Origin of the sequence: Pseudomonas sp. TNT3, assembly GCF_010095445.2 — a bacterium.
Taxonomy (GTDB): Bacteria; Pseudomonadota; Gammaproteobacteria; order Pseudomonadales; family Pseudomonadaceae; genus Aquipseudomonas.
In genome coordinates, this window is sequence record NZ_WFGV02000019.1 from 1 (window position 1) to 101,116 (window position 101,116).

The 101,116-nt window shown below is 58.2% G+C and carries 91 protein-coding genes, 1 tRNA gene and 1 pseudogene; 59 read left to right on the top strand and 34 right to left on the bottom strand.

Annotated features, from left to right (window positions below; all coding sequences use genetic code 11):
* Positions 1–121: 121 nt before the first annotated feature.
* The 5 genes from GBC55_RS13425 to GBC55_RS13445 all read left to right on the top strand — a co-directional run bounded on the left by GBC55_RS13425 (position 122) and on the right by GBC55_RS13445 (position 6,958).
* A complete protein-coding gene (locus tag GBC55_RS13425) occupies positions 122–2,641 on the top strand; it encodes an MMPL family transporter (RefSeq protein WP_162438221.1) in 2,520 nt (839 codons plus the stop codon).
* Between the two features lie 7 nt (positions 2,642–2,648).
* Positions 2,649–4,427, top strand: coding sequence for an acyl-CoA dehydrogenase C-terminal domain-containing protein (locus GBC55_RS13430; RefSeq protein ID WP_162438222.1), 1,779 nt, complete (start codon positions 2,649–2,651; stop codon positions 4,425–4,427).
* Positions 4,428–4,447: 20 nt separating this feature from the next.
* Complete coding sequence (locus GBC55_RS13435) at positions 4,448–6,091, top strand: fatty acid--CoA ligase (RefSeq protein ID WP_162438223.1); 1,644 nt, start codon at positions 4,448–4,450, stop codon at positions 6,089–6,091.
* Positions 6,092–6,187: 96 nt separating this feature from the next.
* On the top strand, positions 6,188–6,547 hold the full coding sequence (locus GBC55_RS13440; RefSeq protein ID WP_162438224.1) for a potassium channel family protein: 360 nt from the start codon (positions 6,188–6,190) through the stop codon (positions 6,545–6,547).
* Positions 6,548–6,589: 42 nt separating this feature from the next.
* Positions 6,590–6,958 (top strand): PH domain-containing protein, encoded by a 369-nt coding sequence (locus GBC55_RS13445; protein WP_162438225.1) that lies wholly within the window; start codon positions 6,590–6,592, stop codon positions 6,956–6,958.
* A gap of 1,545 nt (positions 6,959–8,503) precedes the next feature.
* Here the strand turns inward: GBC55_RS13445 and GBC55_RS13450 are convergent.
* The 11 genes from GBC55_RS13450 to GBC55_RS13500 form a co-directional block, all read right to left on the bottom strand.
* Positions 8,504–8,725 carry a formate dehydrogenase subunit delta gene (locus GBC55_RS13450; RefSeq protein ID WP_162438226.1) on the bottom strand — a complete coding sequence of 74 codons (222 nt, stop codon included), beginning with the start codon at positions 8,723–8,725 and terminating at the stop codon, positions 8,504–8,506.
* Positions 8,722–11,604 (bottom strand): formate dehydrogenase subunit alpha, encoded by a 2,883-nt coding sequence (fdhF, locus tag GBC55_RS13455; protein ID WP_162438227.1) that lies wholly within the window; start codon positions 11,602–11,604, stop codon positions 8,722–8,724. Before fdhF ends, GBC55_RS13450 begins: the two co-directional genes overlap by 4 nt.
* Positions 11,601–13,157, bottom strand: coding sequence for a formate dehydrogenase beta subunit (locus GBC55_RS13460; RefSeq protein WP_162438228.1), 1,557 nt, complete (start codon positions 13,155–13,157; stop codon positions 11,601–11,603). The genes fdhF and GBC55_RS13460 overlap by 4 nt, the downstream gene beginning before the upstream one ends.
* Complete coding sequence (locus GBC55_RS13465; RefSeq protein ID WP_162438229.1) at positions 13,157–13,633, bottom strand: formate dehydrogenase subunit gamma; 477 nt, start codon at positions 13,631–13,633, stop codon at positions 13,157–13,159. The genes GBC55_RS13460 and GBC55_RS13465 overlap by 1 nt, the downstream gene beginning before the upstream one ends.
* A 537-nt stretch (positions 13,634–14,170) precedes the next feature.
* Positions 14,171–14,506: a hypothetical protein gene (locus tag GBC55_RS13470; RefSeq protein WP_162438230.1), complete on the bottom strand. Its 336-nt coding sequence runs from the start codon at positions 14,504–14,506 to the stop codon at positions 14,171–14,173.
* A 145-nt stretch (positions 14,507–14,651) separates the two neighbouring features.
* Positions 14,652–15,587: a LysR substrate-binding domain-containing protein gene (locus GBC55_RS13475; protein ID WP_162438231.1), complete on the bottom strand. Its 936-nt coding sequence runs from the start codon at positions 15,585–15,587 to the stop codon at positions 14,652–14,654.
* Between the two features lie 83 nt (positions 15,588–15,670).
* Positions 15,671–17,680 (bottom strand): CocE/NonD family hydrolase, encoded by a 2,010-nt coding sequence (locus GBC55_RS13480; protein WP_162438232.1) that lies wholly within the window; start codon positions 17,678–17,680, stop codon positions 15,671–15,673.
* A gap of 110 nt (positions 17,681–17,790) precedes the next feature.
* Positions 17,791–19,386, bottom strand: a complete 1,596-nt coding sequence (locus GBC55_RS13485) for a BCCT family transporter (protein ID WP_247266906.1) — start codon at positions 19,384–19,386, stop codon at positions 17,791–17,793.
* A 956-nt stretch (positions 19,387–20,342) separates the two neighbouring features.
* On the bottom strand, positions 20,343–20,648 hold the full coding sequence (locus tag GBC55_RS13490; protein WP_162438233.1) for a DUF3077 domain-containing protein: 306 nt from the start codon (positions 20,646–20,648) through the stop codon (positions 20,343–20,345).
* Positions 20,649–21,199: 551 nt separating this feature from the next.
* A complete protein-coding gene (locus GBC55_RS13495; RefSeq protein WP_162438234.1) occupies positions 21,200–21,817 on the bottom strand; it encodes a DUF5677 domain-containing protein in 618 nt (205 codons plus the stop codon).
* Between the two features lie 80 nt (positions 21,818–21,897).
* A complete protein-coding gene (locus GBC55_RS13500; RefSeq protein ID WP_162438235.1) occupies positions 21,898–23,004 on the bottom strand; it encodes a hypothetical protein in 1,107 nt (368 codons plus the stop codon).
* 401 nt (positions 23,005–23,405) lie between these two features.
* Here GBC55_RS13500 and GBC55_RS13505 point away from each other — a divergent pair.
* From GBC55_RS13505 to GBC55_RS13520, 4 genes and pseudogenes are all read left to right on the top strand, one after another.
* Positions 23,406–24,574: pseudogene (locus GBC55_RS13505) on the top strand (IS30 family transposase).
* A gap of 537 nt (positions 24,575–25,111) precedes the next feature.
* Positions 25,112–26,332: an SIR2 family protein gene (locus GBC55_RS13510; protein ID WP_162438236.1), complete on the top strand. Its 1,221-nt coding sequence runs from the start codon at positions 25,112–25,114 to the stop codon at positions 26,330–26,332.
* The gene (locus GBC55_RS13515; RefSeq protein ID WP_162438237.1) at positions 26,332–28,203 is read left to right on the top strand and encodes an ATP-binding protein; all 1,872 of its coding nucleotides are present in this window, start codon (positions 26,332–26,334) and stop codon (positions 28,201–28,203) included. Before GBC55_RS13510 ends, GBC55_RS13515 begins: the two co-directional genes overlap by 1 nt.
* Positions 28,204–28,211: 8 nt before the next feature.
* Complete coding sequence (locus GBC55_RS13520; RefSeq protein ID WP_162438238.1) at positions 28,212–28,421, top strand: KTSC domain-containing protein; 210 nt, start codon at positions 28,212–28,214, stop codon at positions 28,419–28,421.
* A gap of 375 nt (positions 28,422–28,796) precedes the next feature.
* Here the strand turns inward: GBC55_RS13520 and GBC55_RS13525 are convergent, their stop codons facing one another.
* Positions 28,797–29,126 (bottom strand): hypothetical protein, encoded by a 330-nt coding sequence (locus tag GBC55_RS13525; RefSeq protein ID WP_162438239.1) that lies wholly within the window; start codon positions 29,124–29,126, stop codon positions 28,797–28,799.
* Between the two features lie 161 nt (positions 29,127–29,287).
* A tRNA-Leu gene (locus GBC55_RS13530) sits at positions 29,288–29,372 on the bottom strand.
* Positions 29,373–29,479: 107 nt separating this feature from the next.
* On the opposite strand from GBC55_RS13530, the gene queA reads away from it, so the two are divergent.
* The 6 genes from queA (at position 29,480) to GBC55_RS13560 (ending at position 35,571) form a co-directional block, all read left to right on the top strand.
* Positions 29,480–30,544, top strand: a complete 1,065-nt coding sequence (queA, locus tag GBC55_RS13535; RefSeq protein WP_162438240.1) for a tRNA preQ1(34) S-adenosylmethionine ribosyltransferase-isomerase QueA — start codon at positions 29,480–29,482, stop codon at positions 30,542–30,544.
* A 5-nt stretch (positions 30,545–30,549) separates the two neighbouring features.
* Positions 30,550–31,665 carry a tRNA guanosine(34) transglycosylase Tgt gene (tgt, locus tag GBC55_RS13540; RefSeq protein ID WP_162438289.1) on the top strand — a complete coding sequence of 372 codons (1,116 nt, stop codon included), beginning with the start codon at positions 30,550–30,552 and terminating at the stop codon, positions 31,663–31,665.
* 43 nt (positions 31,666–31,708) lie between these two features.
* Complete coding sequence (gene yajC, locus GBC55_RS13545; RefSeq protein ID WP_007916913.1) at positions 31,709–32,047, top strand: preprotein translocase subunit YajC; 339 nt, start codon at positions 31,709–31,711, stop codon at positions 32,045–32,047.
* Positions 32,048–32,110: 63 nt separating this feature from the next.
* The gene (gene secD / locus GBC55_RS13550; protein ID WP_162438241.1) at positions 32,111–33,979 is read left to right on the top strand and encodes a protein translocase subunit SecD; all 1,869 of its coding nucleotides are present in this window, start codon (positions 32,111–32,113) and stop codon (positions 33,977–33,979) included.
* Positions 33,980–33,988: 9 nt separating this feature from the next.
* Complete coding sequence (secF, locus tag GBC55_RS13555) at positions 33,989–34,903, top strand: protein translocase subunit SecF (RefSeq protein ID WP_162438242.1); 915 nt, start codon at positions 33,989–33,991, stop codon at positions 34,901–34,903.
* Between the two features lie 119 nt (positions 34,904–35,022).
* Entirely contained in the window at positions 35,023–35,571 is a 549-nt protein-coding gene (locus GBC55_RS13560) for a glycine zipper 2TM domain-containing protein (protein WP_162438243.1), read from the top strand.
* Positions 35,572–35,825: 254 nt separating this feature from the next.
* On the opposite strand, the gene suhB is transcribed toward GBC55_RS13560, so the two are convergent.
* Entirely contained in the window at positions 35,826–36,644 is an 819-nt protein-coding gene (gene suhB / locus GBC55_RS13565) for an inositol-phosphate phosphatase (RefSeq protein ID WP_162438244.1), read from the bottom strand.
* Positions 36,645–36,790: 146 nt separating this feature from the next.
* On the opposite strand from suhB, the gene trmJ reads away from it, so the two are divergent.
* From trmJ to GBC55_RS13670, 21 genes are all read left to right on the top strand, one after another.
* The gene (gene trmJ / locus GBC55_RS13570) at positions 36,791–37,561 is read left to right on the top strand and encodes a tRNA (cytosine(32)/uridine(32)-2'-O)-methyltransferase TrmJ (protein WP_162438245.1); all 771 of its coding nucleotides are present in this window, start codon (positions 36,791–36,793) and stop codon (positions 37,559–37,561) included.
* A 2-nt stretch (positions 37,562–37,563) separates the two neighbouring features.
* Positions 37,564–38,340 carry a serine O-acetyltransferase gene (gene cysE, locus GBC55_RS13575; RefSeq protein ID WP_162438246.1) on the top strand — a complete coding sequence of 259 codons (777 nt, stop codon included), beginning with the start codon at positions 37,564–37,566 and terminating at the stop codon, positions 38,338–38,340.
* 237 nt (positions 38,341–38,577) lie between these two features.
* Complete coding sequence (iscR, locus tag GBC55_RS13580) at positions 38,578–39,069, top strand: Fe-S cluster assembly transcriptional regulator IscR (protein ID WP_007903581.1); 492 nt, start codon at positions 38,578–38,580, stop codon at positions 39,067–39,069.
* Positions 39,070–39,119: 50 nt separating this feature from the next.
* Entirely contained in the window at positions 39,120–40,334 is a 1,215-nt protein-coding gene (locus tag GBC55_RS13585) for an IscS subfamily cysteine desulfurase (RefSeq protein WP_162438247.1), read from the top strand.
* Positions 40,335–40,418: 84 nt separating this feature from the next.
* Positions 40,419–40,805, top strand: coding sequence for a Fe-S cluster assembly scaffold IscU (iscU, locus tag GBC55_RS13590; protein ID WP_003443374.1), 387 nt, complete (start codon positions 40,419–40,421; stop codon positions 40,803–40,805).
* A 28-nt stretch (positions 40,806–40,833) separates the two neighbouring features.
* Positions 40,834–41,157 (top strand): iron-sulfur cluster assembly protein IscA, encoded by a 324-nt coding sequence (gene iscA, locus GBC55_RS13595; RefSeq protein WP_028620147.1) that lies wholly within the window; start codon positions 40,834–40,836, stop codon positions 41,155–41,157.
* A gap of 8 nt (positions 41,158–41,165) precedes the next feature.
* Complete coding sequence (gene hscB / locus GBC55_RS13600; RefSeq protein ID WP_162438290.1) at positions 41,166–41,687, top strand: co-chaperone HscB; 522 nt, start codon at positions 41,166–41,168, stop codon at positions 41,685–41,687.
* Between the two features lie 51 nt (positions 41,688–41,738).
* Positions 41,739–43,604, top strand: a complete 1,866-nt coding sequence (gene hscA, locus GBC55_RS13605; RefSeq protein ID WP_162438248.1) for a Fe-S protein assembly chaperone HscA — start codon at positions 41,739–41,741, stop codon at positions 43,602–43,604.
* A complete protein-coding gene (gene fdx / locus GBC55_RS13610) occupies positions 43,604–43,945 on the top strand; it encodes an ISC system 2Fe-2S type ferredoxin (RefSeq protein WP_010452763.1) in 342 nt (113 codons plus the stop codon). The genes hscA and fdx overlap by 1 nt, the downstream gene beginning before the upstream one ends.
* Before the next feature lie 14 nt (positions 43,946–43,959).
* Entirely contained in the window at positions 43,960–44,160 is a 201-nt protein-coding gene (iscX, locus tag GBC55_RS13615; protein ID WP_162438249.1) for a Fe-S cluster assembly protein IscX, read from the top strand.
* 88 nt (positions 44,161–44,248) lie between these two features.
* Positions 44,249–44,674 carry a nucleoside-diphosphate kinase gene (ndk, locus tag GBC55_RS13620; protein WP_007916882.1) on the top strand — a complete coding sequence of 142 codons (426 nt, stop codon included), beginning with the start codon at positions 44,249–44,251 and terminating at the stop codon, positions 44,672–44,674.
* 28 nt (positions 44,675–44,702) lie between these two features.
* Positions 44,703–45,845 carry a 23S rRNA (adenine(2503)-C(2))-methyltransferase RlmN gene (gene rlmN, locus GBC55_RS13625; RefSeq protein ID WP_162438250.1) on the top strand — a complete coding sequence of 381 codons (1,143 nt, stop codon included), beginning with the start codon at positions 44,703–44,705 and terminating at the stop codon, positions 45,843–45,845.
* A 16-nt stretch (positions 45,846–45,861) separates the two neighbouring features.
* Positions 45,862–46,620, top strand: a complete 759-nt coding sequence (pilW, locus tag GBC55_RS13630) for a type IV pilus biogenesis/stability protein PilW (protein ID WP_162438251.1) — start codon at positions 45,862–45,864, stop codon at positions 46,618–46,620.
* Positions 46,620–47,627, top strand: a complete 1,008-nt coding sequence (locus GBC55_RS13635) for a RodZ family helix-turn-helix domain-containing protein (RefSeq protein WP_162438252.1) — start codon at positions 46,620–46,622, stop codon at positions 47,625–47,627. The genes pilW and GBC55_RS13635 overlap by 1 nt, the downstream gene beginning before the upstream one ends.
* Before the next feature lie 3 nt (positions 47,628–47,630).
* On the top strand, positions 47,631–48,740 hold the full coding sequence (gene ispG, locus GBC55_RS13640) for a flavodoxin-dependent (E)-4-hydroxy-3-methylbut-2-enyl-diphosphate synthase (protein WP_162438253.1): 1,110 nt from the start codon (positions 47,631–47,633) through the stop codon (positions 48,738–48,740).
* A gap of 51 nt (positions 48,741–48,791) precedes the next feature.
* Positions 48,792–50,081: a histidine--tRNA ligase gene (gene hisS / locus GBC55_RS13645; protein ID WP_162438254.1), complete on the top strand. Its 1,290-nt coding sequence runs from the start codon at positions 48,792–48,794 to the stop codon at positions 50,079–50,081.
* A gap of 40 nt (positions 50,082–50,121) precedes the next feature.
* A complete protein-coding gene (locus GBC55_RS13650; protein WP_162438255.1) occupies positions 50,122–50,763 on the top strand; it encodes a tetratricopeptide repeat protein in 642 nt (213 codons plus the stop codon).
* Positions 50,756–51,907 (top strand): outer membrane protein assembly factor BamB, encoded by a 1,152-nt coding sequence (bamB, locus tag GBC55_RS13655; protein ID WP_162438256.1) that lies wholly within the window; start codon positions 50,756–50,758, stop codon positions 51,905–51,907. Before GBC55_RS13650 ends, bamB begins: the two co-directional genes overlap by 8 nt.
* Before the next feature lie 215 nt (positions 51,908–52,122).
* A complete protein-coding gene (gene der / locus GBC55_RS13660; protein ID WP_162438257.1) occupies positions 52,123–53,592 on the top strand; it encodes a ribosome biogenesis GTPase Der in 1,470 nt (489 codons plus the stop codon).
* A 146-nt stretch (positions 53,593–53,738) separates the two neighbouring features.
* Positions 53,739–54,887, top strand: coding sequence for a pyridoxal phosphate-dependent aminotransferase (locus GBC55_RS13665; RefSeq protein ID WP_162438258.1), 1,149 nt, complete (start codon positions 53,739–53,741; stop codon positions 54,885–54,887).
* Positions 54,875–55,666 carry an amidohydrolase gene (locus tag GBC55_RS13670; protein ID WP_162438259.1) on the top strand — a complete coding sequence of 264 codons (792 nt, stop codon included), beginning with the start codon at positions 54,875–54,877 and terminating at the stop codon, positions 55,664–55,666. The genes GBC55_RS13665 and GBC55_RS13670 overlap by 13 nt, the downstream gene beginning before the upstream one ends.
* A 180-nt stretch (positions 55,667–55,846) precedes the next feature.
* Here GBC55_RS13670 and leuA read toward each other — a convergent pair whose 3' ends face one another.
* From leuA to GBC55_RS13685, 3 genes are all read right to left on the bottom strand, one after another.
* On the bottom strand, positions 55,847–57,526 hold the full coding sequence (gene leuA / locus GBC55_RS13675) for a 2-isopropylmalate synthase (RefSeq protein WP_162438260.1): 1,680 nt from the start codon (positions 57,524–57,526) through the stop codon (positions 55,847–55,849).
* Positions 57,527–57,889: 363 nt separating this feature from the next.
* Positions 57,890–58,393: a L,D-transpeptidase family protein gene (locus tag GBC55_RS13680; protein ID WP_162438261.1), complete on the bottom strand. Its 504-nt coding sequence runs from the start codon at positions 58,391–58,393 to the stop codon at positions 57,890–57,892.
* A gap of 107 nt (positions 58,394–58,500) precedes the next feature.
* The gene (locus GBC55_RS13685) at positions 58,501–59,052 is read right to left on the bottom strand and encodes an NUDIX hydrolase (protein ID WP_162438262.1); all 552 of its coding nucleotides are present in this window, start codon (positions 59,050–59,052) and stop codon (positions 58,501–58,503) included.
* 216 nt (positions 59,053–59,268) lie between these two features.
* Between GBC55_RS13685 and GBC55_RS13690 the strand changes: the two genes are divergently transcribed.
* The 5 genes from GBC55_RS13690 (at position 59,269) to purT (ending at position 62,638) form a co-directional block, all read left to right on the top strand.
* Positions 59,269–59,868: a CoA pyrophosphatase gene (locus GBC55_RS13690; RefSeq protein WP_162438263.1), complete on the top strand. Its 600-nt coding sequence runs from the start codon at positions 59,269–59,271 to the stop codon at positions 59,866–59,868.
* Positions 59,869–59,933: 65 nt separating this feature from the next.
* On the top strand, positions 59,934–60,458 hold the full coding sequence (locus GBC55_RS13695) for a gamma carbonic anhydrase family protein (RefSeq protein ID WP_162438264.1): 525 nt from the start codon (positions 59,934–59,936) through the stop codon (positions 60,456–60,458).
* Complete coding sequence (locus tag GBC55_RS13700; RefSeq protein ID WP_162438265.1) at positions 60,455–60,670, top strand: DUF1289 domain-containing protein; 216 nt, start codon at positions 60,455–60,457, stop codon at positions 60,668–60,670. Before GBC55_RS13695 ends, GBC55_RS13700 begins: the two co-directional genes overlap by 4 nt.
* Positions 60,671–60,887: 217 nt before the next feature.
* A complete protein-coding gene (locus tag GBC55_RS13705) occupies positions 60,888–61,355 on the top strand; it encodes a preQ0 transporter (protein ID WP_162438266.1) in 468 nt (155 codons plus the stop codon).
* A gap of 101 nt (positions 61,356–61,456) precedes the next feature.
* On the top strand, positions 61,457–62,638 hold the full coding sequence (gene purT / locus GBC55_RS13710) for a formate-dependent phosphoribosylglycinamide formyltransferase (protein WP_162438267.1): 1,182 nt from the start codon (positions 61,457–61,459) through the stop codon (positions 62,636–62,638).
* 101 nt (positions 62,639–62,739) lie between these two features.
* On the opposite strand, the gene GBC55_RS13715 is transcribed toward purT, so the two are convergent.
* From GBC55_RS13715 to ccsA, 3 genes are all read right to left on the bottom strand, one after another.
* Positions 62,740–64,056, bottom strand: coding sequence for an MFS transporter (locus GBC55_RS13715; protein WP_162438268.1), 1,317 nt, complete (start codon positions 64,054–64,056; stop codon positions 62,740–62,742).
* Between the two features lie 333 nt (positions 64,057–64,389).
* A complete protein-coding gene (locus GBC55_RS13720) occupies positions 64,390–65,625 on the bottom strand; it encodes a transporter associated domain-containing protein (protein WP_162438269.1) in 1,236 nt (411 codons plus the stop codon).
* Between the two features lie 12 nt (positions 65,626–65,637).
* Positions 65,638–66,450 (bottom strand): cytochrome c biogenesis protein CcsA, encoded by an 813-nt coding sequence (ccsA, locus tag GBC55_RS13725; RefSeq protein WP_162438270.1) that lies wholly within the window; start codon positions 66,448–66,450, stop codon positions 65,638–65,640.
* A gap of 210 nt (positions 66,451–66,660) precedes the next feature.
* Between ccsA and ffh the strand changes: the two genes are divergently transcribed.
* From ffh to GBC55_RS13775, 10 genes are all read left to right on the top strand, one after another.
* On the top strand, positions 66,661–68,037 hold the full coding sequence (gene ffh / locus GBC55_RS13730; RefSeq protein ID WP_162438271.1) for a signal recognition particle protein: 1,377 nt from the start codon (positions 66,661–66,663) through the stop codon (positions 68,035–68,037).
* A 249-nt stretch (positions 68,038–68,286) separates the two neighbouring features.
* Positions 68,287–68,538, top strand: a complete 252-nt coding sequence (gene rpsP / locus GBC55_RS13735; protein ID WP_007944872.1) for a 30S ribosomal protein S16 — start codon at positions 68,287–68,289, stop codon at positions 68,536–68,538.
* A 5-nt stretch (positions 68,539–68,543) separates the two neighbouring features.
* Positions 68,544–69,080 carry a ribosome maturation factor RimM gene (gene rimM / locus GBC55_RS13740; protein ID WP_162438272.1) on the top strand — a complete coding sequence of 179 codons (537 nt, stop codon included), beginning with the start codon at positions 68,544–68,546 and terminating at the stop codon, positions 69,078–69,080.
* Between the two features lie 2 nt (positions 69,081–69,082).
* On the top strand, positions 69,083–69,835 hold the full coding sequence (gene trmD / locus GBC55_RS13745) for a tRNA (guanosine(37)-N1)-methyltransferase TrmD (RefSeq protein ID WP_090188015.1): 753 nt from the start codon (positions 69,083–69,085) through the stop codon (positions 69,833–69,835).
* Between the two features lie 45 nt (positions 69,836–69,880).
* Positions 69,881–70,231, top strand: a complete 351-nt coding sequence (gene rplS / locus GBC55_RS13750; protein WP_063322826.1) for a 50S ribosomal protein L19 — start codon at positions 69,881–69,883, stop codon at positions 70,229–70,231.
* Between the two features lie 99 nt (positions 70,232–70,330).
* Positions 70,331–71,227 (top strand): site-specific tyrosine recombinase XerD, encoded by an 897-nt coding sequence (xerD, locus tag GBC55_RS13755; RefSeq protein WP_162438273.1) that lies wholly within the window; start codon positions 70,331–70,333, stop codon positions 71,225–71,227.
* A gap of 304 nt (positions 71,228–71,531) precedes the next feature.
* Positions 71,532–72,263 (top strand): bifunctional protein-disulfide isomerase/oxidoreductase DsbC, encoded by a 732-nt coding sequence (gene dsbC, locus GBC55_RS13760; RefSeq protein ID WP_162438274.1) that lies wholly within the window; start codon positions 71,532–71,534, stop codon positions 72,261–72,263.
* A gap of 134 nt (positions 72,264–72,397) precedes the next feature.
* Positions 72,398–73,702 carry a homoserine dehydrogenase gene (locus tag GBC55_RS13765; protein ID WP_162438275.1) on the top strand — a complete coding sequence of 435 codons (1,305 nt, stop codon included), beginning with the start codon at positions 72,398–72,400 and terminating at the stop codon, positions 73,700–73,702.
* Positions 73,703–73,768: 66 nt separating this feature from the next.
* Complete coding sequence (gene thrC / locus GBC55_RS13770; protein ID WP_162438276.1) at positions 73,769–75,178, top strand: threonine synthase; 1,410 nt, start codon at positions 73,769–73,771, stop codon at positions 75,176–75,178.
* Positions 75,179–75,399: 221 nt separating this feature from the next.
* Entirely contained in the window at positions 75,400–75,687 is a 288-nt protein-coding gene (locus GBC55_RS13775; protein ID WP_162438277.1) for a DUF3509 domain-containing protein, read from the top strand.
* Between the two features lie 170 nt (positions 75,688–75,857).
* Here the strand turns inward: GBC55_RS13775 and GBC55_RS13780 are convergent, their stop codons facing one another.
* Both GBC55_RS13780 and GBC55_RS13785 read right to left on the bottom strand, forming a co-directional pair.
* Complete coding sequence (locus GBC55_RS13780) at positions 75,858–76,721, bottom strand: TIGR02285 family protein (RefSeq protein ID WP_247266907.1); 864 nt, start codon at positions 76,719–76,721, stop codon at positions 75,858–75,860.
* A 58-nt stretch (positions 76,722–76,779) separates the two neighbouring features.
* Positions 76,780–77,979, bottom strand: coding sequence for a CaiB/BaiF CoA-transferase family protein (locus tag GBC55_RS13785; RefSeq protein ID WP_162438279.1), 1,200 nt, complete (start codon positions 77,977–77,979; stop codon positions 76,780–76,782).
* A 145-nt stretch (positions 77,980–78,124) separates the two neighbouring features.
* Between GBC55_RS13785 and GBC55_RS13790 the strand changes: the two genes are divergently transcribed.
* From GBC55_RS13790 to GBC55_RS13800, 3 genes are all read left to right on the top strand, one after another.
* Entirely contained in the window at positions 78,125–78,667 is a 543-nt protein-coding gene (locus GBC55_RS13790) for a YaeQ family protein (protein ID WP_008151638.1), read from the top strand.
* A gap of 66 nt (positions 78,668–78,733) precedes the next feature.
* Positions 78,734–80,443, top strand: coding sequence for a single-stranded-DNA-specific exonuclease RecJ (gene recJ, locus GBC55_RS13795; RefSeq protein ID WP_162438280.1), 1,710 nt, complete (start codon positions 78,734–78,736; stop codon positions 80,441–80,443).
* A gap of 219 nt (positions 80,444–80,662) precedes the next feature.
* Positions 80,663–81,769: an NADH:flavin oxidoreductase/NADH oxidase gene (locus GBC55_RS13800; RefSeq protein ID WP_162438281.1), complete on the top strand. Its 1,107-nt coding sequence runs from the start codon at positions 80,663–80,665 to the stop codon at positions 81,767–81,769.
* 102 nt (positions 81,770–81,871) lie between these two features.
* Here the strand turns inward: GBC55_RS13800 and GBC55_RS13805 are convergent, their stop codons facing one another.
* Positions 81,872–83,497, bottom strand: coding sequence for a glucan biosynthesis protein D (locus GBC55_RS13805; protein WP_162438282.1), 1,626 nt, complete (start codon positions 83,495–83,497; stop codon positions 81,872–81,874).
* Positions 83,498–83,886: 389 nt separating this feature from the next.
* On the opposite strand from GBC55_RS13805, the gene GBC55_RS13810 reads away from it, so the two are divergent.
* Positions 83,887–84,072: a hypothetical protein gene (locus tag GBC55_RS13810; RefSeq protein ID WP_162438283.1), complete on the top strand. Its 186-nt coding sequence runs from the start codon at positions 83,887–83,889 to the stop codon at positions 84,070–84,072.
* A gap of 50 nt (positions 84,073–84,122) precedes the next feature.
* On the opposite strand, the gene GBC55_RS13815 is transcribed toward GBC55_RS13810, so the two are convergent.
* The 11 genes from GBC55_RS13815 to GBC55_RS13865 form a co-directional block, all read right to left on the bottom strand.
* Positions 84,123–84,413, bottom strand: coding sequence for a type II toxin-antitoxin system RelE/ParE family toxin (locus GBC55_RS13815; RefSeq protein ID WP_162438284.1), 291 nt, complete (start codon positions 84,411–84,413; stop codon positions 84,123–84,125).
* The gene (locus GBC55_RS13820; protein ID WP_162438285.1) at positions 84,382–84,639 is read right to left on the bottom strand and encodes a ribbon-helix-helix protein, CopG family; all 258 of its coding nucleotides are present in this window, start codon (positions 84,637–84,639) and stop codon (positions 84,382–84,384) included. The genes GBC55_RS13815 and GBC55_RS13820 overlap by 32 nt, the downstream gene beginning before the upstream one ends.
* 168 nt (positions 84,640–84,807) lie before the next feature.
* The gene (locus GBC55_RS13825; protein WP_162438286.1) at positions 84,808–86,670 is read right to left on the bottom strand and encodes an NAD(P)/FAD-dependent oxidoreductase; all 1,863 of its coding nucleotides are present in this window, start codon (positions 86,668–86,670) and stop codon (positions 84,808–84,810) included.
* Between the two features lie 63 nt (positions 86,671–86,733).
* Positions 86,734–88,218 (bottom strand): amino acid permease, encoded by a 1,485-nt coding sequence (locus GBC55_RS13830; protein ID WP_162438287.1) that lies wholly within the window; start codon positions 88,216–88,218, stop codon positions 86,734–86,736.
* 251 nt (positions 88,219–88,469) lie between these two features.
* On the bottom strand, positions 88,470–89,894 hold the full coding sequence (locus GBC55_RS13835) for a gamma-aminobutyraldehyde dehydrogenase (RefSeq protein ID WP_162439223.1): 1,425 nt from the start codon (positions 89,892–89,894) through the stop codon (positions 88,470–88,472).
* Positions 89,895–90,070: 176 nt separating this feature from the next.
* A complete protein-coding gene (locus tag GBC55_RS13840; protein WP_162439224.1) occupies positions 90,071–90,880 on the bottom strand; it encodes an ABC transporter permease in 810 nt (269 codons plus the stop codon).
* Entirely contained in the window at positions 90,870–91,817 is a 948-nt protein-coding gene (locus GBC55_RS13845) for an ABC transporter permease (protein WP_162439225.1), read from the bottom strand. Before GBC55_RS13845 ends, GBC55_RS13840 begins: the two co-directional genes overlap by 11 nt.
* A gap of 1 nt (position 91,818) precedes the next feature.
* Entirely contained in the window at positions 91,819–92,856 is a 1,038-nt protein-coding gene (locus GBC55_RS13850) for an ABC transporter ATP-binding protein (protein WP_162439226.1), read from the bottom strand.
* A 266-nt stretch (positions 92,857–93,122) separates the two neighbouring features.
* On the bottom strand, positions 93,123–94,274 hold the full coding sequence (gene ydcS / locus GBC55_RS13855; RefSeq protein ID WP_162439227.1) for a putative ABC transporter substrate-binding protein YdcS: 1,152 nt from the start codon (positions 94,272–94,274) through the stop codon (positions 93,123–93,125).
* 91 nt (positions 94,275–94,365) lie between these two features.
* A complete protein-coding gene (locus GBC55_RS13860; RefSeq protein ID WP_162439228.1) occupies positions 94,366–95,823 on the bottom strand; it encodes a gamma-aminobutyraldehyde dehydrogenase in 1,458 nt (485 codons plus the stop codon).
* A 132-nt stretch (positions 95,824–95,955) separates the two neighbouring features.
* On the bottom strand, positions 95,956–96,870 hold the full coding sequence (locus tag GBC55_RS13865) for a LysR family transcriptional regulator (RefSeq protein ID WP_162439229.1): 915 nt from the start codon (positions 96,868–96,870) through the stop codon (positions 95,956–95,958).
* Between the two features lie 185 nt (positions 96,871–97,055).
* Between GBC55_RS13865 and GBC55_RS13870 the strand changes: the two genes are divergently transcribed.
* The 4 genes from GBC55_RS13870 to GBC55_RS13885 form a co-directional block, all read left to right on the top strand.
* The gene (locus GBC55_RS13870; RefSeq protein ID WP_162439230.1) at positions 97,056–97,778 is read left to right on the top strand and encodes a tellurite resistance TerB family protein; all 723 of its coding nucleotides are present in this window, start codon (positions 97,056–97,058) and stop codon (positions 97,776–97,778) included.
* 285 nt (positions 97,779–98,063) lie between these two features.
* On the top strand, positions 98,064–99,686 hold the full coding sequence (locus tag GBC55_RS13875) for a methyl-accepting chemotaxis protein (protein WP_162439237.1): 1,623 nt from the start codon (positions 98,064–98,066) through the stop codon (positions 99,684–99,686).
* Positions 99,686–100,222: a chemotaxis protein CheW gene (locus tag GBC55_RS13880; protein WP_162439231.1), complete on the top strand. Its 537-nt coding sequence runs from the start codon at positions 99,686–99,688 to the stop codon at positions 100,220–100,222. The genes GBC55_RS13875 and GBC55_RS13880 overlap by 1 nt, the downstream gene beginning before the upstream one ends.
* On the top strand, positions 100,219–101,116 hold an 898-nt coding region (locus GBC55_RS13885), incomplete at its 3' end, for a protein-glutamate O-methyltransferase CheR (protein ID WP_247266908.1). The genes GBC55_RS13880 and GBC55_RS13885, both read left to right, overlap by 4 nt.

Here is a 101,116-nt window from a genome sequence, read left to right on the forward strand (position 1 = left end):
CGCACGCCAGTTTCCGGTGCCGCTCAGTCCGCCGATGGCGCACTGGTACTCGCCGGTAGCCGTGGCGCCCTGACGCTGGCCGCCGACCCAGCCCTCGAACCCTAAGAGCGAGAACCCAGACATGGGCACTATCAAACAAGACGCCATGCCGGTGATCCGCGACCTGCGCGATTTCGACCAGCACTCTGGCAACCTCCTCGAACGGCTGGTGTTCAACTTCCGGCCGCTGTTCATGCTGCTGATGGCGATCGCCACCGTGGTGTTCGGCTTCATGGCGGTGACGCGCCTGGAGCTGCGGCCCAGCTTCGAAAAAATGATCCCGCAGAGCCAGCCGTACATCCAGAATTTCCTCGAAAACCGTGCCTCGTTGCGCGGCTTGGGCAACTCGGTGCGCGTGGTGGTGGAGAACACCCAGGGCGATATTTTCGACCCGGCGTATCTCGACGTGCTCAAGCAGGTCAACGACCAGTTGTTCCTCACCGAAGGCGTCGACCGCGCCTGGATGAAATCGCTGTGGAGTCCGGCAGTGCGCTGGACCGAAGTCACCGAAGAGGGGTTTCAGGGTGGCCCGGTGATGCCCGACACCTATTCCGGTCAGCCTGAACAGATCGAACAACTGCGCCAGAACATCTCCCGCGCTGGCCTCGTCGGCAGCCTGGTGGCCAGTGATTTCAAATCCACCATGTTGATCGTGCCGTTGCTGGACAAGGCCGCGGCCGGTGGCCAGCCCATCAACTACCACGCGTTTTCGCAGATGCTCGAAGAGCAATTGCGCGACAAGATCGAATTCGCCGGCGACAGCGCCGCGCGCAAATCCGGCGTCGAGGGCAAGGGTCAGTACAAGGTGCGGGTGATCGGTTTCGCCAAATTGATGGGCGACCTGATCGACGGCCTGATCCAGGTAATGATGTTTTTCGGCCTGGCGGTCGTCACCTCGCTGGCGATCATCTACGCCTACACCCGCTGCGTGCGCAGCACCTTGCTGGTGGTCGGCTGCTCGCTGATCGCGGTGGTGTGGCAGCTGGGCATTGTCGCCTGGCTCGGTTACGCCATCGATCCGTACTCGGTGCTGGTGCCGTTTTTGATCTTCGCCATCGGCGTGTCCCACGCCGCGCAAAAGATGAACGGGATCATGCAGGACATCGCTCGCGGCACGCACAAGCTGATCGCGGCCCGCTACACCTTTCGCCGTTTGTTCATCGCCGGGGTGACGGCGTTGCTGGCGGATGCGGTGGGTTTTGCGGTGTTGATGCTGATCGACATCCCCGTGATCCAGGACCTGGCGATCACCGCCAGCATCGGCGTTGCGGTGCTGATTTTTACCTCGTTGTTGCTGATGCCGGTGGCGCTGTCCTATGTCGGCGTTGGCGCCAAGGCCGCCGAGCGCGCGCTGAAAATCGACACCCGCGCCGAACACCACAAAGGCTTCGGCAAACTCTGGGATGCGCTCGACCGCTTCACCACGCGAAAGTGGGCCACGGGCGCGGTGCTGGTCGCGGTGCTGATGGGCATCGGCGGTTTCATGGTCAGCCTGAACCTGAAGATCGGCGACCTCGAAAGTGGCGCACCGGAGCTACGTGCCGACTCGCGCTACAACCGCGACAACGCCTACATCACCCAGCATTACGCGCTCTCGAGCGACATGTTCGCGGTGATGATCAAGACCGCACCGGAAGGCTGCCTGAACTACAAAACCCTGGTGCTCGCCGATCGTCTGGCCTGGGAGCTGCAGCAATACCCTGGCGTGCAGGCCACGGTTTCGCTGGTCAACGCGGTACGGCAGATCACCGCCGGCACCTATGAAGGCAACCCCAAACTCAACAGCATCCAGCGCAACCAGGACGTACTGAATTACGCCGCGCAACAAGCTTCGGTGAACTCGCCGGAGCTGTTCAACAGCAACTGCTCGCTGATGCCGGTGATCACCTTCCTCAAGGATCACAAGGCCGAAACCCTGGACGCCGTGGTAGCGATTGCCGACAAGTTCGCCAAGGAAAACAGCACCGACGATCGTCAGTTCCTGCTGGCCGCAGGTACGGCGGGCATCGAAGCAGCGACCAACATTGTCGTGCGCGAAGCCAATCGCACCATGCTGCTGTACGTCTACGCGGCGGTGACGCTGTTCTGCCTGATCACCTTCCGCAGCTGGCGCGCCACGCTGGTGGCGTTGTTGCCGCTGGTGCTGACGTCGATCCTCTGCGAAGCGCTGATGGTCGCCATGGGCATCGGCGTGAAAGTTGCGACCTTGCCGGTGATCGCCCTCGGGGTGGGCATCGGCGTGGACTACGCGCTGTACCTGCTCAGCGTGCAATTGCACTTCCAGCGCCAGGGTTTGCCGTTGTCCCAGGCGTACCGCAATGCCGTGTCCTTCACCGGTCGGGTCGTCGGTCTGGTGGGCATCACCCTGGCGGCGGGCGTGGTGTGCTGGGTCTGGTCGCCGATCAAGTTCCAGGCCGACATGGGCATCCTGCTGACCTTCATGTTCCTGTGGAACATGCTCGGCGCGCTGATCCTGATTCCGGCTTTGTCGTACTTCCTGCTGCGTGAACGGGTGCCGCACACCGCGCCTGTCGTGCCAGCCGAAACCACTGAATCCACTGAACGTCCGGGCACGCCACATGCCCTGACCACGTCCGAGTAAGCCAACAATGTCTGACTACAAAGCTCCCCTGCGCGACATGCGCTTCGTCCTGAACGAGGTTTTCCAGGTGTCCCGGCTGTGGGCCAAACTGCCTGGCCTGGCCGACGTGATCGACGAAGAAACCGCCGCCGCGATTCTTGAAGAGGCCGGCAAGATCAGCGGCGAAGTGATCGCGCCATTGAACCGTGCCAGCGACGAACAGGGCTGCACCTGGAACAACGGCGCGGTCAGCGCACCGGACGGTTTCGCCGAGGCCTATCAGGCTTTCGCCGAGGGTGGCTGGGTCGGTGTTGGCGGTGATCCGCAGTTCGGTGGCATGGGCATGCCCAAGGCGATTTCGGCGCAGGTCGAAGAGATGGTCAACTCGGCCAGCCTGTCGTTCGGCCTGTACCCGATGCTGACGGCCGGCGCCTGCCTGTCGCTGAATGCCCACGCCAGTGAAACGCTGAAAACCAAGTACCTGCCGAACATGTACGCCGGTATCTGGACCGGTTCGATGTGCCTGACCGAGGCCCATGCGGGCACCGATCTGGGCTTGATTCGCACCAAGGCTGAACCTCAGGCCGATGGCAGCTACAAGGTCAGCGGCAGCAAGATTTTCATCACCGGCGGCGAGCATGACCTGACGGAAAACATCATCCATCTGGTGCTCGCGCGTCTTCCCGATGCGCCAGCAGGACCCAAGGGCATCTCGCTGTTTCTGGTGCCCAAGGTGCTGGTCAACGACGACGGCTCGCTGGGTGAACGCAACACACTGTCGTGTGGCTCCATCGAACACAAGATGGGCATCAAGGCTTCTGCCACCTGCGTGATGAACTTCGACGAGGCCACCGGCTGGATCGTCGACGCGCCGAACAAAGGTTTGGCGGCAATGTTCACCATGATGAATTACGAGCGTCTGGGCGTCGGCATTCAGGGCCTGGCCCAAGGCGAGCGTTCGTACCAGAACGCCGTCGAATATGCGCGTGATCGTCTGCAAAGCCGAGCACCCACCGGCGCGCAAAACAAGGACAAGCCCGCCGATCCGATCATCGTGCACCCCGATGTGCGCCGCATGTTGCTGACCATGAAAGCCCTGAACGAAGGCGGTCGCGCGTTCTCCAGCTACGTGGCGCTGCAACTGGACATTGCCAAGTTCAGCGACGACGCGACGGCCCGTCACCGCGCACAGGAACTGGTCTCGCTGCTGACGCCGGTGGCTAAGGCGTTCCTGACCGACATGGGCCTGGAAACCACGGTGCTCGGCCAGCAGGTGTTCGGCGGCCACGGTTACATCCGCGAGTGGGGCCAGGAGCAACTGGTGCGCGACGTGCGCATCACGCAGATTTACGAAGGTACCAACGGCATTCAGTCCCTTGATCTGGCCGGGCGCAAAATCGTCGGCAGCGGCGGGGCGCTTTACCGTTTGTTCGCTTCGGAAATCCGCAACTTTACCGCCACTGCCTGCGCCGATCTCGGCGAGTTCACCCAGCCGCTGAACGCCGCTGTGGACACCCTCGATGAACTGACCGCGTGGCTGCTGGATCGCGCGCAGAACAACCCGAATGAAATCGGCGCGGCCTCCGTCGAGTACCTGCACGTGTTCGGCTATACCGCCTACGCCTACCTGTGGGCGCGGATGGCCAAGGCGGCCATGAGCACTCATTCCAAGGATGATTTCTACGCCAGCAAACTGGCCACTGCGCGCTTCTACTTCGCTCGCTTGCTGCCGCGCATTCATTCGTTAAGTGCCTCGGCCAAGGCCGGCAGCGAATGCCTGTATGCCTTGCAAGCCGAGCAATTCTGAAAGGACAAGGAACCCTGTTCATGATGGCGACAAAAATAATTCCGCCCGCCGAAGGCGCCTATGCCTATCCGTTGCTGATCAAGCAATTGCTGTTGTCCGGCGTGCGCTACGAGCCGGGTCGGGAAATCGTCTACGCCGACAAACTGCGCTACAGCTACCAGACCCTCAATCAGCGTATTCGGCGTTTGGCCAATGCGCTGACCGCTGCCGGGGTCAAGGCCGGGGACACCGTGGCCCTGCTCGACTGGGACAGTCATCGCTACCTGGAATGTTTTTTCGCCGTGCCAATGATTGGCGCGGTACTGCACACGGTGAACATTCGTCTGTCGCCGGAGCAGGTGCTCTACACCATGAACCACGCCGAGGATGACCTGGTGCTGGTGCATGATGATTTCCTGCCGCTGGTGGAGCAGATTCAGGGGCGGCTGACGACGGTTAAGGGCTTCATGCGGCTGACTGACGATGCGCCCGTGGATACCTGTCTGCCGATGGTGGGCGAGTACGAAAGCGCGCTGGAGGAAGCGTCCGACCAGTACGCGTTTCCTGACTTCGATGAGAACTCGGTGGCGACGCTGTTCTACACCACCGGCACCACGGGCGACCCGAAAGGCGTGTATTTCACCCACCGCCAACTGGTGCTGCATACCCTGAATGCCGTCGGCACCCTGGGCGTCTATCAAGGCCAGCCGTTGCTGCGCTCCGACGATGTGTACATGCCCATCACGCCGATGTTTCACGTGCATGCCTGGGGCGTGCCGTATGTCGCGACACTCATGGGGATCAAGCAGGTGTATCCCGGCCGTTATGAGCCCAACAGCCTGGTCCGGCTTTATCGCGAAGAGAAGGTCACCTTTTCTCACTGCGTGCCGACCATTTTGCAGATGATCCTTAATTGTGAAGAAGGCAAGGCGACTCGTTTCGACGGCTGGAAAATGCTCCTGGGCGGCAGCGCGCTGACCCTCGGTATCGCCAGCGAAGCCAGCGCCAAAGGCATGGTGGTGCATGCCGGCTATGGCATGTCGGAAACCTGCCCGCTGTTGTGCCTGACCTATTTGCGCGATGAAGACCTGGCGCTCCCCGGCGAAGCTCAGCTGCCCATCCGCATCAAGACCGGCACGCCGGTGCCGATGGTTGACCTGAAAATCATCGACGCCAACGGTGACGACGTCGCCCATGACGGTGAGTCCCTCGGGGAAATCGTGGTGCGCGCACCGTGGCTGACCCAGGGCTATTTGAAGGATAAAGAGAAGGGTGCCGAACTCTGGCACAACGGCTGGCTGCACACCGGTGACATGGCGTCCATTGACGCGTTGGGTTGCGTGGAAATCAAAGACAGGATCAAAGACGTGATCAAGACCGGCGGCGAGTGGATCAGCTCTCTGGAGCTGGAAAGCCTGATCAGCGAGCATCCGGCCGTGATGTCGGTCGCGGTGGTGGGCATCGTCGATGAACAATGGGGCGAACGGCCCATGGCGATGGTGGTGTGCGAACCGGGGCAATACCTTGATCGCAAGCTGCTGGAAGTCCACCTGCAAGCCTTTGTCGACGGCGGGCGCATCAACAAATGGGCCATCCCCAAGCAGTTCAAGTTCGTGGCGGAAATTCCCAAGACCAGCGTCGGCAAGATCAACAAGAAGCTGATTCGCGAGAGCGAGGCGGGCTGACGGGAACAGCTGCCGGGCCAATTAATGGGCCCGGCCGTCAATTTTCCAAACTTGTGCCAAGCTGATGGAGTACTGAAAACCCGGGACGACCTGCCAATGAAACGCACCCAAGCATCGCAAATGCGTCGAGAGTTCTATAAAGCCATATGGCTCTACTTTCATGTGGTCTGGCCGATTATTTCCATGCTTCTTGTGATGATCGTGCTGTTCGGCTTGATCATCAGCTACCTGGAAGGATGGGGCCCGTTCGATGGCATTTACTTTGGTTTCGTCACGGGCTTGACCATCGGGTATGGGGAGCTGGTGCCGAAACTGGCCATCTCGCGGGTGCTGGCGATTTTGCTGGGGTTTAACGGCATCCTGATGACGGCGATTTTTGCAGCACTGTGCATTCGGGGGATTGAAATTGCGGTGCGCGTGACGGGGGCGGATCGACAGGAGGAGCCCAAAGGTTAAGTGGCATGGTTAGATACCTGTTTTGAACAACAGGGAATGGCCATGATCGACTTCAACAACAAGGGTTTCTTCAAGCTCAAGCAGAACGACGAATACGCCGAACGCGTCACGGCCTTGCTGCTGGACGGGGAGACGGTTATCGACTCCTACAAATCCATGCGCGATGGCGTGGTGTTTACCAACAAACGGATCATCGCGGTCAACGTCCAGGGTTTGACCGGCAGCAAAAAAGACTTCACCTCGTTGCCGTACAAAAACATCGTGGCGTATTCGGTGGAAACGTCGGGCACCTTCGACCTGGACTCCGAGCTGGAAATCTATTTCTCGTCGTTGGGCAAAGTGAAGTTTGAATTCACCGGCAGGACGTCGATGGTTGAAGTGTCGAAACTGATTTCCCAGCATTTGTTGTGAATTGATTGCCTTTGTGAGCGCCACGGCCCCCTGTAGGAGTGAGCCTGCTCGCGATGGCGGTGGGTCAGGTGATGATGTTGACTGAATGGACGCCATCGCCAGCAGGCTAGCTCCTACAGTTGATTTGGGTTGGCTGTGATAGTTGGGAGCGCCACAAACCCTGTGGGAGCTGGCTTGCCAGCGATGGCGGTGGGTCAGGCGATGATGATGTTGGCTGAACGGACGCCATCGCCAGCAGGCTAGCTCCTACAGTTGATTTGTGTTGGCTGTGATAGTTGAGAACACCATGGACCCTGTAGGAGTGAGCCTGCTCGCGATGGCGGTGGGTCAGGCGATGATGATGTTGACTGAACGGACGCCATCGCTAGCAGGCTAGCTCCTACAGTTGATTTGTGTTGGCTGTGATAGTTGGGAGCGCCACAAACCCTGTAGGAGTGAGCCTGCTCGCGATGGCGGTGGGTCAGGCGATGATGATGTTGGCTGAACGGACGCCATCGCTAGCAGGCTAGCTCCTACAGTTGATTTGTGTTGGCTGTGATAGTTGAGAACACCATGGACCCTGTAGGAGTGAGCCTGCTCGCGATGGCGGTGGATCAGGCGATGATGATGTTGGTTGAACGGACGCCATCGCCAGCAGGCTAGCTCCTACAGTTGATTTGGGTTGGCTGTGATAGTTGAGAACACCATGGACCCTGTAGGAGTGAGCCTGCTCGCGATGGCGGTGGATCGGGCGATGATGTTGTTGGCTGAACGGACGCCATCGCTAGCAGGCTAGCTCCTACAGTTGATTTGGGTTGGCTGTGATAGTTGGGAGCGCCACAAACCCTGTGGGAGCTGGCTTGCCAGCGATGGCGGTGGGTCAGGCGATGATGATGTTGACTGACTGGACGCCATCGCCAGCAGGCTAGCTCCTACAGTTGATTTGTGTTGGCTGTGATAGTTGGGAGCGCCACAAACCCTGTAGGAGTGAGCCTGCTCGCGATGACGGTGGGTCAGGCGATGATGATGTTGGCTGAACGGACGCCATCGCTAGCAGGCTAGCTCCTACAGTTGATTTGTGTTGGCTGAGATAGTTGGGAGCGCCACAAACCCTGTGGGAGCTGGCTTGCCAGCGATGGCGGTGGATCGGGCGATGATGATGTTGGCTGAACGGACGCCATCGCTGGCAAGCCAGCTCCTACAGTTGATTTGGGTTGGCTGTGATAGTTGAGAACACCATGGACCCTGTAGGAGTGAGCCTGCTCGCGATGGCGGTGGGTCAGGCGATGATGATGTTGGCTGAACGGACGCTATCGCTAGCAGGCTAGCTCCCACAGTTGTTTTGTGTTGGCTGTGATAGTTGAGAACACCATGGACCCTGTAGGAGTGAGCCTGCTCGCGATGGCGGTGGGTCAGGCGATGATGATGTTGGCTGAACGGACGCTATCGCTAGCAGGCTAGCTCCTACAGTTGATTTGTGTTGGCTGTGATAGTTGGGAGCGCCACAAACCCTGTGGGAGCTGGCTTGCCAGCTCCCACAGGGTTTCACTGTTTTTTGGACGGTGTTTATGTCCCCCAACCTGCGCCACTGACCGCTTCTTGCGCCAGTGGGTGCATGTCTGCCCCGTGGTGCTCTGTTTGCCAGGCCAGCAATTCCTTGCGCATGCCGGGTGTCCAGAACATTTGCAGATGATTGCGCACGCCGAGTACGGCCGCGTGCTGGTCCGGTTCGCTGGAGAAGTACTGGGCGATCTGGTTGACCATCTTGATCAGGTTGTCCGTGCTCATCGGCGGACCTCCGCTTTTGCGCCCCGAGCCTGACGGCGATCCTTGAGCAGGCGGGCCTGTTCTTCGCTGAAGGCTTGAAAGCGTTTTTGCCACTCGGAAGGGTGGTACACGCGGCTGACTTCCACGGCGGTGACCTTGTATTCCGGGCAGTTGGTCGCCCAGTCGGAGTTGTCGGTGGTGATGACGTTGGCCCCCGATTCCGGGAAGTGGAAGGTGGTGTACACCACACCCGGCGCGACCCGTTCAGTGACCCGCGCCCGCAACACGGTCTGCCCGGCGCGGCTGCCGATACCGACCCAGTCACCTTCATTGATGCCACGGCTCTCGGCATCGGTCGGGTGGATTTCCAGACGGTCTTCGTCATGCCAGGCGACGTTGTCGGTGCGCCGTGTCTGGGCGCCGACGTTGTACTGGCTGAGGATGCGCCCGGTGGTCAGCAGCAACGGATAACGGCCGTTGACCTTCTCCTCGGTGGGCACATACCCGGTGAGCATGAAGCGCCCCTTGCCGCGCACGAACTGCTCGATGTGCATGGTCGGCGTGCCGTCCGGTGCCGCGGCGTTGCACGGCCATTGCAAGCTGCCGTGACGATCCAGTTCGACGTAGCTGACGTTGGTGAAGGTCGGCGTCAGGCTGGCGATTTCATCCATGATGTCCGACGGATGCGAGTAGTTCATCGGATAGCCCAAGGCGTTGGCCAACGCCACGGTGCCTTCCCAGTCGGCCTTGCCGCCCAGCGGTTCCATGACCTTGCGCACTCGCGAGATGCGTCGCTCGGCGTTGGTGAAGGTGCCGTCCTTTTCCAGGAACGAACAGCCCGGCAGGAACACGTGGGCGAACTTGGCGGTTTCGTTGAGGAAGATGTCCTGCACCACGATGCATTCCATCGCCGACAGCGCTGCTGTCACGTGCTGTGTATTGGGATCACTCTGGGCGATGTCTTCACCCTGGCAATACAAGCCCTTGAACGTGCCGCCCAGCGCAGCCTCAAACATGTTGGGAATGCGCAGGCCCGGATCAGGTTGCAGGGTGACGTTCCACGCCTGTTCAAACTCCGCGCGTACCACCTCGTTGGAGATGTGCCGGTAACCGGGCAACTCGTGGGGGAACGAGCCCATGTCGCAGGAGCCCTGAACGTTGTTCTGCCCCCGCAGCGGGTTCACGCCCACGCCTTCACGACCGATGTTGCCGGTGGCCATCGCCAGGTTGGCAATGCCCATGACCGCAGTGCTGCCCTGGCTGTGTTCGGTGACGCCGAGGCCGTAGTAGATCGCCGCGTTGCCGGCGCTGGCAAACAGGCGGGCGGCGGCGCGGATGTCGGCAGGCGCCACGCCGCAAATCTCGCCAAGGACTTCAGGCGAGTTTTCAGCGCGGCTGACGAACTCGCTCCAGCGAGCAAAATCGCTACCCTCGCAACGGGCGTCGATAAAGGCCTGGTCGAGCAAACCTTCGGTGACGATCACATGGGCCAGGGCGTTGAGCATGGCCACGTTTGTGCCCGGACGCAGGGCCAGGTGCAGCTCGGCGCGGGCGTGCACCGAGTCCACCAGATCGATACGCCGCGGGTCGATGACGATCAGCCGTGCGCCTTCACGCAAACGGCGTTTGAGTTGCGATGCGAACACCGGGTGGGCATCGCTGGGGTTGGCGCCCATCACCAGGATCACGTCGGCTTTCATCACCGAGTCGAAACTCTGAGTACCGGCGGACTCGCCCAGGGTTTGCTTCAGGCCGTAGCCGGTCGGCGAGTGGCAGACCCTCGCACAGGTGTCGACGTTGTTATTGCCGAACGCCGCGCGAACCAGTTTCTGCACCAGGTAGGTTTCTTCGTTGGTGCAGCGACTTGAGGTGATACCACCAATGGAATCGCGGCCGTATTTCTGCTGCAAACGACGGAATTCGCTGGCGGCATAGGTCACCGCTTCCTCCCAGCTGACTTCCTGCCACGGGTCGTTGATGTGCTGGCGGATCATCGGTTTGGTGATGCGATCCGGGTGCGTCGCGTAACCCCAGGCGAAGCGCCCTTTGACGCAAGAGTGGCCGTGGTTGGCCTGGCCGTTTTTATCCGGAACCATACGCACCAGTTTGTCGCCTTTCATCTCGGCGCGGAACGAGCAGCCCACGCCGCAATAGGCACAGGTGGTGATCACGCTGCGTTCGGGTTGACCCAGTTCGACCACGCTTTTTTCCATCAGGGTCGCGGTCGGGCAGGCTTGCACACAGGCGCCGCAGGACACGCATTCGGAGTCGAGGAAGTTGTCACCCCCAGCGGCGGCCACCCGGGATTCAAAACCGCGCCCGGTGATGGTCAGGGCAAAGGTGCCCTGGGTTTCTTCGCACGCGCGCACGCAGCGGTTGCAGACGATGCACTTGCTCGGGTCGAAATCGAAATAGGGGTTGGAGGTGTCCTTGACGTCGGCGAGATGGTTGTCGCCTTCGTAGCCGTAACGAACTTCCCGCAGACCGACCTGGCCGGCCACGGTTTGCAATTCGCAGTTGCCGTTGGCCGAGCAGGTCAGGCAGTCCAGCGGGTGATCGGAGATGTACAACTCCATGACGTTGCGCCGCAGGGTTGCGAGCTTCGGCGTCTGGGTGTGCACGCTCATGCCTTCGGTGACCGGCGTGGTGCAGGAGGCCGGATAGCCGCGCATGCCGTCGATTTCCACCAGGCACATGCGGCAGGAACCGAAGGCTTCCAGGCTGTCGGTGGCACAGAGTTTCGGAATGGTGGTGCCCAGCAGTGCAGCGGCGCGCATTACCGAGGTGCCTTCGGGCACGCTGATGCTGCGACCGTCGATGTTCAGGGTGATTTGCACCTGGCTGTCGCGGGCAGGCGTGCCCAGATCGATGTCGGTTTTCGGGTCGAAGAGAGTGATCATTGCTCGGCCTCCGAAGGCTGCAGACCGAAGTCGGCGGGGAAGTACTTGAGGGCGCTGGCCACCGGAAACGGGGCCATGCCGCCCAACGCACAGAGCGAACCGTATTGCATCGTGTCGCACAGGTCCTTGAGGATGATGGCTTGCGCATCACGACCGTTCTGGTCGGGCGCGGCCAGCAGGCGGTCGATCACCTCCACGCCACGGGTCGACCCAATGCGGCACGGCGTGCATTTGCCGCAGGATTCCTCGGCGCAGAACTGCATCGCAAAACGCGCCATTTGGGACATGTCCAGCGTGTCATCCGCCACCACCACACCACCGTGGCCGAGCATCGCGCCCATGGCTGCGAAGGCTTCGTAATCCAGCGGCGTATCGAACTGCGACGGCGGCACCCACGTGCCAAGCGGACCGCCCACTTGCACAGCCTTCAATGGCCGGCCACTGGCGGTACCCCCGCCGTAGCCTTCCACCAGTTCGCGCAAGGTCAGGCCAAACGCCCGTTCCACCAGACCGCCGTGACGAACATTGCCCGCCAATTGGAAAGGCATGGTGCCCAGGGAACGGCCCATGCCGTAATCACGATAAAACTGCGCGCCCTTGGCCAGAATCAGCGGTACCGAGGCCAGGGTCAGCACGTTGTGCACCAGGGTCGGCAGGCCGAACAAACCTTTCAGCGCGGGGATGGGCGGCTTGGCGCGAACGATCCCGCGCTTGCCTTCAAGGGAGTCCAGCAGCGCGGTTTCCTCACCGCAGATGTAGGCACCGGCACCGACGCGCACTTCCATGTCGAAGGCCTGACCGCTGCCGCCGACATTCGCGCCCAGGTAGCCGGCGGAACGGGCGATGTTCAGCGCTACACGTAACGTGGCCACGGCGTCGGGGTATTCCGAGCGCACATAGATGTAGCCATAAGTGGCGCCGACGCAAAGACCGGCAATGGCCATGCCTTCGATCAGCAGGAAAGGGTCGCCTTCCATTAGCATACGGTCGGCAAAGGTGCCGGAGTCGCCTTCGTCGGCGTTGCACACGATGTACTTTTGCACAGCCTCGTTAGCGCGCACCGTGCGCCATTTGATCCCGGCTGGAAACGCTGCGCCGCCACGGCCACGCAGGCCTGAATCGAACACTTCAGTCGCAGTGTGCTCGCCGCCTATTTTGACGGCCCTTTGCAAACCCTCGAACCCACCGTGGGCCCGGTAATTGTCCAGGGACAGCGGCCGAGTGATGCCGGCGCGGGCGAACAACAGGCGTTGTTGCGTCTTCAGATACGGTAATTCTTCCACCAGACCCAAAGCCAGTGGATGCGCGGATGGCTCGCCTTGCAGCGCGTCGAGCACGGACGGCACATCGGCAGCGGTCAGTGGGCCGAAACCGATCCGGCCTTGCGGGCTGTCCACTTCCAGCAGCGGTTCCAGCCAGTACAAGCCGCGCGAACTGGTGCGCTGCAACTCCAGCGGCAGATTGCGTTCCCGGGCCTGGGTAATCAGAGCGACGGACACCTCATCAGCGCCCACGGCACGGGCCAGCGAATCAGCAGGCAAATAAAGAGGCATCACGCGTCCTCCCGGCAAGCGTCGAGCAAGGCATCCAGACGCTCGGCACTGAGTCGCGCATGCACCCGGCCATCCAGCTCCAGAGCAGGCGAACAAGCGCAGGCGCCGAGGCAATACACCGGACGCAAACTGATGCTGCCGTCGGCGCTGCTGCCGTGGTCATCGAGCTGCAGACGATCGCGCAACTGCGCCGCCAACTGCTCGGCGCCGCGACTCTTGCAGGACTCGGCGCGGCACAGACGCAAGATATGCCGCGCTGGCGGCGCAGTACGGAAGTCATGGTAGAAGCTGATCACGCCACGAATCTCGGCCTGACTCTGGTTCAGGGCGTGGGCAATCTCGGGGACGGCGGCGTCGGGGATGTAGCCGATGCGTTCCTGAATATCATGAAGAATGGGCAACAGCGCACCCGGGGAGCCCTTATGGCGCTCCAGCAGACTGTTGACCACTGGCAGGTGCAACATCTCATCAGGCATTCAGCAATCCTCACGGTCACGGACGAACCAGAAGGTCGTCGGTCGTCCGAAAGTGTCGGCTGCGGCATTCACACCACGTCACGGTATCGTGGATTTTCAGGCCGTTGGCCAGGGCACCCTGAACGGGCATCTTGTTGTGCCCGGTGCGGTCTTTGCCGAACCTCTACTGGGCATAAAGAGCAGCTTGCCACGCGGCTATTGATCGAACGGCACCAAAGCGACGTGTTCGGTTCTGCCTACGACTCTCCATTGAGTCTAGATGACTGCCGCAACAGGCGTTCACTCACCGGCCTGATTCCCTCAGGGCCGGTCGATGGCTCATGTATAGCAAGCATTGTGGGTAGGAAACAGCGTCAGATCCGTGGGTATTTCGAGGAGCAGATGCATTGAGCCACGCCACAAAACCCCTGTGGGAGCCAGCCTGCTGGCGATAGCGCCAGCCCAGCCCTGCTGCAAGCTTATCCAGATGAGTCCACCTTCCCAAACGCCAGAAACACAAAAGCCCGGCGAACCGGGCTTTCTCGAGCCGAGCGCTGCTTAGTTGGCAGTTTTCAGCTTGATTACATCGCCGGAGACGGTGGTGGTGTAGCCGTTCAGGACCCAGGCCCAGAACCACTTTTCCTGCACTTGAGTATTGATCAGTGCGTCGCCACCCTTGGCCTGGATTGCAGCGTCCTGCGCGCGAACAAAACGGGAGTTCTGACGAATCGGGATCAGACCGAACAGCATCAGGCCTGTAGCGCTGGCCTCACTGTGGCCAACGACGGTGTACTGATTGCTTTCGTAATGCGGGGACTTCATAGCGGTGCCGGTGCAGCCCGCAAGAACCAAACCACATACTGCAGAAGCGATGATTTTACCGAAGGACTTCAAGGTGTTACTCCATGGAAAAGCGCCCGGATCCAATTACCGGGGAGCGGCACTGTACCGGAAGTGGCTCGCGCTTTTGGCATTTTTGACACCTATGCCCTCTTGTTATCGCTGACGTCTATTGATCGTGATGACCCAAGGCGAAACATCAGGAGTTTGTTTTCAAAACATCGGCATGCGTCAGTAACCACTGCTGGAAACTGCGAACGGCAGGCAGCGGGTTGCGGTGGTGCGGTTGCATCAGGTACAGGCGGCCACGGCTGCGCATGCTGTGGGGTAATGCCATCTGCAGGCGGCCCGACGCCAGTTCGCCTTCAAGCAGGCTTTTCCAGCCCAGGGAAACCCCTTGGCCCATGACCGCCGACTGCATCAGCAATTGGTAGCTGTTGGTGCGCAAGGCGTGCCTCGGGCTGTGGTAGCTGGCGCCAGCATCGGAGAACCAGTCGGCCCAGGTCAGCCAGTCGTGGTAATGGTCTTCCACGATCAGCAGGGTGTGGTCTTCGAGCAGATGCGCCGCGTCCCGAATCTCGCCGCGGCGCTGCAGATAACCGGGGCTGCAGACGGCGATTACCTCCTCGGTTTCAAACACCGGTGACAGCTCCAGACCATGGGGCGCGGGTAATTCGTCGAGGTGATAGAACAAGCCCAGGTCGTATTCGCTGACGTCCAGGTGGCTCGGGCTTTCGCTGCACAGAATGCGGATGTCCAGGTCCGGGTGCTGGCTCTGGAAGTGTGGCAACAGCGCTGCCAGCCAGATCGAACTGATGGTCGGTGTGCTCGCCAGGGTGAGTTGCCGATCCGCACCACGGCGGCGCAGTTCGGCGGATTCGCGATCCAGCTCGCGCAGCAGTCGCTGGATGGTGCGGAAGTAACGCTCACCGGCCGGCGTCAGGCTGATGCCCAGCGCCAGACGGTGGAACAGCGGGCGCGCCAGGTCTTCTTCCAGACGCTTGATCTGTCGGCTGACCGCGCTTTGAGTCAGGTTCAGCTCGTGGGCCGCCTGGGTAAAACTCAAATGACGGGCGGCGGCCTCAAAGGTCTGCAGACAGTTGAGCGGTGGGAGATCGACGTTTCGGCGCGACATGAGGTATCCACTGGCAAGAGGTAACCCCAGCAAACTGGGGTCGACCGGTAATCAGATTCCGGAGCATCCTGCCATTCCCGGCCTCACAGTGCGACCCGGGCGACGCGTTTGCTCCACTGGCGGTGATGCACCTGCTCGCCGTTCTCCCGTGCCACCTGCTCGGCCTCCACGTAGAACCATTGATCATCCGCGCGCAGGTGCAGGCTGCTGTCGACTTCGACCGACCATTGCTCGCGCCCGACGCGGTACTGCCATTGAATATCGGCACGGGTCGACAGCGGGTCCCACGGCAAGGTGCGGTACTCCTCGGTGCAACGCTGATCGACCCACAAGCCATGGTCGAGAAAGCGCACCGCCCCCAGGTCGTCTTCGATGCGCACGCACACTTCACCGCTGCTGACGTCTTCGATCAAGGTGCGCTTGGGCGCGGCTGCGCGCAGGACTTCCAGGGCTGCCGGTGTCGCACTTTGCGGCGCTTCGAACGGGCATTCCACCGCGTCGCCGGTGAACACCGGCAGTTGCACGCTTTGCAGCCCGGGCAACAAGGTCAGGGTCGTCAGTTCGCGGCTCGGCCACAGCAGCGGAAAGCTGGCGGTACTGAGTGCGAGGCGCAGTCGGTAACCGGTCGGCAGTCGGACACCCACCTGATCCAGGCTCAACGTGACGTCCATTGGCTCGCCCGGCACAGGCGGCGTCAGCTGGGCGAAGTCGTCGCGCAGGTTGAGGTTCAGCACGCCATAGGTGAGCTGGCTGACCTGACCATCCGGCGCGACGGCGTTGAGTCGGGCGACCAGTTGTCCACAGGCGGTGTCGCTGCTCAGGCGCAACTTCAGGCGCACATCCCCCAGCAACGCCAGCGGCTCGGTCAGCGGTTGGGAGTCGAAGCACAGGGACTGGGCATCGTCGCGGCGCTGATCGGTCGGACCATCGGGACCGAACCAGATCGCGCAGTATTCGCCCTGATGCAGCCCGGTGGTCAGCGGTGAACAGATGCTGCGTGAAGCGCTCAACGACTGTTGGCCCTGGCCCAAACCTTGATCGTCGAGGCTGAAGTCCGTCCATTGAATCTGCGGATCAGGCCAGCCGGTGGTCTGCACCCAGATGCCCGGACGCTCGGCGTAGCTGCCCTTGGGAGGCAGTACGTCTTGCAGATAGAACGTGCACGCGGCCTCGTCCATCACGCCATTGTCGATACCCTTGAGCCAGTGATCCCACCAGCGCTTGGCTTCCTGCAGGAAACCGATGGCCGGGTTGGGCACGGCAAAGTGCGGGTACTTGTGAATCCACGGCCCGATCATGGCTTTTTTCGGGCACTGGAGATTTTCCATCAGGCGCGGGACGGCATTCTTGTACGCATCGCCCCAACCGCCCACGGCGTAGACCGCTGCCTTGATCGCCGAATAGTCCTCACACACCGAACCGTGACGCCAGTAGTCGTCGCGCGTCTGATGTTGCAGCCAGGTCTCGGCCAGCAACGGCATGGCGTCCAGACGCTCCTGCCACAGGCCTTTCCAGCTTTCGCCGACCAGCAATGGATCGGGCACCGCTGCGCTGAAGTTGAGCATGGTCGCCGCCCAGCCGAAGTTCTCCATCAGCAGGTTGCCGCCCTTGTAATGGATGTCATCGGCATAACGGTCATCGGTGGAGCACAGGGTGATGATCGCCTTCAAGGCTTCAGGCTGACGCGCCGCCACTTGCAAGCCGTTGAAGCCGCCCCACGAGATGCCCATCATGCCGACGTTGCCGTCGCACCAGGATTGCTGGCACAGCCACTCGATCACTTCCAGCGCGTCATTCTGTTCCTGGAGCAGGTACTCGTCCGCCATCAAACCTTGGGACTCACCGTTGCCGCGCATGTCCACACGAATACACACGTAACCCTGACCGGCCATCCACGGGTGGGTCAGCGCATCACGCACGGCCGTGCCGTCACGCTTGCGATAAGGCAGGTACTCGAGGATCGCCGGGAACGCCTGCTCACCCGCCGTATCGGGCAGCCAGATGCGCGCCGCCAGTTGAGTGCCATCGCGCAACGGGATCAGGCAATGCTCGATTTCACGAACCGTGTGGGCAAACTCGGTGATGATGTCCATCGGAGACTCCAAAGCAATATTCAAGATTTTGATCGCGAGCCAATGCCTCCCCCAAACATCGGGGAGGCAGGCGCTTGCTGAAACGGGAAGGGGTCAGGCCAGAGGCGGTTTTATCGCGAGAGCTCCGGCGTTGGGGTGGCGCCGACGGGTAGGTCCCGGGCTCGGGTAGCCTGGCTGACAGGGACGGTTTTCACGTCCAGCAGCGCCGGATTTCTCAGCCAGTAAATCAGCGAGGTACTGGCCAGCAGCACCAGAATCATCCCCGGCAACCCGCCCAGGTTGGACAGCATCTTCACCCCGTCGATGCCGACGAAGGCCACCATCACCCACGACACCGTCCCGATGATCACGCCCCACACCACTTTGAGCATCGGGTTACCGTCCAGATCCGAATCCGCCGTGACGCCCTTGCTGCACAGGTTGGAGATCACGTCGGTGCTGGAGTCCGCTGCCGTGACGAAAGAAATGAACGCGATGAACAACAGGAAGGCGACCATCAGGCCACTGGCCGGCAACTGCTGGAACATCTGGTACAGCACATGCTCGACGCCTTGCTCGTTAAGCACACGGTTCAAGCTGCCGTCGCCCAGCGCGTCGAAGTACAGGCTGCAACCGGAGAAAATGCAGATCCACAGCGCGGTGAACAGGGCCGGGTAAAGCATGTTGATATGGATGAACTCGCGGACGGTGTAGCCACGACCGATCTTGCCAAGAAACAAGGCACTGACCGGGGCCCAGGCGAACCAGACCGACCAGTAGAAAATCGTCCAGCTTTGCGGCCAGCTGTCACCACTAGCGGCGCCGGTGAAGAGGCTGCGGCTGAAGAACGTGTCCAGGTAAACGCCCAGGGACTCGACGCCCAGGCTGATCATGAACAGCGTCGGACCGCAGAGCAGCACGAACAACCCCAGCGCCAGCATGATCCAGGTATTGAATGACGACAGCATCACGATGCCGCGCTGCAAACCGCTGGCAGCCGAGGCGACGAAGGTGATGACGATCACGCCAATGATGATCGCCAAGCGCAGCGGCGTGGTGTCACCGCCGATGTACTGGCTCAGGCCACCGGCCAGGGTCAACGCACCGGTGCCCAGAGAGGACGCCATCCCCGCAACCAGTGCAAACATCGCCAGGGTGTCGATCAGCCCCGCATAGCGTTTGACCCGTGCGGCACCCAGCAACGGTTGCAGCATCGAGCCAATGGAGAAGTTGGCGCGCAGGTTGTAGAAGACCAGCGCGAACACCAGCGAAGGCACCAGATAAATCGCGTAAGGGGTGATGGTCCAGTGCAGGAACATCGTCGACATCGCAAAGGTCTTCGCCGCCGCCGAACCCGCCTCGATCGCCATGCTGGAAGGTGGGGAATACAGGTGATACAGCGGCTCGGCCGTGGTCCAGAACAGCACACCGACGGCAAGCGTGGTGCACAGCGCAACCATGAACCAGCGCCACTTGCTCAGCAACGGCTGGGCCTGTTCACCGCCGATGCGCACCTTGCCCAACGGCGAGAAGTACACAATCGCGGTCAGCACCACCATCGCGAAAGAGCCCGCGCTGAACAGCCAGGAGAAATTCCTGAGGATCATCGTATTGAGCTGTTTGCTCACCGCGAGGAACGCATTCAGGTCGACGTAACTGGCAATCACCGCTGCCAGCAAAATCAGAAACGTTGGCCAAAAAACCAACGGCCGCAATGGATACTTCATATCGTGCGATTCCCCAGACTGATTATTCTTATCGCCTTTAAAGGCATTTTTTAGGTGCGAACCGGGCAGGGTGTTGCTGCGGGTGGCTCGCTTTGCGTCTTCGCTGGGGCTTAGATAACCGTTTATTCGATAGCGGGTGCAATCGATGAATGGGTATGGGGGTATTCCCGGAAGTCATGGGGTAGCGGGGTTAGGTCATGGGGGATGGCGTGCGGTTCAAATGTCATATTGCTCGGACATGGAGATCAAGCGTTGCGAGTTTTGGATGCTGCTACATCCATGTTATCCACAGGCGAAAAAAAGGCCCTGCAATGCAAGGCCTTCTAAGTTTTGGCGGGCAACTCGAACCCCTACTACTTCAGAAAAACGGGATCAAGGTAAAGGGGCGTGAGTAGTTATCAGCTTCAAACCGAAAGCCAAATCACCCAAAGCCGAACAGTAAAAAATCCCCGAAAAATCGAGGCCGACCCCGAATGCCAGCCCCATAAACAACCCCTGTAGGAGCCAGCCTGCTGGCGATAGCGCCAGCCCAAACAACTAAAATCCCAAAGCTGCACCCAAAACCCACTCACATCAAACAGCCCAACAATGCCCGCCAACCCACCACAACCCCTGTGGGAGCCAGCCTGCTGGCGATAGCGCCAGCTCAAACAACAAAAATACCAAGCTGGACCTAAAACCCACTCACATCAAACAGCCAAACAATGCCCGCCAACCCACCACAACCCCTGTGGGAGCCAGCCTGCTGGCGATAGCGCCAACCCAAACAACAAAATCCCAAAGCTGAACCTAAAACCCACTCACATCAAACAGCCAAACAATGCCCGCCAACCCACCACAATCCCTGTGGGAGCCGGGCTTGCCCGCGATAGCGCCAGCTCAGCCAACATCAATGCTGAACCAGCTACCACCATCGCAAGCAGTCCACACCAAACAGGCCTCAGCGCAACTAAGTGTCAGCCGTCACCCTCTGTCCGCTTAGAGGCCGGCCCGCCAGCCTGATCCCGCTCCAGCACCTTCCGCACATCATCAACCACCGCCATTCCCATCGCCGTCAGGTAATGCGCAGCACTCGCGTGGTAGTTCGTGTCGCTTGGGTACGCCGCATCCTTGGTGAGTGCTTTCGCGAGAAAGAGGAAATCGGACGCCATGATTAATGCATCGCCGAGTGGGACGTTGCAGGTGACGTGGAAGAGGGCTTGATCACCGCAATAGATGGCGGGGGTCAGGCCGATGGTTGTTAGCTTTGGTTGGTCGGTCATTGGGCATCTCCGGGGATGGAGAGGCAATGGGGGAGGGCGTTACGCGATTGGGAACTGCGTAAAGGGGGAAGCCAAACTTCGTACGGTTTGATGCTGCGCATTATCCAACTCCTTGATTTGAGGAGCTGCCACGAGCCTTCTCACGGGCTTGGGTGACAGCCGTGCGCGGGGTGAGAAACCGGCAATCAAGGCAACCGGTAGACCCGAAGGTCTCCCACGCACAGCCGCCATAAAGCCAATCGCAGACGAAAAAAAACGCCGCGATAGGTTTTGGGGCGCTTTGCGCCTTGATTGTTGCGGGCTCTCACACCCGGTCGCTGAATTTGCAGCGACGGTGGGAGGGTATCGTCCTGATTCATTACATGCAACCTTCGAAGGCATCGATCCCAAGCGCCCCGAGCCCAGAGACGAGTAGATGTGCTGCACCCTTTTTTGGCATTGGAAGCTGCTACATTCAAAGGCCGTTATTGGCCAATAGCGGACGCTGAATCGTCCTATCGCCCCAAAATAGGATTAAGAGAGCATAAAGCGTCTCTATCCAATTTTTATCACTACTGCTTTATCTTGTTTTCATATTTATTTGCGAATGCATTGGTTAAATCCAAAAGACTTATTGCATCGGTTATCAGCTGGATTTTTTCGGAGATATCGCCCGAGCTGATACCAGATAATAGGGTCGCGTGTGCTGCCCGAATGGAATACAGACGATAGTTGACATACACGGAATCCAAACCGCAAGAGCCGAGCAGATTGTAAACACTGGTTCCAGATGCCTGTGCGGGTGTTGCATCCATATCGCTTAAGAAATCCTTCAGGATTTTACGATTTTCTGGAGTCAGGCTTAAATTTTTTTCGTCCCCTCGTTGTACTTCCAGGGCTTGTCTAGGTAAGTCTGTGAGGTCCTTGTTTTTTAAGTCTCCAAGGGAGGTTTTACCTTCTACCAAACCTACGATGACACTAAAGTGCTCAATGGATAAGCGGTGGATTACCATTGCCTCGTTTATAAAATCATTATCTAATAGCAAGCATATTGACTTGCTGTTCTCCAGCAGCCTATTCCAGTATGCCAAAGTAATTTCTAAGGAGGAATTCATGAAGACCGAGGTGACATGAGAGCGAGCATCTTCTGATCGCTTTACAGCGTGTAGCAGATCATCAGTGGTTAACATGTTTAGACTTCCTTAATGGCACGTAATGTTTATATGTCCAGAACGTTTCAGGCAGTTCTACGATTGATCTTACCGTTTCGTTACGACTCTGCCTCACTTCGAAAATATTCCGGAATGCCTCCCAGCCCATGATCTTTTGCGTTTCCGATCTCATCATCCAAGGAGAGGCCACAGTATTCGCACTTTGCGGCATGCGTGAATCTATACCATTTGATAGGCGAACCCTCATCGTCAAAGTCGGAATCAGTCTCTTCATGTATTATTAAGGAGTTTGCGCCACACGTAGGGCACAGACAAACTTCGTGAAAATCTCGCTTTGCTTCGCTCGCTGCAATTCGCTCAGCCCTCTTCCTTTCAGCGTCGTATAGAAGAAATGTAAATTTGAAAGGCTTTGAGCTCTTGGGGCCTTTGGGTAATTTGTCATCATATGCCGATCTACCGATTTCTTTAAGATAGGCGACTTTATCAAGGTTATAGGCCTCGGTAGAAAAATGCTTAATAATCTCATCGATTGGGTCTAGCCCACAGTGTGGCGACGCATACTTCCATATGATCTCCTTTCCAGCGAAAAACTGGTGCGATACCACGTCGCGTACAAAGGGTAGCACGTACTTCCCCACAAACTCATCAAGTGCCGAATACTCTAGAACGTACAGCCCGCGATGCCATACTCTGTTCCGCAGGGTGTTAAGTTCAGTAAGCGTATCGAAGTGAGTAATAATGAACTGGAGGTTGGTATGATCTTTAAGTTTGTTGGATTTTATCAACTCCTTGAGCCTTTTAAGCGCTTCAGAAAACTCGATGCTGCGAACTTGCTTTTCTTCTTCCGCAGTCAATTTTTTATTATGGAGAAGGCTGTGAAGCACGCCAGCCTTTCCAGACCCAACATCTGACAGCAGGGGGTGGTCATTACGTAGAAAGCTTTTGCATATTAGTTCGGCGAAGTGTTGAAAGTGCACTACGGTTTCTGCGTACGCTTCTGCATAATTTAGGGAATATGAGTCGATGACCTCCTGCGTGGTACCTGAGGAGTTTTTGATGTTTGAAATTCGACCACGCAATTTAGCGTAAGTTGAAAAAAAAGACTTCAACGCCACTCTCAGTGACACCAATGCGAGATCATCTTTTCGCATGCTGTGGTCGCTTAATTGAAATCCTTTTTTTAGCGTAGACTCTAACGCTGACATGTGGTTTATCCTTTATTTGACGGACGTCAATGATAGCTCCTTGCCACCAAAATCGGAAGCTGCATATGTGCGAGGGTATGAAGCATTTTTCTAGCTGCTCGGATAACGATCAGATGGGTGGTTCGTGAGTCCTTCGTTCAGGATATAGTTATCTACTGCAAGAAGTTTCAACGCTGCGTGGATTTGTTTTGTGGACGTCGCATCGAACTTCGCCATAGCTTTTAGTGACAGTGCGGAAACTGACCTCTGTTTCTATCTACTTATAAAACGACGGCTTTAAACGGGGATTGAGAGGTGGCAACGGGTAGAAATGTTACCTCGCGAACGACCGCTTATGGCTGCGGACTCAACCGGTCGACGCAACACAACTAAATTCTGTGTAAGCAGAAGGAGTGTTGCAGATGAAGCAGAGACCTCGGATCTATTACACTGAAAGCCAGAAAAAACTGATGTGGGATCACTGGCAAAAAGGCGACTCTCTCCAGCAGATCGCCCAGCTATTTGATCGAAACCATACATTGATACAGCGCATCTTGGCGGCAACAGGCGGTATCGGACCCGCTGTACGCCGCAGGTCCAGATTGGCGCTGACGTTGGCTGAGCGCGAAGAGTTTCGCGTGCAGTGTTGGCAGGTAACTCGATCCGTTCTATGGCCGCGCTGCTAGGTCGAGCAGCCTCTACGATCAGTCGTGAAATCAGACGGAACGGTGGCCAAGGATGCTACCGGGCTAATCGAGCTGATCAGGCTGCCTGGGATCGCGCACATCGAACTAAAGTCTGCAAACTTCTTGAGAACCGAACGGTGTCGAAAATTGTTGCAGACAAACTTCAATTGCAGTGGTCACCGGAACAAATTGCTGGTTGGTTGAAGCGTACCCACCCAGACGATACGAGCTATCAGATGTCACACGAGACGATCTATCGCACGCTCTTCATACAGGCTCGCGGGGCTCTGAAGAAGGAGTTGCTTGAGCATTTATGGCGCAAGCGGGCCATGCGTCGCTCGCGTCATCACACGTAGAAGAAAGAAAATCACGGTCGAATCACTGACGCGGTATCGATCCGCGAACGCCCGGCCACGGCTAAGGATCGGGCGGTGCGAGGTCACTGGGATGGCGGCCTGCTTTGCGGTAGCAGGAACAGGCAAATTGCCACTCTTGTTGAGCGTCATAATCGCTACGTAATGCTGGTGAAATTGGACGGTAAGGGTAGCGAGACGGTCATCAGCGCCCTGATCGAAAACGCTCGCAACTTACCCCAAGAACTCTACAAATCGCTTACGTGGGATCGCGGCAAAGTGATGGCTGACCATAAGCGCTTTAAGGTGGCTACCGACATAAAAGTCTGCTTCTGCGCTCCTCATCGTCCTCATCGTCCTTGGCAACGGGGATCTAATGAGAACACCATCGGGTTGTTAAGGCAGTGCTTCCCGAAAGGGACCGACCTTGCGGATCACCCGCAAGCCACGCTCAATGAAGTCGCAAGGGGGCTAAATAGCCGCCCTCGGAAAACACTAGACTACGAAACACCCGCAGAACGATTTAGCCAATCTGTTGCTTCGACCGGTTGAATCCACAGTCGATTGCTGTTGTTCGCGAGGGCGGCTTTCGGCCAGAAGCAGTCTGTGAACTTCGACTTGGCACCTGAACTAATAAAGAGTTTGAGGTTAGAGATTGGTGACAAACTGAGCATAAAGGTTATTGATGGCGCGATATTTTTGAGGCCTGCGTGCACTTCATTCCCGACACCGTGTACCTACGTTAAGCGCTTAACTCGCCTTTATGCAGGCTTTGGCGCGGCGGCACGTGGTCAGTCCAGACTATCGATGATAGCCGTGCCTTTGAAGGTAATTCTTCAATCTGCAGGGAGTGCAACCCTGTTTTAGACACCTCCTAAGTCGCCCAGGCGTTAATCAGTTCGCGCGTTCGCGCATTCATGACCTAGTTTATGGGGCGTCGTAGATGGCATTCAGCCATAAAAGCGCTTGTGTCAATTTTGGCTGGCTGCTAGGTTCAGCCTATGCAGGGAATCATCAGGCGGGAAGCCAATGTTACGCCCATCTGAAATGTGACCAGCCAAAACACCTATGTCAGAGGGGAACGGTTACATGGAAGGCTTTCATGATCCAATTAGGCATTTAAAATATCTTCGTCAATCGTTATCACAAGATAATGAGTCAATCGGCTTTTTTTTATCTGCGGGATGCCCTCTCTCAGTAAGTATGCCAAAAGAAGAATGGCCATTAATCCCTGATGTAGCAAACCTTACAAAATTCATTAACAGTCAGTTGATGGAGGACGCTGAATATAAAATTCTTCTGGCTGAGTTGGTTAAGGCAGAACGAAACTCTGAAAATATAGAAGACACACTAAGCTTCTTAAGAAGTCTCTTAACTGTATCCAAAGGCGGAGACGTTAGAGGATTAAGCGAGTCGAGTCTTTTGGATCTTGAGAAAAAAATCTGCAAGATTATTGTTAAAAAAATTGATGTATTACTTCCCAGCCAAGACACTCCTTATCACCAGCTGTGCAAATGGATACGCTCTATAGACAGAAAAACTCCTGTCGAAATATTTACCACTAATTACGACTTGCTTATGGAGCAATCACTTGAGGATCTTGAAGTCGAGTATTTCGATGGGTTCGTGGGCGCCCGCAGATCGTTTTTTGACTTGCGAGCTCTAGAAGACAATTTAATACCCGTTCACTGGACCAGGCTTTGGAAAATTCATGGATCAATTAACTGGTACAAAGAAGAAATATCTGGCCAGAAGAAAGTCTATCGATCTTCAGAAATAAAGGAGGATGCGTCCCACCTGATTTATCCTTCGCACTTAAAGTATGAAGAAAGCCGGAAGATGCCTTATCTTGCACTCATAGATCAACTAAATAGATTTATTCGAAAAAAATCGTCATTACTCATAATGTCAGGCTACTCATTTAATGATGGTCATTTAAATGACACCATAATAAACGCTCTAAAAGCAAACCCTACTGCGATGGTGCTAGCGCTGATGTATGGAAATTTCGAAGATCAGCTTCCTGACGGGGTTGCGAAAGAAAAGTACCCTGCGGCATATCGATTAGCAAAAAACCAGCACAACCTAAATATTTGGACATTCAACAAGGCCATCATTGGTACAAACCCAGGGCGGTGGTCTCTATTCCCTGAAAACGACGATGCTGACGTGGATATCAGAGCATTTATAACTTCTTCCAAGGTTGATGCCACATCAGACAAGACAGAGAACATTATCAAACTCGGTGACTTTGCTGTCTTTACGAGCTTTTTGAAAAGGATAATCGGCTCAACAGCAGGTGGAAATTAATGGCTAGCAAGGAAACGTACTTAGGCGATGTCCAAGATGTAAACGGTACGGCGGTTAGTATTTCATTGTCCAAGCAATCATTGACAGGCTTCATTTATATAGACGGCCAAGGATATAGGGTCGGACAGATCGGTAGCTTCGTGAGGATACCTATAGGCTTTTCTGATTTGTTTGGAATTGTCAGTCAAGTAGGCGCAAGCGCCGTGCCAGAAAATAAAACTAGCATCGACGATCAAAGTAATAGATGGATGAGAATCCAGCTTGTGGGTGAGGGTCAACGAAATGGTTCATTTCAAAGAGGCCTATCACAGTACCCCACCATTGGGGATGAGGTTCACTTAGTATCCGAAAAAGAGCTAAAGACAATTTATGGCCGTCCAGATCGACCCTACTTCGTAAAGTTAGGGCATATCTCAAACGCAGAATCTATACCGGCCCTGATTGACATTAATAAGCTTGTCACTCGTCATTCCGCTATCGTTGGTACGACAGGATCTGGTAAGTCCACAACGGTGGCAAGTATCATGAATGCACTATCCGACAATGAAAAATACCCTTCTTCGCGAATTATTATGCTCGACTTACATGGTGAATATGGTCCTGCCCTTAAAGACAAGGCTGACATCTTCAAAATCAACTCATTTAAGTCGTCTAAGCTCGCAGAAAGCGAGCTGCGGATTCCATTCTGGGCGTTAAATTTTGATGAGCTTTGCGAAGTGAGTTTTGGCGAGTTCAGCAATGAGAAAGAAAAAAATGTTGTTATGGAACGAGTCCATAAGCTAAAGGCTGAGTCAATCGCTAAATATCCAAGAACTGGCGCATCCCTTGATTCGGTTAGCGTTGACTCCCCGATTCCTTTTAGTATTCACCACCTGTGGTATGACCTTTTCGTCGAGACATTTGCAACTTACTACAAAGGCCGTTCAGGAAAGCCAATGGACAATCTGGCCTTTGAGCTTGATCCTGCCGGCAATGAACTAAGGGGAAATCCCGCTGCAGGGATACCTCCAATATTTAAGAACATCGTTACCGAAGCTAACGAGGAGAAGATCAACTATCTACCAGGTTCATTGAACATCGGGAAAAATGTTTTGCTGCTCGGCACAAAACTTCGAATACCTAGGTATGATTTTATATTTCGTCCAGGCGAATGGATGCCGGAAGCAGACGGTGCAGTAGTGACCGATCTAGATAAATTACTTGAGAGCTGGATTGGCGGAAAATCGATTTCTATCTTAGATTTATCTGGCGTGCCCCCAGATATATTGCAAACCACCATAGGGGCGGTACTAAGGATACTGTATGAAGCTCTTTTTTGGGCAAGAAACCTATCTCAAGGAGGCAGGCACCGTCCTTTATTAATTGTCATGGAGGAGGCGCATATATATCTAAATGATAGTTTCAAGGGTATGGCGTCTAAAATTGTACAGCGGATAGTAAAAGAGGGGCGGAAATACGGTATTGGCGCAATGATCGTCAGTCAACGTCCGTCTGAAATAGACCCTACAATTCTATCTCAGTGCGGGACTTTTTTTGCCCTTAGATTGACCAATTCGACAGATCGCGCGCACATTACCTCTGCACTCTCAGATAATCTGGACGGACTAACTAGTATGCTGCCCATCTTGAGGACCGGGGAGGCGATTATCTTAGGCGAGGCGGTAAAGCTTCCTATGAGAACTTCTATTTTAGCCCCGCCGAAAAATCGACGACCAGACAGCCAAGACCCTATTGTCTACGATGAGTTCCCTATGAATGAATCTCTTTCTCCCGGTGGATGGGGGATAAAAATGGAGGACAATCCCAACTATGAAGAACTAGTAGAAACGTGGCGAGCTCAGAACCCTCGAATTGATAAGATAAAACCTTAGGAGTGATTATGGAACGAAGCCCGGTGTCATCTTCAAACGTAGAGTCTGTAGGCTACGACGAAGACAGTGAAACTTTAGAGATAGAGTTTAAAAATGGTACGCTTTACCAATACTTCGACGTACCACAAAGCACCTTTAATGGGTTGGTAAACGCCGACTCGGTTGGAGGTTATCTCGCCGAGAATATTAAAGGCGTGTATAGATATTCTCGCGTTTAAACAAGCCTCACAAATGGAGAGAGTTTCTCGATCTGACTATGTGAATAAGCACGCGGACATCCACTCTAGCGGTGAGTTTCCCCCACGCCACAGCAGAGATATTCGTCCTTCATCCTTGGGCACTCTGCTCCTCCGCTTCACCGCGGGCATTGCGCGCGTACCGTAAGCAATATGCAGGCGCTGTGAATCGCCCTTAATTTTGTAGGCGGCGATTGCTGCCTATCACAAAGGATTGCAAACAGCCAAAAGCCGCCGATAAACCTTGCGTTCAAACGATCATTATTTTTTGTGCAATATCATGCCGGCTTGGACAGGCGTGGCGACCAAAGTGGTTTACCTTCGTGCGCATCCACTTGTTATGTCATCCGCTTCCATTCATTGAATGTCTTTCAGATAACCCTTAAGCGCGATAAGCGGCGCATCAAGCTGTTCGATCGTTCTCGCAGCACTGAAATCCTCCGCCAACCTATGCAGCTCACGCCCCAAGACCGAATCAATACCACCGACCGCATCCAGCGCTAGCGTCAGGCACTCATCCACCTTGATCTGAATCGCCTCCATATCCCCCCTCCGGACCAGCAACCCAAAAACCTCCCGCTCATAATCGCTCATCAGCAAATCATCCCGCAGAATCGGACTCGAATCCTCCGTCTCATACGCGAGCTTCAAACAGAACAAAGCAACAGTTTCCAGCAGCAGTTCCATGGGGGAATCCTTGTGAATGGGTTCATCACGGCGGGCGGCGGGGAAGAGCAGCAGATCAAAAGATCGCAGCCTTCGGCAGCTCCTACACGGGTCGGTGGGGTGTCAGCCACTTTATCGCAGGCGAAAAAAAAGGCCTTGCAAAGCAAGACCTTTCTTAATTTTGGTGCCCCGAGGGAGACTCGAACTCCCACTTCTTGCGAAAACGGATTTTGAATCCGCCGCGTCTACCAATTCCGCCATCAGGGCTCAATGGCGGCGAAGTATAGAGATGAGATTACCGTTGGTCAATCATGTACATAGAGAATTTTCACTATTTCGGCTAGACTTCCGGCCCCTGCTAGACGAACCCCATCATGCGCGTTGCTGACTTTACTTTCGAACTCCCTGATTCGCTGATTGCTCGCCACCCTTTGGCCGAGCGTCGCAACAGTCGCCTGTTGACCCTTGATGGGGTCAGCGGCGCCCTGGCACACCGTCAATTCACTGATTTGTTCGAGCATTTGCGCCCGGGCGATTTGATGGTGTTCAACAATACCCGGGTGATTCCGGCACGGCTGTTTGGCCAGAAAGCGTCCGGCGGCAAGCTGGAAATTCTGGTGGAGCGGGTGCTCGACAGTCATCGCGTGCTGGCCCATGTGCGCTCCAGCAAGTCGCCAAAGCCGGGGTCGAAGATCCTGATTGATGGCGGTGGCGAAGCCGAGATGCTGGCACGTCACGATGCGTTGTTCGAGCTGGGCTTCACTGAGGAGGTGTTGCCGCTGCTCGATCGCGTCGGGCACATGCCGCTGCCTCCTTATATAGACCGCCCGGATGAAGGCTCGGACCGCGAGCGTTATCAGACGGTGTACGCCGAGCGCCTGGGCGCGGTGGCGGCGCCGACGGCGGGGCTGCATTTCGATCAGCCGCTGTTGGAGGCGATTGCCGCCAAGGGCGTCGAGACGGCGTTCGTGACCTTGCACGTAGGTGCGGGTACGTTCCAGCCGGTGCGCGTCGAGAAGCTTGAAGATCACCACATGCACACTGAATGGCTGGAAGTCGGCCAGGATGTGGTGGATGCGGTGGCTGCGTGCCGTGCTCGCGGTGGTCGCGTGGTGGCGGTGGGGACCACCAGTGTGCGTTCCCTGGAGAGTGCCGCGCGCGATGGCGTGCTCAAGCCGTTCAGTGGCGACACCGATATTTTTATTTACCCTGGCCGACCGTTTCATGTGGTCGATGCCCTGGTCACCAACTTCCATTTGCCTGAATCCACGCTGTTGATGCTGGTTTCGGCCTTCGCCGGTTATCCCGAAGCCATGGCTGCCTATAAAGCAGCGGTGGAGCATGGTTACCGCTTTTTCAGCTACGGTGATGCGATGTTTATCACCCGTAATCCTGCGCCGACTGCCCCTAAAGAATCGGGCCCTGAGGAAACTGTATGAGTCGTATGTCGTTTGAATTGCTTGCCACCGACGGCAAGGCTCGTCGCGGTCGTTTGACCTTCCCGCGCGGTACCGTCGAGACCCCGGCATTCATGCCGGTGGGCACGTACGGCACCGTGAAGGGCATGCTGCCGCGGGATATCACCGCCACGGGCGCGGAAATCATTCTGGGCAACACGTTCCACCTGTGGCTGCGTCCTGGCACTGAAGTGATCAAGAAGCACGGCGACCTGCATGACTTCATGCAGTGGAAAGGCCCGATCCTGACCGACTCCGGTGGTTTCCAGGTGTTCAGCCTGGGCGCGATGCGCAAGATCAAGGAGGAGGGCGTGACCTTCGCCTCTCCGGTGGATGGCGCCAAGGTGTTCATGGGCCCGGAAGAGTCGATGCAGGTTCAGCGCGACCTGGGTTCGGACATCGTTATGATTTTCGACGAGTGCACGCCTTACCCGGCTGACGAAGACGTGGCGCGCATTTCCATGGAGCTGTCGTTGCGCTGGGCTCAGCGCTCGAAAAACGCGCACGGCGACAATACGGCGGCGCTGTTCGGTATCGTTCAGGGCGGCATGCACCAGGACCTGCGCATGCGTTCCCTGGAAGGCCTCGACAAGATCGGCTTCGACGGCCTGGCCATCGGCGGTCTGTCGGTGGGCGAGCCCAAGCATGAAATGATCAAGGTGCTGGATTACCTGCCAGGCCTGATGCCGGCTGACAAACCTCGTTACCTTATGGGCGTTGGCAAACCTGAAGATCTCGTGGAGGGTGTGCGCCGCGGTGTGGACATGTTCGATTGCGTGATGCCAACCCGTAATGCCCGCAATGGGCATCTGTTCATTGATACAGGCGTGCTGAAGATCCGGAATGCGTTCCATCGCCATGATGATTCGCCACTGGATCCGACCTGCGATTGCTATACCTGCCAGAACTTCTCCCGCGCTTATCTGCATCACCTGGACAAGTGCGGCGAAATGCTGGGGAGCATGCTCAATACCATCCATAACTTGCGTCATTATCAAGTGCTTATGGCTGGTTTGCGCGAGGCTATTCAACAGGGTACATTGGCCGCCTTTGTCGATGCCTTCTACGCCAAACGCGGGCTTCCTGTTCCGCCTTTGGACTGAGTTTTCTGACCCCAAGATTCAACATTTGCAACTGGAGTGCTAAATGAGCTTTTTTATCTCTAATGCCATGGCTGACGCTGCTGCACCGGCAGCTGCCGGCCCTATGGGCGGCGGCTTTGAGTGGATTTTCCTGGTCGGCTTCCTGGTCATCTTCTACCTGATGATCTGGCGTCCACAGGCCAAGCGCGCCAAAGAGCAGAAGAACCTGCTGAGCAGCCTGCAGAAAGGCGACGAAGTTGTGACCACCGGTGGTATCGCCGGCAAGATCACTAAAGTGGCTGACGATTTCGTGGTTCTGGAAGTTTCCGACACCGTCGAAATGAAGTTCCAGAAAGGCGCCATTGCCGCCACGCTGCCAAAAGGCACGCTGAAAGCGATCTAAGTTTCAACTTCTACTCAATCGACGGGGCGCGCAAGGCGCCCCGCGTCATAAGCGGGCGGCGTGATGCTGAACAAATACCCTCTGTGGAAATACATTCTGATCCTGGCGGTGCTGGCGGTCGGTCTGATTTATTCCGCTCCCAATCTATATCCTGATGACCCGGCCATTCAGGTCAGCGGTGCAAGCACTGCACTGCAGGTCAATCAGGCTGATCTGGACCGTGTGAGCGTTGCGCTCAAGGAATCCGGGATCAACGTCAAGGCTGCCACGCTGGCTGCCAATGGCAAGGGTGGTCTGATTCGTCTGACCAAGGCTGAAGACCAGCTGCCTGCCAAGGACGTCGTGCGCAAGGCGTTGGGTGATGACTATGTCGTTGCACTGAACCTGGCACAAACCACTCCACAATGGCTGCGCAGCCTGGGCGCGCACCCGATGAAGCTGGGTCTGGACTTGTCCGGTGGTGTGCACTTCCTGCTCGAAGTGGACATGGACAAAGCCCTCGATGCACGCCTGAAAGTCTACGAAGGCGACGTCAAGAGCCTCCTGCGTAAAGAGAAACTGCGTTATCGCAGCCTGCCGCAACTCAACGGCGCCATTCAGCTGGGTTTCAGTGATGAAGCTTCCCGCGAACAGGCCCGTGCGCTGATCCGCAAGAACTTCAACGATTTCGACATTGTTCCGGCCGACCTCAATGGTCAGGCGGTACTGCGTCTGGCGATGACCCCAGCCAAGCTGGCGGAAATCCGCGAATACTCCATCAAGCAGAACTTGACCACGGTACGTAACCGCGTCAACGAGCTGGGTGTTGCCGAACCGATCGTTCAGCGTCAGGGTGCCAACCGCATCGTGGTTGAGCTGCCAGGCGTGCAGGACACTGCAGAAGCCAAACGCATCCTCGGCAAGACGGCCAACCTTGAGTTCCGTCTGGCTGCAGAGCCGGGTGCTTCGAAAGCGACCTCCGAAAGCTTCGAGTTCCGTGAAGGCAATCGTCCGCCGGCACAGATCGAGCGTGGCCTGATCATTACCGGTGACCAGGTGACTGACGCCAAGGCTGGCTTCGGCGAGCAGGGCACACCAGAAGTGAACATCCGTCTGGATGGTCACGGTGGCGAACTGATGAGCCGCGCGACGCGCAGCAACGTCGGTCGCAGCATGGCGGTGATCTTCATCGAGCAGCGCCCAGTCACCACTTACGTCAAGCAAATGGTTAACGGCGTCGAGAAAGACGTACCGGTCCAGACGTTTAAAGAAGAGAAGAAGATCATCAGCCTGGCGACCATTCAGTCGCCACTGGGTGCTCAATTCCGCATCACTGGCCTGAACGGCCAGGGCGAATCGTCCGAACTGGCGCTGCTGTTGCGTGCCGGTGGTCTGGCGGCACCGATGTACTTCGCTGAAGAGCGCACCATTGGCCCGAGCCTGGGTGCCGACAACATCACCAAAGGTATCGATGCATCGCTGTGGGGCATGCTGTTTGTCTCGCTGTTCATCATCGCCATCTACCGCTTCTTCGGCATCATCGCCACCGTCGCACTGTCGGTGAACATGGTGCTGCTGCTGGCCTTGATGTCGCTGCTGGGTGCAACGCTGACCCTGCCGGGTATCGCCGGTATCGTGTTGACCATGGGTATGGCGGTCGACGCCAACGTACTGATCTTCTCGCGGATACGTGAAGAGATCGCGGCGGGCATGACGGTACAGCGGGCAATCAACGAAGGCTTCGGCCGGGCGTTTACTGCGATTCTCGACGCCAACCTGACCACGTTGCTGGTCGGCGGGATTCTCTTTGCAATGGGCACCGGCCCGGTCAAAGGTTTCGCAGTGACCATGTCCCTCGGGATCTTTACCTCGATGTTCACGGCCATCATGGTGACCCGCGCGATGGTCAACCTGATCTTCGGCGGTCGTGACTTCAAGAAGTTGTGGATTTAAGGGGCTGCCATGTTACGTACAATCAACTTCATGGGCGTTCGCAACTTCGCGTTCGGCGTCACATTGTTTCTTACCGTACTGGCGTTGTTCAGTGTTGCCACCAAGGGCATGAACTGGGGTCTGGACTTCACCGGCGGTACGCTCATCGAGCTGACCTACGAGCGTCCGGCCGATGTCACCAAGGTGCGTGAACAGCTGGTCACCTCGGGCTATCACGAGGCAATCGTGCAGAGCTTTGGTGCGACCACTGATCTGCTGGTGCGTATGCCAGGTGAGGACCCTCAACTGGGTCACCAGGTGGCAGAAGCGCTGCTGAAGGTCGGCGGTGACAACCCGGCGACGGTCAAGCGCGTTGAGTTCGTCGGCCCTCAGGTCGGTGAAGAGCTGCGCGACCAGGGCGGCCTCGGCATGCTGATGGCGCTGGGCGGCATCCTGATCTACCTGGCTTTCCGCTTTCAGTGGAAGTTCGCGGTCGGCGCCATCGTTTCGCTGATCCACGACGTGATCGTGACCATCGGTATCCTGTCGTTCTTCCAGATCACCTTCGACCTGACGGTGCTGGCGGCGGTACTGGCGATCATCGGTTACTCGCTCAACGACACCATTGTGGTATTCGACCGGGTTCGAGAGAACTTCCGTGTGCTGCGCAAGGCCAGCCTGATCGAGAACATCAACATCTCGACCACGCAAACCTTGCTGCGAACCATGGCGACGTCGATCTCCACCTTGCTGGCGATCGCTGCACTGCTGTTCTTCGGTGGTGACAACCTGTTCGGCTTCTCCATTGCCCTGTTTATCGGTGTACTGGCGGGTACCTACTCGTCGATCTACATCGCGAACGTGGTGCTGATCTGGCTGAACCTGAGCAGCGAGGATCTGATTCCTCCTGCGGCAACCGAGAAGGAAGTCGACGACCGTCCATAACGGTAATCGCTTCCAGTGGTCTGCCAAAAAAGGCGCGAGTTGAACTCGCGCCTTTTTTTATGCTCCAAGGCTGGGAGAAGCGCGGGCATTGTCCCGCATGTGATGGTCAGGAGGTTCATGTGAACAAGTCGTTGCTGGTTGGTGCGGTATTGGGTGCTGTCGGTGTAACTGCCGGGGGTGCTGTTGCCACCTACAGCCTGGTTAAAAGCGGCCCTGAGTATGCGCAAGTGCTAGCCGTTGAACCGGTCAAGACACAAATCAAGACGCCACGTGAAGTGTGCAAGGATGTCGCTGTAACCCGGCAAGCGCCGGTGAAAGATCAACATCAGATCGCCGGTACCGTGGTCGGTGCATTGGCTGGCGGTCTGCTAGGTAACCAGATCGGCGGCGGCACGGGCAAGAAGATTGCTACGGTTGCAGGCGCGGTCGGCGGTGGTTACGCCGGTAACAAGGTTCAGGAGGGTATGCAGAATCGCGATACCTACACCACGACCCAGACTCGCTGTAATACAGTGAATGACATCAGCGACAAAGTGGTCGGCTATGACGTTCGTTATTCGCTGGATGGCAAGGAAGGCAAAGTGCGGATGGACCGTGATCCGGGCAACCAGATTCCTGTCGATAAGGAAGGTAAGCTGGTTTTGTCGCAGAATGAGCCTGGTCAGTAAATAGCTGACGTTCAGATTCAAAAAGAAGCACCCTGCGGGGTGCTTTTTTTGTACCCGGAATGCAGCTTCGAAGTCGCTGTAAGACCCTGTGGGAGCGGGCTTGCCCGCGATGGCGTCATCACCTGCACCATTAATGGCGACTGACACTCCGCTATCGCGGGCAAGCCCGCTCCCACAGGGTTATGTAGTGACCGAGGGGGTGGATTCCAGGCATAAAAAAAGCACCCCGAAGGGTGCTTTTCTGTCGCTGGAACTTAGCGTTTCAGCGAGGCTGGCAGGTGCGGCTGGATCGCCGTCAGTACTGCCTTGAAGCATTTGGTGTTGCCGGCAACGATGTGGCCTTTTTCAAGGAAGTCGTGACCGCCGGTGAAGTCGCTCACCAAACCGCCGGCTTCCTGAATCAGCAGGGCGCCTGCAGCCATGTCCCACTCGGACAGGCCCGACTCCCAGAATGCGTCGAAACGACCGGCCGCTACGTAAGCCAGGTCCAGGCTCGCCGAGCCGGCGCGGCGGATGCCGGCGGTCTGGCCAACCAGGGCGCGGAACATGCCCAGGTAGTTGTCGAGGTTGTCCATCTGGTCGTCGCGGAACGGGAAGCCGGTACCCAGCAGGGCGCCGTCGAGGCTGGTGCGACCGCTGACGCGCAGACGACGACCGTTCAGCTGGGCGCCACGGCCACGGCTGGCAGTGAATTCTTCCTGGCGAACCGGGTCCAGAACAACGGCGTGTTCCAGGCGACCGCGATATTTGCAAGCGATGCTGACTGCAAAGTGAGGGATGCCGCGCAGGAAGTTGGTGGTGCCGTCCAGCGGATCGATGATCCACAGGTACTCTTCGCCTTCGATACCGCTACCGGCGTGCATGCCGGTTTCTTCACCCCTGATCGAGTGATTCGGGTAGGCCTTGCGCAGTGCGTCGATGATTTTCTGTTCGGCGGCGCGATCCACCTCGGATACGTAATCCTTGGCGTCTTTTTCGTCGACCTTGATGGTATCCAGGCGCTCGATGGAGCGGAAGATCAATTCACTGGCGCTGCGGGCGGCGCGCAGCGCGATATTCAGCATGGGCTGCATGGATGTGTCACCTAAGGTTGTTAAAGAAAGCCGGGCATTCTATCAGAAACTTTCTTCAGGTGAAGGACGACGTTCGCTTTCGTAGCTTAACGGTAGGTCTCGCTGTAAGATTCGGCTCCCCTTTATTGTGTTCGAGAGCGCCTCCCTTGCTGCAAAACATTCGTGTCGTCCTGGTCAATACCAGCCATCCCGGGAATATCGGCGGGGCTGCGCGTGCCATGAAGAACATGGGCCTGACGCGGCTGGTGCTGGTCGAACCGCGGTTATTCCCGCACCACGAGGCTGATGCCCGGGCCTCCGGCGCCGGTGACATCCTTGAAAACGCGCAAGTCGTCGCCACCCTGGAAGATGCCTTGGTCGGCTGCAATCTGGTGCTCGGTACCAGTGCGCGCGACCGGCGTATCCCCTGGCCGTTGCTCGATCCCCGTGAATGCGGTGTGAAAGTGGTCGAGGAAGCCGGGCAGGGCGCTGAAATTGCTTTGGTGTTCGGTCGTGAAGATTCCGGCCTGACCAATGAAGAGCTGCAGCGATGTCATTATCACGTGCACATCCCATCAGACCCTGAGTTCAGTTCGCTGAACCTCGGGGCAGCGGTGCAAGTGTTGAGCTATGAAGTGCGCATGTCCTGGCTCGCGGCCCAAGGCCAGCCGAGCAAGGTCGAGAAGGAAGAAGTGGCCTCCGTCAAAAGCGCTGAGCTGGCGACCATGGATGAGCTGGAGCGATTCTATGAGCACCTGGAGCAGACCCTGGTGGCCATCGAATTCCTCGATCCGGAAAAACCGCGGCACTTGATGGCGCGCCTGCGCCGGTTGTACGGACGAAGCTCGGTCAGCCGGGCGGAGATGAATATATTGCGTGGCATCCTCACGGAAACCCAGAAAGCGGCCCGTGGTGAGCTTCTAAAGCGGAAGGATTAATGATGTTCGAGCGTTTGCGTGAAGATATCCAGAGTGTTTTCCATCGTGATCCGGCGGCGCGTAACGCATTTGAAGTTCTGACCTGCTATCCCGGCATGCACGCCATCTGGATCCACCGCCTGTCATCGGCGCTGTGGGGGATGGGCTGGAAGTGGTTGGCGCGCCTGGTATCGAACTTCGGTCGCTGGTTGACCGGGATCGAGATCCATCCGGGGGCGAAGGTCGGGCGTCGTTTCTTTATTGACCATGGCATGGGCATTGTCATCGGTGAAACGGCCGAGATCGGCAACGATGTCACGCTTTATCAGGGCGTAACCCTGGGGGGCACCAGCTGGAACAAGGGCAAGCGTCACCCGACACTGGAAGATGGTGTGGTTGTCGGGGCAGGCGCCAAGGTCCTCGGGCCTTTCACTGTGGGTGCGGGTGCCAAGGTGGGCTCCAACGCGGTGGTGACCAAGGCTGTGCCGGCTGGAGCGACCGTTGTCGGTATTCCGGGGCGGATCATCGTCAAGTCCGATGAAGAGCAGGATGCCAAGCGCAAGGCCATGGCCGAGAAGATCGGTTTTGATGCCTATGGCGTTGGCGAAGACATGCCGGACCCGGTGGCGCGGGCCATCAATCAGCTGCTTGATCATCTGCAGGCAGTAGATGGGCGCCTGGAAGGGATGTGCGGGGCGTTGAAGGATCTGGGCAGTAATTACTGTGCCAAGGATCTGCCTGAGCTGCGTGAAGAAGACTTTGCGTGTGTGAAGGACAAGGATCAGAGTCAGGCCGGCTAGACCGAGTCGGCCGCATCGCGGGCAAGCCCGCTCCCACAGGATGCTCATCGTCCTTGTGGGAGCGGGCTTGCTCGCGATGAACGATCACTCGGTACTACTGGCTGTCAGAGGCCAGCCTTTGCTATGATGCGCGCGCTCTTTTGCGGGTAATCCTGACTAAAGTACTAGGTCTTATAGTTGACTTAAATACTCGGGAATTGCATACTCGCCCCATTCCGAACTCCGTGGTAATTGTCCATGAGACTGACTACAAAAGGCCGATACGCCGTGACCGCCATGCTCGATCTGGCGTTGCACGCGCAGCACGGGCCGGTGTCCCTGGCCGATATCTCCGAGCGCCAAGGCATCTCCCTGTCCTACCTTGAACAGCTTTTCGCCAAGTTGCGTCGCAGCAATCTGGTCTCCAGCGTTCGTGGTCCGGGCGGCGGCTACCAACTGTCCCGCGACATGCAGGGCATCCAGGTCGCCCAGGTGATCGATGCGGTAAACGAATCGGTCGATGCCACCAAATGCCAGGGCCAGGGTGATTGCCATCAAGGCGACACCTGTCTGACCCATCACTTGTGGTGCGATCTGAGCTTGCAGATTCACGAATTTCTGAGCGGTATCAGCTTGGCTGATCTTGTCACTCGCCGTGAGGTACAAGAAGTAGCCCAGCGTCAGGACCAGCGCCGTTGCAACAGCAAGGCGCCACGCCTGGACAAGATTGAAGCGTCCGCCGTCGAATGACAGCCAAAGAGCTAGCGGCACGCCAGCCAGCCTGATTTAGGAGATAGTCCATGAAATTGCCGATTTACCTTGATTACTCTGCAACTACCCCGGTTGATCCGCGTGTTGCGCAAAAAATGAGTGAATGCCTGCTGGTCGACGGAAACTTCGGTAACCCGGCGTCCCGTTCCCACGTGTTTGGCTGGAAAGCTGAAGAGTCCGTCGAAAACGCTCGTCGTCAGGTCGCTGACCTGGTCAACGCTGATCCGCGTGAAATCGTCTGGACCTCCGGTGCCACCGAATCCGACAACCTGGCAATCAAGGGTGCGGCGCATTTCTACGCCACCAAAGGCAAGCACCTGATCACCACCAAGATTGAGCACAAGGCTGTCCTCGACACCATGCGCCAACTGGAGCGTGAAGGTTTCGAAGTCACCTACATTGAGCCTCGCGATGATGGCCTGGTGACGCCTGAGATGGTTGAAGCGGCCCTGCGTGACGACACCATCCTGGTTTCGATCATGCACGTGAACAACGAAATCGGCACCGTCAACGACATCGCCGCTATCGGCGAGCTGACTCGCTCGAAAGGCATCCTGTTTCACGTCGACGCTGCTCAGTCCACCGGCAAGGTCGATATCGACCTGTCGAAGCTGAAAGTCGACATGATGTCGTTCTCTGCCCACAAGACCTACGGTCCTAAAGGTATCGGCGCGCTGTACGTGAGCCGCAAACCGCGTGTTCGCATCGAAGCGACCATGCACGGTGGCGGTCATGAGCGCGGCATGCGTTCCGGCACGCTGGCGACCCACCAGATCGTTGGCATGGGTGAAGCCTTCCGTGTAGCCAAAGAAGACATGGCTGCGGAAAACATTCGTATCAAGGCCCTGAGTGACCGCTTCTTCAAACAGGTCGAAGGCCTGGAAGAGCTGTACATCAACGGCAGCATGACCGCCCGCGTACCGCACAACCTGAACCTGAGCTTCAACTATGTTGAAGGCGAGTCGCTGATCATGGCGCTCAAGGATCTGGCGGTTTCGTCCGGTTCGGCCTGCACCTCGGCTTCCCTTGAGCCTTCGTACGTACTGCGCGCCCTGGGCCGCAACGACGAACTGGCGCACAGCTCGATTCGCTTCACCTTCGGCCGTTTCACCACCGAAGAAGAAATCGATTACGCCGCGCAGAAAGTCTGCGAGGCCGTCACCAAGCTGCGCACTTTGTCGCCGCTGTGGGACATGTACAAAGACGGTGTCGACATTTCGAAAATCGAGTGGGCGGCACACTGATTTCAAGTCGCCGCAAACCAGCCCTGCGCATCTTTGTATGGCAGGGTTCAAGAGCGACTCTCTGATGAGTGAGGATTAAGAATCATGGCTTACAGCGAAAAGGTCATCGACCACTACGAGAACCCGCGCAACGTCGGCAAGATGGACGCGGAAGACCCAGACGTCGGCACCGGCATGGTCGGCGCACCGGCATGCGGTGACGTGATGCGTCTGCAGATCAAGGTCAACGAGCAAGGCATCATCGAAGACGCCAAGTTCAAGACCTACGGCTGCGGTTCGGCAATCGCTTCCAGCTCCCTGGCGACCGAGTGGATGAAAGGCAAGACTCTGGATGAAGCAGAGACCATCAAGAACACTCAGCTGGCTGAAGAACTGGCCCTGCCGCCAGTAAAAATTCACTGCTCCGTACTCGCCGAAGACGCTATCAAAGCGGCTGTTCGCGACTACAAGCAGAAGAAAGGCTTGATCTAAGCATTGGGCGACGAGTAAGGAGTCAACGATGGCTATCAGCATGACAGAAGCGGCTGCTCGGCACGTGCGACGCTCCCTTGACGGGCGCGGCAAAGGTGAGGGGATTCGTCTGGGTGTTCGCACCACGGGCTGTTCCGGCCTTGCCTACGTGCTGGAGTTTGTCGACGAGGTGGTTGCAGAGGATCAGGTGTTCGAAAGTCACGGCGAGAAAGTGATCATCGACCCTAAGAGCCTGTCCTACCTGGACGGCACCGAACTCGATTTCGTCAAGGAAGGGTTGAACGAAGGCTTCAAGTTCAACAATCCCAACGTACGCGGTGAATGTGGCTGCGGCGAAAGCTTCAACATCTGAGGCTGCTCGTGGGTACTCCTTGTCATTTCGCTTTATTTGAACTGCAGCCGAGTTTCCGTCTGGATCTCGAGCAGTTGGCTACGCGCTACCGAGAGTTGGCGCGCGGCGTTCATCCGGACCGCTTCGCAGACGCTTCCGAGCGCGAGCAGCGGCTGGCGCTAGAGCAATCCGCGAGCCTCAACGAGGCCTACCAGACGCTCAAAAGTCCCCCAAAGCGCGCGCGATACCTGCTCGCCATGGGTGGTCGCGAGCTGCCGCTGGAGGTCACGGTGCATGATCCGGATTTTCTTCTGCAGCAAATGGAGCTGCGTGAAGAGCTCGAAGACCTGCAAGACAGTGCCGACGTGGCAGGTGTTGCAGTGTTCAAGCGTCGCCTGAAGTCCGCCCAGGATGAGCTGAACGACAGCTTCGCAGCCTGTTGGGATGATGCAGCGCAACGTGAGCAGGCCGAACGCCTGATGCGGCGCATGCAGTTCCTCGACAAGCTCACCTACGAAGTGCGCCAGTTAGAAGAGCGCCTCGACGATTAACCCAGTGCCGCTCCGGTCGCACGCCTGATATACAGATAAGTCCTGATAACGATGGCCCTACTGCAGATCGCCGAACCCGGCCAAAGTCCTCAACCGCACCAGCGTCGTCTGGCTGTGGGGATCGACTTGGGCACTACCAATTCGCTGGTCGCTGCGTTGCGCAGTGGTCTTTCCGAGCCTCTGGCTGACGCTGACGGGCAGGTCATTCTGCCGTCTGCCGTGCGCTACCACGCCGATCGCATCGAGGTCGGCGAGTCAGCCAAGCTGGCTGCCGCCTCTGATCCCCTGAATACTGTGCTGTCGGTCAAGCGCCTGATGGGGCGTGGTCTGTCCGACGTCAAGCAGCTGGGCGATCAACTGCCGTACCGCTTTGTCGGCGGCGAATCGCACATGCCGTTCATCGACACCATTCAGGGCCCGAAAAGCCCGGTCGAGGTCTCTGCCGACATTCTCAAGGTGCTGCGTCAGCGCGCTGAAGAGGCGTTGGGTGGGGAGCTGGTTGGCGCGGTGATCACTGTTCCGGCCTATTTCGATGATGCCCAGCGTCAAGCCACCAAGGATGCGGCCAAACTGGCCGGTCTGAACGTGCTGCGCTTGCTCAACGAGCCTACGGCGGCTGCGGTGGCTTACGGTCTGGATCAGCATGCTGAAGGCCTGGTCGCGATTTACGACCTGGGCGGCGGTACCTTCGATATTTCGATTTTGCGCCTGACAGGCGGCGTGTTTGAGGTTCTGGCCACGGGTGGCGACAGTGCTCTCGGTGGCGATGACTTCGATCACGCAATTGCTGGCTGGATCATCGAGAGTGCCGGTTTGTCGGCCGATCTGGATCCGGGCGCGCAACGCAACCTGCTGCAAACCGCCTGTGCGGCAAAAGAAGCGCTGACCAATGCGGCGTCTGTTGAAGTCGCTTACGGCGAGTGGAAAGCCGAGCTGACCCGTGAGGCGTTCAATGCGCTGATCGAGCCAATGGTTGCCCGCAGCCTGAAAGCCTGTCGTCGTGCGGTACGTGATTCGGGTGTCGAGCTCGAAGAAGTGCACGCCGTGGTCATGGTGGGTGGATCGACTCGCGTTCCTCGTGTTCGCGAAGCGGTGGCCGAAGCCTTTGGTCGCGAGCCGCTGACTGAAATCGATCCGGATCAAGTGGTGGCCATCGGTGCCGCGATCCAGGCCGATACGCTGGCGGGCAACAAGCGCGATGGCGGCGAACTGCTGTTGCTTGATGTGATTCCATTGTCCTTGGGGCTGGAAACCATGGGTGGCCTGATGGAGAAGGTGATTCCGCGGAACACCACCATCCCCGTCGCCCGCGCCCAGGACTTCACGACGTACAAAGATGGCCAGTCGGCCATGGCAATCCACGTATTGCAGGGCGAGCGCGAGCTGATCAGCGATTGCCGCTCCCTCGCACGCTTCGAATTGCGCGGTATTCCGGCGATGGTGGCCGGTGCGGCGAAGATTCGCGTGACCTTCCAGGTCGATGCCGACGGTCTGCTCAGCGTTTCCGCTCGTGAGCTGGGTTCGGGCGTAGAAGCCAGCATCCAAGTCAAGCCGTCCTATGGCCTGACTGATGGCGAAATCGCGAAGATGCTCAAGGATTCATTCCAGCACGCCAACGACGACAAGGTCGCCCGTGTCCTGCGTGAGCAGCAAGTCGATGCCCAGCGCCTGATTGAAGCGGTGCAGGCTGCGCTTGATGTCGATGGAGAGCGTCTGCTGGATGCCGAAGAGCGCATGGTCATCGAGTTGCAGATGCAGGAACTGACCGAATTGATGAAAGGGTCTGATGGTTATGCCATCGAGCAACAGACCAAGCGTCTGTCGCAAGTGACCGATGCTTTTGCTGCCCGCCGTATGGATTTGACGGTGAAAGCCGCTCTGTCGGGGCGCAACCTGAATGAAATCGAGGATATCTGATGCCGCAGGTCATTTTTCTGCCACACGAGAAGTTTTGCCCGGATGGCATGGTTGTGGAGGCTGAGCCGGGGACTTCCATTCTCGAGCTGGCCCACGAACACCATATCGAGATGGAAAGCGCCTGTGGCGGCGTCTGCGCTTGCACTACTTGTCACTGCATCATTCGTGAAGGCTTTGACTCGCTGGAAGAAGCGGACGAGCTGGAAGAAGATTTTCTTGATCGGGCCTGGGGTCTGGAAGCGCAATCGCGTCTAGGCTGTCAGGCGATCGTCGGGACTGAAGACCTGACCGTTGAAATTCCGAAATACTCGCTCAACCATGCTGCCGAAGCGCCGCACTGATTCAAGGAATTGTCATGAGTCTCAAGTGGACTGATGTGCTGGAAATCGCCATCCAGCTGGCTGAAAGCAAGCCTGATGTTGACCCAATGTCGGTCAACTTCGTCGATCTGCGGAAATGGGTAATGGAATTGCCCGAATTCGACGACAAGCCTGAGCATTGTGGCGAGAAGGTCCTGGAGGCCATTCAGGCCAACTGGATCGAAGAACGCGACTGAGCCACGCTGCAGGTTAGGCAATACCAAAGAACCCGCGTATAATTCGCGGGTTTAATTTTTCACAAATTACTGTTTCTGGAGTTACACCATGGCTGTTCAACGTACTTTCTCCATCATCAAGCCTGACGCTGTTGCAAAAAACGTTATCGGCGAGATCACCACTCGTTTTGAAAAAGCTGGCCTGCGCGTTGTAGCTTCGAAACTGAAGCAACTGTCCAAAGCAGAAGCTGAAGGCTTCTACGCTGAGCACAGCGCTCGTGGTTTCTTCGGCGACCTGGTTGCTTTCATGATCTCCGGTCCGGTTGTCGTTCAGGTTCTGGAAGGCGAAAACGCTATCGCTCTGAACCGTGAGCTGATGGGCGCTACCAACCCTAAAGAAGCTGCTGCCGGCACCATCCGCGCTGACTTCGCTGACTCCATCGATGCCAACGCTGTACACGGTTCGGACTCCGAAGCCGCTGCTGCTCGCGAAATCTCGTACTTCTTCGCAGCTACTGAAGTAACCACTCGCTAAGCATTGGCTTAAGAGTGAAGGTGAATCCATGACTACATCGACTGTTAAAACCAACCTGCTGGGTCTGACTCAGCTGGAAATGGAAAAATTCTTCGACTCAATCGGGGAGAAGCGTTTCCGTGCCGGTCAGGTAATGAAATGGATTCACCACCTTGGCGTCGATGATTTCGACGCCATGACGAACGTCAGCAAGGCCCTGCGCGACAAGCTCAAGGTCATTGCCGAAGTTCGTGGTCCCGAAGTCGTCAGCGAGGACATTTCCACCGACGGCACCCGTAAGTGGGTGGTGCGCGTGGCGTCCGGCAGCTGCGTCGAGACCGTCTACATTCCCCAGGGCAAACGCGGCACTCTGTGCGTTTCGTCCCAGGCAGGCTGTGCCCTGGATTGCAGTTTCTGCTCCACCGGCAAGCAAGGATTCAACAGCAACCTCACCGCCGCCGAAGTAATTGGGCAGGTGTGGATTGCCAATAAATCGTTTGGCAGCATCCCGGCGACCGCCGACCGTGCCATCACCAACGTGGTGATGATGGGCATGGGCGAGCCGCTGCTGAACTTCGACAACGTCGTGGCCGCCATGCATCTGATGATGGATGACCTTGGCTACGGGATTTCCAAGCGCCGCGTGACCCTGTCCACTTCGGGCGTGGTGCCGATGATCGATGAGCTGTCCAAGCACATCGACGTCTCCCTGGCGTTGTCCCTGCACGCACCCAATGACGCATTGCGTAATCAATTGGTGCCGATCAACAAGAAGTATCCGCTTAAGATGCTGCTCGAGTCGTGCCAGCGCTACATGTCGTCCCTGGGCGAAAAGCGCGTGCTGACCATCGAGTACACCTTGCTCAAGGACATCAATGACAAGGTCGAGCATGCGGTCGAGATGATCGAGTTGCTCAAGAACATCCCGTGCAAGATCAACCTGATTCCGTTTAACCCGTTCCCGCATTCCGGTTACGAGCGTCCGAGCAACAATGCGATTCGCCGTTTCCAGGATCAGCTTCATCATGCAGGCTTCAATGTCACTGTACGCACCACCCGTGGTGAAGACATCGACGCGGCCTGTGGACAATTGGTAGGGCAGGTGCTGGATCGCACCCGACGCAGCGAACGTTATATCGCCGTGCGCGAGTTGAGCGCCGAAAACGATATCGCAACAAACGCCGCGAAATAATTAAGAGAGGATCTCTATGTCCCTGCGCTTTGCGCTGCTTGTGCTGTTGGCCAGCCTGTGTGCTGGTTGTGTCCTGTCGGGTGATTTCAATCCGATGAAGACCAGCAAGGGCCGCGATGAAGCGCGTGCTGCTTACGTGCAGCTGGGTCTGGGGTACTTGCAGCAAGGTATGACCGAGCGTGCCAAGGTCCCGCTGAAGAAGGCGCTGGACCTGGACAGCTCGGACCCTGACGCCAACGCGGCGCTGGGGCTGGTGTTCCAGGCCGAGATGGAGCCGGAGTTGGCCGACGAGCACTTTCGCAAGGCGCTGTCTTCCCGCCCCAAGGATGCTCGAATCCTGAACAATTACGGCAGTTTTCTTTTCGAAGAGAAACGCTACAAAGAGGCTTACGAACGTTTCGAACAAGCCGCTGCCGACACCCTGTATCCCGAACGCTCACGGGTGTTTGAAAACCTGGGAATGACCGCTTCGAAGCTGGGTGAACGTGATCTGGCTCAGCAGCAACTGGAAAAAGCCCTGAGATTGAATCGTCAGCAGCCACGCGCATTGCTGGAAATGGCTGAGTTGTCGTTCGAAGACAGGCATTATGTGCCCTCGCGTGACTACTACGACCGTTTTAGCCTGCTCGCCGAACAAAATGCACGTAGTCTATTGCTCGGCGTTCGGCTGGCAAAAGTGTTTGAAGATCGCGACAAGGCTGCCAGTTATGGCCTGCAACTAAAACGACTCTATCCCGGTACGCCGGAATATCAGCAATACCTGTCGGAGCAATGATGAAAGCGGCGCATCCCGAAGTTGTAGCAGCGAATCGCGTTAATCCCGGTGAGACTTTGCGCCAGGCCCGCGAAAGCAGAGGCTGGTCGCTGGCCGAAGTGGCCCTCAAGCTCAACCTCACCGTCAGCTCCCTGAGCAATCTTGAAGCCGGTGCTTTCGATAAGCTGCCTGGGCATACGTTCGCTCGCGGCTACATCCGTGCATACGCCAAATTGCTGGGCATGGATCAAACCGTCCTCGTTCAGCAGTTCGACCAATCCACCGGTACCGACTCCCAGGGCAGTAATGTCCACAGCCTGGGACGCATCGAAGAGCCGGTTCGGGTTTCTCACACTATCTTGCGAATTGTCAGCCTGCTGTTGCTGGTTGCCGTAATCGGTGGTGGTTTTGTCTGGTGGCAGGATCAAACTTCACAGCGCGCCAAGGACCTCACCACGTTGAGCCCGGAGCACGTTGAAGTCGAAGGCGCCGACGGCACTACCCAGATTCATCCGCTGGATGAGCCTGAAGATCAGGCCATCGTGGAAAATCAGACCGAAGCCGGGGCCCCTTTGGCGTTGCCGCAGACCAGTACATCGGCTGAGCCTGAAGTGGCTGCGTCGGCGACAACACCGACGGCACCTGCTCAAAATTCCGCGCCTGTTCCTGCGACGCCTGCCACTCCAGCGACCCCGGCCCCGGCCGTTCCCGCTGTGCCTGCTCCAGTCGCGACTGCGCCCGTTGCGTCGACTGTTCCTGCCCCGGCAGCATCGGCTCCGACCGCCGGTCAAGGCCAGGTTTCGTTGCAGTTCACTGCAGACTGCTGGACACAAGTGACCGATGGCACCGGCAAGGTGCTGTTAAGCGGTCTCAAGCGTAAAGGCGAAAACGTTTCCGTTACCGGCAAACCACCCTTTGCCGTGCGTCTGGGCTTTGCCCGTGGCGCACAGGTCAGCTACAACGGGCAGGTGGTTGATGTCGCTCCGTTCACCAGTGGCGAGACTGCTCGCCTGAAGTTGGGTCAATAAGTCATGCACGGCGAATCTCCAATCAAACGTCGCGAATCTCGCAAGATCTGGGTCGGTAACGTGCCTGTTGGCGGCGATGCGCCTATCGCTGTGCAGAGCATGACCAACAGCGATACCAATGACGTGGCCGCCACCGTGGCCCAGATCAATCGCCTGGAAGCCGCTGGCGTCGATATCGTACGGATTTCCGTACCGGATATGGACGCTGCCGAAGCCTTCGGCAAGATCAAGAAACTGGTCAAGGTTCCGCTGGTTGCCGACATCCACTTCGACTACAAGATCGCATTGCGAGTGGCCGAGCTGGGCGTTGATTGTCTGCGGATCAACCCGGGTAATATCGGTCGCGAAGACCGCGTGCGCGCAGTCGTCGATGCCGCCCGTGATCGCGGGATTCCGATTCGAATCGGCGTGAACGCCGGCTCCCTGGAAAAAGACCTGCAAAAGAAATATGGCGAGCCGACACCCGCTGCACTCGTCGAATCCGCCTTGCGTCACGTTGAGCACCTTGAGCGCCTCAATTTCCAGGACTTCAAGGTCAGCGTGAAAGCCTCCGACGTGTTCATGGCCGTCGCGGCCTACCGTTTGCTGGCCAAGGAAATCGTCCAGCCACTGCACCTGGGCATCACCGAAGCCGGTGGTTTGCGTTCAGGCACGGTGAAATCCGCCGTGGGCCTCGGTATGCTGCTCGCCGAAGGGATTGGCGATACTATCCGCATCTCGCTGGCGGCCGACCCGGTCGAGGAAGTGAAGGTCGGCTACGACATTCTCAAGTCCTTGCACCTGCGTTCCCGTGGCATCAACTTCATCGCCTGCCCGAGTTGCTCGCGGCAGAACTTCGATGTGGTCAAAACCATGAACGAGCTGGAAGGGCGCCTCGAAGATCTGCTGGTGCCGCTGGATGTTGCAGTGATCGGTTGCGTGGTAAACGGACCGGGCGAAGCCAAGGAAGCCCATATCGGCTTGACCGGCGGCACGCCAAACCTGATCTACATCGACGGCAAGCCGGCGCAGAAACTGACGAATGACAATCTGGTGGATGAGCTTGAACGCTTGATCCGCCAGAAAGCGGCCGAGAAGGTCGAAGCTGACGCTGCTGTAATCGCTCGCGGCTAAGCCCTAATTAAGAGTCGAACGGCTGAAGAGCCGAACGAATAAGGATTTATAGTGAGCAAGTCTCTGCAAGCCATTCGTGGCATGAACGATATCCTGCCCGAGCAGACTCCCCTGTGGCGTCACTTCGAGGGCACCGTCTCGCGCCTGCTGGATAACTACGGTTACAAGCAGATCCGCATGCCGATCGTCGAGTTCACCGAGCTGTTCAAGCGCTCCATCGGTGAAGTGACCGACATCGTCGAAAAAGAGATGTACACCTTCGACGACCGCAATGGCGACTCCCTGACCCTGCGCCCTGAAGGCACAGCGGCTTGCGTGCGTGCGGTGCTCGAGCACGGCATCACCGGTGGTGGCCAGGTGCAGAAACTCTGGTACATCGGTCCGATGTTCCGCCACGAACGTCCACAGAAAGGCCGTTATCGTCAGTTCCACCAGATTGGTTGCGAAGTCTTCAACCTGGATGGTCCGGACATCGATGCCGAACTGATCGTGCTGACCTGGCGCCTGTGGGGCGAGCTGGGTATCCGTGATGCGGTCAAGCTTGAGCTCAACAGCCTGGGCACCGCCGAGTCTCGTGGTCGTTATCGCGAAGCCCTGGTCGAGTTCCTGTCGGCTCGTCTGGACAAGCTGGACGAAGACAGCCAGCGTCGCCTGAAAACCAACCCTCTGCGGGTTCTGGACACCAAAAACGCTGATACACAAGCGGTTCTGGTCGACGCGCCGAAAATGGCCGATTACCTGGACGAAGAGTCCCGCGTGCACTTCGAGGGCCTCAAGGCTCGCCTGGACACTGCCGGCATTCCTTATGTCATCAATCCGAAGCTGGTTCGCGGGCTGGATTACTACAGCAAGACCGTTTTCGAATGGGTCACCGACAAGTTGGGCGCTCAGGGCACCGTTTGTGCCGGTGGTCGCTACGACGGTCTGGTGGAACAGATGGGCGGCAAGCCAACGCCGGGTGTCGGTTTCGCCATGGGCATCGAGCGCCTGGTGTTGCTGCTGGAAACCCTGGAACAGATCCCGGAAGAGATCTCCCGCCAGGTTGACGTTTACCTCTGTGCCTTCGGGGAAGCCGCCGAGCTTGCCGGGTTGGCCTTGAGTGAACGTGTTCGTGATCAATTACCCAACCTGCGCTTGCAAGTAAATGCCGGCGCCGGCAGCTTCAAAAGCCAGTTCAAGAAGGCCGACAAGAGCGGTGCATTGTATGCGCTGATCCTCGGTGACGATGAAATGGCCCAGCAAGTGGTAGGTTTCAAACCCCTGCGTGGCCAGGGCGAACAACAAAGCATTGCCTGGGATGCGCTTGCTGCACACCTGGCCACCTGCATCGTGCAGGGTTGAAGCTGTCAAACAGCCGATTTAGCGATTAAGGAGTATTGGGGTGTCGAATAGCGAAGACGAACAGCTGGCGGATTTTAAGGACTGGTGGACACGCAACGGCAAGCCCCTGGTCACTGGCGGCCTGTTGGCGCTGGTCATCGTGTTCGGCTGGCAGGCCTTTCAAAAGTATCAGAGCAATCAGTCGCAAGGCGCCTCGATTCTCTATCAGCAATTGCTTGAAACCACGCTGACGCCTGATGGCAAGCCTGATGCGGCACGTGTTTCGGACCTGGCTGGCAAGCTCAACAGCGAGTACGGCGGCAGCGCCTATGCGCAGTACGGCAGTCTGTTTGTGGCGAAAGTAGCAGTCGACAGCGGCAAGCTGGATGACGCAGCCAGCGAGCTGAAAGCCATTGCCGACAAGCCGGCGAACCCGGCGTTGGGCGAAATTGCCCGTCAGCGCCTGGCTCAGGTACTGGCCGCGCAGAACAAGGCCGATGAAGCCCTGAAACTGCTCGAAGGCGATGCCGATACTGCATTCCTGGCCACTCGCGAAGAACTCAAGGGCGATCTGCTGGTGCAGCTGGGTCGTACCGACGAAGCAAACGCGGCGTATCAAAAAGCCAAGGCGGCACTGTCGGATGAAGCGGCGGTCGGTGGCTTACAAATCAAGCTGGACGACCTGGCCAAAGGGGATGCGTGACGTGATTCGTTGGAAACATGCAGCATTGCTGGCTCTGGCCATTTTGGCCGCGGGTTGCAGCAGCAACAGCAAAAAGGAATTGCCACCTGCCGAGTTGACTGACTTCAAAGAAGAAGTGGTTCTGCAAAAGCAGTGGAGTCGTTCGATCGGTGACGGTCAGGGCGAGACGTACAACATGCTGGTTCCGGCGATCGAAGGCGATACCATCTATGCCGCCGACGTCACCGGTGTGGTGATGTCGATGGATCGCAGCAACGGCGACGTCAAATGGGAGAAAGATCTCGACGTGCCTGTGTCCGGCGCCGTAGGCGTGGGTTACGGTCTGGTCATGATCGGTACGCTCAAGGGTGAAATCGTTGCCCTCGACGCCAGCAGCGGTGAAGAGAAATGGCGCGCTCGCGTGTCCAGTGAAGTCCTCGCTCCACCGGCCAACAACGGCGACGTGGTTGTGGTTCAAACCCAGGATGATCGTCTGATCGGTCTGGATGCCTCCACCGGCAACCAGCGCTGGTTGTATGACAGCACTCCGGCAGTCCTGACGCTGCGCGGCACCAGTGCTCCTATCGTCACCAACCGCTTTGCGGTGGCTGGCCTGTCGACCGGTAAAGTGGTTGCTCTCGATATTTCCAACGGCGTGCCGGTATGGGAACAACGGGTAGCGATTCCACAAGGTCGTTCGGAGTTGGAGCGTGTCGTCGATATCGACGGCGGCTTGCTGCTGTCCGGCGGTACGCTTTACGTCGCCAGCTACCAGGGTCGCGTCGCGGCACTGGACCTGGAAAGTGGTCGTCAGCTCTGGCAGCGTGATGCTTCCAGCTATGCCGGCGTCGCTCAGGGTTTCGGCAGCGTCTACGTGAGCCTGTCCTCGGGCACCGTTGAAGGCGTCGATGAGCGTTCCACCACCGCTTTGTGGAGCAACGATTCGCTGGCGCGCCGTCAGCTGTCGGCTCCTGAAGTGTTCTCCAGCTATGTTGCAGTCGGTGATATGGAAGGCTACCTGCACCTGCTGAGTCAGGTTGACGGTCGTTTCGTCGGCCGCGAGCGCATCGACAGCGACGGCCTGCGTGCCCGTCCGCTGGTGGTGGGTGACACGATTTATCTGTATGGCAACAGCGGCAAACTGGAAGCCCTGACCATCAAGTAATGTTTGACTATGCTTGGGGTTTAACCCCCAGGCTGCTTCACTTGTAGGAGCGAGCTTGCTCGCGATGGACGTCAACGATTCCGTTTGCTTTCTGAATAAACGCGGTGTTTTGCGTTTTTCGCGAGCAAGCTCGCTCCTACAGTGATTGCCCCGAGCACCAGCCGCTGCCTCGCAGCGGCTTTTGTATTTTCTGAAATAACGAAGTGGAGAGCCGCATGGTTCCCGTAATCGCCCTGGTGGGCCGACCGAACGTCGGCAAGTCCACCTTGTTCAACCGCCTGACCAGGACTCGTGACGCCATCGTTGGCGACTTGTCCGGTCTGACCCGTGATCGCCAATACGGTGAGGCCAAGTGGCAAGGGCGTTCCTACATTCTGGTCGACACCGGTGGTATCTCCGGTGACGAGCATGGTATGGACGAAAAAATGGCCGAGCAGTCCCTGCTGGCCATCGAAGAAGCCGATGTCGTGCTGTTCCTGGTAGATGCCAAGGCTGGTTTCACCGCCGCCGACCAGATGATCGCCGAGCATTTGCGCAAACGTAACAAGCGCTCTTATGTGGTTGCCAACAAAGTCGACAACATCGACCCGGAAATGGCCCGCGCTGAATTCGCCCCGTTGGGTATGGGCCACGCGATTCCGATCGCCGGTGCTCATGGCCGTGGCATCACCCAGATGCTGGAAATCGCACTGAGCGAATTCCCGAAAGACGATGAAGAGCCGGAAGACGGCGAAGAAGAGATCGTTGCCGAAGGTGAGGAAGCCAAGCGCATTCCTGGCCCAAGCGAAAAAGACGGTATCAAGATCGCGATCATCGGCCGCCCGAACGTAGGCAAGTCGACACTGGTCAACCGCATGCTGGGTGAAGACCGGGTAATCGTCTATGACGAACCCGGCACCACTCGCGACAGTATCTACATCCCGTTCGAGCGTAACGACGAGAAGTACACGCTGATCGACACCGCCGGTGTGCGCAAGCGCGGCAAGATCCACGAAGAAGTTGAAAAATTCTCCGTGGTCAAAACCTTGCAAGCGATCAAAGACGCCAACGTGGTGATCTTCGTGATGGACGCCCGCGAAGGTGTGGTCGATCACGATCTCAACCTGCTGGGCTTCGCCATCGAGGCGGGTCGTGCGCTGGTTATCGCGATCAACAAGTGGGACGGCATGACGCCGGGCGAGCGCGACTTCGTCAAGGTTGAGCTGCAACGTCGACTGTTCTTCGTTGATTACGCCGACATCCACTTCATCTCGGCCCTGCACGGCACGGGCGTGGGCAACCTCTACGCTTCCGTACAGAACTCGTTCAAGTCTGCGGTTACCCGCTGGCCAACCAACCGTCTGACCACGATTCTGGAAGATGCGGTTGGCGAACACGCGCCACCGATGGTCAACAATCGCCGGATCAAGCTGCGTTATGCCCACTTGGGTGGCGCGAACCCGCCGATCATCGTGATTCACGGTAACCAGATCGAGAAGGTGCCGAAGTCTTACGTTCGTTACCTGGAAAACACTTACCGTCGTGTTCTGAAGCTGGTCGGTACGCCGATTCGCATCGAATTCAAAGGCGGCGAGAACCCGTACGAAGGCAACAAGAATTCGCTCACCGACCGCCAGGTCAACAAGAAGCGTCGCATGATGTCGCACCACAAAAAGGCCGACAAAAAGCGCCGCGACAAGAAATAGAAGCAGCTTTAAGTTTCAAGCTGCAAGCTTCGAGTCAACGCAAGAAAGGGTCCTGTCAGGGGCCCTTTTTTGTGCCTGAAGGTTTGAGACTTGACCGCTTGCCGCTTACAGCTTGAAACTTGCAGCTCACCTGCAAGGGGCTACCGATGATCACCAGTAAGCTGCCGAATGTCGGCATCACTATCTTCACTCAGATGTCTCAGCTCGCGGCGCAAACCGGGGCGCTCAATCTGTCCCAGGGTTTTCCGGATTTCGATGCCCCGCAGGCCCTGTGTGATGCGGTCGGCCGGCATATTGCCCAAGGCCACAATCAGTATTCTCCAATGACCGGCCTGCCCGCATTGCGCGAGCAGATTGCGACGAAGATTACCCGCAGCTATGGCATCAATGTGGATGCCGATCACGAAGTGACCGTCACACCCGGCGCCACCCAGGCGATCTTCTGCGCGATCCAGGCGGTGATCAATCGTGGCGACGAAGTCATCGTGTTCGACCCGTGCTACGACGCCTACGAGCCCTCGGTGGAATTGGCTGGCGGCCGTTGCGTGCACGTCCAGTTGGGCCTGGATGACTTCGCCATCGATTTCGAAAAACTCGCCCAGGCGCTGAGCCCGCGCACGAAGATGATCGTCCTCAATGCCCCGCACAATCCCAGCGGCGCGCTGATCAGTCGTGCCGAACTGGATCAGTTGGCTGATCTGATTCGTGATCGCGACATCTACCTGATCAGCGATGAAGTCTACGAGCACCTAGTGTTCGACGGCCTACCTCACGTCAGCGTGCTTAACCATCCGGAGTTGTACGAGCGCGCTTTCGTCGTCAGTTCCTTCGGCAAGACCTATCACGTCACCGGCTGGAAAACCGGCTATGTGGTCGCACCACCGGCTCTGACGGCGGAGCTGCGCAAGGTTCACCAATATGTCAGTTTCTGCGGTGTGACGCCGCTGCAATACGCGCTGGCTGACTTCATGGCCGAGCACCCTGAACACGTCGAAGAATTACCGGCCTTTTATCAGGCCAAGCGCGACCTGTTTTGTGATTTGCTGGCACCGTCGCGTTTCACTTTCAATCGCGCAGCGGGCACGTATTTCCAGCTGGTCGATTACTCGCAGATCCGCCCGGACCTTACTGACGTTGAGATGGCACTGTGGATGACCCGCGAACATGGCGTGGCGAGCATCCCGATCTCGGTGTTCTACCAGACACCCCCCGAAGGCCAGCGCCTGGTGCGCCTGTGCTTCGCCAAACGCGAGGAGACCCTGCGTGAAGCAGCGGCAAAACTATGCGTGATCTGAGTGCTCTGCCGAATCTGAACATCGCGCTAATCCAGACCACGCTGGCCTGGCACGATCGCCAGGCCAACCTGGAGCATTTCGAGCAATTGCTGGAGCAGGCTCGCGGCGCTGACCTGATCATCCTGCCGGAGATGTTCACCACCGGTTTCTCCATGGAGTCCGAGACCCTGGCCGAAGCGGAGAATGGTCCCACCAGCAAATGGTTACGGCTTCAGGCAGCGAAGCTCGAGGCGGTGATCACCGGCAGTGTGATCGTCCAGGCGGCCGACGGCAGTCATCGTAATCGCCTGCTGTGGGCGCGACCGGACGGTGAGGTGCTGCATTACGACAAGCGCCACCTGTTCCGCATGGCCGGCGAGCACAATCACTACACGCCCGGCGAGCGCCAGGTGCAGTTCGAGCTCAAGGGCTGGCGTGTGCGTCCGCTTATTTGCTACGACCTGCGATTCCCTGTGTGGAGTCGCGATGCTCAGGACACCGATCTGCTGCTCTATACCGCCAACTGGCCAGGTGCACGGCGCCAGCACTGGAACCGTTTGCTGCCGGCTCGGGCCATTGAAAACCTGTGTTACGTGGCGGCTGTGAATCGCATCGGTACGGACGGCAAAGGCTTCGCCTATACCGGCGACAGTCAGGTCCTGGACTTCCAGGGTGAGACGTTGCTCAGTGCGGGGGAGGCGGATGGGGTGTTCACGGTAGTGTTGGATGCGGCGGAATTGGCGGCGTATCGCACCAGATTTCCGGCCAATCTGGATGCTGATACCTTCGAATTCACCTGATATTTGGTGGTCCGAAAAGATCGCAGTCTCCGGCAGCTCCGACACCGACCGAGTACGCCCCGCGACATTTTGGCTTACTCATAACCAGTAGGAGCTGCCGAAGGCTGCGATCTTTTGATCTTCCAATACAAAAAGGCCCCAAGGTTCTCACCAAGGGGCCTTTTGCATTGCGGCAGACGCTTACGCCGCTTTCGCTTCCGGCTGGCTCAACGAGCGATTCAGCGCACTGAACAGCGCCTTGAAGCTCGCCGTGGTGATGTTCTCGTCGATACCGACGCCGTGCACCGCACGCTCACCGTTAACACGCAGCTCGATGTAAGCCGCCGCTTTGGCATTGGTACCCGCGCCGATTGCATGTTCGTTGTAGTCCATGATTTCGACAGGGATCGGCAAACCCGCCACCAGCGCTTCCAGGGCGCCGTTGCCCTTGCCACGCCAGTTCAGGTTGGTTTCGCCCTGGCCCTTGCTGGACACTTCCACTTCAACAGCGCTGTGGCCGTTTTCTTCCTGCAGGCGATGGCTCACCAACGCATACGGAGTGTTGGCTTGCAGATACTCGCTGTGAAGCAACGCGTGGATCTGCTGTGCAGTCATCTCCAGGCCCAGGCGATCGGTTTCACGCTGCACGACCTGGCTGAACTCGATCTGCATGCGACGCGGCAAGTTGATGCCATATTCCTGTTCCAACAGGTAAGCGATACCGCCTTTGCCCGACTGGCTGTTGACGCGGATCACCGCCTCGTAGCTGCGACCGATGTCGGCCGGGTCGATCGGCAAGTACGGCACTTCCCAGAGGGCGTCCGGTTTCTGCTGGGCGAAGCCCTTGCGGATGGCATCCTGGTGGGAGCCGGAGAACGCGGTGTGAACCAGGTCGCCGACGTACGGATGACGAGGGTGCACCGGAAGCTGGTTGCATTCCTCAACGACTTTACGCACGCCGTCGATGTCGGAGAAGTCCAGCTCAGGGTTCACGCCCTGGGTGTAGAGGTTCAATGCCACGGTCACGAGGTCGACGTTACCGGTGCGTTCACCGTTACCGAACAGGCAGCCTTCGACGCGGTCAGCGCCGGCCATCAAGCCAAGTTCGGTAGCCGCAACGCCAGTACCACGGTCGTTGTGGGTGTGCAGGCTGATGATCACGCTGTCACGACGGTTGATGTTACGACCGAACCATTCGATCTGGTCGGCGTAGATGTTTGGTGTGGCGCATTCGACGGTGGCAGGCAAGTTGAGGATCATCTTGTGCTCAGGCGTCGGGTTCCAGACTTCAATCACCGCATCGCAGACTTCCTTGGCGAAATCCAGTTCGGTGGCGCTGAAGGTTTCCGGCGAGTACTCGAAAGTCCACTGGGTGTCCGGCTGTTGGGCAGCGTATTTGACGAACAACTTGGCCGCGCTCACGGCGATTTCCTTGATCCCGTCCTTGTCCTGGTTGAAGACAATGCGGCGGAACGAAGGGGAGGTCGCGTTGTAGAGGTGAACGATGGCTTTCTTCGCCCCACGCAGGGATTCGAAGGTGCGCTCAATGAGGTCTTCACGGCCCTGGGTCAGCACCTGAATGGTGGTGTCGTCCGGGATGTGGTTGCCTTCGATCAGGGTACGCACGAAGTCGAAGTCGGTTTGCGATGCGGCCGGGAACGACGCCTCGATTTCTTTCACGCCGACCGACACCAGGGTTTTCCAGAAGCGCAGTTTCTTCACCGCATCCATCGGCTCGATCAGCGACTGGTTACCGTCGCGAAGGTCCGAGCTGCACCAGATCGGCGCGGCAGTGATGGTCTTCGACGGCCAGGTACGATCCGGAATGTCGATAGTCGGGAACGCGCGGTATTTCGAAGACGGGTCTTTGAGCATGCTCATCGGGAAATCCTTATTGTGTCGGCCGAAAAAAGGCGGCCTGCCGGTGTATCAAAAGTTCTGGGGATAGAGCGTAGGGCGAGGCACCGCGATTCAGCCCGGCAGTCGTGCACTGACGAGGCACAGACTGCGGTGCTGGCGAAGCCGAATGAGGGTGTGAGATGTTTTCATGCCTTCAACCCTAACCGCGAGGATGAGGGTTGGCAAGCAGTCGAAAAAAATTGAGAGGAATACTCTTAAAGACGACTTTTCTGAGATTTTATTGCTCGAAAGTGCCTCGATAGTTTCAATGATTGCTGCGGGTCTCAGCGTTGCGCAATTGAAAGTGGTTTGCTCGAGTGTTTCAAGATCGACTGGCTCAAAGGGTTACGGACGTATCTCGATCATCGTGCCATCCGGCACCAGACCCCATACCTCTCGCATGTCCATGTTGCGCATGGCAATGCAGCCGTCGGTCCAGTCAAGCGTGTGGAACAGGTTTTCCGGGTAGTCGTAGGTGTCGGGTGTGCCGTGGATCATGATCATCCCGCCCGGATCGACCCCTTCGCGTCGGGAGCGGGCGGAGTCAGCAACGTTGGGATAGGAGATGTGCATCGCCAGATTGAAGCGGTCGCTGACCTTGCGCCAGTCGACCCAGTAAAAACCTTCAGGCGTGCGCTTGTCGCCCTCCATCAGCTTGGCGCCTTTGGGCTGCTTGCCCAGGGAAATACGGTAGGTCCGCAGAGGCTTGCCATCGGCGATCAATTGCAATTGATGAGCGGACTTGAGCACCAACACCTTTTCGATCGGTTTGCCATCCAGGGTCACCACGGTGGAAGCCTGGGACACAGCGATGAACGACATGCAAAGCAGGGCAAGCAACCAGCGCATTGAAACGATATCCCTAAAAGGTGTCGCGACTATGTATTTATAGGTGATTTTGCAGGAGCTGCCGCAGTCGACGATCTTTTAGCGTCGGCAGCATTCCAAAATTCAAATCAAGTAATGACCGGCTGAGCAAGCGGCGGGATCGATTCGGACCGTACGGGGTAGACCTCGGTCCGCCGGTCAGCGAAGAAGCATTCTAGAGTACGACCCACTGTGCGGAAAGCCAGGTCGGACCAAGGGATGTCGGCCTCTTCAAATAGTTGAACTTCGAGGCTTTCGATGCCTGCTGCAAAGTTCAGGTCAACCAGTTCCGCGCGAAAGAACACATGCACCTGGCTGATGTGCGGCACATCGATCAACGTATAGATGCTCAAGTCGCGGACCCGGGCGCAGGCTTCTTCGGCGGTCTCGCGAATGGCCGCTTGCTCGATGGTCTCACCGTTCTCCATGAAACCGGCGGGCAGGGTCCAATAGCCGAGCCGTGGCTCGATGGCGCGGCGGCACAACAGTACTTTGGAGCCCCAGGTGGCCACGCAACCGGCGACGATATTGGGGTTCTGATAATGAATCGTATGACAGCTGTCGCAGACAAACCGCAGGCGTGCATCGCCTTCGGGAATGCGTTGGGTCACTGGGTTACCGCACTGACTGCAAAATTTCATGCTTGGGTTCCTGAATGCTGCGCCTATCTTGGCGTGCGGCGGTGTCAGTCGGCAAGTTGTCGTTTAGCGACACACGGCTGTTCGGGGCTTGGGCGGTCGGTGTGATTGGTGCATGATGCATAGGGTCTGTTGACGTTTGCTCGCGAACTGCGGTGGCGCCCAACGCGGTCGTCAGCAAACGTCAACAGACCCTACAGGCACAGATCGAGATCACTCATGCTGGATGAGCTACTGCATCGGGTAAGCAACCACACGCCGCGAACCCTGGAAACCGACAAACGCTTTCCCGAGGCCGCCGTACTGGTGCCCATCACCCGCAGTGACGAACCGGAACTGGTTCTGACCCTGCGCGCCAGCGGGCTCTCGACCCATGGCGGTGAAGTGGCTTTCCCGGGTGGTCGTCGCGACCCTGAAGACCCTGACCTGATTTTTACCGCCCTGCGTGAGGCTGAAGAAGAAATCGGCCTGCCGCCAGGACTCGTCGAGGTGATCGGCCCACTCAGCCCGCTGATTTCTCTGCACGGCATCAAGGTCACCCCTTTTGTTGGCGTGATTCCGGATTTCGTCGAGTACCGCGCCAACGATGCCGAGATCGCTGCGGTCTTCAGCGTGCCGCTGGAATTTTTCCGCGAAGATCCCCGCGAACATACCCATCGCATCGACTATCAAGGTCGCAGTTGGTATGTGCCCAGTTATCGTTACGGCGAATATAAAATCTGGGGGCTGACGGCGATCATGATCGTCGAGTTGATCAACTTGCTGTATGACGCGAAAATCAGCCTGCATCAGCCGCCCAAGAGTTTTATCAATACCTGAGCCATCGTTCGTATGGCGAACACCCGGCTTTTTAAGTGCGCCTGCCTGGCCCTGAGGACAATAAGATGAAATACCGCCTGGGCGACGCCCGCGTCGAAACCCACCCACAAAGCTGGGTCGCTCCCAATGCCGTGCTGGTGGGCAAGGTCAAACTGGAAGAGGGCGCCAACGTCTGGTTCAACGCCGTGCTGCGCGGCGACAACGAGCTGATCCTGATCGGCAAGAACAGCAACGTTCAGGACGGTACCGTGATGCACACCGACATGGGCTATCCGCTGACCATCGGCACCGGTGTGACCATCGGCCACAACGCCATGCTGCACGGTTGCACGGTGGGCGATTACAGCCTGATCGGTATCAATGCGGTGATTCTCAATGGGGCCAGGATCGGCAAGAACTGCATCATTGGCGCTAATTCTTTAATCGGCGAGGGCAAGGAAATCCCTGATGGCTCGCTGGTCATGGGGTCGCCGGGCAAGGTCGTGCGCGAGTTGACCGAACCGCAGAAGAAGATGCTCGAAGCCAGCGCTGCCCACTACGTGCATAACTCCCAGCGTTACGCCCGGGATCTGGCCGAGCAGGAAGAATGAACACCCCTGAACGGCCGGTCCGATCGCCCTGCGTGAATGTATGTGCGCTGGACGATGATGATATTTGCACCGGGTGTCAGCGCACAGTGGATGAGATCACTCGCTGGAGCCGGATGGACAACGACGAACGACGCCAGGTCCTGGGGTTATGTCATGAGCGGGCCAAGTCCAGTGGTTTGCTCTGGATGATCGGCAAAACACCAAACCTGTAGCAGCTGGCGCAGCCTGCGTCCGGCTGCGCCAGCAGTCGTAAATCCTGATTTCACGATTAACCTATCAGACCGCAGTGTCTGTTTTTACGACTGCTGCGCAGCCGGACGCAGGCTGCGCCAGCTGCTACAGGTTCGTTGTCGTGTCCGTGCTCGGGTTTGGTGCTTGTGTGCGGGTGAAGTATTCTGCGCACCAAATTGACAGGTATCCCCCATCTCCATGCTTTTCCTGATCGCCTACATCAGCAGCGTCGTGCTGATCAACTACGCCTTTTCCACTGCCCCGCACCTGGACATCATCTGGTCTGCCTGGGGTGGGTTGGTGTTTGTCCTTCGGGACATGGTGCAAATCCGGTTCGGCCACGGCGCCATCGCCGCAATGCTGGCTGCGCTGGTGCTTTCCTACGTCACTTCCGACCCTTCCATCGCACTGGCCAGTGCCACGGCTTTCGCGGTGTCGGAATGCATCGACTGGCTGGTATTCACCATTACCCGACGCCCGTTGCATGACCGCCTGTGGATAAGTTCTGCGCTGAGCATCCCCCTCGATACTTTCATCTTTTTCGGCATGATCGACGCGTTCACACCGGGCGTGATCCTCACGGCGATGGGCTCAAAGTTCGCGGGCGTGACGGCGGTGTGGCTGATCATGGCGTGGCGTCTGCGCAAACAGGCCGTCGCCAGCTGAAGCCAAAGCCTCAGGTTCATGTAAAATGCCGCGCTTTCGCCCCATGGGAAGCGCGCCACGTGCTCGCGACCCTCGATGATCCGCTTCTTTGAGGACCTGAGATGACCCGTATCGGAACTCCATTGTCGCCAACCGCGACCCGCGTATTGCTGTGTGGCTGTGGCGAGTTGGGCAAGGAAGTGGTGATCGAGCTGCAGCGCCTGGGCGTTGAAGTGATTGCCGTGGATCGCTACGCCAATGCGCCGGCCATGCAAGTGGCGCATCGCAGCCACGTGATCAACATGCTCGACGGCGCCGCTTTGCGCGCGGTCATCGAAGCCGAGAAGCCGCACTTCATCGTGCCGGAAATCGAAGCAATCGCCACCGCCACCCTGGTTGAGCTGGAAGCTGAAGGCTTCACGGTGATCCCGACGGCGCGCGCAACGCAGCTGACCATGAACCGTGAAGGCATTCGTCGTCTGGCGGCTGAAGAGCTGGACCTGCCAACGTCGCCGTATCATTTTGCCGACACCTTCGAGGACTACAGCAAAGCCGTCGAAGACCTCGGTTTTCCGTGCGTAGTGAAACCGGTAATGAGCTCGTCGGGCAAAGGCCAGAGCCTGCTGCGCAGTGCAGATGATGTGAAAACCGCCTGGGATTACGCCCAGGAAGGCGGTCGTGCCGGTAAAGGCCGTGTAATTGTTGAAGGCTTCATCGACTTCGACTATGAAATCACCTTGCTGACCGTGCGCCACATTGGCGGCACCACGTTCTGTGCACCGGTGGGTCACCGTCAGGAGAAGGGCGATTACCAGGAATCCTGGCAGCCGCAAGCCATGAGCCCGATTGCCTTGGCTGAATCCGAGCGCGTGGCGAAAGCTGTCACCGAAGCCTTGGGTGGCCGCGGTCTGTTTGGTGTGGAGCTGTTCATTAAAGGTGATCAGGTGTGGTTCAGCGAAGTCTCACCACGTCCGCATGACACCGGTCTGGTGACCCTGATTTCCCAGGACCTGTCGCAGTTCGCACTGCATGCACGGGCGATTCTGGGCTTGCCGATTCCGCTGATTCGTCAGTTCGGCCCTTCGGCTTCCGCTGTGATACTGGTGGAAGGTCAATCGACCCAGACGGCGTTCGCCAACCTGGGCGCGGCGTTAAGCGAGCCGGACACGGCGCTGCGTTTGTTCGGTAAGCCTGAAGTGAATGGTCAGCGCCGGATGGGCGTGGCGTTGGCGCGGGATGAGTCGATTGAAGCAGCACGTGCCAAAGCGACCCGCGCTGCTCAGTCGGTTGTTGTAGAGCTGTAAAAACATCGCGAGCACGCTTTGCTCCACAGGTCAGTGCCTTTCACATAATTGTGCATGAACACTGACCTGTGGGAGCAAGGCTTGCCCGCGATGGCGTCTTGTCAGGCAACCCGATTCAAATCGTTGTGACGGGTTTCCTTCAAGCACAACACCGCAATCAGACTCAAAACCGCCGCCCCCGATACATACCCCCCGACATAACTCAAACCACCCATCGCCACCAGCTTCTGCGCGAAGAACGGTGCCGCGGAGGCGCCGACGATGCCCCCCAGGTTGTAAGCGGCCGACGCGCCGGTGTAGCGCACGTGCGTTGGAAACAATTCAGGCAGCAGCGCGCCCATTGGCGCAAACGTCACGCCCATCAGAAACAGCTCGATGCACAGAAACAGCGCCACGCCCCAGGTTGAGCCTTGAGTCAGCAACGGCTCCATCAGGAACCCCGACAGAATTGCCAGCACGCCACCGATGATCAGTACCGGTTTGCGCCCGTAGCGGTCGCTGGCCCAGGCCGATAATGGCGTCGCAGCGGCCATGAACAGAACCGCAAAGCACAGCAATGCAAGGAAGGTCTCGCGGGTGTAGCCCAGTGTCGAGACGCCATAGCTCAGCGAAAACACGGTCGAGATATAGAACAGGGCATAGCACACGACCATCGAACCGGCGCCCAGCAACATGGGCGCCCAGTACTGGCTGAACAGCTCGACCACAGGCATTTTTACCCGTTCCTGGCGGGCCATTGCGTTAGCGAACACTGGGGTTTCGTGGAGCTTGAGGCGGACATACAGGCCGACCATCACCAGTGCGGCACTCAGCAGAAACGGAATGCGCCAGCCCCACGAGCGGAACTGCTCATCGGTCAGCGTCATGGCCAGGGTCAGGAACAGACCATTGGCGGCGAGGAAGCCTATGGAGGGGCCAAGCTGCGGAAACATGCCAAACCAGGCGCGTTTTCCTTTGGGCGCATTTTCCGTAGCCAATAGTGCCGCACCGCCCCATTCACCTCCCAGTCCCAGGCCTTGGCCAAAGCGCAGCACGCACAGCAGGATCGGCGCCCAGGCCCCGATGCTGTCGTAGCCCGGCAGCACGCCGATCAGCGTGGTGCACACGCCCATTAGCAGCAGCGAGGCGACCAGTGTCGATTTGCGGCCAATGCGGTCCCCGAAGTGGCCAAACAGCGCCGAACCCAGCGGTCTGGCGATGAAAGCGATACCGAAAGTGAGAAACGCCGACAGCATCTGAGCCGTGCCGGAGGTTTGCGGAAAGAACACCGGACCGATCACCAGCGCGGCGGCCGTGGCGTAAACGTAGAAATCGTAGAATTCGATGGCGGTGCCGATGAAGCTCGCCGTGGCCACACGTGTGGCGGAATTCGTCGGCTGCGCAGGCGCGGTATCTGAGTAGGTCGTGCTGGTCGTCATGCGGTTATCCCTGACAGTCATGTGCCCCAGTGGAGCGAATTTTATTATGGTCGAACACCCAGGGATGTGGGTTTAACGCAGAGTGCGGGTAGCACAAGGGTGAGGCGAGGCTTGGGTAAGCGCCCCGATTATAGGAAGGAGCCTAACGATCAAACAAGTGCAAATCCTTGTAGCAGCTGGCGAAGCCTGCGTTCGGCTGCGCAGCAGTCGTAAACCCCGTAAACGCGGATTTCCTGAACCACCACATTGTCTGGTTTTACGACTGCTGCGGTCGAGCGCGACCCCGGAGCCAACGCAGGCTTCGCCAGCTGCTACAAGGGGCGATTGTGAGACTTAGAGAATGGCTGGCACTGAACTGGTATGCCAGATCAACACCCGAGTAACTCGATTGTCTTCCGTCTCCAGGATTTCCAGCCGATACCGTCCGATCTTCAGGCAGACCGCGCTTTCCGGAATCGTCTCCAGTGCCTCGGTGACCAGCCCGTTGAGGGTTTTCGGGCCATCGCTGGGCAGGTGCCATCCCAGGCTCTTGTTCAGCTCGCGAATTGACGCTGCGCCCTCGATCATCAGCCTGCCGTCGGCTTGAGGGTGAATATGAGGGTTGTCCAGGCTGTGCTGGCTTTCGAATTCACCAACGATTTCTTCAAGAATGTCTTCCAGCGTGACGATGCCGAGCACTTCGCCGTACTCGTCGACCACCATGCCCAGGCGCCGTTGTTGCTTGTGGAAATTCAATAGTTGCAGCTGCAGCGGCGTGCTTTCCGGAACGAAGTACGGTTCGTGGCTGGCCGCCAGTAACGCGTCGAGGGTCAACGTGCCGTCGGGCAGCAAATGGCGGATCTGCCGGGTATTAAGGACGGCTTCAACCTGATTGATGTCGCTGTGGAACACTGGCAATCGCGTGCGCTTGTTGTTGCGCAGCTGCTCGATAATCTCTTCGAGGGAGTCATCGAGGTTGATCCCGTCGACGTCACTGCGCGGTACCAGAATGTCGTTGACCGTGATGTTGTCCAGCGCATGGATACCCGACAGCGGATGCGGGCGGCAAACCGCCTGATCATGATCGTCATGCCGATCATTCGGTGTCTCGTCTTCACTCTGCTGAACCACTTTGGCTGTACGGGCAAACGGTCGCGTCAGTAATTGCGCGATGCCATTGAGCAGCCAGGCGGCGGGGTAGATGATTTTCAGGGGTGCGCGCAGCAAAGAGTTGCCGAGGGCCAGGATCGCATCCGGGTAGCGGATCGCCAGGGTTCGCGGCAGGTAATCGGCGAACACCAGCAGAACGGCGCCAGCCCCAAGGCAGGCAGCCCATGGACCGTTTTCGGCCCAGGTGAAAATCGCCAGCAAGGTGCTGATGACCACCACCAGCGCACGGCACAGGGTGTTGCAGAGGATCAGGCTGTTGAGGGGGAAACTCAGCTTCGCCACCGGTTTGTCGCTGGCACGCGAGGCGGTGCGCTGAGCCAGCAGATGCTGTTGCGCTACTTCGATGGCTGTAAACAGCCCCGACCATAAAATCAGCAGGGCCAAAACCGCGAGCATCGGCCCTATGGGCAAGTCGTCCATTAATGCCGCCCGTCAGATGTGCAGAATGTATTCACGAACCAGCTTGCTGCCAAAGTACGCCAGCATCAACAGGCAGAAACCGGCGAGGGTCCAGCGAATGGCCTTGTGTCCGCGCCATCCGAGACGATTACGGCCCCACAGCAGCACGCTGAACACTATCCAGGCCAGGCAGGCCAGCAAGGTCTTGTGCACCAGGTGTTGGGCGAACAGATTGTCGACAAACAGCCAACCAGAAATCAGCGACATCGACAGCAGGGTCCAGCCGGCCCAGAGGAAGCCGAACAACAGGCTTTCCATGGTTTGCAGCGGCGGGAAGTTCCTGATCAGGCCGGACGGGTGCTTGTGCTTGAGTTGATGGTCCTGGACCAGCAGCAGCAAGGCCTGGAACACGGCGATAGTGAACATGCCATAGGCAAGGATCGACAAGAGGATGTGGGCAAGAATGCCGGGCTCTTCGTCGATGATCTGTACGGTTCCCGCCGGGGCGAACTGGGCGAGCAGCACGGTAGCGGCGCCGAGCGGGAACAGCAACACAAGCAGGTTCTGCACTGGAATACGCGAGCAGGCCAGCAGGGTCAGGGCAATGACCGCCACCGCAATCAGGCTGGCGGCGTTGAAAAAATCCAGGCCCAGGCCGATCGGCGTCAACAGATGGGTTAAAAGGCTGGCGCTGTGGGCCAGCACGGCCAGCACGCCAAGCGTGACCAGCAGGCGTTTGTTCGCCTTGGCGCCGGAGGCCAGGCGAGTGCCTTGGTAGATGGTCGCAGCGGCGTATAAGCAGGCGGCGGCGAGGGTCGTTAGCAAGCTGGGTGACAAGGGGAGCATAAATCCTGTTAGGCAAGCCCGAAAGGCGCTGAGTTTGGCATAGAACCTTAGTTGCACGAAAGACCATGCAACCTGACAGCGAGGTGTCCGCCAGCCGCAGTCTTCGCTATAATCCGCGACCTGCCCACGCCGCAGGCTCGCCGAGCACATGTTTATTCCGGTCTGGGCCGCCATTATCCCGGTCTACACAGGGCCTGAAAGGATCGCGCAATGTTTGAAAACTTAACCGACCGTCTCTCGCAGACGCTGCGCCATGTCACCGGCAAAGCCAAGCTGACCGAGGACAACATCAAAGACACCCTGCGTGAAGTGCGCATGGCGTTGCTCGAAGCTGACGTCGCCTTGCCGGTGGTCAAAGACTTCGTCAATTCGGTCAAGGAGCGCGCCGTCGGCACCGAGGTGTCGCGCAGCCTGACGCCGGGCCAGGCCTTCGTGAAGATCGTTCAGGCAGAGCTCGAAAGCCTGATGGGCGCTGCCAACGAAGACCTGAACCTGAGTGCCGTGCCACCCGCCGTCGTGCTGATGGCCGGTTTGCAGGGCGCTGGTAAAACCACCACCGCCGGTAAACTTGCGCGCTTTCTTAAAGAGCGCAAAAAGAAATCCGTCATGGTCGTGTCTGCAGACGTTTACCGTCCTGCGGCGATCAAGCAGCTGGAAATGCTCGCGGGCGAAGTGGGCGTTACGTTCTTCCCGTCCGACCTGAGCCAGAAGCCGGTCGACATCGCGCAAGCGGCTATTAAAGAAGCCAAGCTCAAGTTTATCGATGTGGTCATCGTCGATACCGCCGGTCGCCTGCACATCGATGAAGAGATGATGGGCGAGATCAAGGCGTTGCACGCTGCGATCAACCCGGTCGAAACCCTGTTTGTGGTCGACGCCATGACTGGCCAGGATGCCGCCAACACGGCCAAGGCCTTCGGTGATGCACTGCCGCTGACCGGTGTGATCCTGACCAAGGTCGACGGCGACGCCCGTGGTGGTGCCGCGCTTTCGGTCCGCGCCATCACTGGCAAGCCGATCAAGTTCATCGGTATGGGCGAAAAGAGCGATGCGCTCGAACCGTTCCACCCTGAGCGTATTGCTTCGCGCATCCTCGGCATGGGTGACGTGCTCAGTCTGATCGAACAGGCGGAAGCGACGCTCGACAAGGATAAAGCCGACAAACTTGCCAAGAAACTGAAGAAGGGCAAGGGCTTCGACCTCGAAGACTTCCGCGATCAGCTGCAACAGATGAAGAACATGGGTGGCCTTGGTGGCCTCATGGACAAACTGCCGAACATCGGCGGTGTAAACCTGGCGCAAATGGGCAATGCCCAGGGTGCGGCAGAGAAGCAATTCAAGCAGATGGAAGCCATCATCAACTCCATGACCCCGGCCGAGCGCCGCGACCCTGAGCTGATCAGCGGTTCGCGCAAACGCCGAATTGCCATGGGTTCCGGCACTCAGGTGCAGGACATTGGTCGCTTGATCAAGCAGCACAAGCAAATGCAGAAGATGATGAAGAAATTCTCCGCGAAAGGCGGAATGGCCAAAATGATGCGCGGCATGGGCGGTATGTTGCCCGGCGGCGGCATGCCCAAAATGTAAAGTTTTCGCGTAAGGGCTTGCTCTTGCGCAGCTCACAGGGATGTGAGATCTCCAGCAAACCCGCACTTGGCGGGAGCTGACTGGCCGTTTTCAACGACGGCTCTATAGCAAATCTTGATGGCGGCCGATAGGCAGCCGGAAAAAGACATTTGCAAAAGTCCGGATATTCCTTAGAATATGCGGCCTTTCGGGCACCTATGCCCGCTGTGCCTTTAGATTTGCAGCACCGACTACAGGAACGATGTTCACATGCTAACAATCCGTCTTGCCCTTGGCGGCTCCAAAAAGCGCCCGTTTTACCACTTGACCGTAACCGACAGCCGCAACCCGCGCGACGGTTCGCACAAGGAACAGGTTGGTTTCTTCAACCCTGTTGCTCGTGGTCAAGAAGTTCGTCTGTCCGTGAACCAAGAGCGCGTAGCCTACTGGCTGAGCGTTGGTGCACAACCTTCTGAGCGTGTTGCTCAGTTGTTGAAGGACGCTGCTAAGGCTGCGGCCTGAGCAATATGAACGCGACGCCAGCTGATGCTGATGATTTGATCGTTATCGGCAAGATTTATTCTGTTCATGGCGTTCGCGGCGAAGTGAAGGTGTACTCCTTTACTGATCCTACTGAAAACCTGTTGCAATACAAAACCTGGACGCTCAAGCGCGAAGGCAATGTGAAGCAGGTTGAGCTGGTCAGCGGACGCGGGAACGACAAGTTCCTGGTCGCGAAGCTCAAGGGTCTCGATGATCGTGAAGAAGCTCGTCTTCTGGCCGGTTATGAGATCTGCGTGCCGCGCAACCTGTTCCCTGAATTGACCGACGGCGAGTACTACTGGTACCAGCTCGAAGGTCTGAAGGTCATTGACCATCTTGGGCAATTGCTCGGGAAGATCGATCATCTTCTGGAAACCGGCGCCAATGATGTAATGGTGGTCAAGCCTTGCGCTGGCAGCCTGGATGATCGCGAACGCCTGCTGCCCTATACGGAGCAATGCGTGTTGGCCGTCGACCTTGCCGCAGGCGAGATGAAGGTGGATTGGGATGCGGACTTCTAAGCGTGGCTAACTTGCGCGTAGAAGTGATCAGTTTGTTTCCCGAGATGTTCTCCGCCATCAGCGAGTACGGCATCACCAGTCGGGCGGTGAAACAGGGGCTGTTGCAGCTGACCTGTTGGAACCCGCGAGACTACACGACGGATCGACATCACACTGTGGATGATCGCCCATTTGGCGGTGGTCCGGGCATGGTGATGAAGATCAAGCCCCTGGAAGATGCTCTGGTTCAGGCCAAGGCAGCAGCCGGGGAGGCGGCGAAGGTGATTTACCTGTCCCCCCAAGGCCGTCAACTGAATCAGTCGGCGGTACGCGAGTTGGCGAATCTGGATGCATTGATCCTGATTGCCGGCCGTTATGAAGGCATTGACGAGCGTTTCATAGAAGCTCATGTCGATGAAGAGTGGTCGATTGGCGACTATGTACTGTCTGGCGGCGAGCTGCCGGCGATGGTCCTGATCGATGCGGTTACACGACTGCTGCCTGGAGCTTTAGGGCATGCGGACTCCGCAGAGGAAGATTCCTTTACGGATGGTTTGCTGGATTGCCCGCACTACACCCGACCGGAGGTGTATGCGGATCAGCGTGTTCCCGACGTATTGCTAAGTGGCAATCACGCGCATATCCGGCGTTGGCGTTTACAGCAGTCCCTTGGTAGGACCTTTGAACGACGCGCCGATCTTCTGGAAAGCCGCTCGCTTTCTGGAGAAGAGAAGAAGCTGCTCGAGGAATACATCCGCGAGCGGGACGATAGTTAACAACGTATCGATGGTAGATCCGACGATTTACCTTAGGAGCACAGCATGACTAACAAAATCATCCTTGCACTCGAAGCAGAGCAGATGACCAAAGAGATCCCTACCTTTGCCCCGGGCGACACTGTTGTCGTTCAGGTGAAAGTGAAGGAAGGCGACCGTTCGCGTCTGCAAGCGTTCGAAGGTGTTGTTATCGCCAAGCGTAACCGCGGCGTAAACAGTGCTTTCACCGTTCGTAAAATCTCCAACGGTGTTGGCGTAGAGCGTACTTTCCAGACCTACAGCCCGCAAATCGACAGCATGGCCGTTAAACGTCGCGGTGACGTACGTAAAGCCAAGCTGTACTACCTGCGTGACCTGTCCGGTAAAGCAGCTCGCATCAAGGAAAAACTGGCTTAAGTCCAGCTTCCGATGCAGAAAAAAGCAGCCTACGGGCTGCTTTTTTGTTGCCTGCGATTTATCTTCCCTAGCCGTACTGTCGGTCTTGCCTGAGCCTTTATGCCTGCCATCGATCATCCTCTGATAGACCAGTTTCTCGACGCGCTGTGGTTGGAGAAAGGCCTTTCCGATAACACCCGTGATGCCTATCGCAGTGACCTGGCCCTGTTCAACGGCTGGTTGCAGGAAAAAGGGCTGGAGCTGATCAACGCCGGACGCGAGTTGATTCTCGATCATCTGGCCTGGCGTCTGGAGCAAAACTACAAGCCTCGTTCCACTGCTCGATTCCTCTCGGGAGTGCGCGGGTTTTATCGCTACCTGCTGAGGGAAAAACTGATCGCCGTCGATCCGACCTTGCGCGTCGACATGCCGCAGCTGGGGCGGCCATTGCCTAAATCCTTGTCGGAAGCCGATGTGGAAGCCTTGCTGAAGGCGCCGGACTTGAGCGAGGCCATTGGTCAACGGGACCGCGCCATGCTTGAGGTGCTCTACGCCTGTGGTTTGCGGGTGACAGAGTTGATCAGCCTGACGCTGGAGCAAGTCAACTTGCGCCAGGGTGTGTTGCGAGTGATGGGCAAGGGCAGCAAGGAGCGGTTGGTGCCGATGGGAGAGGAGGCGATTGTCTGGGTAGAGCGCTACATGCGCGACGCACGCAGCGAGTTGCTCGGCGGACGTCCCAGCGATTGTCTGTTCCCGAGTCTGCGCGGCGAGCAGATGACGCGACAGACGTTCTGGCACCGCATCAAGCACCAGGCCAAGGTGGCCGGGATCGGCAAGTCGCTGTCACCCCACACCTTGCGCCACGCCTTCGCCACGCACCTGCTCAATCACGGCGCGGATCTGCGGGTGGTGCAAATGCTGCTTGGCCATAGTGACCTGTCCACGACCCAGATCTACACCCACGTCGCCCGCGCCCGCTTGCAAGACCTGCACGCCAAACACCACCCGCGTGGTTAACACTGGACTCTGTAGCAGCTGGCGAAGCCTGCGTCCGGCTGCGAAGCAGTCGTAAACCCTGACTGCTTGATTTGATCGAGACACCTCATTGCCTGATTTCACGTCTGCTGCGCAGCCGGACGCAGGCTTCGCCAGCTGCTACATAACGCGTCGTGCACCGTGGGCGATATGTCGTGCATCAGGCACATTCGGCCCCGCAAGCCTTATGTGGTAGGCTTTGCCGGTTTGCACGATGGGCGGTTATGACCCGGTGTTTCGGCACGGGCGTTCTGATCGTCCCATTTGTCCGCCTTCAGGAGTTCTCATGCGTCTGACCCATATTTTCGCCGCCGCAGCCATTGCGTTGGTCAGCACCTTTGCCGTCGCCGATGATGCGGCCGACAAAGCCATCCGTAAAAGTCTGGAAAACCTCGAGCTGGAAGTTCCGGTAGAAAGCATTTCCGCCAGCCCGCTGCCGGGCATGTATGAAGTCAAGCTCAAAGGCAGCCGCGTGCTCTACGCCAGCGCTGATGGCCAATACATCGTTCAGGGCTACCTGTTCCAGCTCAAGGATGGCAAGCCGGTCAACCTGACCGAGAAGACCGAACGACTGGGCGTTTCCAAACTGGTCAACGCGATTCCGGTAGCAGAAACTGTGGTCTATCCGGCCATCGGCGAAACCAAATCGCACATCACCGTCTTCACCGACACCACCTGCCCGTATTGCCACAAACTGCACGCCGAAGTGCCTGAGCTGAACAAGCGCGGCATCGAAGTGCGTTACGTTGCGTTCCCGCGCCAGGGCCTGGGTTCGCCGGGTGACGAGCAGCTGCAAGCGGTCTGGTGCTCCAAGGACAAGAAAGCGGCCATGGACAAAATGGTCGACGGCAAGGAAATCAAGGCCGCCAAATGCGATAACCCGGTTTCCAAGCAATTTGCTCTCGGTCAGTCGATTGGCGTGAACGGCACGCCGGCCATCGTTTTGGCTGACGGTCAGGTCATTCCGGGCTACCAGCCTGCGCCACAAGTCGCCAAACTGGCGCTGGGCGCGAAGTAAATTCGCATCGTCACGGTCAGCCTTTGACGATCATGGTTCGGCGGCGTTGTTCGCCGAGCCATTAATAGAGAACCGCGAGTATGCGGTTGTTTTCACGGCCGGCCTTGAGTCGGCCGTTTTATGGGGAGTTCACAGTGAAACCGGTCAAAGTAGGCATCTGTGGGTTAGGAACCGTCGGTGGCGGTACCTTCAACGTACTTCAGCGCAACGCCGAGGAAATTGCTCGTCGTGCCGGGCGTGGGATCGAAGTGGCACAAATTGCCACGCGCACGCCAAAGCCTCAGTTCCAAACGACCGGTATTGCGATTACCAACGATGTCTTCGAAGTGGCCACGAACCCTGAGATCGACATCGTTATAGAGCTGGTGGGCGGCTACACCGTTGCCCGTGAGCTGGTACTCAAGGCCATCGAGAATGGCAAGCATGTGGTCACCGCGAACAAGGCACTGATTGCCGTTCACGGTAACGAAATCTTCGCCAAGGCACGCGAGAAAGGCGTGATCGTGGCGTTCGAAGCAGCAGTGGCCGGTGGCATTCCGGTGATCAAGGCGATCCGTGAAGGCCTGTCCGCCAACCGTATCAACTGGGTCGCCGGCATCATCAACGGCACGGGCAACTTCATCCTGACTGAAATGCGTGAAAAAGGCCGGACCTTCGAAGATGTGCTCGCTGAAGCGCAGGCCTTGGGTTACGCGGAAGCCGATCCGACCTTTGACGTTGAAGGTATCGATGCAGCCCACAAGCTGACGATCCTGGCGTCGATTGCGTTCGGTATTCCGCTGCAGTTCGACAAGGCGTACACCGAAGGCATCACCAAGCTGACCACCGCTGACGTGAACTACGCCGAAGCGCTGGGCTACCGCATCAAGCACCTTGGTGTGGCTCGCAGCACGGCTGCCGGTATCGAGTTGCGGGTGCACCCGACACTGATCCCGTCCGATCGTCTGCTCGCCAACGTCAACGGCGTGATGAACGCGGTCATGGTCAACGGCGATGCTGCGGGTTCGACCCTGTTCTACGGTGCTGGCGCCGGCATGGAGCCGACCGCTTCGTCGGTCATCGCCGATCTGGTGGACGTGGTTCGCGCCATGACGTCCGACCCGGAAAACCGCGTACCGCACCTGGCCTTCCAGCCAGACTCGCTGTCGGCCCACCCGATCCTGCCGATCGAAGCCTGCGAAAGCGCCTACTACCTGCGCATTCAGGCCAAGGACCATCCTGGCGTGCTGGCTCAGGTCGCAAGCATCCTGTCGGAGCGCGGCATCAACATCGAATCGATCATGCAGAAAGAAGTCGAAGAACATGACGGTCTGGTGCCGATGATCCTGCTGACCCACCGTGTGCTGGAACAGCACATGAACGACGCGATTGCCGCGCTGGAAGCCCTGACAGGCGTCGTGGGGCCGGTCGTACGGATCCGCGTCGAGCACCTGAACTAAGCCGTTATCGTTCACCGGGCCCGCCTGTGGGCCCGGCTTTGCGAACACTGTCCATTGGAGTCAGTCATGCGTTATATCAGTACCCGCGGCCAGGCACCGGCCCTGAATTTCGAAGACGTCCTGCTGGCCGGTCTGGCCACGGACGGCGGCCTCTATGTGCCGGAAAACCTGCCACGTTTCACCCAGGAAGAAATCGCGTCCTGGGCCGGCCTGCCTTATCACGAGCTGGCCTTCCGGGTGATGCGCCCGTTCGTTACCGGCAGCATTCCGGATGCCGATTTCAAAAAGATTCTTGAAGAAACATACGGCGTGTTCTCGCACAGCGCCGTGGCGCCATTGCGTCAGCTGAACGGTAATGAATGGGTATTGGAGCTGTTCCACGGCCCGACCCTGGCGTTCAAGGATTTCGCCTTGCAGCTGCTCGGGCGCTTGCTCGACTACGTGCTGGAAAAACGTGGCGAGCGCGTGGTGATTGTCGGCGCTACGTCCGGCGACACCGGTTCGGCTGCCATCGAAGGCTGCAAGCACTGCGAAAACGTCGACATCTTCATCCTGCACCCGCACAACCGCGTGTCTGAAGTGCAGCGTCGCCAGATGACCACCATTTTCGGCGAGAACATCCACAACATCGCCATCGAAGGCAACTTCGATGACTGCCAGGAAATGGTCAAGGCCAGCTTCGCCGACCAGAGCTTCCTCAAAGGCACGCGTCTGGTGGCAGTGAACTCGATCAACTGGGCGCGGATCATGGCCCAGATTGTTTACTACTTCCACGCAGCCCTGCAGTTGGGCGGCCCGGCTCGTTCGGTATCGTTCTCGGTGCCTACCGGCAACTTCGGCGACATCTTCGCCGGCTACCTGGCACGCAACATGGGTCTGCCGATCAACCAGTTGATCGTCGCCACCAACCGCAACGACATCCTGCACCGCTTCATGAGCGGCAATCAGTACGTCAAGGAAACTCTTCACGCCACGCTGTCGCCGTCCATGGACATCATGGTGTCGTCGAACTTCGAGCGTCTGCTGTTTGACCTGCACGGTCGTAATGGCGCGGCGATCGCCGGTTTGATGGACAGCTTCAAGCAGGGTGGCGGTTTCAGCGTCGAACAAGAGCGCTGGACCGAGGCCCGCAAGTTGTTCGACTCCCTGGCCGTGGATGACGCACAGACCTGCGAGACCATTGCCGAGGTGTACGAGCAGACCGGCGAGTTGCTGGACCCGCACACCGCCATTGGCGTCAAGGCCGCGCGTGAATGCCGTCGCAGCCTGGACATTCCGATGGTCATCCTGGGGACGGCCCACCCGGTAAAATTCCCGGATGCCGTGGAAAAAGCCGGTGTGGGTAAAGCGCTGGAGCTGCCTGTGCACCTGACCGATCTGTTTGATCGGGATGAGCGCTGCACCGTGTTGCCGAATGATCTGAAAGCGGTACAGGCTTTCGTCAGTCAGCATGGCAATCGCGGCAAGCCGTTGTAATCGGGCCGCGTCAGTCACAACAAAAAACCCGTCTTTCGACGGGTTTTTTGATTTCGCGACCGCGTGTTTTTTCCCTGTCATCTTCCCCGTGCATGCTTCATCAACCCAAGGCGCCAAACCGCCTGCAATTGAAATCCAGAACTTTCTTCTCAGGCCAGCGGTCATTTAGAGTAGGCCTGCCCCAGGCACTTTTGTTTTCGGACTATTGAGTGGTGATCGAGATGGAAAGTATCAGTCTGTTGCTCGGTGAGGCTCTAAGCCCGTATCAAGTCACGCTGACCCCATCGGGCGCCCATGGCGAATGCCTGGTGACCCTGAAGAGTTCGACCGGCGCAATCGTGGTCGAGCGCGCCTTCAATCAGGCTCAATTGAGCGACAAGCGTTTGCTGACGGATGTCGTCGACGGTCTGCACCGTGACGTGATGATTGCCGAAGGTCGGCTGGAACCCTGCGTCATCGCGGCCTTGCGTAACGCCGCTCAGGACAAAATCCTGGCGAGCCGAAATTGAATTGGAGTGTGTGGGAACCATCCTGCACGAAAGCCTGTCAGAGCATGTAACAGCAGGATCAAGCATTGTGCTCCGGTGCTTGTAGCTTGCTGTTACTGGTCTTTATGTAGGCCACGTTTAACCCCGAGTCGTCTCCCCACTTCTCGGGGTTTCTTTTTGCCCGCGATTTGTCATGGCTGGGCTTGCTGCTCGAAATACACCCTGGATTCTTCCAGATAGGCACGCCGACTTTCCGGGTCGAGCCACGCAGCGTAGGCCTCGCTCAATCGATCGCGGGGCAGTTTGCGCAGCAGTTGGTTGATCTCGACAATTGCCTGACGACCCTGCGGCGTGTCGGTACAGCCGATGTAGCCGGACAGGAACTTCTCTGCCCCGCGAATCGGATAGAACTGCAACTCATCCACGGCAATGCCTTGCTGTTCCGCCTGGTAGCGTATTTCCGGGCGATACCCCAACACGACTCGCAAGCGCCCCAGACGTTGCATCTGCAGCAGGCTGCCCAGTGCATCGTTGCCATAGTGGGCGGTGAGGGCGTTGGGCGGTGCTTGTTTGAGCAGCCCGTCGAGGTAGTCGCCGTAGTTGCGCTCGGCAATGATGCCAAGCTTCTCGCTGTCGCTGGCCAGCAGCGCTGCGAGGTCCACTTCACCGTCCTGAACAAAAGGCGCGAGCGACTCGCGGTCGACACGCCGCACCGCCAGACCATTGCTCATGGCCCGAAACACTGGAATGGAAAAGGCGATCCAGCGCTCACGCTCCTTGCTCCGATTCAATGCGGCATCGCACGTCAGAGAAGGCTCGTGGAGCATTTGCAAACCGCGCGCACGATTGACCCGCATCAGGGTGTGCGTGTATTGCGGCATGCCGGCAATCAACAGGGGCAACAGCTGATCAATGACGCCCTGACCCTTTTTCGGGCCTTCGAAAATCATCAGTGGCGGCAGATCCCGCAATAGCCAGACCAGGGTTTCCTTGGGTTGCGCCATCGGTGACGACATCGAACCCATGAGCAAAACAAAGGCCACGTACGCGCACACGCCCCTGCCTCGTTGCGACAGGACGCGTGTGTGCAGCGGCGAAAACTGGCGTTTCAGCTTAGATAGCCCCGTCTTCACGCAGCTTTGCGATCTGCGCATCGTCGTAACCAAGATCGTTGAGTACCTGCACATTGTGTTCGCCCAACTTCGGCCCGACCCATTCCGACGTACCGGGTGTCTCTGAGAGTTTCGGCACGATCCCCGGCATCTTGAAATCCTTGCCGTCCGGCAGCTTGGCCTTCAGGAACATCTCTCGGGCCAGGTACTGCGGATCACTGAACATGTCTTCGGCGCTGAAGATCCGGCTGGCCGGTACCTCGGCCTGATTCAGCTGCTCGATGATGGTGTCCAGTGGCAGCGAGTTGACCCAGCGATCGATCACCCCATAGAGCTCGTCCCGGCGCGTGTCACGGCCATCGTTACTGGCCAGGACCGGGTCGTTGGCCAGGTCTTCCCGACCGATGATCAGCATGAAACGCTTGAAGATGGCATCGCCATTCGCGCCGATCTGCACGTGTTTGCCATCGGCGCTGGTGTGAATCGAGGAGGGCGTGATACCCGGCATGATGTTGCCGGTACGTTCGCGGATGAAGCCGAACACGTCGAACTCCGGCACCATGCTTTCCATCATGGCGAAGATCGCTTCATAGAGCGCCACATCCACCACTTGGCCCTGTCCGCCATTGACCTCGCGATGACGCAACGCCATCAGCGCACCAATCACGCCCCAGAGTGCGGCGATCGAGTCGCCAATCGAAATCCCGGTACGCACCGGAGGTCGGTCCTCAAAGCCCGTGATGTAGCGCAGGCCGCCCATGGACTCCCCAACAGCGCCAAACCCCGGTTGATCTTTCATCGGCCCGGTCTGGCCGAAGCCCGAAAGACGAACCATGACCAGTTTAGGATTCAGGGCATGTAAAACGTCCCACCCCAAGCCAAGCTTTTCCAACACGCCTGGACGAAAATTCTCGATCAATATGTCTGCTTCGCCGAGCAGCTTTTTCAGAATGGCCAGGCCTTCGGGGTGTTTCAGGTTCAGGGTCAGGGACTTTTTGTTGCGCGCCTGAACGAACCACCATAACGAGGTGCCTTCATACAGCTTGCGCCATTTGCGCAACGGATCGCCGCCGTTCGGGGATTCAATCTTGATCACGTCAGCACCGAACTCGCCGCAAATGCGCGAGGCAAAGGGCCCGGCGATCAACGTACCCAATTCAATGACTTTCAGACCTGAGAGCGGTTTGGCGGTGAACGGCATGCTGGATCCTGTAGGACAAAGGCTGGCTGGTAGAGCGTTTTAGCATAGCCCGGCGTCAGTCGCCCAAGGTTCATCGCTTGAATTCGTTGATTGCCTGCCGCATCGGTTAGACTTGCCGCCTTTCTCCGTATCAAGAAGCCCGTTCATGGCCCAGCCGTCCACGACCTACAAGTTTGAACTGAACCTCACCGACCTCGACCGCAGTGTTTACGAGAGCGTGAAGCAGACCATCGCCCGTCACCCTTCGGAAACCGAAGAACGCATGACCGTGCGCCTGCTTGCCTACGCCTTCTGGTACAACGAGCAACTGTCGTTTGGTCGCGGTCTGTCAGACGTGGATGAACCTGCCTTGTGGGAAAAAAGCCTGGATGACCGCGTTCTGCACTGGATCGAAGTCGGCCAGCCCGATGCGGACCGTCTGACCTGGTGCTCCCGTCGTACCGAACGCACCAGCCTGTTGGCCTACGGCAGCCTGCGCGTGTGGGAAACCAAGGTTATTCCGGCGATCAAGAACCTGAAGAACGTGCACATCGCAGCCGTGCCGCAGGATGTGTTGGAAACCCTGGCCAAGGACATGCCCCGCGTTATCAAGTGGGACGTGATGATCAGCGAAGGGACGATTTTCGTCACCGACGACCGTGGTCAACACGAAGTCCAGTTGCAATGGCTGAGCGGCGAACGGGGCTGATTCTTTTCACGTCAGTCCACAGCGCCCGATATTTCCTACCTATTCAAGAGAAGCACCTGTCACCCCATGCGTATCGAACCTCGCCTGCTGCCCGACATCCTGCCCTTCCTCGGTGATATTCCCCCACTGTTGACCCGCCTGTACGCAGCGCGTGGCGTGCAGTCCGAGGCTGAACTGGACAAGAGCCTGGCGCGGTTGATCCCGTTCCAACAGCTCAAGGGCATCGAGGCGGCGGTGGACCTGTTGGTGACGGCCCTGGAGCAGCGACAGCGGATTCTGATCGTCGGCGACTTCGATGCCGATGGCGCGACCGCCAGTACGGTAGGCGTGTTGGGCTTGCGTTTGCTGGGCGCGGCGCATGTCGACTATCTGGTGCCGAACCGTTTCGAGTACGGCTACGGCCTGACACCGGAAATCGTTGAAGTCGCCCTCACGCGTACACCGCAGTTGTTGATCACGGTGGACAACGGCATCTCCAGCGTTGAAGGCGTCGCGGCAGCGAAGAACGCCGGTCTTCAGGTGTTGGTGACCGACCACCACTTGCCAGGCGATGAACTGCCGTTGGCCGATGCCATCGTCAATCCGAATCAGCCAGGTTGCGAATTTCCTAGCAAGGCACTGGCCGGTGTCGGGGTGATTTTCTACGTGTTGATGGCCTTGCGTGCACGTTTGCGCAGTCTTGGTTGGTATGAGAGCAAACCGCAGCCGAACATTGGCGAGTTGCTGGATCTGGTGGCCCTGGGCAGCGTAGCCGACGTGGTCCCGCTGGATGCCAACAACCGGATTCTGGTGCATCAAGGTCTTGAGCGGATTCGCGCCGGACGTGCTCGACCCGGCGTCAAGGCGATCCTTGAAGTGGCCAAACGTGAGCCAGCGCGCATTACCTCCACCGATCTGGGCTTCATTGTCGGTCCACGCCTGAACGCGGCGGGGCGTCTGGATGACATGAGCCTGGGCATTGAATGCCTGCTCACGGAAGACGCGGGGCTTGCCCGGGAAATGGCAATCCAGCTCGACGGCATGAACCAGGACCGTAAATCCATCGAGCAAGGCATGCAGCGTGAGGCGCTGGCCCAGCTCAAGGATTTACCGGTCGAATCCATGCCGTTCGGCTTGTGCCTGTTCGATCCGGAATGGCACCAGGGCGTCATCGGTATCCTCGCGTCCCGTATGAAAGAGCGCTATTTCCGTCCGACCATCGCCTTTGCCGATGCGGGCGATGGCTTGCTCAAGGGCTCTGGGCGTTCGGTGCAGGGTTTTCATATTCGCGACGCCTTGAGCGTGGTGGCAGCGCAACACCCCACGTTGATCAGCAAGTACGGCGGCCACGCGATGGCGGCAGGCTTGACACTACCTGAAGCGAATTTTCCGCTGTTCGCCGAGGCATTCGACGCTGAAGTGCGCCGGCAATTGCGTGAAGAAGACCTGACCGGGCGCCTGCTGTCGGACGGCACGCTGGCGGTCGAGGAATTTCACCTGGAGCTGGCGCGCGCCTTGCGGCATGCCGGCCCCTGGGGGCAGCATTTTCCGGAGCCGTTGTTCCATGGCGTGTTTCAGCTGGTCGAGCAACGTGTGGTCGGTGAACGTCACCTCAAAGTCGTGCTGCGAAGCGAGTGCGGCTCGGTGAAGCTCGATGGCATTGCGTTCGGAATCGACCGCGACATCTGGCCAAATCCGACCATCAAGTGGGTGGAGCTGGCCTACAAACTCGACCTCAACGAGTTTCGTGGCAACGAGACCGTGCAGTTGATGATTGCCCATATCGAACCGCGCTGAGCCCATCGCGGGCTTGCGCGCGATAGCCCCTTTCACCGAATTCATCTGAACCCTCCCTCATCCCCCGATGTCGACTAGGCTCTAAGCACTGCTTGATAATCCTTGTGACGTCTTGTCGAATTTTTTGCCCGCGGGGGCGGGCGCTGTACCTCTTTCCTGTCACTCGTCGACTTTTCAAACAGAACCCTGGAGCCTGCCCACTGATTCGAGAGGTGCCCCATGAGTCTGCTGCTAGAACCCTATACCCTTCGCCAACTGACCCTGCTCAACCGCATTGCGGTATCGCCCATGTGCCAATACTCCAGCGTCGATGGCCTGGCCAATGACTGGCACCTGGTCCACCTCGGCAGCCGTGCAGTTGGCGGTGCGGGGCTGATTTTTACCGAAGCCACCGCCGTCACCGCCGATGGACGCATCACTGCCGAGGACCTCGGCTTATGGAATGATGAACAGATCGAACCATTGCAGCGCATCACGCGCTTTATCGCCGCGCAGGGGGCTGTTGCCGGCATCCAGTTGGCACACGCCGGGCGCAAGGCCAGCACTTATCGGCCATGGCTGGGCAAACACGGCAGCGTCAAACCCGAAGACGGTGGCTGGGTGCCGGTAGGGCCTTCGCCCATCGCATTCGACCCCCAGCACACGCCGCCTACACAGCTTGATGAAGGCGCAATCGCCGAGGTCATTCAAGCCTTTGTCGACTCGGCAAAGCGCGCCCTGACGGCGGGTTTCAAAGTGGTTGAAGTCCACGCCGCCCACGGTTACCTGTTGCACCAGTTTCTTTCGCCATTGAGTAATCAGCGTCGCGATCAATACGGCGGTTCTTTCGAAAACCGGATTCGTCTGGTGTTGCAAGTCACTGAAGCGGTACGGGCGACATGGCCTGAGGAATTACCCGTGTTTGTTCGCGTGTCGGCCACCGACTGGGTGGAAGACGGCTGGAACCCCGATGAGACTGTTGAACTGGCGCGCCGCCTCAAAGCCTTGGGTGTTGACCTGATCGACGTCTCGTCGGGCGGTACGGCGGTCAACGCCGAGATTCCAACTGGCCCGGGCTATCAGACGCGGTTCGCCGAACGTGTGCGCAAGGAGTCAGGTATTGCCACCGGCACTGTAGGAATGATTACCGAGCCAGCCCAGGCGGAGCATATCTTGCGCACGTGTCAGGCGGACATCATCTTCCTTGCCCGTGAACTGCTGCGCGATCCGTACTGGCCGCTGCACGCCGACGACGACCTGGGTGGACGCAAGGCCATCTGGCCGGCGCAGTACCAGCGGGCGACGCACCGCGACCAGCCGATTCATGAGTCGGATTTGCGTGAGTAGTTGAACGCAAAAGATCGCAGCCTGCGGCAGCTCCTACAGGGTGAATTCAATTCCCTGTAGGAGCTGCCGCAGGCTGCGATCTTTTGATTTTGCCGTTAGCGGTTAGACGTACTTACGCTTGTCCGGCGCCGGCGGGAAGTACTGATACAACCAGGTTTCACTCAGCGTCCTGTCCTGGGTACGGATGAACAACCGAAGCTCTACCGGCTCCACGCTGTCATTGGTCGGGAACCAGTCAAAGGTGATGCGATAGCCTTTGATGTCATCCAGCACCAGCACGTTGAAATCCTTCACCTCACCATTCGAGCACGTCACCACCGGCTCGATGCCGGCACCTTCCGGCAAGCGATCCAGGCCACCCCCGGTGAAGTCCACGGCAAAACGGCGCGCCCAGACTTCCGGGTAATGCTCACCCGGCGCCCAGCCCTCAACGAAACCACCCATACCCGAACGTGTCGCATTGACTCGCGCCAGCGGCGTGCTCACGGGAGGCAAAGCGCTCCAGAAGAGCTTGTAGCCGTAGTTCAAGGAATCCCCCGCGGCGACCGGTTTTTTCGGCGTCCAGAAGGCAACGATGTTATCCAGGGTTTCGCCGGTTGTAGGAATTTCCAGTAAATCGATAGAGCCTTCGCCCCACGCGGTCGTAGGTTCTACCCACAGGCTCGGGCGCTTGCTGTACCAGTCGACGGTGTCCTGATAGCTGGCGAATTCGTGATCGGTCTGCACCAGGCCAAAGCCCTTCGGATCGGTATCGGCAAAGGCGTTGAACTGCAAGGTGGCCGGATTGTTCAGCGGACGGCAGATCCATTCGCCGTTGCCGCGCCACATGGCCAGGCGATCAGAGTCATGGATTTGCGGGTGAATGGTGTCGCACATGCGCCGCTCATGGGTGCCGCAGCTGAACATGCTGGTCATGGGTGCGATGCCCAGTTGTTCGATCGCGGTACGGGCGTTGATGTGGGCATCGACCCCCATGACCACCTGGCTGGCCTGACAGTCGATGTCAAAACGATAGGCACCTGTGGCGCTTGGCGAATCCAGCAGGGCGTACACCACGAAGCGAGTGCTGTCCTTGGCTGGCGTCTCGAACCAGAACTTGGTGAAGTCCGGGAACTCCTCACGCTTTTTGGCGTAGGTATCGATCGCCAGGCCGCGTGCAGACAAGCCGTACTGGCCTGACGCATCGACCGCACGGAAATAGCTCGCGCCGAGGAAGGACAGCACATCATGGCGGTCCAGCTCGGGGGCTTTGAACAGCTTGAACCCGGAAAAACCCAGGTCGCCCTTCAGTTGCTGGGTATCGACCGTGGTTTTCTCGTAATTGAACAGGGAAGGGCGGAAATGCACCTCGCGCGCCTGACGCGTCTTGGGGTCGACGCTGTACATCCGCACCGGCTGCTTGAAGCCCATGCCCACGTGGAAGAACTGCACGTCCAGCTGACCGTTCAGGTCATTCCACAAGGAGTGATCGGCGTCGTAGCGAATCGCATTGAAATTCTGCGGCGTCATGGTCGCCAACGTCGGCGGTAGCACCTGTTTGGTGTCCTGGTAACGCTGGCCGGCGAGTTGCTTGGCCTGAATCTTCAGGGCCTCGAAATCGAACGCCTGCGCGTCGCCATCGGCGGCGCCATTACCCGCCCAGGCCCGAGCGGCCAGCAGGCCAGTCGCTGACAATCCCGTGTAGGCCGCAATGGCCATGGACGCTTTGAGTAAATTCCTGCGGTGCATAAGTAAACCTGTCGTGAACAATCCCGCGCCGTTCCTGGCACGTGCTGGATCAAAAATGGGGTTCGGACATGCCTTCGGCCAAACGCAACGGACGTTAAACAGATACCAAATAGCTTAAACCGTTCGGTTGCAGACACAAATTGATTGATGGCATAGCGACAGCTTGGCAATGAAACAAGAAATGTCGGTTCATTTTTCTGACAGGGCATTCTGAATTTAAGGGCATTTCTGCTTTTTTCGACTAATTACTCTAAAAACTGCTTTCCAGTGCCGATTATCTTTCTATTCTAAGGGCATGACCGATTTCTGCCCTTCAGATCGGTGAGTCAAAAAGTGAAAGGGCGATGGGTTTTTTTGCAGTTTTCTTTTATAGGGAAAGGACCTCGTCCATGGCAAAAGTACAGAGCATCACCGAAATACTGGGAATATTTCCTTGCCTCAGTGTTGGCCGTCGCAGACGTCGCCTGAGTTCAGAAGAAATAAAGTTGGTCGAGCAGTATCGCGACTTGTCGGAGAGCGACCGGATTGCGATGCGTTATCTGGTGGATGCGATGAGGAGTGTTTCGCGGTTTTGATGAGTACAGCATCCGGCAGCGGCATTTTTGCTTCTGCCGGATGTTGTCGGCTACCCATCCTGAGCGCGTTCTGCACGCTGATGTAAAAGTCGCAATATCTGTATCTGGCCATTCATCAATCGATAGGGCGCGATGAATGGATAACTGTTTATCACCAGCTCTCTCACGTCTGGCATCACAGAGGGGCGACCTGATCCTGGAAATTGTTCCAGTTGATGGAACGAGTGGAGAATTGTCGTAACGATCTCAATCGCAGCATCATCTCCAACAACACCTTGGTAGTACTCATGAATCGCGTCGAGATCGCTTTCAGCTTTTTGAGTCAGTACTACGTTCGGCACGTTTTGCCCACTTAGCCTTCACGGCGTCCAGATCGGTGAGATTGCCGGCATCAGCATCTGCTATGCCTTCGCTGATGGCTTGCAGATGCCATGACTCGGCCTCCACATACCGAACCAATGCACGCTTGAGATGGTACTGACGGTCGCGATCAGTGGCAGCAGCCAATTGGTCCAGTTGTTGGGCCAAATTTTCTTCAACGCGAAAAGACAAAACGGGCGAGGCCATGGTGGCTTTCCTGAATGGGTGTATACGTTGTAAACACCGTATGCGTTGTATGCGTTTTCGTCAATCAATGCAGCGTGCATGGGTTGATAAAGACTTTAACTCGCACCTGGAAAACGGGAGGCTGGCGTGTATTGCAAAATGCTTTCGCCCCCCGCTGTTCACTGATACCTACCCGATTTCACCCACCGCTCGATACGCCTCGTCAATCGCGGCATGGGCATAAGCACTCCACGCCGCATCCGAGTTGGCAATGCTGACTCGTCCCACTGGCTGACGTGCCAGGTTCATCAGTCTTTCACTCTCGTCAGAATCGTCATACAGGCTATTGGAGAAATACGCGTAGCCGTGCGACCAGCGATTCACCGTGATGGCGAGGATGTCGGTCTGGTGATTGAAGCCACCAGGGCCCAGCATTCGTTGCAACTGATCGCGCAGTTGCGCTTCCAGTTGTTCAAAGGATTGCCCGTACAGACGACCACGGCCGGCCCGCGCCTGGTCACGGGCATTCATCCCGCTGTTAGGGCTGGTAGGCACGTAAACCATGTGCAGGCCGATAGGCTGTTTCGGGTCGCGCGGGTGGTCGTAGCCGCCCATGCTCACCGGGTAGTCGAGTTTGATGCGGCTGTAGGGCTGGGTCGCGGCGTAGATTTCATGCACACCCAGTTTCTGGAACGACTCCCAGTTGCGGATCACCACTTTGGTGTAGACCAGCGGGAATTTCACGTTCTGGCTCAGGGCGTGTGACTGCTCGGCCGACAGGTCTCGCAGCAGGTACGGAATGATCATGTTGTAGCAGGCCATGATGCAGTGTTTCCCGCGTACCTGGCTCAGCTGACCCCCACGGCTATAGCCGACGTTCACACCCGTGCCGACGTTGCGCACGCTGACGGCGGTGCTGTTGAGACGAATGCGCACCGCTGATTTCGGTTGATCCAGTTTGGCGTAGTCGAACGTAGCGAGGACCACATCGTCCATCGTGTGGCCCGGTGCCACGGACGGGATCAGGCTGCGGACCAGCAACCGTGCAAGCGAGGCGTTACCGTCGGGGAAGTGGTAGATGTAGGGCTCTTCCATTTCCGCCTGGGCTTCTTCGCTGATCGGTTCGAGACTCATCGCACCGAAGCCTGGGAAACCAACCGAATAGGCGTCGGACGCTGCGACCGCGTCAATGCTCAGGGCCATGAAGTCGTTGGTGCGGCTTTGGAAGTACTTCACCGCCTGTGCCGACAGTCCTACGTCCTTGAGCAGGAAATCCTGGTAACTGGTGGACTCCAGGTGCGCGGTTTTCTCTTCGAGGGTTTTACCGGCGAGGTAGTCCTTTGGCGCCATGTGCAGCGCGATCAGCGCTTCGCGATCCGCTTGCGGTAGCGGGAAATCGTTGATGAAGTCAGGGATGGAGCGTGCGTGCAATTGGTCGGGGGCGATGTCGTCGGCGACCATCGGCGTTGGATCGCCGCTGACCAGTTTGTCTTCGCCAAAGTTTTCCTTGTCGAAGAACACGGCCCGGGACAAGCCCAGGTCAGGGTAAAACTGGCGGTCGAAGGCGGTCTCGAAGCGTTTGATGTCGACGCCGAGTTTCTTCAGCAGGCCATTTACTTCTTTGCTGTAGAGGTGATTGGGTGACTGGAACGCTTCGCTGCCGCCGTAGCCGATGATCGTACGACCGCCGGCCGAGAACTCGTTGCGCTTGGCGTGACCGCCAAAGTCGTCGTGGTTTTCCAGAATCAGGATGCGGGCTTTCGGATGTTTCTCACGGTAGAACCACGCGGCTGACAGACCGCTGAGGCCGCCGCCTACAACCACCAGGTCATATTCTTCGCTGATCGGCAGCTTGTCGGTATCAAAAACCTTTTTCTCCCAGCCCATCTGGTGCGCAATTTCGAAGGAGCCGACGTGGCTACCGCGCAGACCGGTAAGGGCAGGAGGGTAGTAGCGCCCGTCTGGGGCTGCCTGGAGAATTTGCAGCGGCGTCATGCCGGCAGCGATGGTGACTGCAACGCCGTTGAGGAAGTCGCGGCGGGTGATGTCCATGTTCAATCCTTGTTGGTTTTTATAAATCGCTGCGGCGCGAAAATGGCGCCGCAGCGAGGGCCGTTACCGGCTGACTTTCCAGGCATCACCCGCAGGTGCGGTGCCGTGGTCGTAAGGTTTTGCAAACCACATGTAGAGCAGGCCCAAACCGATGACGATAGCCGTGCTCAGGACCATGGCGTAGTTGATGTACCACGCCGCATCCGGGGTCCGTGGCCAGGCCATGTTGATGATGGCGCCGACGCCGTAAACCAGTGCGCCGATGTTTACCACCCAGCCCCACGCGCCGAGGGTGAATTTGCCACTCGGTTTCCAGCCTTTCATGCGCGCATACAACGCCGCGAGCACGATCATCTGGAACGCCAGGTAGATGCCGATCGCTGCGAAACTGACGATGGTTGCGACCGCATCCTGCAGGAAGAAACCCAGGATAATGATCAGCGCTGGCAGGACGCCTGAAACGAACAGTGCCGCAACCGGTACCTGAGTTGTAGGAGATATCTTCTTCAGCAGTGAGCTACCGATGACCATTTCATCCCGTGCGTAGGAATACAGCAACCGACTCGCCGCCGCTTGCAGGCTGATCACGCAGGAAATAAAGGAAATCATCACCACGCCCATCACCACTTTTGAGCCCACCGGGCCGAAGGCGTTGTTGAGGATGGTGGTGACCGGGTCCTTGTCGGTGCCGTTGATCACGGCTTGCATGTCTGGTACAGCGAGGATCAGCGCGAGGCAGGCGAACATCGCCGCGATGCCGCCGATGTAGATGGTCATGCGCATGGCGACCGGAATTTGCTTGCTCGGGTTCGGCGTTTCTTCGGCCACGTCGCCGCACGCCTCGAAGCCGTAGTACAGGAACATCCCCGCCAGCGAAGCAGTGAGGAAAGCGGGCAGGTACGAACCGTCGACACTGATATCAAAGGTGTTGAACAGCACGCTGATCGGCTGATGGCGTTCGAACACCAGCAAGTAAACGCCAACGATCACCGCCCCGACCAACTCGCACAGGAAGCCGAACATGGCGATTCGCGCCAGGACTTTTGTGCCACTGAGATTGACCAGGGTGGCGAACAGCGTCAGCACCAGGGCGATGACGATATTGGTGTTGTTGCTTGGTTCAAAGCCCAGCATGGCGGCCAGGTACGGACCGGCACCGACGGCAACCGCAGCGATGGTGACGCACAGTGCGATGGAATAGATCCAGCCGACCATCCATGCCCAGCGCTTGCCCACCAAGCGGCGACCCCAAGGGTAGACGCCACCGGAAATCGGGAATTGCGAAACCACTTCACCGAAGATCAGGCACACCAGCAACTGGCCGCAACCGACCAGCAGATAGGCCCAGAACATTGGCGGCCCGCCAGCGGCGAGGCACAGGCCGAACAGGGTATAAACCCCTACGACCGGAGAGAGATACGTGAACCCCAGGGCGAAGTTTTCCCACAGGCTCATGCTGCGATTGAAGTTCGAGGTGTAACCCAGTTTGCGTAATTGCTCGGCATCGCTGTCGGCAACGGCTGCAGAGAGATCGGGTGATGCACTCATGGTGTGTTAGCTCCGGAAAATCGGCAGATTTCGGATGTTCGAAACCGTGGCGGGGCCATGACGGCTCGGCCCGGATCGGTGGTTTTTGTTTTATGTATCCAACGTTGAAACCTGATGGTGCGTATTGCCGGTCTCTGCCTTGAAACCGAGGTGACGCCATCGCTGGCAAGCCGGCTCCCACACGTTTTGTGGTTGCCCACAGGGCCAGAGTACACCGCAACCCTGTGGGAGCTGGCTTGCCAGCGATGCTGTTAGTGCTTGAACATCACATGCCGAACCACGGTGTAGTCCTCCAACCCGTACATCGACATGTCCTTCCCGTAACCGGACAATTTCTGACCGCCATGGGGCATTTCGCTGACGAGCATGAAGTGCGTGTTCACCCAGGTGCAGCCGTACTGCAGGCGCGCCGACAGGCGATGGGCACGGCCGACGTCCGAGGTCCAGACCGACGACGCCAGGCCGTAGTCCGAATCATTGGCCCAGCCCAGCACCTGCGCTTCGTCGGTGAACTTCGTGACCGACACCACCGGCCCGAACACTTCGCGACGGACGATCTCGTCATCCTGCTGCGCATCCGCCAGCACCGTCGGTTCGAAGAAGAACCCGTTGCCTTCCACGGCCTTGCCGCCGGTGATCAAACGGATGTGCGACTGCGCCACGGCGCGCTCGACGAAACCGGCCACGCGGTCGCGGTGTTGCGCGGTGATCAGCGGCCCCAGCTCGGTCGACGGATCGTCCTGCAAGCCGTACTTGATACTGCTCACCGCCTCACCGAGCTTCTCGACAAATTTCTCGTAGATGCCGGCCTGGGCGTAGATACGGCACGCGGCGGTGCAATCCTGGCCGGCGTTGTAGAAACCGAAGGTGCGAATGCCTTCCACGGCGGCGTTGATGTCGGCGTCGTCGAAGATGATCACCGGGGCTTTGCCACCCAGTTCCATGTGCATGCGTTTGACGCTGTCGGCGGTGCTGGAAATGATGTTCGAACCGGTGGCGATCGAACCGGTCAGCGACACCATGCGCACTTTCGGGTGGGTAACCAGCGGGCTGCCCACGGTAGGACCCCGGCCAAACACCAGATTGAGTACGCCGGCCGGGAAAATCTCCGACGCCAGTTCGGCCAGTCGTAACGCCGTCAACGGGGTTTGTTCCGACGGCTTGAGCACCACGGTATTACCCGCTGCGAGGGCCGGGGCGATTTTCCAGGCAACCATCATCAAGGGGTAGTTCCACGGCGCGATGGAGGCGATCACACCCACCGGATCGCGACGGATCATCGAGGTATGGCCGGGCAGGTATTCGCCACCCGCCGAACCGCTCATGCAGCGGCTGGCGCCGGCGAAGAAACGGAACACGTCGGCAATCGCCGGGATCTCGTCGTTCAGCGCCGCGCTGTAGGGCTTGCCGCAGTTGTCCGATTCCAGCTTGGCCAGTTCTTCGCCGTGGGCTTCGATGGCGTCGGCGAGCTTGAGCAGCAGCAACGAGCGGTCTTTCGGCGGCGTTTGCGACCAGCTGTCGAACGCGGCATCGGCGGCGCGCACGGCGGCGTCGACCTGGGCTTCGCTGGCTTCGTTGATCTCCACCAGAACGCGGCCGAGCGCCGGGTTGAACACGGCTTGGGCAGGGCCTTCGCCATCGATCAGCTGGCCGTTGATCAGGAGTTTGGTTTGCATCTCTATGTCCTCTTCGAACCTGTTGTTGTTCTCTGTGTAAACCGCCCCCTGTAGGAGCGAGCTTGCTCGCGATGGACGTGAACGATGACGCGTTCAGACTGGTTGCTCGCGGTGTGTGCGAGATCATCGCGAGCAAGCTCGCTCCTACAGGGGGGCGGGTTCCTCCAGTTATTCGGTTACTTCCCGCCACTGCCCGCAACGCTTTCGCCGCCACGGGTCAGGTAATAGGCGCCGAGGATAGGCAGCATGGTCACGATCATCACCAGCATCGCGACGACGTTGGTCACGGGCACATCCCGCGGCCGACTGAGCTGGTTGAGCAGCCAGAGGGGCAGCGTGCGTTCATGGCCGGCGGTGAAGGTGGTCACGATGATTTCGTCGAACGACAGCGCGAAGGCAAGCATGCCACCGGCCAGCAACGCAGAGCCCAGGCTCGGCAGGACGATGTAGCGGAAGGTCTGCCAACCGTCGGCGCCGAGGTCCATCGAGGCCTCGATCAAACTGTGCGAGGTGCGGCGCAAACGTGCGATCACGTTGTTGTAAACGATCACCACGCAGAAGGTCGCGTGGCCGACGATGATGGTGAACATCCCCGGCTCGATCCCCAGTGTCTTGAACGTCGCCAGCAAAGCGATACCGGTAATGATCCCCGGGAGTGCAATCGGCAGGATCAGCATCAAAGAGATGCCTTGTTTGCCGAAGAAATCACGTCGGTACAGGGCCGCCGACGCCAGCGTACCGAGGACCATTGCAATCAAGGTCGCAATCGCCGCGATTTGCGCCGACAGCTTGATCGCCTCCAGAACGTCGGGACGTGAGAACGCCACGCTGAACCAGTGCAGGGTAAAACCCTTGGGCGGAAAGCTGAACGCCGCGTCTTCGGTGTTGAAGGCGTACATGAAGATGATCAGGATCGGGAAGTGCAGAAATACCAACCCGCCCCAGGCCGCGATTTTCAGGCCTAAAGAAGCTTTCTCAGAGTGCATCGAAGGCCCCCAGTCGTTTGACGATAGTCAGGTAGATGGCAATCAGCACAATCGGCACCAACGTGAACGCTGCAGCCATCGGCATGTTGCCGATCGCACCTTGTTGGGCGTAGACCATGCTGCCGACGAAGTAACCCGGCGGCCCCACCAGTTGCGGCACGATGAAGTCGCCCAGGGTCAGCGAAAAAGTGAAGATCGAACCGGCGGCGATCCCCGGGATCGACAGCGGCAGGATCACCTGCATGAAGGTCTGGCGTGGCTTGGCCCCGAGGTCGGCGGAAGCTTGCAGCAGCGAAGGCGGCAAGCGTTCAAGCGAGGCCTGGATCGGCAGGATCATGAACGGCAGCCAGATGTAGACGAACACCATGAAGCGACCCAGATGCGAGGTCGACAAGGTGCTGCCGCCGACGCCGGGAATGCCCAGTACGAACTGCAGAACCGGTTCCAGCCCCAGGTGCTGAACGAACCATTGCGCCACGCCACCCTTGGCCAGCAGCAAGGTCCAGGCATACGCCTTGACGATGTAACTGGCCCACATCGGCATCATCACCGCGATGTAGAAAAACGCCTTGGTCTTGCCGGTGGTGTAACGCGCCATGTAGTAAGCAATCGGAAACGCGACGATGGCGCTGGCAATCGAAACGACGATCGCCATGCTCAAGGTGCGCAGGATGATGTCGAAGTTCGACGGCTGGAACAGGGCAGCGAAGTTCGCCAGGGTCAGGTCGGGTGTGACCGCCATGGTGAAGTCGTCGAAGGTGTAGAAACCCTGCCACAGCAACGTCAGCAGCGAGCCCAGGTAAATGGCGCCGAACCAGATCAGCGGCGGCACCAGCAACAACGACAGGTACAGGTTGGGGCGGCGATACAACAGGTTGGAGAACCTGCGCAATGCCGAGCCACCCGACGGGTTCCGGGAGATAGCCAAGGTGTTCATCTCACACCCCGCCGACTACGTTGTCGTGCAGCGGGATCATGGCTTCCCGTGCCCAGCGAGCATTGATGCGCTGCCCGGTCTGGTGCTGGGCGCTGGTGTCCAGCCACTGATTGTTCGCCTGACTGATGTTCAGGGTCTGGCCGTTTTCCAGCTTCAGTTCATAGCGTGTGGCACTGCCCTGGTACTGGATGTCATGGAGCAGGCCGCTGACTTCAATCTCATGGCTCGCCAGCGGGCCTTCGGCGAACCGCACGTGTTCCGGGCGAATCGAGAATGGCTGTGGATTGCCGCTCAGCTGCTTCGCCAGATCGCCACGAATCACGTTCGAGGTGCCAACGAACTCGGCGACGAAGCTGGTTGCCGGTTTCATGTAGAGGTTGCGCGGCGTATCGACCTGTTCGATGCGACCTTTGTTGAAGACCGCCACACGGTCGGACATCGACAGCGCTTCGGTCTGGTCGTGGGTGACAAAGATGAAGGTGATGCCTAGCTGGCGTTGCAACTTCTTCAGTTCACTCTGCATCTGCTCGCGCAGCTTCAAGTCGAGCGCGCCGAGGGGCTCGTCGAGTAGCAGCACGCGAGGTCGATTGACCAGGGCACGGGCGAGGGCCACACGTTGGCGTTGACCACCGGACAGTTGCACCGGTTTGCGATCGCCGTAGCCGCCCAGGGCAACCATGTCGAGAGCTTCCTCAGCGCGCTTCTGGCGTTCGGCCTTGCCGACGCCCTTGACCTTCAAACCGTAGGCGACGTTGTCGCGTACGTTCATGTGCGGGAACAGTGCGTAATCCTGGAAAACAGTGTTGACGTCACGCTGGTACGGCGGCAGCCCGGCGGCTTCTTCGCCGTGAATACGGATAAAGCCTGCGCTCGGTTGTTCGAACCCGGCGATCAGGCGCAGACAGGTGGTTTTGCCCGAGCCGGAAGGCCCCAGCATGGAGAAAAACTCGCCGTCCTGGATGTCGATGGAAACCCGATCTACGGCTTTCACTTCGCCGAATAGACGGGAAACGTTGGTGAACTGGACTGCAAGCGTCATGGTGCGGTGCTCCAAAAAGGCGAGGGTCGTCACAGCGGCCCTGCCTGGACTTCTGAAAAATCTGGATCTTGATGAATAACCCTGTAGCAGCTGCCGAAGTACGAGGCTGCGTTGCGCGTCCGCAGGAACGCCCTCACGGGGCGCCTCGCAGCCCAGCGCAGCCTCGTACCTCGGCTGCCGCTACAAAATGGTTTTGGGGCGGCTTCGCCACCCAGCGGGAGCAAGCTCCCTCGCCACAAGGTTTTTGCCGAACAGGTTCTCGAGGCTTAACGGCCGCCCATGATCGCGATGTAGTCCTGGGTCCAGCGGCTGTACGGCACGAATTTGCCGCCTTCAGCCTGCGGGGTTTTCCAGAAGGCGATCTTCTCAAACTGGTCGAAACCGTTGGTTTTGCAGCCCTCGGCGCCCAGCAATTCACTGCCCTGGCACGCTGCCGGGACGGCTGGCAACGAACCGAACCAGGCGGCTACATCACCCTGGACTTTCGGTTGCAACGACCAGTCCATCCACTTGTAGGCGCAGTTCGGGTGCTTGGCTTCGGCGTGCAGCATGGTGGTGTCCGCCCAGCCGGTGGCGCCTTCTTTCGGGATGGTCGAGGCGATCGGCTGCTTCTCGTTCATCAGGCCGTTGACCTGATAAGGCCAGGCGCTGGACGCGACCACGCCTTCGTTCTTGAAGTCACTCATCTGCACGGTGGTGTCGTGCCAGTAGCGGTGGATCAACGGCTGCTGTGCGCGCAACAGTTCGAGCACCGCCTTGTATTGGGTCTCGGTCAATTCGTACGGGCTTTGAATGCCCAGTTCCGGCTTGGTGGTTTTCAGGTAAAGCGCTGCATCGGCGATGTAGATCGGGCCGTCATAGGCCTGCACGCGACCCTTGTTCGGCTTGCCATCAGGCAGGTCCTGCGCGTCGAACACCACGTTCCAGCTGGTTGGCGCGGTCTTGAAGACGTTGGTGTTGTACATCAGTACGTTCGGGCCCCACTGATACGGGGTGCCGTAGGTCTGTTTGTTGACCACGTACCACGGCGCATCCTTCAGGCGCGGGTCAATGCTTTTCCAGTTCGGGATCAGGTCGGTGTTGATCGGCTGCACACGTTTGCCAACGATCAAGCGCAACGAGGCATCGCCCGATGCGGTGACCAGGTCGTAACCGCCCTTGGCCATCAGGCTGACCATTTCATCGGAGGTGGCAGCGGTTTTCACGTTGACCTTGCAGCCGGTTTCCTTCTCGAAACCGGTCACCCAGTCGTAAACCTTGTCGCTTTCCCCCCGTTCGATGTAGCCGGGCCAGGCGACGATATCCAGCTGACCTTCGCCGGCGCCCAAGGCTTTCAGCGGTTCGGCGGCCTGGATACTGGCACTGGCCAGCAGCGCGGTGGTGATTGCACTGAGCAGTGCGGTCTTGTGCACGAACATGGGGTTTCCCTCTTCTTTAATTATGGTCGGGGCAGTTTTGAACGGGGTGAAGCCAATGCCTTTACGGCTAATTGTTAGCGTAGTGCGCATTTCATAAATGCTGTCCGTGGCGGGCCATGATGTGCCGCACCACGCTGTAATCCTGGAGCGAATCGCTGGACAGGTCCTTGCCGTAGCCCGAACGTTTCAGGCCACCGTGAGGCATTTCGCTGACCAGCATGAAGTGGCTGTTGATCCAGGTGCAGCCGTATTGCAAGCGCGCGGCAACCTGCATCGCCTTGTCGAGGTTCTGGGTCCAGACCGACGACGCGAGGCCGTATTCCGAATCGTTGGCCCAGTCCACCGCTTGTTCAAGCTCATCGAAACGGGTCACGGTGACGACCGGCCCGAACACTTCGCGCTGGACGATTTCATCGCTCTGTTTGCAACCGGCCAGCAAGGTTGGCTGGTAATAGAAGCCTGCACCGGAGTGCACCGCCGCACCGGTTACGCGCTCAATGTGCGGTTGGCCGAGAGCGCGTTCGACAAAGCTGGCAACGCGGTCGCGCTGACGGGTGCTGATCAGCGGGCCGATCTCGTTGTCGGCGTCGCGTTTGCCGGCGAAGCGCAAACTGCTGACAGCGGCGCCGAGTTCAGCCACGAGTCGGTCATGAATGCCGGCCTGTGCATAGATTCGGCACGCCGCCGTGCAATCCTGACCGGCGTTGTAATAACCGTAGGTGCGCACGCCTTCGACCACGGCCTGAATGTCCGCGTCGTTGCAGACAATCACCGGGGCTTTGCCGCCGAGTTCGAGATGCGTGCGCTTCAGGGTTTTTGCCGCGGCCTGGAGAATTTTCTGCCCGGTGACGATATCGCCGGTCAGCGACACCATGCGCACTTTCGGGTGGCTGACCAAATGGCTGCCGACGCCTTCACCGCCGCCACACACGATGTTGATCACGCCGCGCGGCAGGATCTCGGCCAGTGCAGGTGCCAGCGCCAGGATCGACAGCGGGGTGTGTTCGGAAGGTTTGAAGACCAGGGTATTGCCGGCGGCGAGGGCCGGGGCGATTTTCCACGCGGCCATCATGATCGGGTAGTTCCACGGCGCAATCGAGGCGACCACGCCAATCGGATCGCGGCGCACCATGCTGGTGTAACCCGGCAGGTATTCGCCGCTGAGCTGGCCGGTCTGGCAACGTACGGCACCCGCGAAGAAGCGGAACACGTCGACAGTCGCGCTCAAATCATCCTGACGGGCCAGGTGCAAAGGCTTGCCACAGTTCAGGGATTCGAGGCGGGCGAGGAGGTCGGCGTTTTTTTCGATCGCGTTGGCGATGTCCAGCAAGAGCACTGAGCGTTGCTGCGGCGTGGTCCGCGACCAGCCGGGGAATGCGCGATGGGCCGCGAGAATGGCTGCTTCGACCTGCTCGGTGCTGGCTTCGGCAATGGAGGTCAGGACTTCGCCAGTGGCCGGGTTAAGGATTGGCTCGACAAAGCCTTGTCCTGCGACCAATTCGCCGTCGATCAACAACGCGGTGAACAACGGGGTCTGCGCGCCAGCCATTTTTCGGGTTCTCTTTTCTTGTGTGGCCATGGTGCTCCCAGTGACTGAGGCCCGGCCGTCTTATATAGATGTAACAAGACTAGTCCGAGGCCCCGAGGTCGACAAATACTAAATACTGAAGGTGGCGTTCGATTAAATAGATGGCTTGCGCCCGCCGTGGGGTTGTTCCCGCGCCACGGTCAGGAAGGGGTCGACCAGGGCCGGTCGTGCGGTGCCTCGGCGCCAGGCCAGGCCGACATCGAGGGTTTGGCTCAAGTCGGCAATGGGGCGCGCTTCGATGATGTCGCCCTCCAGCGACCAGGGGCGGTAGGTCATGTCCGGCTGAATGGACACGCCCAATCCAGCGGCAACGAGGCTTCGAACCGCTTCCGTCGATGCGGTCTTGAGCGTGATGCGTGGTTGCAGGCCGGCGCCGCTCCACATGCGGTGAGCGTTGCGGTCCATTTCATCGACATTCAGCTGAATCAATGGCTCGCGGGCGACGTCCGCCAGGTTGATGCTGTCGTGCTCCAGTAACGGATGCTGGGCGGGCAGCCACAGGCGATGGGGCGAGTGGGTCAGTACTTCGGTTTGCAGTGCGTGGCGATCTTCCAGGTTGGAGAGGATCAACACCCCCACATCGATCTCGCCGCTGACCAGCAAATGCTCGATGTAAGGACGTTCATCTTCCATCACGCGCAGTTCGACATTGGGGTAAGCGCGCTGGAAACGGGTGAGCAAATCCGCCAGGTAATAGCCAGCGACCAGACTGGTTACGCCGATGATCAGTTGCCCGGCCACCTGGTCGGTGCTTTGTTGAAGGCTGCGTTTGGCATTGTCTACTGTCGCCAGGATCAGGTGCGCCTGACGCAGGAATTGGTGCCCCTGGTGGGTCAGGGTCATGCCCTTGGCGTGGCGATTGAACAGGCTGACGCCGATTTCCTGCTCCAGTTGCTGGATGGCCAGGGTCAGGGTGGATTGGGAGATGAAGGCGGTTTGTGCAGCGGCGGAGATGGAGCCGGTTTCGGCGACGGCGATGAAATGACGAATCTGACGCAAGGTCATCATGAAAATTACCCGGTGGGCGGTTTTTATATATTTACATGAGTGTATATCTTTTTTTTCGATGGTCTGCGGTCGCCTGTTCTTTCTCGCGCAACATCTCGAAGCACTCTCGCTTCCGGAGGCCGGGCACTTTCGATCTAGGCTGGTGGCCTTAATGGTCCGGTTAACCCCATTTTTGGAGGCGGAAAATGAATACCCGTGGATTGCTCGATCAGTTGCTCAGGTCGGGTCAGGATATGTTGCAAAAGAAGGCTGGTGGCTCCCATAACAAGGCATCCAGCGGCGGATTGGGCGGTTTGCTGGGCGGATCCGCTGGCTCGGGTGGTCTTGGCGGCCTGCTGTCAGGCGCCGGTGGCGGTGCGTTGGCCGCTGGCGCGATGGGCCTGTTGCTGGGTAGCAAGAAGGGCCGCAATGTGGGTGGCAAGGTCCTGACCTACGGTGGCCTCGCGGCGCTGGGCGTCATTGCCTACAAGGCTTACGGCAACTGGCAGGCACAGCAGGGCGGCGGGGCGAAGACTGAACCGCAAACCCTGGACCGCTTGCCGCCGGCGCAAGTCGAGCTGCACAGCCAGGCAATCCTCAAGGCCCTGGTGGCAGCAGCCAAGGCCGATGGCCATGTTGATGAGCGCGAGCGGGCGCTGATCGAAGGCGAGTTCACCAAGCTCGACAACGATCAGGAGTTGCAACGCTGGCTGCACGCCGAACTCAACAAACCGCTGGACCCAACAGATGTCGCTCGCGCTGCCAGCACTCCGGAAATGGCCGCCGAGATGTACATCGCCAGCGTGATGCTGGTGGATGAGGAGAACTTCATGGAGAAGTCCTACCTGGATGAACTGGCTCGCCAGCTCAAGCTTGATCCGGGATTGAAGGCTGAACTGGAAAAGCAGGTGCGCCAGGCTTCGGTTTAAGCAACGCCCGTGAAAATCGTCTTCCCCGTTTAAGAGCTGCCGAGGCTGCGATCTTTTGATCGTTTGCGGTTATCGGCAGCTTCTTCACCATCAATGACCCATCCAGCACTCATCTCTACCAAATCGACACTAACACTCCTCTTCCCAGATAGCGGAAAGTCCCATTCCAGAGCCAATCCCGGTGTTTGCATGGCCAGGATGAGAAGTGGTGCGCATCCGTCTTATAAATGAAACACCGCCCTCGGCTATACTCCGCAACATTTGAAACGGCCCCGAGGAATGACTGTGAAGAACTGGACGTTGCGCCAACGCATTTTGGCGAGCTTTGCGGTAATTATCGCCATCATGTTTCTGATGGTCATCGTGTCCTATTCCCGTCTGCTGAAAATCGAAGAAAGCGAAGCCAGCGTCCGTGACGACGCGCTGCCTGGTGTGTACTTCAGCTCGGCGATTCGGGGGGCCTGGTCCGACAGTTTCCTGCATATCCAGGAAATGCTTGGCCTCAAAGAAGGGCAAGGTGTTACCGCGGAGGATGACGCCGAGTTCAAACTCTTCGAGACGCGCCTGCAAGAGCAGATGAGCAACTATCGCAACACCGTTACTACCGATGAAGACAAGGTCGAATTCGCCCAGTTTGAAAAATTCCACGAGGATTACAACAAGATCCTGACGGCGGTTCTTGATTTGCATAAACGCCATCAGGAAGACGAAGCGACAAAGATGTTCAATGAGCAATTGACCCCTGCCTGGACCGCAGGACGCGCCAAGCTCAACGACATTATTCGCGAGAACAAGAAAGTCGCCGACGATGACATGGTGGCCATCGATAGCGCCGTGGTCACGGCCAAAGTCATCATGGGCGTGTCCCTGCTGATTGCAGTGCTGGCCGCCGGCCTCTGCGGCCTGCTGCTGATGCGCGCAATCATGGCGCCGATGAACCGTATCGTGAAAATCCTCGAAATCATGCGTACCGGCGATCTCAGCGGTCGCCTGAACCTGGATCGCAAAGATGAATTCGGTGCTGTCGAAACCGGCTTCAACGATATGATGACCGAGCTGACCTCGCTGGTTTCCCAGGCCCAGCGCTCATCGGTGCAGGTCACCACGTCGGTGACCGAAATCGCTGCCACGTCCAAGCAGCAGCAAGCGACTGCCACTGAAACCGCGGCGACGACCACTGAAATCGGCGCGACCTCCCGTGAAATCGCCGCCACTTCCCGTGACCTGGTGCGCACCATGACGGAAGTCTCCACCGCCGCCGATCAGGCGTCGGTGCTGGCCGGCTCTGGTCAGCAAGGCCTGGCCCGCATGGAAGACACCATGCACTCGGTGATGGGCGCCGCCGACCTGGTCAACGCCAAACTGGCGATCCTCAATGAGAAGGCCGGCAACATCAATCAGGTGGTCGTGACCATCGTCAAAGTAGCCGATCAGACCAACCTCCTGTCACTCAACGCCGCCATCGAAGCAGAGAAAGCCGGTGAATACGGCCGTGGCTTTGCCGTGGTCGCCACGGAAGTGCGCCGCCTGGCGGATCAGACCGCCGTGGCCACCTATGACATCGAGCAGATGGTGCGCGAGATCCAGTCGGCGGTGTCGGCCGGCGTCATGGGCATGGACAAGTTCTCCGAAGAAGTGCGCCGTGGCATGTCCGAGGTGCAACAGGTTGGCGAGCAGTTGTCGCAGATCATCCATCAGGTTCAGGCGTTGGCACCGAGAGTGTTGATGGTCAACGAAGGCATGCAAGCCCAGGCTACGGGCGCGGAACAGATCAACCACGCGCTGGTGCAATTGGGCGATGCCAGCAGCCAGACCGTCGAGTCCCTGCGCCAGGCCAGCTTCGCCATCGATGAGCTGAGCCAGGTGGCCGTGGGTCTGCGCAGCGGCGTTTCGCGATTCAAAGTCTGATGAGCGAACTCGCGGCCAGGCGCGGCACCGTGATGCCGGCCAAGCAGTCCCTGTTTCTGGTGTTCCGCATCGGCAACGAGCGCTATGCGCTGCAGGCCATCGAGGTGGCTGAAGTGCTGCCGCGCCTGCCGTTGAAGCCGATAGCCAAGGCGCCGGACTGGGTAGCAGGGGTGTTTGCCTATCGCAGTGCGGTGGTGCCGGTGATCGACCTCAGTGCACTGACTTTCGGCGAACCGGCGCAGGTTCGCACCAGTACCCGATTGGTGCTTGTTCATTACCGCCCGAATGAAGCCGTTGCCCCACAATTGCTTGGGCTGATTCTGGAACAAGCCACTGATACCTTGCGCTGCCACCCGACCGAGTTTCAACCCTACGGTTTGGACAATCGCCAGGCGCCTTATCTGGGGCCAGTGAGGGAAGATGCCCAGGGTTTGCTGCAGTGGGTGCGGGTCGCCGATTTGCTGGATGAGCGGGTGCGCGGGTTGTTGTTTCCCTCGCCACCGCTGGATCCGGCACTGCTTGAGGAGCGACCATGAGCAGCGATCAGCGTTTTTTCGATTTCCTCAAAGAGCGCATCGGCCTCGACGTGACATCGGTGGGGCCGGCGATCATCGAGCGGGCAGTGCGCCAACGCAGCACCGCGAACAGTGACCTCACTGCCGATGCGTACTGGCACCGACTGCAAGGTTCGCGGGACGAGCAGCAAGCGCTGATCGAAGCCGTGATCGTTCCCGAGACCTGGTTTTTCCGCTATCCCGAATCCTTCGCCACGTTGGCGAAGCTCGCGATCAAGCGGCTGGGCGACATCAACAACATGCGCGCTCTGCGGATTCTCAGCTTGCCGTGTTCCACCGGTGAAGAGCCGTACTCCATTGCCATGTCGTTGCTTGATGCCGGCTTCAAGCCCCATCAGTTCAAAGTCGAAGGAATGGATGTCAGCCCCCTCTCGGTGGAAAAAGCCCGGCGCGCGCTGTACGGCAAGAACTCGTTTCGCGGTCAGGACATCGAGTTTCGCGATCGGTTTTTCACGCCCGACAATGAAGGCTTTCGCCTCAGCGAGCGTGTTCTGGAGCAAGTGCGATTGCAGGTCGGCAATCTGCTGGATCCAGTCTTGCTGGCCAACGAGCCGCCCTATGATTTTGTGTTCTGCCGAAATCTGCTGATCTATTTCGACCTGCCGACGCAACAACAGGTCTTTGAAGTCTTGAAGCGTCTGACCCACGTTGATGGCGTGCTGTTTATCGGCCCGGCCGAAGGCAGTCTGTTGGGACGTTTCGGCATGCGTTCGATCGGCATCCCGCAGTCTTTTGCGTTCAGTCGCCAAAACGCGCCCGAACTGCCGCCCGTTTTTGTGCCGACGCCGACGCCGCTGCCGGTGCAGCGCCCTGTCCGCAACGTGACACCGTTACCGGTTCGCAGCCGGCCTTTTG

Excerpts from the sequence above, each read along its gene's own strand:
- GBC55_RS13425 (WP_162438221.1), top strand. The coding sequence starts at position 122 with ATGGGCACTATCAAACAAGACGCCATGCCGGTGATCCGCGACCTGCGC.
- GBC55_RS13430 (WP_162438222.1), top strand. The coding sequence starts at position 2,649 with ATGTCTGACTACAAAGCTCCCCTGCGCGACATGCGCTTCGTCCTGAAC.
- GBC55_RS13435 (WP_162438223.1), top strand. The coding sequence starts at position 4,448 with ATGATGGCGACAAAAATAATTCCGCCCGCCGAAGGCGCCTATGCCTAT.
- GBC55_RS13440 (WP_162438224.1), top strand. The coding sequence starts at position 6,188 with ATGAAACGCACCCAAGCATCGCAAATGCGTCGAGAGTTCTATAAAGCC.
- GBC55_RS13445 (WP_162438225.1), top strand. The coding sequence starts at position 6,590 with ATGATCGACTTCAACAACAAGGGTTTCTTCAAGCTCAAGCAGAACGAC.
- GBC55_RS13450 (WP_162438226.1), bottom strand. The coding sequence starts at position 8,725 with ATGAGCACGGACAACCTGATCAAGATGGTCAACCAGATCGCCCAGTAC.
- fdhF (WP_162438227.1), bottom strand. The coding sequence starts at position 11,604 with ATGATCACTCTCTTCGACCCGAAAACCGACATCGATCTGGGCACGCCT.
- GBC55_RS13460 (WP_162438228.1), bottom strand. The coding sequence starts at position 13,157 with ATGCCTCTTTATTTGCCTGCTGATTCGCTGGCCCGTGCCGTGGGCGCT.
- GBC55_RS13465 (WP_162438229.1), bottom strand. The coding sequence starts at position 13,633 with ATGCCTGATGAGATGTTGCACCTGCCAGTGGTCAACAGTCTGCTGGAG.
- GBC55_RS13475 (WP_162438231.1), bottom strand. The coding sequence starts at position 15,587 with ATGTCGCGCCGAAACGTCGATCTCCCACCGCTCAACTGTCTGCAGACC.
- GBC55_RS13480 (WP_162438232.1), bottom strand. The coding sequence starts at position 17,680 with ATGGACATCATCACCGAGTTTGCCCACACGGTTCGTGAAATCGAGCAT.
- GBC55_RS13485 (WP_247266906.1), bottom strand. The coding sequence starts at position 19,386 with ATGAAGTATCCATTGCGGCCGTTGGTTTTTTGGCCAACGTTTCTGATT.
- GBC55_RS13490 (WP_162438233.1), bottom strand. The coding sequence starts at position 20,648 with ATGACCGACCAACCAAAGCTAACAACCATCGGCCTGACCCCCGCCATC.
- GBC55_RS13495 (WP_162438234.1), bottom strand. The coding sequence starts at position 21,817 with ATGTTAACCACTGATGATCTGCTACACGCTGTAAAGCGATCAGAAGAT.
- GBC55_RS13500 (WP_162438235.1), bottom strand. The coding sequence starts at position 23,004 with ATGTCAGCGTTAGAGTCTACGCTAAAAAAAGGATTTCAATTAAGCGAC.
- GBC55_RS13510 (WP_162438236.1), top strand. The coding sequence starts at position 25,112 with ATGGAAGGCTTTCATGATCCAATTAGGCATTTAAAATATCTTCGTCAA.
- GBC55_RS13515 (WP_162438237.1), top strand. The coding sequence starts at position 26,332 with ATGGCTAGCAAGGAAACGTACTTAGGCGATGTCCAAGATGTAAACGGT.
- GBC55_RS13520 (WP_162438238.1), top strand. The coding sequence starts at position 28,212 with ATGGAACGAAGCCCGGTGTCATCTTCAAACGTAGAGTCTGTAGGCTAC.
- GBC55_RS13525 (WP_162438239.1), bottom strand. The coding sequence starts at position 29,126 with ATGGAACTGCTGCTGGAAACTGTTGCTTTGTTCTGTTTGAAGCTCGCG.
- queA (WP_162438240.1), top strand. The coding sequence starts at position 29,480 with ATGCGCGTTGCTGACTTTACTTTCGAACTCCCTGATTCGCTGATTGCT.
- tgt (WP_162438289.1), top strand. The coding sequence starts at position 30,550 with ATGTCGTTTGAATTGCTTGCCACCGACGGCAAGGCTCGTCGCGGTCGT.
- yajC (WP_007916913.1), top strand. The coding sequence starts at position 31,709 with ATGAGCTTTTTTATCTCTAATGCCATGGCTGACGCTGCTGCACCGGCA.
- secD (WP_162438241.1), top strand. The coding sequence starts at position 32,111 with ATGCTGAACAAATACCCTCTGTGGAAATACATTCTGATCCTGGCGGTG.
- secF (WP_162438242.1), top strand. The coding sequence starts at position 33,989 with ATGTTACGTACAATCAACTTCATGGGCGTTCGCAACTTCGCGTTCGGC.
- suhB (WP_162438244.1), bottom strand. The coding sequence starts at position 36,644 with ATGCAGCCCATGCTGAATATCGCGCTGCGCGCCGCCCGCAGCGCCAGT.
- cysE (WP_162438246.1), top strand. The coding sequence starts at position 37,564 with ATGTTCGAGCGTTTGCGTGAAGATATCCAGAGTGTTTTCCATCGTGAT.
- iscR (WP_007903581.1), top strand. The coding sequence starts at position 38,578 with ATGAGACTGACTACAAAAGGCCGATACGCCGTGACCGCCATGCTCGAT.
- GBC55_RS13585 (WP_162438247.1), top strand. The coding sequence starts at position 39,120 with ATGAAATTGCCGATTTACCTTGATTACTCTGCAACTACCCCGGTTGAT.
- iscU (WP_003443374.1), top strand. The coding sequence starts at position 40,419 with ATGGCTTACAGCGAAAAGGTCATCGACCACTACGAGAACCCGCGCAAC.
- iscA (WP_028620147.1), top strand. The coding sequence starts at position 40,834 with ATGGCTATCAGCATGACAGAAGCGGCTGCTCGGCACGTGCGACGCTCC.
- hscA (WP_162438248.1), top strand. The coding sequence starts at position 41,739 with ATGGCCCTACTGCAGATCGCCGAACCCGGCCAAAGTCCTCAACCGCAC.
- fdx (WP_010452763.1), top strand. The coding sequence starts at position 43,604 with ATGCCGCAGGTCATTTTTCTGCCACACGAGAAGTTTTGCCCGGATGGC.
- iscX (WP_162438249.1), top strand. The coding sequence starts at position 43,960 with ATGAGTCTCAAGTGGACTGATGTGCTGGAAATCGCCATCCAGCTGGCT.
- ndk (WP_007916882.1), top strand. The coding sequence starts at position 44,249 with ATGGCTGTTCAACGTACTTTCTCCATCATCAAGCCTGACGCTGTTGCA.
- rlmN (WP_162438250.1), top strand. The coding sequence starts at position 44,703 with ATGACTACATCGACTGTTAAAACCAACCTGCTGGGTCTGACTCAGCTG.
- pilW (WP_162438251.1), top strand. The coding sequence starts at position 45,862 with ATGTCCCTGCGCTTTGCGCTGCTTGTGCTGTTGGCCAGCCTGTGTGCT.
- GBC55_RS13635 (WP_162438252.1), top strand. The coding sequence starts at position 46,620 with ATGAAAGCGGCGCATCCCGAAGTTGTAGCAGCGAATCGCGTTAATCCC.
- ispG (WP_162438253.1), top strand. The coding sequence starts at position 47,631 with ATGCACGGCGAATCTCCAATCAAACGTCGCGAATCTCGCAAGATCTGG.
- bamB (WP_162438256.1), top strand. The coding sequence starts at position 50,756 with ATGCGTGACGTGATTCGTTGGAAACATGCAGCATTGCTGGCTCTGGCC.
- der (WP_162438257.1), top strand. The coding sequence starts at position 52,123 with ATGGTTCCCGTAATCGCCCTGGTGGGCCGACCGAACGTCGGCAAGTCC.
- GBC55_RS13665 (WP_162438258.1), top strand. The coding sequence starts at position 53,739 with ATGATCACCAGTAAGCTGCCGAATGTCGGCATCACTATCTTCACTCAG.
- GBC55_RS13670 (WP_162438259.1), top strand. The coding sequence starts at position 54,875 with ATGCGTGATCTGAGTGCTCTGCCGAATCTGAACATCGCGCTAATCCAG.
- leuA (WP_162438260.1), bottom strand. The coding sequence starts at position 57,526 with ATGAGCATGCTCAAAGACCCGTCTTCGAAATACCGCGCGTTCCCGACT.
- GBC55_RS13680 (WP_162438261.1), bottom strand. The coding sequence starts at position 58,393 with ATGCGCTGGTTGCTTGCCCTGCTTTGCATGTCGTTCATCGCTGTGTCC.
- GBC55_RS13685 (WP_162438262.1), bottom strand. The coding sequence starts at position 59,052 with ATGAAATTTTGCAGTCAGTGCGGTAACCCAGTGACCCAACGCATTCCC.
- GBC55_RS13690 (WP_162438263.1), top strand. The coding sequence starts at position 59,269 with ATGCTGGATGAGCTACTGCATCGGGTAAGCAACCACACGCCGCGAACC.
- GBC55_RS13695 (WP_162438264.1), top strand. The coding sequence starts at position 59,934 with ATGAAATACCGCCTGGGCGACGCCCGCGTCGAAACCCACCCACAAAGC.
- GBC55_RS13700 (WP_162438265.1), top strand. The coding sequence starts at position 60,455 with ATGAACACCCCTGAACGGCCGGTCCGATCGCCCTGCGTGAATGTATGT.
- GBC55_RS13705 (WP_162438266.1), top strand. The coding sequence starts at position 60,888 with ATGCTTTTCCTGATCGCCTACATCAGCAGCGTCGTGCTGATCAACTAC.
- purT (WP_162438267.1), top strand. The coding sequence starts at position 61,457 with ATGACCCGTATCGGAACTCCATTGTCGCCAACCGCGACCCGCGTATTG.
- GBC55_RS13715 (WP_162438268.1), bottom strand. The coding sequence starts at position 64,056 with ATGACGACCAGCACGACCTACTCAGATACCGCGCCTGCGCAGCCGACG.
- GBC55_RS13720 (WP_162438269.1), bottom strand. The coding sequence starts at position 65,625 with ATGGACGACTTGCCCATAGGGCCGATGCTCGCGGTTTTGGCCCTGCTG.
- ccsA (WP_162438270.1), bottom strand. The coding sequence starts at position 66,450 with ATGCTCCCCTTGTCACCCAGCTTGCTAACGACCCTCGCCGCCGCCTGC.
- ffh (WP_162438271.1), top strand. The coding sequence starts at position 66,661 with ATGTTTGAAAACTTAACCGACCGTCTCTCGCAGACGCTGCGCCATGTC.
- rpsP (WP_007944872.1), top strand. The coding sequence starts at position 68,287 with ATGCTAACAATCCGTCTTGCCCTTGGCGGCTCCAAAAAGCGCCCGTTT.
- rimM (WP_162438272.1), top strand. The coding sequence starts at position 68,544 with ATGAACGCGACGCCAGCTGATGCTGATGATTTGATCGTTATCGGCAAG.
- rplS (WP_063322826.1), top strand. The coding sequence starts at position 69,881 with ATGACTAACAAAATCATCCTTGCACTCGAAGCAGAGCAGATGACCAAA.
- xerD (WP_162438273.1), top strand. The coding sequence starts at position 70,331 with ATGCCTGCCATCGATCATCCTCTGATAGACCAGTTTCTCGACGCGCTG.
- dsbC (WP_162438274.1), top strand. The coding sequence starts at position 71,532 with ATGCGTCTGACCCATATTTTCGCCGCCGCAGCCATTGCGTTGGTCAGC.
- thrC (WP_162438276.1), top strand. The coding sequence starts at position 73,769 with ATGCGTTATATCAGTACCCGCGGCCAGGCACCGGCCCTGAATTTCGAA.
- GBC55_RS13775 (WP_162438277.1), top strand. The coding sequence starts at position 75,400 with ATGGAAAGTATCAGTCTGTTGCTCGGTGAGGCTCTAAGCCCGTATCAA.
- GBC55_RS13785 (WP_162438279.1), bottom strand. The coding sequence starts at position 77,979 with ATGCCGTTCACCGCCAAACCGCTCTCAGGTCTGAAAGTCATTGAATTG.
- GBC55_RS13790 (WP_008151638.1), top strand. The coding sequence starts at position 78,125 with ATGGCCCAGCCGTCCACGACCTACAAGTTTGAACTGAACCTCACCGAC.
- recJ (WP_162438280.1), top strand. The coding sequence starts at position 78,734 with ATGCGTATCGAACCTCGCCTGCTGCCCGACATCCTGCCCTTCCTCGGT.
- GBC55_RS13800 (WP_162438281.1), top strand. The coding sequence starts at position 80,663 with ATGAGTCTGCTGCTAGAACCCTATACCCTTCGCCAACTGACCCTGCTC.
- GBC55_RS13805 (WP_162438282.1), bottom strand. The coding sequence starts at position 83,497 with ATGCACCGCAGGAATTTACTCAAAGCGTCCATGGCCATTGCGGCCTAC.
- GBC55_RS13810 (WP_162438283.1), top strand. The coding sequence starts at position 83,887 with ATGGCAAAAGTACAGAGCATCACCGAAATACTGGGAATATTTCCTTGC.
- GBC55_RS13820 (WP_162438285.1), bottom strand. The coding sequence starts at position 84,639 with ATGGCCTCGCCCGTTTTGTCTTTTCGCGTTGAAGAAAATTTGGCCCAA.
- GBC55_RS13825 (WP_162438286.1), bottom strand. The coding sequence starts at position 86,670 with ATGGACATCACCCGCCGCGACTTCCTCAACGGCGTTGCAGTCACCATC.
- GBC55_RS13830 (WP_162438287.1), bottom strand. The coding sequence starts at position 88,218 with ATGAGTGCATCACCCGATCTCTCTGCAGCCGTTGCCGACAGCGATGCC.
- GBC55_RS13835 (WP_162439223.1), bottom strand. The coding sequence starts at position 89,894 with ATGCAAACCAAACTCCTGATCAACGGCCAGCTGATCGATGGCGAAGGC.
- GBC55_RS13840 (WP_162439224.1), bottom strand. The coding sequence starts at position 90,880 with ATGCACTCTGAGAAAGCTTCTTTAGGCCTGAAAATCGCGGCCTGGGGC.
- GBC55_RS13845 (WP_162439225.1), bottom strand. The coding sequence starts at position 91,817 with ATGAACACCTTGGCTATCTCCCGGAACCCGTCGGGTGGCTCGGCATTG.
- GBC55_RS13850 (WP_162439226.1), bottom strand. The coding sequence starts at position 92,856 with ATGACGCTTGCAGTCCAGTTCACCAACGTTTCCCGTCTATTCGGCGAA.
- ydcS (WP_162439227.1), bottom strand. The coding sequence starts at position 94,274 with ATGTTCGTGCACAAGACCGCACTGCTCAGTGCAATCACCACCGCGCTG.
- GBC55_RS13860 (WP_162439228.1), bottom strand. The coding sequence starts at position 95,823 with ATGGCTGGCGCGCAGACCCCGTTGTTCACCGCGTTGTTGATCGACGGC.
- GBC55_RS13865 (WP_162439229.1), bottom strand. The coding sequence starts at position 96,870 with ATGATGACCTTGCGTCAGATTCGTCATTTCATCGCCGTCGCCGAAACC.
- GBC55_RS13870 (WP_162439230.1), top strand. The coding sequence starts at position 97,056 with ATGAATACCCGTGGATTGCTCGATCAGTTGCTCAGGTCGGGTCAGGAT.
- GBC55_RS13880 (WP_162439231.1), top strand. The coding sequence starts at position 99,686 with ATGAGCGAACTCGCGGCCAGGCGCGGCACCGTGATGCCGGCCAAGCAG.